The following is a 113,919-nucleotide window of genomic DNA, read 5'->3' on the forward strand; positions in this document are numbered from 1 at the left end:
GAAGAGATTTACAGGATAAGAAGAATGACGGAAAATATTCGAAGAATTTCTGAGTATGCTAGCGATATAGCTGAGATAGTATTGAATATGAATATAGAAAAAGCATTAAAAAAATCTAATTGATGTCCAATAATGTCCAATACAATTATCTTAGATTCAATCAAAAAAATGAATTAGAATGAATTCTGCAATTTTAATTACTTATGATCAGGAAGACTCGATTAACGAGGCAAAGGGCTTGTGTGATGCAGCAGGGTATGAAGTAGTTCATATTATTAGACAAAATTATCTTCAGAAACCAAAGTATGGAATTAGTGGAGGAGTAGTAGAACAACTAGAAGAAATATCAGAAAAGTTAAGACCAGACGTTATCATATATGATGAGATTTTAAAACCAAGTCAAAACTATAATCTTGCCACAGTATTACATAGAGAGGTATTAGATAGAGAGGCATTAATTCTTGAGATTTTTGAAAGTAGGGCCTCAAGTGCAGAATCAAAATTACAAGTCAAATTAGCACAGTTGAGATATGAAATGGCAAGAGCTAAAGAGAAAGTTAGACTTGCAAATATGGGAGAACAGCCTGGATTTATGGGAATAGGAAAATTCGAGGTTGATGTGTATTATAATGATATCAAACATAGAATGCAAACAATTAGATCAAAGCTTGAAAAAGCTGGAAAACAAAGAGAGCTTCATAGGCAGGGGAGAAAAAGAATGGGATTCAAGACTATTTCACTTGCAGGGTATACATCTGCAGGAAAAACAACATTGTTTAACAAAACTACAGGTGAAACAAGAAGTCAAAGCAAAGAACTTTTCACGACTCTTACGACAACTACACGAAGATTGATGATAGACCAAGAGGCATTTCTAATTGCAGATACTGTTGGTTTTATCAGTAAATTACCAGCTTACATGATTGATGCATTCAAATCAACACTAGAAGAATTGATACATACGGATGTAATTATTTTAGTAATTGATATTAGTGATTCAATTTCTGAATTGAAAAAGAAATTTTCTAGCTGCATGAGAACTTTAAGTGAGTTAGGAGTAGAACAAGACAAGGTAGTTTATGCTCTAAATAAATCAGATTTATTGAAAAATGAAGAAATAGAACGAAAAATTGAATTTCTTAATTTAAGAGAAAATAAAAAAGTGATTTCAGTTTCTGCAAAAACTGGAAAAAATATTCCACAATTAAAAGAGTTAATCAAAGAAATCATACAAAGCCAAAGTTATCACAAACCAAAAAACAATACGTTAGAAGGGGAAGAAAAAACATTTGGTAATTGAAGTAGTCAGAATTGGGCAACGCCTAGTAAGAGATGACAGAGTAACAACTCATGTTGCACTTGTTTCAAGAGGGTTTGGCGCAGAAAAAATTTACATGACTGAGGTCAACCCAGAAATCAAAGACACTATTGAGAAAATTAACAATACATGGGGAGGGGATTTTAAGATTGAATTCATTGAAAAATGGAAAAGTATTGTTAAAAAGAAAAAAGATGAAGGATTCAAAGTCATTCATCTTTCAATGTATGGTGAAAATATCAATAATGCTCAAAAGAAAATTCGAGATGAAAAAAATTTGCTGATTGTAGTCGGTGCAGAAAAAGTTCCCAGAGAGATTTATGAATTGGCAGATTATAACGTTGGAGTAGGTAGTCAACCTCATTCAGAGATTAGTGCTTTAGCAATTCTATTAGATCGTATCCAAGAAGGTAAACAATTTGAAAAGGAGTTTCCAAATGCAAAAAGAAAGATCATACCTACCAAAAATGGCAAAAACGTGCAGATAAAAGAAACAAGGGATTAATAGTAGAAAATCAGGAGTCATTAGAGTTGGTAGACAAATACGAAGATCCTTTTGTAAGAATTGCTTCAATGATTGGGGGAGACGAATACCTCAAAGTAGCAAGATCCCTTCTAAAAGCTGAAGATGCTACTGATGAAGAAATTGCTAGTTCTACAGGTCTTAGAATCAACATGGTACGAAAAGTATTGTATGATCTATTTGGAAAATCCCTCATCACAGGAATTAGAGTCAAAGATGAACGAAAAGGATGGTTTGTCTATAGATGGAGGACTAGGAGAGAAGAAGTCGAACATTTTATTGAAAATCAAAAGAAGAAGATTGAGGAAAGATTACAACAAAGATTAGATTATGAAAACGCTTCAGATTTCTATCATTGTGGTAATGAAGATTGTCCTAGGGTGACATTTGAAAATGCTCTTGATGGAATGTTCAAATGCCCATCATGTCAAAATGTTTTGAACCTAAAAAAGAATGATAAATCTAAAAAAGCATATCAGAAAAAAATTGATGAAATCAAAAAAGACATGCAACAAACTTTTTGATCAGTTTTTAAAATAATATTAAATAGAAAATTATGTTACTAGATTAAATAGGAGAAAATCTTGGAAAAATCCTTGAGTCAAATATCGACAGTAAATCCATCTACAGGAGAAGAAATCAAAAAATATTCAGCTATGGATAAAAATCAGGTCTCGGATTTAGTAGGAAAAGCAAAAAGAGCATATCCAGAATGGAAAAAAGATTATGAAAAACGTAGAAGTTACATTTACAATTTAGTAGAACATCTAAAGAAGAATAAAACAGAACTTGCAACAGTGGCTACATCTGAAATGGGTAAACCACTCAAAGAATCAATCGGAGAGGTTGAGAAATGTGCTTGGGCTTTGGAATTTTATGCAGATCATGGCGATAGTTTTCTTTCTGATGAAGTATTAAACACAGATGCAAGAAAGAGTTTTCTAACTTTTGAACCACTTGGTGTAATAGGCTCAATTATGCCATGGAATTTTCCTTACTGGCAAGCATTAAGATTTGCAGCTCCTTGTTTAATGGCAGGAAATGTAATTGTCATGAAACCATCGAGAGTAACAATGCAGTCAGGAATTGAGATTGAAAAGGCATTTGCTGAATCTGGAATGCCTGATGGAATTTTTCAAACAGTGGTTGGAAGTGTAGAATCTGCAAATCATCTTATAGATTCAGATGTTAATGCTGTAACCTTTACTGGTAGTACTAATGCAGGTGCAAAAGTAGGTGAAAGAGCTGCAAAGAATTTGAAAAAATGTGTATTAGAATTAGGTGGAAGTGATCCTTTCATAGTATTGGATGATGCAATAATTGAAAAAGCTGCTGAAGGTGCTGTAAAAGGAAGATTCATCAACTGCGGTCAAAGTTGTGTTGCATCAAAAAGATTTTTTGTAGGAAAAAATATTGCAGAAGAATTCACTGAATTATTCATTAAAAAAGCATCTCAGCTCAAAGTAGGAAACCCTATGTCGATTGAAACCGATATAGGACCATTATCAAGTAAAGACGGTTTAGAAACAATTTCAGGAATAGTTGAAGATGCAAAAGAAAAAGGTGCTGAAATTCTTTTAGGAGGTTCTGAAATAGAAGGAAAAGGGTTCTTCTACAAACCAACAATTCTTAGAAATGTTAAATCAAACATGAGAATAGCTCATGAAGAAACTTTTGGACCCGTAGCTCCAATCACAATTGTTGAAAATGAAAGTGAGGCAGTAAAATTAGCAAATGAAAGTGAATTTGGTCTGGGTGCAAGCATTTGGACAAAAGATCTTGCTAAAGCAGATAAAATGTCAAGACGGATAGAGTCTGGAATTGTGAGTGTAAATAATGTGGTAATTTCAGATCCAAGAATTCCATTTGGAGGAATTAAGCATAGTGGGTTTGGAAGAGAATTATCCCGATATGGTATGTTGGAATTTGTAAATTTGAAATCAGTTAGATTTTATGACAATTTGACACATCATCACTATGTAGAATAAATTATTTGGATTAACAGATATTATTCCTCTGAATCATCATCAAATTCTTCATCATCTAAATCATCTTCATCATCACACTCTTCTAGTTCAACATATGTTGGATTGCCATCATCTCCAAAGAAAATCTCAACACAAATATCAGTAGCCAGAGTAGGAACTAAAATTTCGATCAATTCCTTAGAAAAATTACCTAATTTTCCTGGATCAGACGAATATCGATATGTTGTTAAATCATCTTCATGGTAAAAATCAATTTCAATGTCTCCGTTAACAAATTTTCTTACTGCTGTAACTTGACCAAATATGCTGTGTGACAAAATTAACTTCCTTGTTCTGAAACATCTTTTGCAAGATTTTCGGCTAATTTTTCATAATGTTCTCTAGTTTTACCAATCTCATCAAGTTTAGATTTTTCAATTTCAGTTAGTTCTTTGTCAACTTTTTCTGAAACGTATTGCAATCTTGCTTCTGCCATCATGAATAATTTGTTATTTTCTTTCCACAAATGTTCTGTTATATGTTCAACATATTGTTGCATATCACTAATCAGTTTTGTTGAATCACCTGATGATAGATATTCTTTTGCTGATGCTTCCATTTCGGTACCAATTTCTCTTGAACGCTGATGATCAATTAGCATCATTGCAATAGGTCCCATGTTTGAAGGCAAACCAGCTTTTTCTAAAGCTGGAAATAATGATTTTTCTTCTTTACTGTGATGACAAACATCTGTAAAGTTTTTTGAAAAATCTATAACCGGCAATAGGATGAATTCGGGGAGTTGTTTACCATCATTTAATAATTGAATGGTAGATTCCATGGCTTTGATTACTTTTTCTATTAATTCATGATCGCGTCGTAATGATGCAGTAGACATGTAAATTTTAAATTAAATCCAATATCTATACCTTATTCATTTTAAAAAAAAATATTAAAAGATAGAAATTTGTTAACGAAATATCGTTAACATTTGGGTTTAACGATTAGAAAGGCTTTTTGATTTTACAAATGCCCAAATCTTTTTAGTCATTTCACTTGGTGCAATTGGTTTCTTACCAAATACTTGTTCTACAGTTTCAGATCGTCCTGCAAAACTGATTGCATATCCACCAAATGCCGGTTTTTTAGCTTTTGATTTAGTTGCTTTCTTTTTTGGTGCAGCTTTTCTTTTTGGTGCTGCCTTCTTTTTTGGTGCAGCTTTCTTTGTAGCTTTTCTTTTTGTTGTGGTTTTCTTTTTTACTGCCAATTTCTTGTAATTTTATTTCAAATTAACTATAATAACTTACACTTTACGATAATTCAAAACTAGATGATTTTTGAGCCTCTTAATTGATTTGAGTTGAAGATTAGGGGATTTTGAGATTTTATCAAACCCATCGCCTTGAATAAGGGATATTGCGTTTTTTCCACCAACTAAAAAAGGAGAAATTGTAATTATTAATTCATCAAAAATATTTTGTTTTACAAATTCCCAATTTACAATTCCACCACCTTCAACAAGAATAGTTCTAATTTTTTTTTCTGCTAGCTTTTTCAAAAGAGATTTTATATTTACAGATTTTTCTCCAGTAATTATTACTTCAACAGGAAATTTGTTTAGTTTTTGAAGATTAGTTTTTGTGATTTGTTTAGATGTTGCAATTATTGTAGGAATCTTGTTGGATGTTTGTAATATTTTTGATTTTGTTGATATTTCACCTTTAGAATCAAGAATTATTCTAATCGGATTTTTTCCTTTAGTATAGCGTACAGTAAGTAAAGGATTGTCTTTCATTACAGTGTTTTTTCCAATTAGTATTCCATCAACTTTGGTTCTTAGTTTATGGAGTCGAACAAAATCTTCACTTGAAGAAAGATTAGAATTTCCTGTCCTAGTAGCAATTTTTCCATCAATAGAAATTGCTGCACTAAGAATTACATATGGTTTAGATTTTTCCATGAATTATTTTTCCTCCAATCATTACAGCTTTTATTGTAGATTCAGATGCTCTATGGACAATTGACGCATATGGATTATGCATTGGTTCTAAATCTAATGCATGTTTATCTAGAAAAATACAATCGGCAATTTTTCCAGATTCAATTACTCCAATATTTTTATTTAATATTTTTCCACCATTTACTGTAGCCATTTTAAGAATTTCTCTTGCATCAATTCTTTTTTTATGTAATCCCATTGTTACTTTCCAAATGAAATCCATTTCTCGAAACATATCTGGAGAGTTTATCATTACATTATCTGTGCCTAATCCTATTGTACAACCAGATTTTTGCATTAATTCAATATCAGGAATTCCTTCAGCAAGGGATGAATTTGCTCGAGGACAAATTACAATTCCTCTTGTTTTTTTAGATGCCATTTGAAGATCAGATTTTGAAGCATAAGTCATATGAACTAAAAAATCAGGTTTCAGAGTTAATGCTCTCATTGTCTCAGATTTTCCTGAAATTTTTTTTGATTTAGTATTACTTTGTTTTGTTTCAGCAGAATGTATTGCTTTAATTTTAGATATTTTTGAATAATAATTCAATACCGATGTGCTATTTTCATTTGCACCGCTAATTCCAATACCATCACATTTTTTTATCAGTTTAAGAAATTCAGTAGATTTTATGCTTGGAAAAGCTGAATTTTTTTTAATTTCTTTATCCCCCTGATAAAATTCTAAACGTCCTAAAATTATTGAACGTAAAGGGACATCATCTAGTACTTTTTTCAATAAAAGGACCCCATCCAATCCACCTTCCCTAAAGTCAACAAAAGTGGTGATCCCTTTTCTAATCATAGAATAACACGTATTTTTCATAAAATTTCCAAGATTCTCATCAGATGTGTTTTTAAGGATTTTTGATTTGGCACCAAATACAGGATGAATTTTTTCATTAACTGTTTTGTTTAAAGAAATATCTTTCCCAATTGAATCTCCAATATGTGTATGTGCATTTATGAATCCAGGGATCATTAGCAATCCTTCACAGTCGATAGATTCTTCTTTTAGATTTGGTTTAATTTTTGATTTAATTTTTTTGAATTTATTATTTTGAATTTCTACATCAGTATCTGAAATAAAATCTAAATCTTGACCGGATAAAATACTGATATTTTTAATCAACATGATAATTCATAAACTTCAGGTTTTTCTTTGCCTGAATCTCGAATTTCTCTTATAGTATCAAGGGATTTTGTGGCTAATTTTACGGCCTTCCTTCCAGTATTTGCATTACCTATCCCACAATTCAAAGAAATTTTATCATTATTTTTTACCATGTTGATAAAATCTTGTACAGATTTTTTTGCATCATCATTTGAAATTACCATAAAATTATCACCACCCATAAAAAATGTGAGAGAATTTTTTTCTAAAAAGTATTTAGACATCTTTGAATACAATTCAAAGATTATTGAGGATATTTCATATGGGGAATCGGTTTTTCTTCTCGAAGTAAGATCATCTACATCTAAATGCATTATGGAGACTTTGGAATCCAATTTTCCATTAATAAAACCAAAAATATTATGTTCATTGTTTAAAATGATTTTATTTTTTTTTCCTTCATGCGCTTTCAAATTTGCTTCAAATGGAGAATTTCCAGTGCCAATAGATATTGTTAATCTAATATCAAATAATTTTTCTAATACTTTTTGGATTTGAACATGATCCTCCAAGTCCAAACCATTTGAAACCACAAAAAACTCATCAGATCTATTAAGAAAAACTATACAGTTTTTTTCAGAAAATAATTTTTGCACTTCTTTGTATAGGGAAGCTTGAAGCATTTGGAGTTGGTGTTCCCTATCACTGCCTAAAGTTAATGTCCAAGGGCCATATTCAGTAATTTTTAAGATGCTTAATTGAATCATTTTTGGATCCTTTTCAATTCTTCAGATATTTTTACAACAGCTTCAACAGCACGTTCTGCTACAGGTCTAATCCTAGCATAAGCATGTCTTTCTTGCATTCCAGGGCCAGATATTCCTAAAGAAACAGGTTTTTGATATTTTAATGACAAATCAGTCAGAGATCTTGCTGCTGCATGAGATATTACCTCATCATGTTTTGTTTGTCCTTTAATGATAGCGCCCAAAGTGACTACAGCATCAACATCTTTTTTGTTCAATAATGAATCTACAATTATAGGCATATCATAGGCTCCAGGTACCATGGTAATATATGAGATTTTTAGTTTCATGGAATCTGCTTTTTCTTTGGCCACAGAAAGCATTCTAGATGTCACTTCTTCATTGAATTCCGAAACCACTATTGCAATATTCAAAACTAATTCACCTTAGCGTATTCTAAAAGTTCTTTTCCATTAACTAATGGAATCCCATTTTCCTTTGCAAATTTTTCAGCCTTTTCTACAGATAATGCAGCATAAGTTTCTGCATCCATCATTTCACATATGGCAGTTACAGGAGTCAAACCTGCAATCTGCGCTAAATAAACAGACATTTCTGTATGTCCTTGACGTGCAGCTAACAAACCTTTAGATGCAATCAATAACGGTACATGTCCTGGGGTTTTAAAAGAAGATGCAAATTTTTTCTGTCTATTTTCAACATTGTAGATTTTTGCCATCTCACTAATTGTCAATGACCTATCTTTGTCAGTAATTCCAGTGTACGTCTGATAATGATTAACAGATAATGAAAAGGTAGGATGATCACCGTAGGGTGCTAAACCCATAATCATTTCTTTATTTGAAATTGAAGATTCTGAAAGAATTTCATGCATATATTGTAGTTCCAAAGAAGCTGCAAAGTTATTATCAATTGCAATACATAATAATCCACCAGCATGTTGACGCATTCTTGCAATATGTTCAGGCGTAACAAATTCTGCTGCTACAACCATATCAATTTCATTCTCCCTCCCAGCAGAATCAAATAACAAAACAAATTCTCCACGCTTTAAAGATTGTAATGCAGATTCAAGAGACATATAAAAAAACTCGTTAATCTAATTATAAAGTTTACTAAAAAATTGGTAATTACCACTAAATTTGTAGATAATTGGCTTTATTTTAGAATATATTTTCCGAGAATGTCAGTTTCAATATTAACTTTATCGCCTACTTTCTTGGTGTGGAAATTTGTTACTTCAATAGTATGAGGAATCAGTGACACAGATGCCAATGAATTTTTAATATCAACCACAGTTAAACTAATTCCATCTACTGCTATAGAGCCTTTTTTTACAACAAATTTTGATAATTTTTTTGGAACTTCAAACCAAACCTGAACTTCTTTAGGTTTTTTTAGAATTTTTTTGATTGTTCCCACTCCGTCAACATGTCCTAAAACAAAATGACCTTCTAATCGATCACCTGCTTTTAAACTTCGTTCAATGTTTACGATACCACCAACTTTCAAATTCCCAAGATCTGTTTTTTTGGTAGTTTCTTCGATCATTTCAAAAATACAATTTGATTTTGAAAGTTTTGTTGCAGTCAAACAAACTCCATTTAGAGCAACACTTTGTCCAATTTTTAGTCCCTTTGCATGTTTTCCTAAATTTATTGTCATCTCAATTGCACTTCTATTTTTAGTATTTTTAGAAATTTTTTCTACTTTACCAATACCCTCAATTATTCCAGTAAACATTATTGATTCTATCATGTATGTGTATAAAATTATTTAGATAAATGTTATTTATTATATTTTTCAAATTCTTCTTCACAAAATTGATGAAAAACGGAGCATTTGTTTTCTTTGGCGCTGTTTTTGATTTTTTCCATGTCTTTGTTAAGAACTCCCTGGGCAGCTAAAAATGCATCATCAGACATACCTAATTTTTCAAATAATCGAGATTTTGCAAGTGGAATTTCTTTCAAGTTTGAATCAATTACTTGAGCCATGTCATAGTAACTTATTGCATCTTTGTATTTTCCTAGATGACTTAGGGAGATTGCCTTATTCATCAATGCAGTAACATCATTGGGATCTATTAACAGAACCGTATCATAATATTCCAATGCATTTTGATGTCGATTTAATTCATTAAGTGACAATCCCATGCTGTTTAGAGCCCAAATATCTTTGGGATCAACGTCAAGAATTTTTTGACACAATTCTAAGACTTTTTCATGTTGTTTCAAATTTTCTAGGGCATAGATCTTATTTTTTAATGCATATGTATCTGAATTTTTTATTTTTAAAACCTTATCACAATAAATAATTGCCTCATCAAATTTTTGCAAATAAATCAATGACAATGAAATATTTTGTAATGCAACCATATCATTTGGAATTTTTTCTAGTAAATTTTTGCAATATTCATACATCTCATCATATTTTTGAGCATTAAACATTCTAGTTATCACGTTTGAAGGATCAAGAAGATCAACCATTTTGCTATAATTTCTTAAAATTACATCTCTTTAATGTATTCTAAGAATTAAAGAAAAATGTAAAATTATTTTAAAATTTTACGCAGTGATTCATTTAGTACTTTAGAATAACTGTATGATGTTTGTTCTTGTTGAATCATTTTTGCTTGACGCATTCTGAGTTTCTTGTCTAGATCATCATCAATCATAATTGTTACACGTTTACTCATTTTCAATCATAATATTGTAGTAAGTTTTGAATATAACATTATATGAAAAGTTCCAAATTTGGGAAAACTAGTTTTGAATCATAGAAATTACTTGATCCATTTTGAATGGTTTTTGAATAAGTGGGATCTTAAGTTTTTCTAATTTTTCTTCAGTTGCAAAACTTCCATCAGCACTTACTGCAATAATGTGTGCTTTGGGATTAATATCATGAATTTTTTTAATAGCATAAAATCCACTACCATTTGGCATATTTAGATCAATGAGTACAACATCAGGTTTAGTTTCTTTGAATAATTTTACAGCAGTAACTCCATCAAATCCATTACCAACAACTTTGATATTATTTTCTTCAAGAAATTCACTAAATAGTCTAACTGTATCTTCATCATCATCAATCACTATTACTGACTTGGGCATGCTCATAGTAAACAATATCAGTGCTTTAATATTTTCCATTAATTGGAATAATATATGTCAGGAATAGATAAAATGATTGCAACTGCATTATCATCTGAAATTAAAAAAGAACTAGAACCAGAGATTTTAAAAAAAGTTGAGCGTGAATTGTTTTTAGAACACGGTATGTCAATAAAATTATCGATTGAGCATTTTGATAAATTTTCAAAAGTTCTTAAAAAAAATTCAAACATTGATGTAAAAAAATTTAAAGAAGGATGTATTGGAAAAATTCTTAAAATTAAAAAAAGTGATGAAAAATACTTAATTACCATACTAGATTTAGATTTGAAGAATTTAATTCTAGAAACATTTGGCGAAATAGAAGCAAGGAAAATGATTTCGTGTCTTTTAGAAAATGAATATACCATTCCACAAATTCTTAAAGAATCAAAAGTTCCTAAAACATCAGGATACAGAAAAATTGAAAATTTAATTCTTAATGGACTAATCATTGAGACAGGAAAGGTTCTAAGTGAAAGTAAAAAAATATCTAAACTACAGTGTATTTTTCAAGAAATAAAAATGGATGTCAAAAAAGGAAAAATCTCAGTGAATGGTGTTATTGATAAAAAAATATTTGAAAATAGCACTAGTATGAAATTTGTTTTTGAATAATAGAAAAAACATTACTTTACAAGTTCCAAGAGTGCTTTTGCCTGTTTGAAATGAACCTCATCTATCATTTTTCCCTCAACAGTAGTGGCTCCCTTTCCCTTCTTTGTTGATTCAAGGTAAACTTTGCATACTTTTTCAGCCCATAATATTTCGCTTTTATTTGGATGAAATAGTTTGTGGACAATAGAAATTTGATCAGGGTGTATGATACTTTTTCCAGTATAACCTAAGCTTTTTCCTAATTTGCAGTCTTTTTCTAATCCTTTAGAATCTTTGAGATCCTGCCAAATAGAATCAATTACTGCTACACCTGCTGCATGTGCGTCAACTGGTATTTTTCTTCGAGAATATTTTTCTCCTTCAGATTCTTTTGTATATTCTATTCCTAAATCATTTAACAAATCAAAAACACCAAAGACTACAGCAGGTATTCTTTTTCCATACGATGCAATATCATATGTGTTTACTACTCCTTCTGCAGATTCAATTGATGGGATAATTTGAATTGGTTTTAGTTTTTGGTTTTTTCTAAACTGGATAGAATTTTTTCAATTTTTTTCATTTCTTTAACATTGTTCACTTTTGGGATTACAATTCCATCAATACCTTTTTGGACAATTTCTTTAAGATCAGATGGAATTTTTCCAGAACTTGGAGAATTTGTTCTAACAAAAATTGAAGATTTGTATAGTTTTCTAGAATTTAATGCCGACTTGATTAATTTTCGTGCATTTACTTTTTCATTATCTGGAACGGAATCTTCTAAATCAAAACAGACAATATCAGCTTGAAGGGTTTTAGCTTTTTCTAAGAATCTGGAATTATTTCCAGGTACAAAAATTAGACTTCGAAAAAGCTGAGTCATTAAATGGCTATGCGCCCTCTGGCTTCATTAAGATTTTTCCGAACAATCCTTTTCCGGTCAACATCTTTGTATGAGCCTCAGCTGCTTGCTCAAAGGTATAAGTTGAGTCAATTGCTGCTTTGATTTTTCCTTGGCCCATCCAATAGAGTCCTTGTTCTAGTTCAGCTTTAGTTCCTTGTGTTGAACCTAAGATATTAGTTCCCTTAAAGAAGACATGTCTAAGATCAGTTTGTGCATTGTAACCAGTAGTTGCACCACAGGATACCAAAGTTGCACCATATTTGAGCAAAGTCAGTTGTTTGTTCCAGTGTGTTTCACCAATGTGATCAAATGATACATCAATTCCTGGTGCTTCATCTTTCTTCTTTGCAAGTTCTTTAGTGATTGCTCTAACTTCTTTATGCCAATCTTCTTTTCTATGATCTACTGCAAAATCTGCTCCAAGTTCTAGACATTTATCTAGTTTATCTGGACTTGCTGTTGCAATAACATCGCAATTGTATAGTTTAGCAATTTGGATACCAAAGCTGCCCACTCCAGAACCACCACCCATAATTAAGACAGTTTGTCCTGGTGTGATTTTGGCTCTTCCTACAAGCATGTGCCATGATGTCAACAACGTCATGGATGCAGCAGCTGCTTCATCATATGAAACTCCTTCAGGAATTTTTGCCACATTTACTTCAGGTAAATGAGTTACTTCTTGAAATGCTCCCCAAGTAGGACCAGTTTGAAATCCCCAAATGATTCTGTTTACACAATCAAATTCTCTACCATCAGTACATGCTTTACAAACTCTACATGACATGTTAGAGTGAGATACAACTCTATCTCCGACTTTGATATTTTTAACATCTTCACCTACTGCAATTACATCACCTGCAGCATCAGAACCTGAAACATGTGGTAATGGAACAGGAACTGGTTGACCCCTCATTCCCCAAATATCATTATAATTTAGAGCAGCAGCTTTAACTTTGAAAACTACTTCGTCTGATTTTGGTTTTGGGTCATCTATATCCTGGACTTTGAGGATTTTAGCATAATTATCATCTGGTGCGTATTCATTGTATACAACGGCTTTCATGTATTAACGGAAATTGTCTCTAAATTTATATTTTTTCTGGATTAAATTCGATTTATCTTAAAATCACGTTTAGGTTGCTGTGTAGAGAGCAAAATTTGTTTTAATTGATCGTCATTAATTTGTCCAGGAATTTTTCCTTGGGTTGCCATACCGATCAGGTATTGTTCAACCATATCAGATAATTCAGGTTTTACCATTTTGATGTTATTTAGTCTCATTCTAGCTTCAGGTGATAGAATCTGTTTTAGAATTTGTTCTTTTTGTGCATCTAATTCATGATTTTTGTTATCAACAGGAGGTTCATCAGATTCTGGAAAACTCATTTTGAATCTAAGAATATACTTTCAATTGTGGGTTTTCAACGATTAGTTCTTTAAGAATTTCTGTTGATAATCTATCGAGTTTTTGCATTCCTTGTTTGGAAATTCTACGTCCTTTCTTCTCAACTTTTTCTACATATCCAAGTTTTTCTAAACCTTGAATTGCATTTCGAATAATTGCACCACCTGCATCTTTATGATGAGCAGCTCCATATCCAGAAGGTTTACCACCACCATAATCATTTCTTAAAGCATTAATTCCAATTGGACCGTTAAGGTAAATTTTTCTCATAATTGATGCACATCTAGTATGCCACCATTCTCTATCTTGTGGAGGCTTATCTGCATGAGCTCCAGTTTTAACAAATGGAATCCAAGAAGGTGCAGGAATATCTTCATTTTTTAAAGCTGAAGCTAGTCTTTCAATCAATACATCTGCTGGGACATCGTAGACCTTTGCCATAAAATGAAAAAATCGATAATCGTCTTATAAATCATTGAGATATTGAATCAAGTTTGTTCAACATATTTCAGCACAAATTCTCAGATCGGAGTTTTGTTTTTCCAATTTTTATCATACTGAGACTCAATTCCTATGGATTAATCTTCAACAGGAAGAACTACAAGTTCCCCGCTCATAGTAGGTTGATGAAATGTACAAATGTAATTGAAAATTCCACTTTTTGTTGCTGTAAACTCTATTACGATATTTTCTTCAGCATTGATATCTTCATGAATATTGTATGCAGGGTCATTAATTGTAAAAGTATGATGTTCTTGAGTTTCTACAGGCTCAAGATTGTAAAAATGGATTTTTACTTTATCTCCTTGATTAACAACGATAGTATCCTGAGAAAACATATCTGGAGGAATTGCTAAACCTTCTTCCTCGATATTTTCATCAACTCTAGTAAACAAGTATACATCTCTTGTTTTAGGCACATAAGTTTCAGATTCATTGTAAATTTCGGGTTCTTCAAAAGTAATTGTAATCAAGATTCCAATAAAAGCAAGAACTAACGCAGATATGCTTATTCCCCACAATACACGGTTTGTCATGGTACTCAATGTATCAAGTATACAAATGTATATTATAATCTTCAATTAACATAGTTAACCTATCCTTATATCACAATCATCAATTAACTATAACAGAAATGAAAAATCCCTTTAGTAAAAAAAATAATTGTACTCAATGTGATTCAAAATTTTCAAGTCATGAGGATTTAGTTATACATGTGAGACATGAGCATCACAAAACTATTGTAAAATGTCAGAAATGTGGTAAAGAGTTCATACATGAAAAAGACAGATTACACCATACAAGAAAAGAACATGAGGAAGAAATGAGAGAGCGTTCTCATAAAAAATCATATCCAGATGAATATAAAACTCAAAACAGAGTGGATAAATTTAGAGCTAGGTTTAGTGACAAACTCTAGTCGTATTTTTTAGAAAGTAAAAATCTACAACTATCCCAAAATAATAAATCCCAATAGCAGAGCACTACAGATTGCAGTACCAATAGCCATTAGTTTTCTTTGCGAAAGTTTGTTCAATGATCAATCAAATCTTTATTCAGATACGGTAATGGTTCCCTTCATATCAGGATGAATTGAACAATAATAATCAAAAGTACCCAGTTTGTCTGCCACAAACGTAATTGATTCTGATTGAAAGTATCCAAGATCTTTTGTATGTACGTTAAATTCATCAATATTCAAATTATGTTTTGATGGATTATTGGGTTGATTTCGGTCTTCATTGATCAAATGAAGTTGAATAAGGTTATCCTGTGATACAGAAATTGAAGGGGATATGCCTTCTGCAGAGCCTGTGGTCTTTCCTCCTTTAGCATGTTGATAATGGTAATTTCCATTTGAGGAAGATACTGCTTTTAAAAATACATTTGATGATGGTGCAAAAACAAGATTATCAGAATTAACAGGACTAAAAGAATTTAGAGTAACTACACCTATCAAAATAATTACTCCTGCAACAACACTCACTGAGATAATCGTTCCTCGGGATATTTTAGAAGGTTTTTTCTTTTTCAATAATTAATAGGCAATTTGTTTGCATATACACAATGATTAACAATGTTAAGGAACCGCTAAAAAGAATATTTTCTAAAAAAGATTATGGGATTCACTAAAATTTGTCCCTTGTGCTCACAGGCTTTTGTGTCACTTGAGACATATATGTCACATATCAAAAACAACCACAGTAAAGAATCTCCTGAAGAATTTGTAAAAAACCATGGTGAGATAAAATGGTCATTTAGGAATGATAGATAATGTGTGGAAATGAAGGTTTGATGATATGAGAAAGTGTATAGTTTGTGGTAAAAATTTTGAGCATTGGTACAATGATGTATGCTCTACAGAATGTTCAAATGAATTAGAAGACTGAGATTAATTATGAATTATAGGAAATTCATTCAAAAAAAATATTCTTAAAATTTAGCATAATGTAGAAGCCAAAAATGACAGTTTGTATGAAATAGGATGAATTGAACCCTAGGAATCAGCAAGAGGTGTATTCATTCTAGGAATTATGCATCGTTGGCTACATTGACTTCTACATTACAAAGTGTACAATATTTTGATATTTAGTATTCACTTAACATTGTTAATTATTATCTAAATACTAGAGTTTGAAAATAATTGTGGCGAGAACAATTCATCTTGGTAAATATTACTGCTTGTTCATTCAACAAGTTCTCGCTAAGACATATTCATTGAAGTCTTTGTTAGTTTCATAATAATTCCACTAAATGATATGGAAGATAGGAAATACCAAGCCCATAGATATAGAGCATTTTCTTTTCCAAAGCAAATATGTTCAACATCCAAAGCTTGTTCTGCAGTACATGTGAGTTGAAAGAAATTTCCAGGAATTACATTCAGAGAAATTGGAGAAAATGCAACAGTATAAGAAAATAGTTGTGGCAATACAAGATAAAATATCAAAATAAGTGGAACAAAGGTAATCATCATAGGTCGCATGTTCATCTGCATCATCTCCATTGACATTTTGTTCATGTATGATGATTTTTTTCCTAGCTCTGCAATCTTTGCTTGATCTTTTGCTCTCATTGCAGCCATTCTTTCTTTTTGCCATCCTTTGGTTTCTTTCATAATTCGTTGTAGTTTATCTTGATCAACCATCTTCTTTCTAACCATTGAATTGAAAATATTCAAAACAATTCCAAATCCAGTTACTCCAAATAATGATAAAATTGCTCCCTTTACGATTGGATCATCGCTTCCTAGTGCCTGCCTATTTTGACTCATAAATGAAAAAATTCCTCCATCATCTCCTTGAAGAAATACATTATCGAGAAAAAACAAGATGAAATTGTAATCTAAATAATCAATCATACAATACTCATCTCTCATATTTGATCTATGATTTTCTCAGAATAAACTGCATCAAAGATTCTTTGGAATAGTCTATCCCATGTTCTTCATCAGTGTGTTTGCCAAATTTCTCAAGTACATTCTCTACTTCCCCTTCTACTACAAAATCACACTCAAACCCATAATCATTGCACTTTAGTTTTACCAATCATAATTTTCTTAAATTTGCAAGTAATATACTTCAGTTAACATTGTTAACTCAAATAATACAAAAAATAATGCAGAAGCAGTAGGAAATTATCACGTCTTAGGTGTAAATGAAACTAGAATAACAATTCATAGTCATGGATTTCCTCTCTGGAGTGAGTCGCCTCTGCATTAAATCTAATTGAGTTTATTGATATTTAGAATATGCTTAACAATGTTAAGGGATATTTTTTTTTCTAGATCGTTTATTTCTTGATTTGGTTCTGAGACGTGCACCACAACAAGGACATCCAAGCTTTGAGGTTTTAACAAAAACTGAACACATTGTACATCTTTTATGTCCTGATTCATAACGTAAAGCAGTAGAAACGGATTCAATTTCCAAGGCATCACATATTCCCTTACAAGAAAAAGTCATTTCTATGAAAATCTACTCCTTCCAATCTGAGACTTTTCCAATCTCCACCAATCTTTATTTTTTTTATCTGCAAGATTTTCTTCTTCGCAATCTTCTTGTTTTTTCATAGAATTACTGATATTGAATTTGTAATAAAACTAAATTAACAATGTTAAGTATTTGCTAAATACTATAATGAAGCAAATCACATAGTGGCATTCAAGAGAAATTTTAATAGTCCTTTAACTTTAATTTGTCTAAAGAGAATGAAAGAAAGTAATTTGGAGATAAGTAAATTTGTCCGATAATAGAAACAACATCCTAAGTTCCATGGATCTTTTTATTGAGAAAATTCAACATCTCAAAGGAATGATGTTGGGAGTTTCGTTTTCAGCCCTCATTTTAGCTCCTCTAGCAATAGGGATCTCAGCATATCTAATTACACACCCAAAGTTTCTTCTATTAGTTGAAAGTGAAGGAGAATTTGCATTACTCTTGACAATTTTACTAACTGTGGTGCTAGTTACTTCTGGAATTTGGTTGGTTGCAGGCATACAACAATTCAGATCTCTTAGTTCTTGGAACAAGAGATATTGTAGTTATTTGAAGAAACGAGAAGATTTGGATAGGAATATTTCTTTAAAATATAATCTAGATGAGGAATAATTATTCAAGATTTTCCACATTAGATCTACCACTTCTTGGGAATAATTTTTCAAAAGGTTCTATAATTTCATTACAAAAATCTATTCCTTTATGAGTTACCTTAAAGATGGTGATAGTTCTCTTCCCATCAACAGTTTCTATTCTTTGTATCATTTCATTTTTTTCAAGATTATCCAAAATTTGTTTGTGTTTTGTAATGTTTAATCCACAAAAACTAAACAATGCAGTCTGATTAAGTTGACCGTACTCAGATAGAGTCAAAATAATATCTTTTATGATGTAAATTCGTTCACGATATTTTTTTGTAACAGTCAATAATTGAATTAGCCATATTTGCTACTTTAACTATTGGGGCAATATAGCACAATTAACAATGTTAAGCAACGCATTATAACAAATAATTGGCATTGTTTGTATGGAATCTAATTTTTCGTTTGGGAAAATCAGAATAAAAAACATTTTCAAAAAAGGTACTGTGTTTACAAATAAATGTAAAATATGTGGACTAAAATTCACAGATCCTCAAAGAACTGAAAAACATATGATTAAAGCACATTCAAAGCCAAAACGTGAAAAACAAAATCACTGAAAATGGCAAAAGCATATGTTCTAATGAATTGTGATTTAGGTTCAGAAAAAGAGATTATTGCAACACTTGAAAAAATTGAAGGAGTAAAGGAAGTTCATGGTACACTTGGAATGTACGATATTATTGCACAAATAGAATCAGAAAACGAAGAGAAAATTAGAGAGATAATCACTAAAACCATTCGTAAAATGCCAAAAATTCGTTCTACTATGACCTTGACTCGTTCTGAATCTGAAGAATTTTTTAAAACATCAGAGAAATTAATTGGAATGATGTTAGGACATAATCTTGCTCAGGCATATGTAGTGATTCACTGTAACAAAGGTGAAGAATATCCTACATTAAAGAATCTCAGTCACATACCAGAGGTAAAAGAAGCAGATGTAGTTTTTGGATTTTATGATGTTATCTGTAAAATAGAGGCAACAGATGACAAAACATTAGAAGACATAACAACCAAAGCAATACGAAAATTACCTAACATTGAATCCAGTATGACATTAAACATTATCAATGAACAAGACTCTGATAATTAAAATATCAGATGGGTATTTGAGGTATAGAATATATCACAGAATAGATAAATTTTGAATCCATTATTTCAACTCAGTACAAGAAGTTATGAAAAAGAAATCCCCATTGTAAGACAAGCATTAGCAGACTTGGAAACTGAATGCAACATACATAATGGATATAAAATTGGAGATTCATTTGAAAAATTTGGTTGGACATTTTTTAATATTCAGATTAGTGAAGAACTAACAAAAATAATTGAAGAGTCAGGAATGATGAAAGGAGCATTAGGGCGTAAAATAGAAGAACAAATGACCAATTTCATGGGACATTATCTAGAAACTAAAGGTAGTAAAGTAAGAATAAAAATGATCAATTACGGATAATTAAGAAGTGATTTTTATTATTCCTTCTTTGATCAAAAACTGTATTCCTTGAATGAATGAATCATCGTTTATTTGTCCTGCTGCCCACCATTCTGCATTGTTTTTAATCCATGAAGGAATTTCATTTGAACCAGAACTTGTACCTTGTTCTGTCGAAGGAATTTGCAATACATCTTCTTTGATCAAAAACTGTATTCCTTGAATGAATGAATCATCGTTTATTTGTCCTGCTGCCCACCATTCTGCATTGTTTTTAATCCATGAAGGAATTTTAGAAGGTAAAGTAACAGAATTATCTAATTGAACAAGAAGAGGATTTTCTGAAATTTCAATATCTATAGTGATATATCCTCCCATAGTAGCATCAGGGATTTCATATTCTGAACCCGTTCCATGAACAAAAATTACATAATGAATTATTCCTGCATTTTCTTCAACTGGAAGAAGAAGATGAACTTGTCCAAAACCATTAAACAAATCTGCACGACCAATATCTTCTGCATATGAACGGAGACGGTTACCCTTTTCGTCAACTACCCAAATATCATAATGGACTTGATCAATAAATTCCACATCATTGTACTTGTTCATGAAGTTTATTTTCCAATCAATATCACATCCTTCAATAGGAAATTCTGGAGAATAATTATACTGTATTGTCATGGAAAATGTGTTTGTAGCTTCACGACCGCTAATATAATCATGAAAGTTAGTATCACAATCCAACAAATCTTCTTTTAGTATAGTTGATTCAACATCCTTGAATGGGTCATCAATTACATTTTCTTTATAATCTAACAATGTATATTGATGCATTATTGGAGCAATGCCTGTAGTAACCCATGCATATGTTAATGCCTTGACAGGATAAGGGAAATCATCAACTATCCAAATTTCATTATTGTTACCACTATACCAGCCAACAACAACTGCATCTGCAGTTCCAGCAGGAGTAGTTATTGTTTCAGTGCGTTTAGGAATTAATTGCCCACCTCCAATAGCACCAATTTTACCCCATGCTGCATCGCTAAACTTTTGTGGTCCATGTATTCGATCATCTTCATTTGCAGTAGCAAAAGCAGATAACCATGCCAAGGAGGATTTGAATGCAATGGCATAATGAAATAGATTATCATCAAAAGTTACTGGTTCAGGGGAGTTTTTACCAAGACCCATTGAGCCTTTAATTATTTTATTGCCGTCAATAACTACGACTTTTGCATCCCATAGCGATTCACTTTCATTTTGTATATCTCCTTTAATCCAAAATTTTATTTTGATAGGAGCACAGTCATTAAGATCGATTTCACAAAGAGAGTATTCAAAATAATCTCCAATTGCAAGACCTTCTCCCAAATACCAAGAACCATCTACATTTACACCTCCAGCTGTTTGAACGCCTTGTCCATAAGATAGATTAGAATACCCTACACTGAACAAAATAACTAATAGACTAGATAATACCAGATAAAACTTCATTACAAATTTATCAATTATGAGCTATTAAGCATGGATTAACATTGTTTACCTATGTTTATCTTTAAACATGTCAGATATTCTATGTTGAGTTACTGTACAGGTAAATGTAAGCAATACAAAGCTCTCAAGCCAAGACAAATTGGTAGGTATGCATCAGGACAAAAAAGATGTAATTTTTGTGAAATATTTCTAAATTTTGATGGATTAAAGTGTCCTTGTTGCAATAAACAACTAAGATCTCTACCTAGAAGTAGAAAAGATAAGGAATCATTTCTAGCTCAAATTGCATAATCCTAGATTCAGAGATATGTAGATTAACAATGTTAAGGAAACCACTAAAAGGAACATTTTTTAAAAATATTCATGGGATTAGGAATAAAAATTATAATATTTGCAATCGTAGCAATTCTTGTACAGATTTTTGGTATTGTTTTATTGTAATTATGTCTCTCAATCATAGATTTGAATACTATTGAGATATAATTTTGCGATAAGTATGCCCACACAAGTTACAAGAAATTCTGATCGACTTGACAGATGCTCTTCCTAAACGAATTCGAGAATTTATTCCAGGCGCAATGAAGGATTTACATTTTTTGCAAAAAACCATTCTGAGATTATATGGCATTCGGATTTTGTGTCTAGTACTTATCCTTCTAGCAATAGAAGCTTGTTTTTGAGAAAGTTCAGGATTAGTCTTTGCATTACTAATTGCATTTTCGATAAGAATTTCCATTCTTTCCATTGCAATTTTTTTTGCTCCAAGTTTCACAGCAATCTTTGAAACTACACCTAAAAATTAGTTCTCATAGAGTAAAACAATGCAGTCAGCGGGATTCGAACCCGCGTCACAGGGTTGGAAACCCCGAATACTAACCAGGCTATACTATGACTGCAATAGAATGCAAATTTCATTTCCTACATAAAAATGGTTTTTTCATACTCATAGAGCATTCTAGCAATTACAACGTGACCCTCAAAGGATTCATCTCCAACTGAATAAAGATCTGTTATTTTATTTTCAACTGAATCAGAGAAATGCCCCTTTTGAAATCCTCCAAGCACAATACAGGCATTATTTGTAATCTCTTTTGCAATTTTTTCATATGTACTATTCGTACCCTTTGTTGAGAAACCAATCACTTTGGAAGGATTGATCTCATCAATTAGTTGAGAAAATGTTTTTTCTTCAATTTCTAATAAAAGATCATTGTCTTTTGTAGTAATTCTTTTTTCCTGATATAATTTTTCTATCACTCCTTCAAATCTGTGATATGATTTGGGAATGTGAACATTTTTGCCAAAAGAGATTACTTTGTCATCAAGTGTATGAACATAAAGTTTCATTTTATTTTGAAGGTATAATGGAATAGTTGTTGCTTCTAGTATTGAAAAGTGTACTAGATCAGGTCTGCCTCGTTTCAGTTCATTTTCAATCCCTTTCATAGCTGCAAAATGCCATGAATTATCTAGTAAAATTTCTGATGGATGTTTTCCCAGTTTTTGCGCATGTGAAATTATTGATGGATGATGTTCTAATTCAACTGGAACAAGTTCTAATGAAGATTCAGATAAAATTAAAGAAATCATTTTAGTTTATCATTTCAATTTGCTTCTTAAATTCATTCCAACTAGATTTAGGATTTCCATCATTGTCTATCAACCCTGCACTACAAATGTAATGACTTAGTCTTTCAGCTACATGTTCACTACTTCCAAAACCAGATCCTCCTACAGTTAGGGTATCTTCTCCTATGGTAGGCGCTTCAACTATACAAGTTCCATCAGGCCTATCGTATTGCCTATACCAATTAAAAAATTCTATTTTAGATTCATTTTCTGTATAAAATTCAAATGATTTGCCTACAAACTCTCTTTGTTGGGAGTCACTTCCTCCAACAAAATCAGAAGTACTCCAGCTAATCTCAAAAAGTCCAACTTTCTTCTCACCTGCTAAATCAAAGATTTGTTGTAATTCTTCTTTTGCTTGTTCAGGAGTTTTTACAATATCATTAAGTGAATCTACTGGTGAATAAGAGAATGCTACAAAATCACCAACAGATAATTCAGTTACGATATATTGCAGATTTTTGTTTAAAACTTGATGTAATGCAAATGAATTTCCTATTTTTACATCAGGATGTTTTTCTTTAATTTTTTCATATACACCATTGAATAATTCCTTATACACAGGAATATTTTGCTCATAGAATCTGAATTGTGATTCTGTTTGTCCTGCAAGAATTACTGTATCTACAATATCATATCTTGATAATATTTCATCTAGTACACTAACAACTCTGTCTTTACCTATAGAATTAAGGGATGGTTTTCCAATCCAATTTGGAAAAGGTCCAAGTGTTTCACCGTTAATTATAGAAAAGTATAAAGTAACTTTGAGATTGTTTTTTTCATTCATACCCATCAAAATATCAGATTGTTTCCAATCAAATTCTCCACGTATCGGTTCGACTATATTCCAGAATAGATAGACATTACTTCTTCCAATTCCAGTATCTGAAGCTTCAGAATAAACCTGGTCTAACTCTTGTAAGGTTGTGGACTGATTTGGAGAATTGATCACAAGGCCAATTTTTTCATTTGTTTGCTGATTAGAGACAACATCAACATTAGTGATCAATATTACAGAGACGATTGCAATAATTACGGCTATGCCTGTAATTATGCCTAGGGATTTTTTATCCATGTAGATTGAAAAAGAAAAGTAAGTAAAAAAGTTGTGATTCTGTTATTTATCCAGAAGTACAACCACTGTATCCACATTCAATGCAGATACTACAACCTTCAACAAATACTAGATTGTTTTTACATGTTGGACATAGACGATCTTCAGAAACCTCTTCAATTTTCGGAGGTTCTAATTTGATTTCTTCATCATGTACCTTTAATGCAAGTGCAGCATTAACTTGAGACTTGATGTATGGGTTGGTGATTTTTGTAGTCACATATTCAGTCATGTAATCACTTGGAGATACGTCAAACGTCTTTGTTGCATTCTCGTTTGTCATGTGAAGAACTTGTTTGTGTCTAGAGCCATCACGATAAACAGTCATTCCTTTTAGACCAATTTCGTGTGCCAATAGATATGCAGATTTCACATCTTCTACTGTTACATCATATGGCATGTTGATTGTTTTTGCAATTGCATTTCCAATCCAATCTTGCCATACACCTTGAGCCATTAGATGATCAGCCCAATGGATATCCATTGCTGTAACAAAGACATCTTGCATCCATTGTGGAATCTCTTCAATTCCTTTCAACGAGCCATAGTTGTCTGCAATCTTTTCAAGAATTTCATCACTGTAGAGACCTTCTTCTTTCAGAGCTTCTTCAAGAATCTTGTTAGTATAGAAGAATCGTCCAACTGTAACTCTCTTTTCAAACACTAGAGCAAATGCAGGTTCCATTCCATTTGAACAGTCTGCAATCATAGATAGTGTTCCAGTTGGAGCCACTGTAGTGGTTAAGACATTTCTAATACCATGTTTTTGGATTTTCTCAATGAGTGGATCCCATTCATAAGAATGAGAATCTTTTGGTTTCTCATAGTATCCAGACACAGGGATTTTTCCTTCAGGATATTCTGTTTTTGCACATAATGGGAATTCGCCACGAGCATTAGCAAGTGCAACACTTTCTTCCATTGAATAGTATGTTAGGGCTTCAGATAGTTTTGATTGTAGTTCATAGCCTTCTTTAGAATTGTATGGAATCTTTAGTCTGTATAACAGATCAGCTACTCCCATAACTCCTAGTCCAATTCTTCTAGACTCTTTTGATGCTACATTGATTTCTGGTACTGGATAATTATTTACATCAATGATGTTATCCAAGAATCTTGTTGTCTTGCGGATAATCTCTTCATATCCTTGCCAATCAAATTCATAAGAACCATCTGCTTGTCTTTTTGCAAGATTTACCAAATTGATAGAACCTAGATTGCATGATTCGTATGGATAGAGACTTTGTTCACCACATGGATTTGTAGCTCTTAGTGGGGCTTGTCTAGCTTTTGCAAATACGTTATACTTGTTAATTTGATCAAAGAAGATCAAACCTGGTTCTGCACTTTTCCATGCAGATAATGCAATTAGATCAATTAGTTGATGTGCATTGATTTCTTTTACAGGTTTTTTGTCACGTGGGCTACGTAGGACATAGTTACCATCAGTTGTGTTTACAAGTGCATGCCAAAAGTCTTCCCAGATTCCAACACTTATGTTGAAGTTCTCCAAAACTCCTGCCTCGGTTTTGTTTGTGATGAATTTTTCAACATCAGGATGCCATGCTTCAATGATTCCCATGTTTGCACCACGTCTTTTTCCACCTTGTTTTACAACTTCAGTTACAGTATTGATGATATTCATGAAAGATACGGGGCCGGATGCAACGCCAGATGTTGAGGCTACAATATCACCTTCTTCACGAAGATCCGAATAATTGATTCCAACTCCACCGCCAGACTTGAAGATTAATGCTGCATCAGAAGTTGATTTCATGATTTCTTCCATGCCATCATTCATTCCAAGTACAAAGCATGCTGAGAGCTGTCCTAGTCTTCCACCTGCATTCATCATTGTTGGTGAATTGGGTAGAAAGTCTTGTGCAGTCATCATCTGGAAGTATTCAGTAATTTTATCTGCATACACTTCGAGTTTCTTTCCTGCTAGGAGTGTCAAAAGATCTTTGAAACTTATTTTCATCTGACCTTTGCTTGCAAGAGTCACATAGTGATTGATTAAAGCTCTAAAATGCCATTTGTTGAAGAAATAATCTCCAACTTTGAATTTATAATCAAAGGCATCTAGTTTTTCAAGATAAGATTTTGCTTCATCTATATCCTGTTTGTTATTTCCAGATTTATCAAATATTTGAGAATCATAAAGCATGTCACCAATTCCTACTAGAATTGCGACTCTTTCAAACATTTGAGTTGGAGATTCAATAATCTCACTTTTGGAATTTCTAAAAAGATATCTTGAGGCTAGAACTCTAAGACAGTTCAAGTCAAATTTCTTTGAGACTGGATCAAGGGTCTTTAGATTCAAGACCTTCATTTTTTCATCTCTTAATTTCCTTCTCTCATGTCTATAGACGATGTATGCTTTTGCAATATCGCTATTGCCACTATCAATTAAAGTAGATTCTACAATATCTTGAATATCTTCAACTGTAGGTGATCTAGAGCTAGTAAATCCTTGCTCAACTAACTTGTTAACTACATCATTTGCTAGTTTGTCGGCAACGCCACGGTCGGCTTTAGAGGTGGCTGCCAATGCCCGATAAATGGCATTTGAAATTTTATCTTTATTGAAAGCCGTTACTGCGCCACTGCGCTTACGGATCTCAGTGATCGTATTTTCTATTTGTGAATTGTCCATTATAATCTCCCCAAAAGGGTTAGAATGAATATGGATATAACTTGTGTGCTCGAAAAATTTTGATCTTGCTCTGCTATTAGGTCAATATTTTTAACACCGCTACTATGAACATCATATTGGCATAATATTACTTACAGTTGACGATGATCGCGAAATCTGAAACTGATCAAAAAATTTTGAAAAATGATCGGAACTAGTTTAACATTTACGATTTTCAGACAACGTAAGGGGATTTACACTTTGGACACTTGTCATCAAATTGCTCATCTTTGAAACCACACTCACCACAAATTGCAGTATGTCTTACTAGTTTGAATGAAGGTGTAAGTTCAGAAGTTTTCTCTATTGATTTTTTGATAGCCTCAATCTTTGCATTTTTGTCAATATCTAATGTCACAAGTAATCCACCATTGAGTAGTTTTGAGAGTTTATTACACTCAGAGATAGGCTCGCTTTTGTTAGTATAATCAGAGACTTCAGATGCTTTGATTACTACACCTTGAGAATAGAAATCAGATTCCATTGAATTTAGAGATGAATTTTTGCCATATTTTTCGCCATCAAGGGTTGCAAATCGGGCAGAACCTTCAGTTTCAGTCATGGAAATGGCCACGGTATCACCTAATTCCTTGCCTTTTTTGGCACCTACATCAACTGCAGTTTCAATGACCTTGTGAAGAATATCTCGACCTTCCTTGTTGTCTTGGAATCCAAGTATGTTAAAGACTGCCTCTTTGAGTCCTACCAAATTTACAACCAAAGATACAGAACTTCTTTGCATGTATTGTGTATTTTTTGCAAGAATTGGATTGAGACCTCTTCGTGTAAGATCTGAGATCTCTTTCTTTCTTAATGCCATAGAAGCTAAGGCAGGTTTCATTAGTAGAGCAAGTCTTGCTCTAAAGTAAGTTTCATCTTTGTTTGATTCAAATGCTAATCTTGGAAGATTAATGGAAACAGATTGTAAAGTTATTGAAAGTGGACCAGAGGCCTTTGTTGATCCATTTGTAATTCCATAGCTTGATGTTTGGCCTTTAGCAAACATTACTTTTCCACCAATTGAAATAATTTCTGCTACTGCTTGTGATACATCAGTAACTTTTCCTTTATCAGCATCAATTACCAAACCAATTTTTGGAATTGGTGTTATCTTTGCATAATTTTTGTATGCATTAATTATTGAATTAATTATTTTTGTATCAGTTCCAAGTTGCAAGCGAATTGAAACATTAGTGCTAGTTTTATTGTATTTTGATGTTGTGGATGCAGTTGCAAATGCAAAAGTTAATTTTTGTTCAAGTTCTGGAAGTGACTTTGAATGCTTTGTAAATAATGGAACTAAACCATCAAGTACAACTTCTTGTGAAGCTTCTTTTGAAAGAAGGGCGATAACTACAGACAATGAACTTGTAATTTCATCAAGTTGTTTTGATGCAGGAATTCTTGATACATCAAGATATTTTCCACCAAGATCAATTCCATCTTCAATTAATTCTTTAACGTTAACAAAGATTGTATCAGGAATCATTGACCAGATTCCAGGATTTGAAATATGCAAGTCGCCAGAAAGATGCGAGTCTGCTACATCTTTTGGTAAAATATTTGTAAGAAGATGTTCAGCAAATACTCGCTGTCCAGCATTAAACAAGAGGCCTTCAGCACCATTATCTACATTATCTAGATTAGAAATCATTTCTTGAACATCATACACAGGCAAACCTAGGCGTGCGAGTTTGTTCCTATATTCCTCATGGCCATGCTCAAGCAGGACAGAATTGACCATTTCACGAATTAATGCGCCTGTAAGATATGTAGTCTGATATTTGTAAATTCTATTTTCAACTTCTTCAGTAATTTTTTGTGCTAGTTCTAATGGAAGGCTTCCTTCACGAACTAGAGATTGAATAATTTTATGTGAGTTAAATTCCTCAATTGACTCAGATGATGTTCTAACATACATTTTTCCACTTTCAATAATTGATCTTTCTTCAATTTGTCTTGCTAAACTTAGAACAAGTTTTCCAAGATTTGTAATGGTATAACGTCTTTCAGATTTGTTTAGTGCAACAAGTGATTGTCTAAGTAATTTTCTCAAATGGTATGCAAATTTGCCACTTTCTTTTTTTGACTTGAATCCAGCTAGGGATTTTAGTTCAGAGTAAGTTAAAGGACCTTTAGAATTCAGGATTCTGAGAATATCAATTCTATTTGGACTTGCCATGACAGAGAAAATCATTCTGACACGTTTTGAAGTAGACTGTAATATTCCACCTCGCTTTGGATCTGAATCGTCATCAGAGTCCAAGTCGACATCTAGATCTGCATCATCAATATCTGCATCTAGGTCTGTATCTAAGTCGGGATCTATATCTAATTCAAGTTCCTCTTTACTTAGTTTCATCATTGCATCTATAGAGTAGGAGTAAATAAGACTTGTGACTAGATTATTTTTTTAAGATTTTAGATCATATTTCCTAAAAATGTAAAAAGATCTTTATTGAAGATCAATTTGTATTAATTTTCTTGAACATCCAGTGAAAACTCAGATGTTGAAAGTTTCTGTCCACATGATGGGCATTTCCCATTTGTTGGATGAAGTACGTCTTTTAGCGATTTTAGCATCTTCATGTTTGTGATCTTTTCACCGCATTTACCACATGTAATTTCTACTGACATGGAAATGATCAGATACACAAAATTATTAAGAAAAGATTTTGATTTTTTTTAATAATTCAAGCAAATTATTTTACTGCTTTTCGATGAGAATTCCGCGTTCATCAAAACCAGCAATTTTGGCTCTTGTTCCAACTGGCAAATCTGCTGGGGTGGCAACATCTGCCATAAATCCAGATATTCTCAAATCTGTATTATCTACCTGAAGGACGACAAAAGCATATGGAGTATATTTTTCAAAGCCTGCAGGAGCCACTGTAATTATGGTATATGTGGCAATAGAGCCCACTCCATCTAATATTACATCTTCAAATCCTTTACTTCCGCATTTTCGGCAATAATATGCAGTAGACAAATGAAGGAATCCACAATCAGTACATTTGTGAGTCAGGAATTTTCCTTGCTTTGCATATTCAATAACTTGTTCTTCAATAGTCATTTTACACACTTTGGAATACATGAACAGCACAACTTGCACCAGTTGCACCAAAATTATGAGTTAAACCAATTTTTGCATCTTTAACAGTTCTAGCACCAGCTTTTCCAGTTAGTTGATCAAATACTTCTACAACTTGTCCAACACCTGTTGCTCCAATTGGATGTCCTTTTGATTTAAGACCACCTGAAGGATTAATTGAAATATCAGAATTTAATTTTGTTCTACCTTCACGAACTGCTTGAACGCCTTGTCCTTTATCAAAGAATCCCAAGTCTTCAGTGTCAACAACTTCTGCAATTGTAAAACAATCATGAACTTCTGCAAAGTCAATATCTTTTGCAGTGATTCCTGCCATTTTGTATGCATCTGCTGCTGCAATCTTTGTACTAGGAATTGTAGTCATATGTTCACGTCCTTGTAATGCTGCAGGTGAACCACCTCTACCAGAACCAATTACTTCTATGTAGTCACCACCATGTTCTTTTGCAAACTTTTCAGAACAAAGAATAACAGAACTTGCACCATCAGAGAACGGACAGCAATCATAAAGTTTTAGTGGACTTGCAACTACTGCAGATTTCATTACATCATCAACTGTAATTTTCTTTTGCATGTGAGCTTTTGGATTAAGAAAACCATTATCATGATTCTTTACTGCAACTGCTGCAAAGTCTTCTTCAGTTGCATCAAATTCTGTCAAGTAAGCTCTTGCCATAGATGCAAATAAACCTGGAAATGATGCACCAGCCTGACCCTCATAAAAAAAGTCAGAACAATATGCAAAGTAAGTTGTCGTCCATTCAGTTCCAGTGTGAGTTACTTTTTCAACACCAGTTACTACAAGACAATCATAAAATCCTGCTGCAACATTAGCATATGCTTCTCTAAAAGATACAGAGCCGCTTCCACATGCAGACTCTATTGTTAATGATGGTTTATCAGGAATTCCCAATCTACTCATTAAGACAGGACCAAGGTGAACTTGCTTGTCAGCAACTCCGAAAACGTTTGAAATGTAAGATGCTTGAATGTCTTTTGGGGAAATTCCTGCACTTTCTATGGCTGAAACTGATGCCTGAGTAGTAATATCTGCAATACTTTCACTTAATTTTCCATATTTGGTGCTACCAGCGCCAAGAACACAAACCTTTTCCACAAATGTCACTGACCCATTTCCCTATAAAAATTGTTTTAGTAAATTCATCATAGATAATGCAAAGGAAATCAAATCTCAAAATTGTTCAAGTCAAAAAACCGGTTATTAGACATATAGTCAAAACTACAAAGTCTAGAACCAGTATTTTCAAAAAAGAAATAATTCAGTATTTTGATAGTAACGGATTTCTCTCTTGGTCATCAAAAGAGAAAAAATACATTATTCTTGGAACAAATTCTCCAAAAAATGGATTGGTTCCATGTCCTGAATGCAAACTAGGGGAGTTGATGGTGATTAGATCTAAAGCAACAAGAAAGCGATTCATGGGTTGTTCAAACTTTTATGGAGGATGTAAAGCATCATCACCTTTATTACAAAAAGCAAGAATGAGGGCAACAAAAATGCCATGTGATGTGTGTAAATGGCCAATGATAATCTTTCGTTACTCACGAAATCAAAAATGGACTAAACAATGTGGTAACTTTAATTGTGAAAGCCGGAAAACTAAGCTTTCAAAGTAGGATAGACATCTGTTCTTCTGTTTTTAAGTAATGGTAAAAGTTTTCGTGTCTGTTTTACTTTATTTAAATCAATATTTACAAAACCTATTCCTTGCTTCTTTTTCATATCAAGTAAAATTTTTCCATAAGGATCAACTACTAGACTACGACCACAGTAAATATTTCCAACTTGATCTGGAGCAATAACATAACATCCATTCTCAATTGCACGTGTTTTGTTTAATGTAATCCAGTGTTCTTCTTTCATGTATCCTTTAACCCAGGCAGAAGGTGCAACTAAAACTTCAGAGCCTGCAGATGCAAGTGATCTGGACATCTCTGGAAATCTTAAATCATAGCAGATCATCATGCCTGTTTTTCCAATAGATGTATTGGTTGGTTTTGTAATTTTTGAGCCTGATATCATTTTATCAGACTCCCTAAATCCTAATGCATCATAGAGGTGAATTTTTCTATAGGTAGAGATAACTTTGCCTGTTTTGTCAATTATAAATGCAGTATCATAAACTCTATCTTTCTTTCTGCTCTTCTCATAAAATGATCCTATAACTTGAATTTTATTTTCTTTTGCAGCCTTTGCAATAGTTGAAACAAAATTTCCATTAATCATTTCAGCTAGACTTGCTAGTTGTTTTGCATTTTGAGATGAATTTGTGTAAAACATCATAAATTCTGGTAGTGCACATAGTGTTGCGTTTTTTGATGCAGCTCTTGAAATATATGAAAGAATTTTTTTAAGATTAACTTCTTTGTTAGTTGATGCTTTGAATTGAATTACTGCAACTTTCATGACATTAGTAAATCATATCGCAATAAAAGGATAAACTTGTGGTACAAATCAGAAATGTACCATTTTCTTATTATGTAAATTCATTCTATACAATACAACTGATCATAGTGTGTATGTCATCCCTTGACTGGAGAGATATTTTCCAGTCAAATATTTTTAAAAATAATTAAAGTTGGTTTCCTGCTAAAAACCAATTTTCCTTAGGATTGTCTTCAAAAACAACAATTACGTGATTTTCTTTCGTTTTTAGAATCTCAACTGCTGATTTTGTTATTGCTTTTGCATATTCGTCTTTTTGTTCCTGAGTTCTACCAGGATACATTGATACTGTAATCAAAGGCATACCTTGTTCAGAATATTTCAGCGATTTATTCTTTCAATAGTCTGGTCTGTAACCGTATCTTGTTCCATATGTATAGTCAGAACTATGTGTTTTCTTGTACAGATATCCAGTTGCAAATCCTATTGCAAATCCTCCAATGTGAGCCATATATGCAACACCACCACCTGCAACACCAAAGCCACCTATGAAAAATGGTAACAGATTTTGAAAGACTAGCCAAAAGGGTAAGAACCATTTTGCTTGAATATGCATCATTCTCCAGAAAAATCCCAACATAAGAAAAGTGGTAATTCTAACTCTAGGGAAGATTGCTAAATATGCACCAAGTATTCCAGATATTGCTCCTGATGCACCTACTGCAGGAATAGAGCTTGTTGGATCTATGACAATGTGAGCTAAACCTGCACCAATCCCCCAGCCAAAATAAATTAAAAGAAATTTTGCTTTACCAAACTTTAGTTCAATGTTATCACCGAAGATCCACAAAAATAACATGTTACCACCCAAGTGCATCAGACCACCATGCATGAAAATAGAACTAAATAGTGAAACGTATGACATATCTGGACATAAAATTCCAGGTTGTATTACAGATGAAAAACCAGTAACACAGCTTGGAACTGCACCCCATTCAAAAAACATCAATGCAGCTTGTTGATTAGAAAATTCCCAAAATTGACCAGTTACAGCTATTTCATACAAAAATATTACAACATTTATGATGATTAAAGAAATGGTTATTTTTGGTTTGAATCCTGGAGGATGGGGGTTTTCATCACGTAATGGTAACATTAGTTGCTTTGTTTGAATAAAATTTGTATAATAAGATTATTCCATTCTATATTGATAGTATAATTAAAGTTCAATCAAAATTATTTGTATAATTCAAGATACATTTTCAAAATCTTTAGCAAAATAGATGGTGTGAGGTAAACGGTCTGGGAATAGCCTCCATCCTATCTATTTGAAAATAATTATTGATATTTGAATAAAAGAGACACGTAGAAATCATTCATACAAATCATTAGTGTTTCCTAAATACTATTTTAGAAAATACAATACAATTGGAATTGTCACCAAACAACTAACCATTGATGGTCTTAAATTCCAATTTTATTAATTTAAAAATAAAAAAAGGATTTAAAATCCTAATTTTGAGCATGTGTCAGAGTTTGAATCGATCAAACACGAATAATTCCTTGTTTTATTAAAAACTCTAGCCCTTGAACAAAAGTTTCATCATCTATTTGTCCTGCTGCCCACCATTCTGCATTGTTTCTAATCCACGAGGGAATCTGTTGAGTTTCAGTTATTTCTTGTTGTGTTTGAGGAATTACAATAATATCATTTTTTATCAAATATTCTATTCCCTGAATGAATGTATTATCATCAATTTGTTCTTCAGACCACCACAATGCATTGTTTCTAATCCAATCAGGTATTGAAATTTCATTTTGGTTTGCAACTCGATTAATTACAATGGGAATCGAAGTCTTTGCCAGATTATTGTTATCTAAGTTATAGAAATTCAGATTAGCAATTCCCGATACATCTTCAGGGACCATAAATTCTGCAATGTTGTGTTGATCTTTAGAATCAGTACTAGTGCCACTCTGCTCATAAATTATTTTTTCATTTTGGGTAACTGAAAAATCATAATTTGTAGAAACAGGTCTGTTCTTTAAGAAAATATCAGTTACATCAAAAATTATCTTTGCATTAGAATTAGATGTTAAATTTTCAGGTTCCATAGATGCTAAAATTCTAAACTGCCCATTTTCTGTGACTGAACTCAAATGAACATAATCACGATCTGGTTTGATCACAAAATTCATTTCATTTTGATTAGATCCATTTTCAAATACATTTAGCAATTCTTTTTGATAAATAATAAAATGAACAACACGTCCATCGGAGAAAAAATCATCAATGGTTGTAATATCATCAGAGAGTTTGACTCCGTTTACATACATTGAAAATCCAGATACTAGTAAATCACCAAATGTTTTTGGAATTACAAGTTCTTCATGAACAACAGAAGTTTGGTTGATATTAGATTTACTCCACTCAAAAGGCATAGAATAACTGATTTCTTTTAAATTTGAATCATATTGAAAATCTGAAATTTCGTCATAGTATGTAACTACATCAATGGTTTGCTCTCCAAAGTTTGGATCAACAAAACTGTGTTTTGTGGTTTGAGCAATAGATATTCCAGCATTGAAGACAAGTGGTACTTCCAATTTTTGTGAATAGTCATCAGCTGTAAGTATGCTAATATCAAATTTGTATAATCCTCCTTCGCTGAGTTTCGGTCCCTTTACATGAACCATTCTGCTTTCAAAGCCTAGCAAAGAGCCAAGAAGTCCATTATCAGTCTCTTCTTCAATTACAACAGCATCTACATCTTCTGATACAAAATTAAAAACTATGAATCCGTTATCTGCCTTGAATTCTTGCTCAAATAGAAAAGTCTCACCACGATAAGATTTTATCAAAAATGTAACATCTCGTAAAGTTATTTTAGAATCAAAATCAATCATCGAGATAGAAATTTGTTGATCATCACTTGCTTCAGAATCACTTTTAGACGATGAAATTTCTAGTGTTACTTGTTTTCCATTTAGATCAACAGGTGGAAAAGTTTCACTGCCTACACCATGACCAAAAACACTATCAAATCCAAAAATAAATACAGTTGAAAATATCAAAAGGGCAAATAATGCTAGATGATTCAATCTAAGTCCACTTGTTTGGATCTTTTTTTCTAATTTCTTTTCCATCAATGGTAATTTGATCTTGTTCTTCAAATACAGTATGCCACTTTCCATTGTCTGGAAAAATTTTGTTCATCTCTTTTACTTTATCACTAGTTGGTGCTTTGTTCATTAAAGCTCCCCATCTCATGTTTGGAACCTTTGGCATGATATCATTGATGTCTTTCATTATACTATCACTTTACAGAATTTATTTAAAAACCTATGATTGTATTCGCATAATTCCTTCTTTAATCAAGAACTGAATTCCTTGAATGAATGAATCATCATCTATTTGTCCTGCTGCCCACCATTCTGCATTGTTTTTAATCCAACTAGGGATTTCATTTAAGCCAGAGCCAGAGCCTTGTGTGGTTGGAGGAATCTTTATGATATCTTCTTTAATTAAATATTGAATTCCTTGAACAAATGAGTTATCATCTATTTGTCCTGCTGCCCACCATTCTGCATTGTTTTTAATCCAACTAGGGATTGGTGTTTTTTCAGGAACCGCAGGTATAGTCGTTGAGCCTGGACCAATCTCAATAATTGCAGAGCCAATTCCGGCATATGTTGGATCATAATCTAATCCTGTTCCATAAACTAGAATGTCAACTCGGATTTGTCCTGCAGATGGAACATAGATTCTTTGAATATCTAATCCTTCAATAGATGTTATTCCAGGATTAATTGGATCATCACCATCATTTCGTGCTATTTCTTTATCAAATTCATCTAAAACAACATAAGCATATTTTACATCTTTGAGTAGTTCTCTATTTTCATTAAAGAATGTAAATTCAAATGGAATTTCTTGATTTGCACCATATTTTCCATCCCATGAAATATTTACAGTGGTTGGAACTTGCTCATAGTTTTTAGTATCTACAAGATAAAATTCAGTGGAACTCTTTGATGCCTCATCTAACGGAACTAATTTCAAATCCATTTTTTTATTATTATAATTGCTTGAACCTAATTTTTCATTAATTTTTTGTAATTCATTTTTGGTAATCAAGAAATGAACGATATTGGTATCTTCATATGAGTATGGATCATTTAGTAATGCTCTTTGATCTATTTCTACACCGTTAACATATCCTTTGAATTGCTTACCTTCTGCATAAGGTGTAAAAGATTTAGGAACTCTTACTTCTTCATGTACTACTTGAACTAAATCAACATAATCAGGATTCCAATTAAAGGGCATATCAAATGAAATAGAATTATCAGACTTGTTAAAGTCAAAATTGTCAACATCATCATAGTATGTTTTTATAATTACTGGAACTTCTTCAGCATTTGCTGTTTGAAAAGAAAAGTTTTGTTCTTGTGCTACACTGACATAAGTCTCATAACTTAATAAATTAGCAAGCACAGTTCTTGGACTAGTAGCTGCTTCAATATCAACTCTAATTTTGTATAATCCACCTTTTACAAATATTGGACCTGTGATTGATGGTCTTGCACATATATCTAAATTATCATCAGTACAAGCTGCACCTTGAACAAATAATGCACCTGGGGCACTGACATGTTCAGAACCGCCATAAATTGAGCATTTTTCTAAATCAGCTTCATTACAATTTTCTTTTGGTTTAATCTTTACATCTAATCTTCCGTCTGGATCGTAGAATAGATTTCTAGCTAATAGTTCACCACTTTGCCAAACTTCTATTCGATATGTAACTTTGTCAAGATTTGTATCAGTTAAAGTATCAAAAAATCGTACTTGCATATTTGCAGAATCAATCTCTCCTACAGTAATATCAGATGGACTCAATTGAGTTCGAACTGTTACTTTCATATCACCGAATGTTATTGGCGGAGCTTGATCTCCTCCAAGTCCATGTCCAAATGCATCAGGAAGAACAGTAACAATTGAGAAAATACCAATTATTGAAATGAATAATGCAAACTTGCTATACAATACAAAATTTGGGGTTAAACCATATTTAAAGATGGCACAGGATTTCTAAGCATGAGAATTTTTTTATTTCTAAAATAGAGAACAACTTTTATTCGTGATTTTCAAAGAATCAGTATGAAATTTCTATTTGCAGTATTACTAGTTCCATTATTAATTATTCCAGCATTTGCTGAGGAACAAACATTATCTACAGATAAAGGAACATTAGATGTAAAATTATCTTATGATGATATTGTTCCAGGAGATTTGAACAGCATAAGAGTAGATTTTCTAAACGGCAAAACAAAAAATACACAAGTACATATTGATTATAAAATTAAAGTTTCAAAAGATAATGAAATTATATTTCAGACTCCAAATCTAATGCATACATCAGAGGGTTTTTTGAAGGGATTAAAGATTGAATTTCCTGAAGATGGGGTTTATTCTATGGATTTTGAAATAGAAGGAATTTTGTTTAATCCAATTCCAACTGAAACAGTATCATTTGATATTACAGTAGGAGAAGCACATGCTCAACCACCTATATCTGATAATGATGTTCCACCTACCGAAGAAAATGGAGGATGTTTAATTGCAACTGCAGCATATGGTTCTGAAATGGCACCACAAGTTCAACAACTAAGAGAAATTAGAGATAATACTGTTTTGTCAACAGAATCTGGAACTGCTTTTATGAGTGGATTTAATCAATTTTATTATTCATTTTCTCCAGGTGTGGCTGATCTAGAAAGAGAAAATCCAGTTTTCAAAGAAATGGTAAAAGTTGGATTAACTCCAATGTTATCATCATTATCATTGTTAAATTATGTAGATATTGATTCAGAACAAGAAATGCTAGGATATGGTGTATCTATAATTCTACTAAATATTGGAATGTATGTAGGAATTCCTGTATTTGGGATTCTAAAGTTGTACCAGTTTAGAAAAAACTAGTTTTATTTCTGGAAATTCCAGTGAAGTTTTTATGTATCCATCCAAGTAATTTGTTTAATGAAGACTAAAGCATTAAGCTCTTTCTTCGTACTATTTGCTATCGCAGCAGGTATTGTCGCTATGACACCAGCTGCTTTTGCAGATCATTCAGAAGTCACAATCACTCCTGCACCAGGTTCTGGTGCACCAGGTTGTGAAGATACAGCAGAAGGATGTTACATTCCAAGTACTGCAACAGTAGATGTCGGTGGTAAAGTAATCATGACAAATACTGACAGTGCAGCACATACATTTACATCAGGAACTCCAGATGGCGGACCAGATGGTGTATTTGATACAAGTCTACTAATGGTAGATGGTTCATACGAATGGACTCCAGAAACTGTAGGTGAACAACCATATTTCTGTATGGTACATCCTTGGATGCAAGGACTGATCATAGTACAAGAAGCAAACGCTGACGAAATGATGGGTGGCGACTTGATGGTAACAGTTACAGACTCTGCAGTAAAAGGCGGAACTCAAGTAGAACTTGAGTTCAGTGAATTACATGTCAACTATGTAATTACTGCAACACAAAAGGGTGAAACAGTTTACACTGAAACTGCACATGCAATGGAACACACAGCAACTCATCAAATAGATGCAGTTGGTTCTGATGCAAATCCAATTAACATTGAAGTTGTTTCTTTGGGAATTGGAGCACCAGGTGAAGAAGATAGCTGGACTGGACCAACAGGCATAGTATCTACATCAAAAGTTGTCCCAGAATTTGGTACAATTGCAATGATGATACTAGCTGTTGCAATCATAAGCATAGTTGCAGTAACTGCAAAATCTAGAGTCGTTCCAAGATTTTAGGAATACCTCTTTTTCTATTTTCTTTTTACTAGAGATATTATTGCCAAGATGATAGCTGCTCCAGCAATGGATAACCCAAATATTGCAAAGTCATATGCTGCGCCACCATCAGAAGAAACTTTAGTTTCACCTGAGCTTAGTTTAGAAACATCTTGTTGTAAAGAAGAAATTGCATTTTTCAATGCAACAATGTCAGTATCACCTCCACCAGAAGTTGGAGGAAAGTCTAAGACTGCAGTAGGTTCTACGTCTTCAACTGGAATTTTAATATCAATTGGAGTACCACGAAGGTCGCCTTTTAGTTCTACCAAATAGGTTCCAGTTTTAGTTGGAATAATTGGTGAGAAATAATATCCAGGTTTAACATCAGAATTAATATCAATTTTTTTAGATACACCTCCAAACATTATAGTTGCATCAACATTTTTGAAAGCACTTGTTATTCCTGTAAATGTACCTTCTTTTTCTCCTCTTTCAATAATTTTAAGAACCAAATCATTTCGAATGCCTACAACAGGAGGTTCAATTCCCCAACCTACTTCAATTTCATATTGTTCTACATGAGCAGTAGTATGAGCAAATGAGGGCACAACCATCCCAATAGAAAATAACAGTCCTATAAAGACAAAAAGCGTAATCTTCACTACAACCAATTTAGAATAACACGTTATTATCTTTACGTGAATTGGTACAAATCCCGAATAATTTGAAAACTGTTTAAATTATCAAAGATGACCTGAAGATTAAATGAAGAAATTATTGATATTTTTAGTTATTTTATCATCTATATCACTACCATTTGTATATGCACATCCATTTACAGAACAAACTATTCCAAGCTTAGAAACTAATTCACCTACCGGAACCACAAAAGTAATTGTATTTTTTTCAGAACCAGTTGACATAAACTTTAGTGAACTTAAGGTGCTTGACAATAATGGAAATCAAATAGATAACAAAGATACAGATTACTATGAAGGAGAACAATCCCTTATTGTTACAACACCACCATTAGAAGATGGGGTATATACTGCAACAACCAAAGTACTCTCTAAAGTTGACGGACATCTTGTTCCAGGTGCATTTTTGTTTGCAGTTGGAGATGTGATAGTTGATCCTTCCATTCTAGGAATAGAAAGACCATCAGAGATTGTATTTTTACCTGAGGCAGGTGCAAGATTTCCAGGGATTGTAGGACAGACAATTGTTCTAGGAGTTGTGATTGCATCTCTATTCATTTGGGGAACACAAAATAAAAAAATTATCAAAGAAGAGTTAGAAAAAATTGAAAATATTCATCACGGAAAATTCATGTCGCTTACTGGTATTGGTCTTGGATTAGTTTTTGTTTCAAATATTTTGATGATTGCAGTACAAAGTATAAGATTAGAAGCATCACCTCTAGATGCAATTCAAACAGACTTTGGAATGACATGGATTCTAAGAATGATCATCACAGTGATTTTGTTAGGCATCTGGTTTGGATTAGATAGAAGTAAGAGTTTATCAAATAAAAATCAAATTCCTATGCTTGTTGCTATGCTTGCATTAATTTCTACTTCAAGTTTAATTGGACATGGAGCAGCTAGTGGGGAAATGCCTGCACTAGTATTGGATTACATTCACAATTTAGTTTCAGGAATATGGATAGGCGGAATGATTTATTTTGTTTTTACATTGTTACCAACATTTTCTCAACTTAAAGAACCAAAACGAGAAATGATGAGCCTATTAATGATTCCAAGATTCTCAATTGCATTTATCATCGCAGTAGGAATTGTAATCATTACAGGTCCAACACTAATGTGGTTCCTCGAAAGTGATGTAGGATTAATCACTGAATCAGTATATGGTCAATTAATTATTCTAAAAATTGCAATTGCGGCAGTCATGGTATTGTTAGGAGGATTTTTTCAGTTTAAAGTTCAAAAAAATGCTGAAAAGAATTTTTCATCTGGAAAAATTTCAGTCCATAAAAAATTAAAGAGATCACTCAAAGTTGATGCAGTATTAGGAATTATTCTTCTTGGAGTAGTTGCATTACTAACTAATGGAACGCTTCCTGCAGGTGAAATCCAAAAAGTTGATGCTCAAGAGGTTGTTTATGGTTTTAAGACAATAGAGTTTACTGAAAATGCTAAATTTGATATCGATATCTCACCATTTTCTAGCGGTACAAACACAATTCTGGTACAAGTAAGCGACTTTGAAGGGAATCAGCTTTCTGATTTAGATGAAGTCAAAGTAAAGGTTTCAAACCCATCACGAAATATTGCTCCAATTGAAGTTCCCATGCAAATAATGAAGCAAGGTGAGGATAATGTATCTGAGTTTCAGGGGGAATTAACATTTGGATTTTCTGGAGAATGGCTAGTGGAAATTGATGCCCAGAGAACTGAAAACGCAAATGAATCAAAATTGATGAATTTGCTTGTAAAACCAAAACTAGCAAATATTCAAACTCAGATTACAGAGTATGAATTACCAGAAGACGCAAAGCCTCTCTTTCCAGTATATGATGGAAATAATTCAATTTGGTTAAGTGACGCATCATCTCCTAAATTATGGCAATTTTCACTTGACACTCTAGAATTTTCTTCATATTCATTTGATGGACTAACTACAACATTTCTTACACAAGACAATAAAGGAAATATTTGGTTTACAGACACTCCAGCAAATCAAATAGGATTTATCGATCCTGATACAAAACAAATTACAACAAAAACAATTCCAAAATTAGATCCGGTAATTTCAAAGAATACACCATTATTCATCAAATCAGATTTTGATGGGAATATTTGGATTACCATAGTTAACAAAGATAGAATTGTAAAATATTTACCTGAAGAAGATGAATTTGAAGAAATTGTATTATCAGGAAAAGAAAATCTGCCGTTTGCTTTAGCATTTGATGATAATGGAAGGATGTGGTATACTAGTACGGGTTCAGGAAAGATTGGATATATTGATCCTGATGACAATGATATAACTGAAATCTCAACTGATACAGTTTTACAAGGTCCTGAAGCATTGTTATTTGACAAGGACGGAAACCTATGGATTGCAGAGCATACAGGCTTGGCAATCACTAAATTTAATCCAGTCTTAGAGACTTTTGAGAGAATTTCAGTTCCTGATGAGGAAGCATTACCATTTGGAATGACATTTGACAAATATGGAAATGTATGGTTTGCACAACATACGATTGATTCACTTGGAGTATATGATCCTGATAATAATAATTTAATCGAAGTTCCTATTCCGACTGAAACATCATTTGTTCAATTTATGACATCAGATGGAAATGACAATGTATGGTTTGTTGAGCAGCAATCAAATAAAATTGGAATGGTTAAACTTACAGAGATTCCAGTAATACCATCACAAATAGAATCGTTAAATGAAATTAAAATTAAATATGCTGAACTTGCATCTCCTCTAATTGCTTTGGGAATAATAGCAACATCGTTATTTTATGTAAAAAGCATACAAGATAAAAGAAGATTAAATTCCTTGATTAATTCTTAGATAATAATCCTGCAGATTTTATTCCCATGGTTCCTGCAAGTAAACCAATTGCCATCAGTACAATAGTTCCTGCTGGCGTAATATCAAATATGTAAGATATCAAAATTCCTACAACCACCGAAAAGATTGAAAAGCTCATTGAAATTATTGCAGTTTGCTTGAATCCCTTTCCATACATTATTGCAGTTACATTTGGAATTACAAATAGAGCTGAAATTAGTAATACACCTACCAGTTGAATTGATGTAACTACAGTGATTCCTGCCATAAAGACTATCAAATAATTTATTTTTTCTACAGGAACCCCACTGACTTTAGCTTGTTCCTCATTGAATGTGGAATAAAGAAATTGTCTATAGAATATCAAAATTACAATTAGAATAACACCAGTCAAAGCTAAGATTAAGATCGTGTCATCAACACTAACTAACAAAATACTACCAAACAGAAAGCTAAAGATATCAATTGTAAAGCCTCCAGATAATCCAATAATTACGAGCCCAACTGCTATGCCTGAGGACAGTAATACAGCAATTGATGCATCTCCAGAAATATTGTATCTATCTTTGATTTTTGTTATAATTAGTGCACTAGCAATAGAAACACCATATGCTGTCCATAATGGATAAACACCTGCTAGTAATCCTAATGCAATTCCACCAAATGATGAATGAGCAATTGCGTCACCAAATAATGAATAACGTCTTAAAACTAGAAAGAGTCCTACAACTGAACAAAGAATTGCAATAGCAATTCCTGAAATTAATGCTCTATGCATAAAACTGAAAGTTAAAATCTCAAAAGACATGATCAATGATGATGCATATGTTCCTGCATCGAGGCCTCAGAATATTGCTTAACTAGCGCATCATCAGAAAAGAATTTTTCAGATTCGCCATGAAAGAATAATGTTCTATTCAAACATGCCACATGATTTGCTAATTTATTAACAGCATCCAAATCATGCGATGACCAAATGATTGTAATTTTTTGTTTAGAGTTTAATTCACGAAGAATACTGTAAAACAAATCAATACTCTGTTGATCAATTCCTGTAACTGGTTCATCTAAGATCAATATCTTAGGATTATTTACAAGAGCTTTTGCAATAAAGACACGTTGTTGTTGTCCTCCAGACAGTTCTCCTATTCTTCTATTACGTAATTCATGTATCCATAACTGCTGTAAAATCTCATCAATTTTATTTTCATCAGATTCTTTTCTTAGTCCCATTCGGACTACATCAGTAACTGTGACAGGGAAGTTTTTTTCAAAGATTGGCTTTTGTGGAACATATCCAAGTTCTTTAAGGTAATTTTTTGATTTTTTTATGTCTTCATCAAAAAATTTGATAGTTCCTTTGTATTTTGTATGAAGTCCAAGCATAGATGCAAAGAGGGTAGATTTTCCTGCTCCGTTAGGTCCAATTATGCCTAGAAAATCACCTTGATTGACAACTAGACTGACATTATCTAGAGCCTTTACATCAGGATATTGAACTGTCAAATTGTTAATTTCAACTACTTTCAACATAATGCCTCCTTGAGATTTTCAAGATTTTTAGTCATTTTTGAAATATAATTCCCTTCTGATACAATTTCAAGTGGAGACAAAACCAAAACTTTGCCACCGATTTCGTTAGCAATTATTTGTGAAGTTTTTGTGTTAATAGTTTCTTCACTAAAAATTATGTTAATGTTTAATTCTCTAGCTGTTGATATAATATTCTCTAATGTTTTTGCTGTAACTTCCCCATGTAAATCATTTGTTGCAATAATAGTATGTTGATTTAGATCATATTCCTTTGCAAAATATGAAAATGAATCATGAAATGCAATGAAATCATTATTACAATTCGATAATTCATTTCTAATTTTTGAATCAAGTAAATCTAATTGTTCATTATATTTTTCTGCATTTGTTTGATAAAATTCTCTATTTTCAGGATCTGCATCAGAGAATGCTAGTGCAATATTTTGGACTTGTTTTTTAGCAAAAACAGGATTCAGCCAAATGTGTGGATCTTCTAATTTTTCAGAATGTTCTTTATCATCATCTTGAGGATGTATTATTGTAATTCCAATACTTGTATCAACTATAGTTCCTTGATAATTATTTTCAACCAAATTATCAACCCAACTTTCAAAACCAACGCCATTTATTACAATCAGATCTGATTTTTGCATTTGTTGTACATCTTTGATTGTAGGTTCCCAATCATGTGGTTCAACTCCAACTGGGACCAATAATGTAACATCTACTTTTTCCTGACCGACTATTTGTGAAAATTCATGAAGCGGGTTAAATGATGAGATTACCTGAAGTTTTGGATTATCAATATGTGTAAACTGCTGATTTGAATTTGTGCTATAAACAACAAGAGAAGATAATGGAATCACTATAGATATCGCAATTATTGCTAGTTTTGTTTGGGTATTCACGTTGCAATTCCAACCAAATTATTAATAAATTTATAAAATCTTAATAAGATTAATTGCTAAACTTATAAGATAATTAATAACATTAGGCATATGCCAATAGTCTCAATCTCATTAAATGATGAGATTCTCTCAGAATTAGACAAGCTTCAATCTTCTATGGGATTTTCAGGAAGATCTGAAGCTATCAGAGCTGGAATTAGAGCGTTTGTTTCAGAGGAAAAACAAAAGGCAGATTTGGCAGGAAATATTCATGCAATTCTTTTGGTAGTGCACAATGATGAATTTGATCATGTTGTTTCTGGAATCACACATAATTTTGAAGATCTTATTACAACACATCTTCATAGTAAAATTGAGAAAGAGAAATGTATGGAACTTTTTCTCATCGATGGAGATGCAGAAAAGGTATCCACAATGACAAAAGATTTTCAAATAAATAAAAACATGGATACTGTTAAGCTGGTAGCACTTTAGATATTAAGTGAACTTTTCCTTGTTACAAAAATTACACTCATTATAGAAATTGTTAATACAAAAATTACAATACTCCCAAATTCAGGTACAACAACTAAAGCAAATTCAGTTTCTTGTCCTGTATTTCGAATATTTTCAAATTTGATTATTGTCGGACCTGTTTGACCTTCACCAAATGTAAATTTTTCAAAGTCTCCACCAACTTGCGCCATTCCAGATACACGATGAATTTCTTTACCATTTTGGATTATTACAAATGTATAATCAGAACTTCTCAGAGGTTCATTTGTTCTTCCATCTCTAATAGTGAAAATGAAATTTGTGGGAACTTCAGGTTGAACTTCTAATGGATCCCAAGACAAATTAACTTTAAAGTCTTCACTTTTTGTATAAGCTTCTAAAGGAAATGCAATATCTTCGCTAGTAGATAATGTAAATAACATATTATCAGGTAGGGGTTTATCAGATTTTTTCATTTCATTTTTCATATAACGCAAATGATCTTGCAGTAGAACAAGATGAACAATTCTTTCATTGTCTTCTGTATAATCATCAACTGATACAGATGATTTGAAAAGTTCAATTCCATTAACAGTTGCAGAATAACTAGGAGGCAAAAATTCTACAAAATCTTTAGGGAAATGTGTTTCAACATGAACTACAGATACATGTGACATTTGTTTTTCACTCCAGTCAAAAGGCATTTCAAATCGAATTTCTTTTGCATCAGAGTCATATACGAAATTAGTTACAGTATCAAAATATGATTTTGAGCGGAATTCAACATCATTATTTTCAGAGTCTTGTTGTATGAAAGATATAGTCTCAATCAGGCTCAAATCTGCATTATAGATGCCTGAATCCTCTATGATATTGGTAGGCTCATCAATTGTTCTGACCTCAATCTCAAAATTGTATAAACCACCTGAATTAAACAAAGGTCCTGAAATTTCTACAGGATTAGATTCAGTTCCATGCCAAGCCCCAAGCAAAGAGTCTTGCTCACCATGAATTGTTATTTCAGAATCTTCAGTTGGAGTAACTATAATCGGTAAAACACCATTTTCAGAAAAGAAATAATTTCTAAAAATCATTTTATCTTTATGGAATAATCCAATCAGAAAAGTTACATTTTTTGCATTTTCTTTGGATTCATCTTCTACTGCAGTGATTGTAATTTGATCCTGTCGATTCTCAAAATACATTGGCATTTCTACCATGATGGACAGTTGCTTCCCTTGAACATCTACAGATGAAATTGTGTCAACACCAAATCCATGTCCATAAACACTAGATGCAGGAAACAACAAACATACGACTATCGCAAAGATTCCAAAATTTTTTAAGGATATCATTGTACTGTTAGTAATTTTTCAACTCGTTTAATTAGTTCATCCATGGATGTTGCTTCTAAAATGGGTTGGAGGTCATTAGGATCCTTGGCGCCTAATGCTGATAAAGAGTAAATATAGTCAATTGTCGGTGTGTCAGTATTCAGATAATATTGTTCTAAAACATGATCCAATGAATGAGAATCAACGACTTGAGGTAAAGCTTGTTTGATTATTTTCTTTTTCCACATTTCAACTAAATGTTCCCATTTTTCAAGTGAGATATTCTCATCAATTTCAGGAATCATTTCAACTTCAGCTTGAATGTACATTTTTTCTTCTGTTCCTATTTTTTCATGCAATTCAGAAATTTCTTGGTGTCCCTCTACTGAAAGGGGATCATAATTTTCAGGTTGAGTAATTGATGGTGGAATAATTCTTTTAATTTTAAATGAATTTCTTCCAATGGTTTCAATGTGCAATTGCAATCCATCAAGTTCTACATCTTCACACTTTGAAATTTTGGCAATGGTACCTATCAATTTAGGAGAGTTCCATCCATTGATAGAGTTATTTTCATCAATCAAACATACACCAAACTGGCCATCACCAAGCATGCAATCATCAACTAGTTGCTTATATCGAGGCTCAAAAATTCGAAGTGGTAGTTCTTGCCTTGGAAATAATACCAGGTCTAGTGGAAAAATGGGAATTATTTTAGTTTCAGTCAACTACTGATATTGGAATGTCTCTAGATATATGGAATACGGATTTTCTAAAAATTAAAATCCATTTTCATTGATAATCATACCTAATAGTGCAGAACGAGTATATTTTCCATATTCGGCTTGCTCAAAATATTTGGCATTTTTTGTTTTGTCAACATCAGCTGAAATTTCATCTATTCTTGGCAGTGGATGTAAAATTATGGCATCGTCTTTCATTCTTTTTAACATATCTAATCCTACAACATAACTTCCTTTAACTTTGAGATATTCTTCTTCATCAGGAAATCTCTCTTTTTGGATTCTTGTGACATAGAGAACATCAAGATCATCTAGATGTTCTTCAATGTCAGTAGTTTCAGTCAAGTCTAATCTTTTTTTAATTTCATAAGTTGAATCTGATCTTATTCTTAGTGATTCAGGAGAAATCAATCTTACATCTACATCATAATTTCCTAGTCCATGTAATAGAGAATATACTGTGCGACCATATTTTAAATCCCCTACAATTCCGATTTTTAGCCCATCAATCTTTTTCTTTTCTTTTTTGATTGTAAACAAATCTTGAATTGCTTGAGTTGGATGTTCTTCAGTTCCACTACCTGCATTGATTACTGGTTTATCAGAAATTTCAGCTGCAAATCTACTTGACCCATCCAAAGGATGACGTAAAACAAGAATATCTGAATAAATTGACATAATCCTAACAGTATCTGCAAGACTCTCACCTTTCTGAGTGGATGAAGATGTAATATCAGAAATTCCCAATGAGTTGCCACCAATTGAGGCCATAGCCGAATCAAAACTTAAACGAGTTCTGGTACTTGGTTCATAAAACAAATATCCTAATGTTTTTCCTTTACAAATTTCTCTTCTATCAAAGGGGCTCAGATTAAGGATTTTATCAGTGGATGTAAAGATAGTTTCTAATTGTTCTTTAGTATAGTCCTTAATCGAGATTATGTCTTTTTGGTAGAACTCGTTCATTCTTTCAATAATATATACAGGTGACTATACAAAGTATTCTGATGGAACAGTCCGACCTTATGGTTCGACGAATTAAGGAAGGTACTGTAATTGACCATATAGATGAAGGCAAGGGTCTTCAGGTTCTTAATGCTTTGAGAATAAACGGGGAGGATGGAAGTCTAATCACCATAGCCCTAAATGTTCCAAGTGGTAAATTCAAGAAAAAAGACATTATCAAAGTTGAAAACAAGTTTCTAAAAGACGATGACACAAACAAGCTAGCAGTCATTGCCCCAAAGGCAACAATCAACATGATTAAAGAATACAAACTTGTGGAGAAGAGAAGAGTGGCATTGCCTAATGAGATTGACAGGATTTTTAGATGTTCAAATCCTGATTGCATTACAAACAGTACAGAATACATTGAATCAGTGATGGATGTAATTGACAAGGAAGGAAGAGTTCTCAAGTGCAGATATTGTGCAAGAGTACTGGATGTTAACAAGCTAAAATACAATTAAACAAAAAATCTAAAAATTTGAAAAATATGTAGTTTGGACTATTGTCCTAAGATGATAAACATCATAACTATACCGTAGATTGCGATTGACTCGACCATACCTACGAAGATGAACACCTTTGACTGTAAAGCTGGGTTCTCACTAATGACTGCAAGACCTGCTGCACCTACTTGACCAAGACCTATTCCTGCTCCACCGGCTGCAATACCAAATGCTAAACCAGCACCTAAGAGTTTCATAGAGTCGCCACCAGATGCACCATCTTCTGCTGCAAATGCAACTCCAGTTGAACCTAGAATTGAAATTGCTGATGCTGCCAAAAGTAACATGACGATAGATTTCATTTACGATCAAGCTCCATGATATCCATATTTAAATCATGATGAGATAAGAGTCTCAAATTCGATCTAATGTTTTCTTTTTGAATGAGGTTAGATCGTCTTGGATAGATTTTACAAAATCATCATAATTTCCATCTAATTCTTTCTTTGAATTCTCAAGTAATTTTTTAATTTCTTCTTTTGCCATTATTTTCCACTTTCCATCTTTTCTTTCACTTTTTTTAACTTTGCGAATTCTTCTCTTTCCCTCTCTTCAAGAGTAGAAAGAATAAATCGAATATTATCTTTGTATTGAGGAATAATGACATTTTCAAGTGCGTTAAGTAATTTTTGTGTCTTTTCTAATGCTTTTGCAAGACTGAAAATTGAATTTTCATATTCAGCTGCTTTACAAATTTTTGGCATTAATTCTTTAATTTGTTTTGCCGCTCTATCAATTGAAGAATTTGTATCTGCAAATCCATAAGGCATTGATTTAGTATCTTTTTCAGTTACGGTTAATGCTGGAATTTTAACATCAACTACTCTTCTAACATGAACATCTACTTCCATTACAGGAGGGGTAGATTCTGCTACAGAATCAACAGTGTTAGTACCTAGTGCTAGATAAGCTTCGTTTACTGATTTGTAAATATCTTGTAATGGATCCCAAATTCCACCTCTTGCTTTAGATGCTTCTTGAATCATCTCTTCAATATTTTTTAAGAGAACTTTACGTTTATCATCTAAAATTTGTTGAACCATTGTGGCTATTTGGCTGGATTTTTTATATTTGAAAAGTTCAATTTTTGTTGCTGCAACGTTTTGTCCAAATGACATTTAGTTACTCTTCCTTGTAATATTGCTCTACGTACTTGTCTTTGATTTTAGTAATCTCATTCTTTGGTAATTTTGAGACAATCTTCCACATAAGAGTAAGTGTTTCTTCAATAGTTCTGTTCTCATCAGTTGCTTGTGTAAGGAATTCTTTTTCAAAGGTATCACCTACTTCCAAGTATTTGAGGTCAATTTCAGTAAGTCCTGCTTTACCTACAATACCTGCTAGTGCTCTTACTTCTTGTGCTCTAGAATATGCATCATAAACTTGGTTAGAAACTTCACTGTGATCTTCTCTTGTACTTCCTTCACCGATTCCGTCTTTCATCAGTCTACTAAGACTCATCAAAATATTGATTGGTGGATAAACTCCTTGTCTGAATAAATCTCTACCAACTACTATTTGTCCTTCAGTAATGTAACCGGTAAGGTCAGGTATTGGGTGGGTAATGTCATCTGATGGCATTGATAAAATTGGAACTTGTGTAACACTACCTTTTCTTCCATTAAGTTTTCCTGCTCTTTCATAAAGTGTTGAAAGGTCAGTGTAAAGATAACCAGGATATCCTTTTCTTCCAGGAACTTCCTCTCTTGCTGCACTAATTTCTCTAAGTGCTTCTGCATAGTTTGTCATATCAGTAATTACAACCAGAACGTGCATTCCTAATTCAAATGCCAAATATTCTGCCACAGTTAAAGCAACACGAGGAGTAATGATTCTTTCAATTGCAGGATCATCTGCTGTATTTAGAAATAGAACACTTCTTTTTAGTGCACCAGACTCTTCAAGACTTCGTCTGAAATATTCTGCCTCACTGTACTGCACACCAATTGCTGCAAAGACAACAGCAAAGTCGTCTTGTGTTCCAACAACACTTGCTTGTCTTGCGATTTGTGCTGCCAAAAGATTGTGAGACATACCAGAACCTGAAAAGATTGGAAGTTTTTGTCCTCTAACTAGAGTCATCAAACCATCAATTACAGATACACCAGTTTGGATGAAGTCTTTTGGGTATTCACGTTGTTCTGGATTCATTGGTTCTCCGTTAATGTCTACAAATTTATCAGCAATTGGATCTGGTAGTCCATCTTTTGGTCTTCCTAATCCATCAAATACTCTACCAAGCACCTCTTTTGATACTGGCATTTCCATAACTTTACCTACAAATTTTGCACTGGTTCCAGAGATTGATAATCCAGTTGTTCCCTCAAAAACTTGAACGATAGCTTTGCCGTTTCCTACTTCAAGAACTTTACCTAGTCTTTTTTCACCTTCAGTAGTTTCAATTTCAACAAGTTCATCAAATGCTGCATTTTCAACATCATCTACAACAACTAGAGGTCCTTTGATTTCTGCAATCTTACTGTATTGAACTCCGCCTTCTGTTGTCAATTTGATACCTTCACTCCTGAAATTGATTTGAATTGTTCTTGCATATCTTTATCTAATTGATCAAGTTTTGGCATTTCATCATCTTTGACATCCATTCTTGCCTTGAGTAAACTGCTTACTACACCTAACTCACGTATGTCAGATAATGATGCACCTTCTTTGAGTGCTTGTTGTCCCTTTTTGTAAAAGTCAACACACAATTTCATTAATTTGAATTGTTTTTCTGGACTACAATAAGTATCAACATCATCAAATGAGTTTTGTTGTAACAAAGCAATCTTTACCATTCTTGCAACTTCAAGAATTAATTTTTCTTCATCAGGTAATGCTTCAGGACCTAAGAGTCTGACAATTTCTTTTAGTGTATCTTCTCTTTGTAAAACACCATAAGTTTCACTTCTAATGCTAAACCAATCTTCACTAATGTTTTCACTCCACCATTTTGCAATATCTGCAAGATAACCCGAATAGCTGTTCATCCAGTTAATTGATGGGTAGTGTCTAGAGTATGCGAGTTTTGCATCCAATGCCCAGAAAGTTTTGATAAATCTCATTGTGTGGGTTGTGACTGGTTCTGTAAAGTCACCGCCAGATGGAGATACAGCACCAATCAAAGTAACTGAGCCATCACGTTCTGGACTACCAGTTGCTTGAACACGACCTGCTCTTTCATAAAATTCTGCTAATCTAGATGCTAAATATGATGGATAACCTTCTTCTGCAGGCATCTCTTCTAATCTACCACTCATTTCTCTGAGTGATTCAGCCCATCTGCTTGTTGAATCTGCTACAAGTACAACGTCTTTACCCATATCTCTGTAATATTCTGCAATCGTGACACCAGTGTAGATACTTGCTTCTCTTGCTGCTACTGGCATGTTACTAGTATTTGCTACTAGGACAGTTCTATCCATTAATGGTTTTCCACTACGTGGATCTTTGAGATGTGGGAATTCAACTAATACTTCAGTCATTTCATTTCCTCTTTCACCACAACCAATGTAAACAACAACTTGAGAATCAGCCCATTTTGCAATTTGGTGCAATGTTACAGTCTTTCCTGTTCCAAATGCTCCAGGAATTGAACCAGTTCCTCCTTTTGCAATTGGGAAGAATGTGTCGATTACACGTTGTCCAGTTAAAAGTGGGACAGTTGGATCATATCTCTTATTGTAAGGACGTGGTTTTCGTACAGGCCATCTATGATACATTTTAACTTGAATTGATTGTCCATCTTTTTCAGTAGTAGCTAGTACAGTTTCTAAGTCATAATCGCCTTCTGATACAATGTTTGAAATTTTTCCACCTGCATGATCTGGTGGAAGCATAATAGAGTGTTCGATAAGATCAGTTTCTTGAACAGTTCCAATAATATTTCCTGCAGATACTTCATCTCCATTATTTACTGTTGGGACAAAGTGATATTTTTTTGTCATATCTACAGCAGATGTTGTAATACCCCTTCCGATGAAGGAACCAGATGCTTTAGATAGTTCTCTTAGTGGTCTTTGAATTCCATCATAAAGTTGTCCAATAATTCCAGGACCCAATAATACACTGAGTGGGTTTCCAGTACCTACTACAGGCTCACCAGGTTTTAATCCACTTGTTGATTCGTATACTTGAATAAATGCTACATCTCCAGTAAGTCGAATAACCTCACCTACTAATTTTGAATTTCCTACTGTAACAGTTTCATACATTTTTGCATCAGACATACCGTCTGCTCTTACAGCTGGGCCACTTACCCAAACAATTCTACCTTGAGCTGCCATTTTCTAATTTCCCACTCCGAATTTTGCTGCAATATCTTTCCTTATTAAAGGCTTCATACGTTCAATTCTAGCATCGATCGTATTATCGAATGTCATGGTACCATCTTTTGATTTTACTTTAATTCCTCCAAGACAATCAATTGTCTCAGATGATAGTTCAGCACCAGAGAATTGAGATAATGCAGACTGAACAATATCTCTATCTTTTGCATTTGTAGAAATTGAAATTTCTGATGTACCTAAAGTTTGAATTGATTCTTCAATCAAAGTCTTAATGAGATTTGAATAATCGCCACTGCGATCAGCATTTGCAATTTGGTCTAATGCTGTAGAAAATACTCTATCAACTGCTTCCTCTAATGCCATAAGTTGTTTATTTCTGGCTTCAATATCAGAACTTCCTGTGATCTGTTTTTCAATCTTATCAGCCTCTTTTTTGCCATCTGAAATGATTTTATCGTATTCACTTTCCAATTTAGGAATAGCATCATCTAGATTTTGTTGCGATTCTTCTAAGCCGGATTTGATATTAGACAAAATATCTTGTTCAGTATTTTTTAAAATTTTATCAATTGTACTTTCTAATGCAGAATTAGATACCAATGGGTGCAGTTGACCCATAATGGATTTTAATGTTTGGGAAGCAAATCAGAAAGATATTAAACTCAATGAAAGTACCCAAAATTTGTCTTGGGAACAGCCGATCTAAAATTAGGAACCGTAATTTTACCAAGAAGTGAGTCTCCTAGAGCAATTTCAAGATTAACTGAGTTTGAGTGGTATCACAAAATTGATTCTGCCAGTGATTTGGTTACGCCTGAAATTGATGATTTGCTACTAAAAGCACAGCAAACATACCAATCTATTGATGACGTCATCAAAGGAATGGGAATTCCTCTTGAAGTAGGAATTATGGAGATTTTGTTCAAAGGAACTGTGATCAAGAAAAAAGACTATGAGATTAATGAAATTGAAGATATGGTTGAACAACTACAAAAAGAAGCTCCATCTATCATTGATAAGCCAGCAAAACTGCTAGGAGAGGCAGCAACAGCTAAAGTTTCCATTGAAGAATACAAAGCTCTCAAAGATACCTTAGAAGTAATCAAAAAGATGAAGATTGATATTTCCGGATTTGGTTTGATGAGACACTTTTTTACAAATCTCTTTGTGATAAACTCTGCAGACTTTGATGAGATCAATCGCTCATTGGAAGGCATTACAGTTTACAAGTATGATTTAGAGAATAAAGAAAAAGCAGCAATATTAGTAATTTCAGACATAACAGATGCTGAGAAAGTTCTCAAAGTTTTACGAAGTTTCAATTCCAACACATTTAAAATTCCAGAAGGATTTCCTCAAATTCCTAGCGAGGCATATGCGCTAGCAGAATCAAAAATCAAAGAACTAGAAACAAAACAAGCTTCAATTAAAAAAGAATTAGGAAAAATTACAAAGAAAATTAGACGAGACATTCTATCACTTCACGAAAAAGCACAAATTGCAAAAGATGTTCTTGAGACTTTAAGAAAGCCTGGAGGAACAAAAAACTTTGCAGTAATTCAAGGCTTTATTCCAAAGAAGATGGAAGCAAAATTCACAGAGTCAACTAAACAATGGATGTCAGTTGTTGAAGACATTACAGATCCTAAACTAAAAGAAGAGATTCCAACCTTATTTGACAATAAACGATTTGTTAGAACATTTGAAGTAATTACAAAGAGTCAAGGCATTCCAAAGGCTGGAGAGCCAGATCCTACTCCTATGATTGCTCTAATGTGGCCAATTTTCTACGGATTAATGTTTGCAGATATGGGTCATGGATTGTTACTCATGGCATTAGGTTTACTTTTCAAGTTTAAGGGACAAGGTGAACTATCAAAATGGGGAATGCTCATTGCAATCTCTGGGGCCTCAGCAGCAATTGCGGGTGTGGCGGCAGGAGAGGCGTTTGGTTTCCATCTTGATCACATGGGTCCGTTTGAAGGATTGTTAGAAGAAGGCGGAGCATTGCATTCAGTTAGTTGGATAGTTGGAATTCTTAGTGTTGCAGAATTAACATTTGATCAAGTAATCAATATTCTCAAAGTTTCATTATTCATCGGAATTGTGCATTTGGTTTGGGCAATGACTCTACGTGTAATTAGATTGCTAAAAGAGGGACACAAGATGGTAGTCTTTACTGAAGCAATTCCAAACATTACACTCTATGGAGGAATTGTTGTAATCATGATGTGTGCAATTGGTTCACAATATGATGTAATGAACATGTATTCCAAAGTTCACACAGAAGCTGTACCTTGGGTAACGATGTTCCTTGGAGATTGGGCAGAGGTTTGGATTATTACAAGAATTTCAGTTATTATCGTAATTGCATCAATGGTCATTATGATGGTTGGTGGTGTAATGCATGCAAAGAAACATCCCGAAGACGGAGCGGATCCTGCAAGTGTAATCATGGAAGTTCTCTTAGGAAAAACAGTAGAAAGTTTAGCTCACACAATCAGTTATGCTCGACTTGGAATTATGTTACTTGTGCATGCGGCCTTGCTGATGACAGTAAACAATGCGTTCTCATCTCTAGGAGGTGCTGAATCAGGTGGTGCAATGGCCATGATTATTGGAGGTAACTTGGGAATTATGATGATTGAAGGATTAATTGTGTATATCCAGTCTCTCAGATTGCACTTGTATGAATTCTTTACAAAATGGTACGTAGGTGGAGCACAACCATTTAGACAAATCAGACCAGAATTGATTTACAATCAATTCATTTGGAAGAAAAAATAAAATTAGAAAAAGAATCTAATCGTTTTTAGCTTTGTCGTGTCCTTTCTTTGCAGCATCTTTAGTACCATCATAGGCTTTAGTACCTGCCTCTGTACCTTTTTCGATTCCTTTCTTTCCAAGATCTGTTCCTTTCTCAACACCTTTTTCTGCAGTGTCTTTGATTGTCTTAAGAAATCCCATGAAATTACTTGGTAATATTGTAAATAAATGATCTAATTATTTTCATATAGATTTACTGTAACTTTGGTAGTCCATGGTTTAAGATCATCAGGAAAAATCACAAGCAGTCCACTGTCTTTTTTGATGTCATGACATGTACCACTATAGCTTTGTTTGTTTTGTCCATAGCAACCAGATTCGGTGTAATAATCAAATTTAGAATTTACAAAGTTTTCGCGTTGATCTGAGGATGAAACAAAGTATACGTCAAAACCCAAATCTTTGTTGTCAGTTTTTACACTAAAATTGTATGATGTAGTATCTTTTGATGTGCAAATAGGGAAAAACTGTACAAATCCATTCTTGATTTTTGACTGTTGTTCTGAGTTGTCATAATTTTCATTTTCAGTGTCCGGATATACAGAAACACTAGGATCTGTACTTAGTTGCTGTCCTTGAACATATTCTATCTCATGTCTTACTGTATCAACAGCTTTTCGATATAACATTGGTTGCCATTCTTCTTGACAGTCACTAAATTCATGCTTTAATTCAACATAGGATTTGCCATTAATTTCATGAAGTTGATTTGAGTTGTATTCTTTAGATTCTGCATCAAATACATGATTGGTATTTCTAATTTTATCTGATTTGTACCAGGTGTTAGTTACATCAAAAATAATATTTTTTGATTCACTTTGCCATTCTGATAATAAATGAACATAAACTGAATACTTGTTTATCACTTCTTGAGTTTCTGATTCAAAAACTAGATGGCCAAAAAACATGTTTAGAAAAATTATAGAAAATGCAAGAATTGGAATAATTGCATAAAGAATTTTTTTCATTATTAATATCTGAAAAAATTATTTTTTATTGATATCTGTTCCGCAATGAACACAAAAATAAGAACTATTAGGAGTCCAATAATGCTCACAATCAGAATTAGGCATATCATATTATGAGATTTTTAATTCATTATCTTCAAAGATTGGGATTTTATACTAAAGACGAAAATTAATTCACTGATTTATTGTTCTCAAATGGGTCCACGGGGATTTAGCTACTAAATATGGGGGGATAGAAATGGACGCAGATTAGTCTATTGTAGCATAGAAACCATTGTAACATAATTTTCTAATAGGATACATTCTAAAATCTAGAATCTATGAGGGTTTTGTTGTTAAAAGATGGCAATGAGATTTATGATGAATTATACTTATAATGTCATCAAAAAGTGTAATTTCTTCCATAGATAGTTTTGGATAATCCACAATTAACAAATCAATCTTGTTTTCTTTAACATAATCAACTACCCAATGTGAAATATTGTCAGTTAATGCTAATTTTGTCTTAATGGGAATTCCTTGTTTCTGAGCAACCGCCTTCCAGTTTTCCAATTCTGCTTTAAGTTTTGTAATCTGATTTTGTGTTGTTTTTTTATCAGACTTTGTTTCAAAAAAATAAAACTTTGGTGGAGTTTTATACATACATTCTATCACAGTCAGTTCTGAATCAAATTTTTTAGCCATTTCGAGACCAAGTTCAAAAGATTTCTTGGTATGGGTTGGAGTGATGATTGCAACAGCTACTTTATGAAATGTCATATTATTAGTTCACTACAATTGTAAATTAATACCATCCTATTTCCACCATTATGAAGATAAAATGGGACATATAATTAGAGAAATAATAAAAAATGGATCTTAAGACCAACAACGATTAATTGTTTGGTGACAGTTCCAATTGAATTTAGTTTGAAAAAATAGTATTTAGAATATAGTTAAGATTACTTTAATTCATCAAGTATGTCTTCATCTTTTTTGAAGATCCATGTAAGACCAACCATATCCAATGCAGTTATTCTAGATGAAACGGGATTCTCAGATTCCTGTTTAACCAGAGAAATAGACTGATTTGGGACAGGTTCATGTTTGTATTGTATTAAAGTTGACATAATTTAGATATACAAAATTTACTTAAAACGTTAATGAATAAATGATCCATAAAGGCTTGAACCTTTTTTGGAGGTTTATTTTTCCACAGGAAGATCTAATTTATTTCCCCATTCTCCCCAAGAACCTAGATAAACTCGAACATTTTCAAATCCCAATTTTTTCAAAACCAAAAAGGAATTAGCTGCACGATATGCTCCCTGACAATAAGTGACAATTTCAGAGTCTTTGGGATAATCATACATTTTAGATAATTCATCATCATCTTTGAAAGTCCCATCCTCATTGAGATTTTGATTCCAATCAATATTGATTGCATTTGGTATATGGCCAGATTGAGCTGCGCGGACTGTGGTTCCATCATATTCACCAGTAGAGCGAGCATCAAGGATTTTTAAATTATCTAGATTATCTCTAATGTATTCAAATCCTGAAATAATATTAGGATTAATTTTTCCTGAAAATTTAGAGGGTTTGAAACCATTAGGTTTTGTTTCAATGGATAGATTTTCTTTTTTCCATTTTGTAATTCCTCCATCTAACATGAAGACATTTTGATGTGAAAAATACATTAGCATCCAGACACCCCTTGCTGCCAACATACCAGAAACAGAATCATAAAATACAATTTTCTTTTCAGGTGTTACTCCAAGAAATGAAAGAAGGTTGCGGGATTGATTATTGAAATTTTCTATTCCTTCTTTTGTAGTATCAATCCAATGAAATGCAAATAGATCCAAATGAACAGCTCCTGGGATATGTCCTTCTGAATATTCCTTAAATGAGCGTGTATCGGCTATGATGAGATTAGATTCGTTTAGGATTGAATTTAGTTCAGTTGTGGAAATTAGCACAATAGAGGTTTTCAATAATCAAATTAATTTCTTTGAATTATTGACTATAACATTAGGCGTTGAGTTCCTCTATTCACGATAATAATCTTATTTCTACTAGGAATTCCTATGAGAGGTTTTTTTATAATCCACCTTGATTTTGTGCCCCTATTGGTTGTGATTTTATTACCTTTAGGTATGTATGAAAATAGGGTAATTTGATTTGTTTTTTCAAACCGTTTTTGTGATAAATTATTTGAAAAATATGATGATGTGCCCCTTTGATTATTCATAAGAACCAATTTCATGTGTTTGTTTCAAAAGTATGTATTTATGTGTTTCAGAAAGTATGATGTTATGCTGTTTTGAAAAAAGCTAAATCACAGATTAAGAGAATCTAATAAAAAGAAGAAAAGAAAAGGATTTTTTCTATTCGTTTACGTATGCTCTTTCGCCATGCTGTGCCAAATCGAGACCAATCTCCTCTTCTTTAGGAGTGACTCTGATTCCGCCAGGCCATACGGCATCCATTACCTTAAGGATTACAATTGTTACACCAAAGGCATAGCCTATTGATATAGCAGCACCAATGATGCTGATTGCTTGCTGTTCCATTCCTTCTGCAGTGCCAGTCCATGCTCCGATACCGTCTCCAGTATCCCAAACGTGTGGGCTAGCTAATGTACCAGTCAAAATTGCACCTGTAAGACCACCCATTCCGTGTACTCCCCATACATCTAATGCGTCGTCCCATTTGCGTGCACTCTTGAATGCTATTGCTGCATAACAAATTGTACCAGCTGCAATACCGATTATAATCGCAGCCATTGGACCTACCCAACCAGAGGCTGGTGTGATTGCTACCAATCCTGCTACTGCTCCTGATGCAGCTCCTACGACACTTGGTTTTCCTGTATGTGCCCAAGACATGAGCACCCAAGTGACTGCAGCCATACCAGTTGCTGTATTTGTAACAGTCCATGCGCTGACGGTAATGCCGTCTACCATAACTTCACTTCCTGCATTGAAACCAAACCATCCAAACCAGAGTATTCCTGCTCCGAGGACTACCATTGGGATATTGTGTGGTTCCATTGGCACTTTGCCGTATCCAAGACGTCTGCCAAGGACTAAGGCTCCAGCCAATGCTGCAAATCCTGAAGATATGTGTACTACAGTACCACCTGCAAAGTCTAATGCATATGATGGCGATAATTCTGGATCGAGGTCAATTGCACCTCCTCCTATGTAGCCTCCTCCCCATACCCAATGTGCTATTGGGTCATAAACGAAGGTTCCCCATAAGAGTACGAATATGATCAATGCGCTGAATTTGATTCTGTCAATCAAACCACCAATAATTAGAACTGGTGTAATGATTGCGAAGGTTGCTTGGAACATTGCAAATAGTTGGTGAGGTACTGTACCTGGCCAACCTTGACTACAAAAGTCCCCTTCCTTAAATTCATTCATCTGATAAGCTGCAGACCATGTGTCATGACAAGGACCAACTTCACCTAACGGTGCCCAAGCTGATACCATGTTAAATCCAACATAATCTAGGTTACCCATGAATAAGTTTGCATCAGAATCAACTCCACCAAATGCTAGTGAGTATCCCCATAGAACCCATTGTACTGACATTAGACCCATTACAATGAGGGTCATACCAAGTACGTTGACGATGTTCTTTGATCTGGCTAAACCACCATAAAAGAAACCGACTCCTGGAGACATGAAGAGTACTAATGATGTTGCTGTTAGCATCCATGCTGTATCACCTGTGTCTATAAGACAAGGTAGCATGCCGCCTTCGCCATCATCATACCAACATTCGTTAGGGTTACCAGTGTAAATTCCACTGGTTCCTTTGACATATCCGTCCATACCATCTTCAACACTTTGTGCATATGCCTGAGACATAGCACCAGTTGCTGTGATAGATACTGCGGCTACAAGTAATAGAGCATACTTGTAGTTCCTAGAATTCATTAAATTAATCGAAATTGAAAATTATTTAAGCATTGAAGACTCGAAAGCATGCAAAAAAGTAACTTATTATATTTCAGTGTATTCTGATAATAACATAAAAGAGGAATATTATGATAAAGGTGAGTAAATGAAAGTCAAATCAGATACAAAATTAGCAATTTTTGATACATTCAAGACAAAAGGCAATGATCTAACTGGAGAAGCAAATAGACAAAGAGCGATCATTGCAATTCTTGGAAGTAATGCAAATCCAGCAGAAAGAACAAGGACAGGTATTTCTCAAAGAATTGCAAAAAAACATGGTATTGCTTGGAAGAATATCTATTCAGGAATATTTCGAGATCTTGATGAAATCTTACTTCCTATGGAGATTGCCGAAGAAGATGGCAGATTACCTTTGAAAAGAGGTCCTAAAGCTCTACAAGAGAAAGGTATTCCATATTATCATTTGACAAAAAAAGGAATTTTGGTAGCATTATCCATTAATGAATGTAAAAACAGAGAAAAACTACTAAGCGAGTTTTTCTCAAAGTCCGAACCTGCTGAAAAAGAATTTGAAAAGGTCTTATCGAGACTTGTGAAGACAAGTCCAATTTTCACATATTCAATTTTCCAAAAATACGTTAAGGCTTTTTGTGAAAATAAAATCAAAGAATTGTTGCCTTTTGATCTCTCAAAATTACAAGATATTTCTGATGAATCTTTGATAATTCAGAAAGAGATTCTTTCAGCATTTGCTAAACTGTCAAAACAGGAAAAAGATGAAGCGATCGTATTTTTAGATAAAATTACTTAGAATTTGTTCCTAGGACCAGATCGCCAAACATTAAAATCAGTTGCCTAAGGAGATTGATCGAAATGGGCGGTTCTAAGAATGTCTATGCCTCAGTAAAAGCATACAGTAAACGAGGTAAATTACTCACAAAATCTGATTTTCAAACACTTGCTGAATCTAGAGATTTAGAGGAATTAATGACTAGAATCAAAAATACTGTATATGGGGAAGCAGTAGCAGACGTTCAAAAACCATATTCTTCACAAAGTATTGAATCAGCCCTTAGAAGCAAATTAGCAGATATTCATTATTCAATAGCAAAAACATCTGGAAGTTCTGGCGTCCTAGATGCATATTATATGAAATTTATTGTTTCAAATCTAAAATTAATATTAAAAGGGAAAATCCTAGGAAAATCTCAAGAAGAAATTGAATCTCATGTTAACCTTCATGCAGAAGAATTAATCAAACAGAGAGATGTTATAGTTAAGGCATTAGTTGCAAAAGACTTTGAGGAAGCAGTAGCAAGTTTGAATTCAGTTGAATTTGCAGATGAGATTGCAAAAGCTGCTGCATTATACAATGAAAAGAAAAACCTCCAAATCTTTGACACATATTTTGATAAGATATTATTTCAACATCTAGCAGGTGCAATGAAAAATTATGCCGACAAAGAAGCAACAAAAATTGTTTCAATGGATATTGACTTTTATAATATTTTGAGTGTGATTAGAGGAAAATTCTGGGGATTGCAAGAAGAACAAATTCAAGATTTGATAATCAACACCAGTCCGCCAGCTAAAGAATTACTTGGAAGAATGATGGCAGCAGGTACAGTTAGAGATGCATTTAATGAATTATCAAGTACAAAATACAAAGACTTGGTTCCTCAAGTTGAAAATGAACTAGACGCTATTGCAGAGTTTGAAAGAGCATTTGAGATGTCAATATACAGTGCATCACTTAGATCATTTACAAAGATGTTCAGCTTTGCAACAATCGTGGGAATTACAAAATTAACTGCATTTGAAATAAGAAATCTAGCAGCCATTGCATTTGCTGTTGAGCAAAAGATTCCAACCGAGACTACAATGTCAAAATTAATCCTAGAAGAAGAATAGGATTTTCTGAAATGTTTAATTTTTCAAAAAAAACAGAGGTTTCTACAGAAGTATTAATCAAGTTTATTTGGGTTAGCTCATTTTTAGCCATGATTTTTTCCCTTCCTCCTTTAGCAGTATTTTTGGGAATCTATTTTCTTACAGGAGAACTCATTATTGGAGCAGTCATAGGTTTTGGCCTTCATTTTGTAATTCTAGCCTTTTCAGGAAGAATCTCAAAAGTGATTACAAAACTGGTGAGCTAAGTATAAGAAGTTAAACTAAAAGATGATGTATTATGATGGGAGATAGAGATTTTCGAAGTATTGTTGAAAACGCATTGGACTCTATTGGAAAAGAGTTAGAAATTGATATTGATTCAGCGGATATTCAAACAATACATCTACACGAGGTTGTTCATTGTCTAAGACGTTCATATTATGATAGGATTGATCCTCAAGAGATCCAAAGAAGGGGATTCAATGAACTTCTTTCAGGACTACTTAGAAAATTACAATATGGAAGCGACCCAAAAGAATTTGCTATTGATGATATCAAACTGAAGGGTCAGGTGGATATGTTAATTGATGATTCAATATTCTTATTCAGAGGAGCAACAAATGAGTTAGAAAATCCACATGCAAATGATGTTCTTTATCTTAATGCATGTATGTGGATTTATGATAAGCCAGATGGAATTATTGTTTACATTACTGGCGATAGAAAAGAAACAACATTTTCAATCTCACGAAATAAAAAAATGTTTGAAGAAGTAATTAGAAGGGTTAGAGTTCTAAATGATCTTCTCAAAGAGCAAAAAACTCCTATCATAGAGCCTTCCACTGAGTGCTCTGAATGTCAATATTATGAAAGATGTTTCATGAAAAAGAAGAATACTAAACAACTGGATCTTGCAGAAATGTTAGGGTTTGGTAACAAGAAAGATTAGTGAAAATTAGAAAAATGTTGTAAAGGAAAAATTCCTTTGTTTAATCTAGTGGTTCTGGATGTCCTTTACCACGAAGAGCGAAACACACTACTGCGAGTGCAATTGCGACTCCTGCTGCTGCGCCATATGCGGCCATACCTGCTTCTGCCATTTGATAAAAAACAATGAAACGGGCTTTTATAACTTTGCCAATATTTTTTCTCTAAAAACATAATATCATAATTTTAAGATTTTGTGATACTATTGGGTTTGTTTTGTAAATTCAAAATTAAGTCTATTCTCTTGACCACTAGTCATTGAACTTAGATTATAAAATACAGTGCCAGAAACTCTCCAAGATTGATTATCATCTTGAAGAACTGCCCATAATTCGGAAGTATTTTCAGAGCCTTTCAATTCAATAGTTTCCTTTAGAATTATCGAATTTTCACCAAGAAGAGTATAGTAATTTGATCCAAATTCAACCATCCCTGTAGGTCTGCTTCCAATTTCGCCACCCGAAATTTGTTCAGAGTCAGAATAACTTGTTTCAAATAATTGATAATCCATAGTTTGGACAATTACTGCTCGTGGATTAGGATTAGAGATCTTAAATGCAATGTTGATTTTAGCTGATCTTTCTGTAACCCTTTCAACAGAAATATCATCTAATTCAATTTGAATTGCTTGAGCTTCTGGTTTATTTTGAGTTCCTGTATTGTCTTGAGAAGGTATAACGATTGTAGGTCCCACAAAAAGAATTCCTCCCAAAATTAGAGCTAGTACTGCAACTGCAATACCAACAAAAATTTTAGGATTCATAGTTTTGCATTACCTCTTGACATCTTAAATGTTGAGATAGTTATTATACCATTCCCGATAGAAAAAATTGTGCAATATTTTCAAGCGGTACAACAAGGAAAACAAAGAGCAAGTAAATCACAAATGAAGATGTTTGAAGTGGCAGGATTTGGTATGTTAACTTTGACAACTAAAAAGATTGATGGAAAATTTCATCCAGTAGGAGAAGAAGAATTTACCGCAGTAATCAGTTCTCCAGATGGTCATGTTGCAGTAATTGTTGATAAAGATGGTTTTACAAAGGCTCAATCTAAGGCTGTTAGTAAAGAAGAAGCCATATCAATTTACAAAAAACTTAGAGAAACTGGGATGTTAGAATATCCTGAAAATGAGATTCAAATTTGGTCTGAAACAAGACCTACTATTCAAAACGATACTGAATAACTATTTTGAAGAGAGTATGATTTCAGTACCAACATCGCCACCCTTTATTGCCTTTTCAATATTTTTTGTAGTGGCTTTTAGAATTCGCGTTTTTATTTTAGAACGTTCAATAATTTTTAGAGCCACAATATCCATCAAGTCATAGCCACCAGCTACAGAATCTTCATGAACCAACATATTTTTCAAATTTTTCAATTCAATTCGTTTGAATTTTTTGGCATTTTTGAATTTGTTTGGATCCCTATCATAAACTCCATCTACATCAGTAGCATTAAGGAATTGTTCGGCTTTTACTTTTTCTGCAATTAATGCAGCAGTACCATTTGTACTTTGACCAGGATGAAGACCTCCTGTCACTACAATCAATCCATCATCTACTGCATGTTTTACTTCCTGTAAAGTAGTTGGTGGATGAGAATATGCTTTATTTTTTAGAGCATAAATTAGTAATTTTGCATTTAATCTTGAAATTTCAATTCCTAATTCATCAAGAGTAGATTCATCAGCTCCAGAATATCTTGCATGGGAAATATAATGTCGTGCAATTGTTCCACCACCAGCAATAACAATTGGTTGGCAAATCTTATTTATTTTTACTAAAAATGCAGCATAGTCTTTTAGGGCTTTGACATTATCCATGCCAAAAATTTTACCTGATAATTTAATGACAATTCGTTTTTTCATTTTAGATCACCAATGATTGATTTTGCGGCAATTTCAACTTTTTTTCTGTTTTTTTGATGAGTGTATATTCTAAGTATGTTCATAAAGCCAGAAATAGCTGAAACTACAGGTATTTCAGAAATTGGCATCTCGTTTGCAGATGATTTTCCACCTTCATTAGAAATCAAAACTATTGATTTTGACTCATGTTTTGATGGTGCAAGTGGAATAGATGGAGTAACTGAACTATCTACAAAAATTTCATCTTCGTCAATTTTTGATTTCTTAGAAAGTTCTATTCTGAGTTCATCAGTACGTGTTTTTTTCAAATTTCTTTGACTTGTAAGTATTCTCTCAAAGACACATTTTAGTAATTTTCGATTTTGATAATCTTCAGCTAATTGCCTGGCTCGTTTTAGTTTAGTAGATTTTGAGGAGATAAGAGATGATAGGACAAATTCATCAGTTAGTTTAACAAATTCATTTAGATTAAAAGATGTGAAACCAAATTCATCATCAGACAACCTTAGTGCTTGAATCAGCATTACTTCTGCAGCACGTACAGTCTTATGAAAATATACTGCTTTGAACATTTGATATCTAGAATGCATCATTGATTCAAAAGAATACAATGCTGAACGTTCCAAAGCAAGTTTTTTCTTGTAAATATCAAGGGATTGTGTTATTCTTTTATGATCTACTTTAGCATGTTCAGCTCCTGTAAAATAACCATCTCTAAGCAAATAATCCATCATATCTGCACTCAAAGCCCCAGAAACAATTTCATTTAGATATTGAAATTTTGATTCTCCAAATGCAATTTTTGTTACTAGTTTTTTATCAAATCCAGTTTTTGATAATATATCACCAATCTCAGAATTTAAAATAATTTTTTTACCGTAATCCTCATGTGAAATTTTTTTTTCTTGAATTATTTCTTCAAACAAATGAGAAAAAGGTCCATGACCAATATCATGTAACAAACCTGCAAGACGTAAAATTTGAACATCGTCTGAATTTAGAAATCCTTTTTCATTTAACGCAAAGCCAGCTTGACTGGCAATATGCATAACTCCAAGAGAATGTTCAAATCTACTGTGTTGAGCTGCAGGATAAGTCAAATGAGCACCAGAAAGCTGTTTTATCCGTCTTAATCTTTGAAAAATAGGGCTATCAATGATTGGAAGTTCATAATCATATACACGAACAAAGTCATGAATAGGATCTATGATATCAAGGTAGTTTTTTTTCATAGCCCAAGTTTCTTTGAAAATGTCTTTAGAATTTCTTCATGAATTTCTAGTTTAGGTTTTGATGCATCAATGATTTTCCAATGTTTTTTCTTTGCAGTAGTACGATAAATTTGAGATATTTTTCTTGAAAATTGTTTATTTTTTTCAAACTTGTCTCTTTTCATAATTTTACCTCTTTGATTTTGTGGAGATCTTGAAAAAGATTCTTTTTGTGTAACGTCAAGTAATATTACAAGATCAGCTTTTGGTAAACCATCATCAAGAGTTTCAAGCCATTTTTGCTTCAAGCCATTTGCTAACCCATATACCAAGTTTGAATGATAATATCTATTCATAATTAATACGGAATTTTTTTCTTCAGCTGCTAAAATTTCATCAAATTTTTCCCATCTATTTGCTGCCAAAAGACAGTGAATTACTTGAGGAGGAAATTTTCGTTTCCCATCAAGATATTTCCTAATTTCTTTACCTATTGGTGTATCATAATCAGGGAAATGAAATAGTTTAGTTTTGATCTTTTGTTTTTTCAGGGCTTTTTCTAACAGAGTTGATTGTGTTAATTTTCCTGCCTGGTCTCCTCCTTCAATAACAATAATCATAAGTTATCAAAACTGAGAAATTAATTGATTAAAAATCTATCAAGTTTATATCCAAAAATTGAGCATGTAACACAAAATGGGACTTGTAAAAGAAGTAATCAAAGAGATTGGAAATAAATCAAGAGAATTTTATGAATTTGTTTTACCGCCAATTGACATGTATCTTTATGATGACAATCTAAAAATTATAATCGATATTCCAGGATTTGCAAAAAAAGACATTGAATTATCTTTATGTGGAGATATTCTCTCTATCAATGCCAAAAAAATTATTGATGAAAAAGAATCCGAATTTTTGATTTCCAATCAAAGACCAAATGTCATTGATAAAAAAATAAGACTTCCAATTGAAATTAAACAAGGTGAAGAAAAAATTAAATCTGCAAAATATGAAAATGGTATCTTAACATTAATAATTCCTGTAATAAAAAAGGGAAAAGATATTCCTATAGAGTAATCTAATATTTTCGAAATAGTCCTGAAATTGTTATTACAATACCAGAGATAATCATTCCAATAATTCCAAGTGATTCATTTGACTGATGCAAAAATACTGATCCCATAAAAATTGCTGATGCAAAAATACTTCCACTTAGTAAAACCATTGGCTTTCTTTTTTTCATAAAAATTTGAGCTTCATCCATTAATTTTTGTATCTCAGGTCCTAAACGAATTGCAGAATCAATTGATTTTGAAAAATTATCAAATGAAATTTTTAATTCTTGTACATATGCTTGTGGAATAAGATTTTCTTCTTCAAGAATATTTTTTAAAACTTTAACAAATTTAAAATCAACGTTATGTGTTTTGTAAATTCCTTCAATAATAGATGCCATTCTCATGTATAATGCTAAATTTTTTGGCAATACAAATGGAAATTTGCTCATAGTTTGGTTTGCAAGCTCCATTAAACTTTGTACTTCCATTTCATCAGGTTTGTTTCCGTACATTGCACGAATGGATAGTTCAATTCCTTTTTCAATTACAGATCTATTATATCCAGGAGTAAGCATTGAAAGTTCACTCATCGCATTGACTACTCTTGAAGGATTTCTTTCAACTAACGCAAGATAAAGTCGAATTAACTTGAATCTTGTTTCATTGTTTATTCGTCCAACCATTCCATAATCGTACAAAATGAGTTTTCCATCATCAGTGACTGATATGTTACCTGGGTGGGGATCAGCATGAAAAATAGAATGTTTGAGAAGCATTGTAAAAAATACCTTATGGACATCTATGACTAGTTGCTCTCTATCGATACCTTGCTCATCTAGAGCTTGCACATTTGTTACCTTAATTCCCGGTAGATATTCCATGGTAAGTACATTTTTTGATGATAAATCATCATAAACAGATGGTACGACAACTTTATTCGAATCTGCCATATCATTTTTGATTGTTTTAAGATTCTGTAATTCATTAGTATAATCCATTTCTTCATAAATTGTCTCAATAAATTGAGATAGCATTGCATTAGCGGAATAGCGTAAATTAGGATCAACGAATCTTAATGCTAGTGGAAGAATTTTTTTTAAAACTTTGAGATCTTCTGCTACAATTTTTTCAATTCCTGGTCTCTTTACTTTTACAACTATTTGTTGGTCTGAAACAGTTCCACGATAAACTTGACCTAATGAAGCACCTGAAATAGAATTAGGATCAATCTCATCAAATTTTTCATTAATTGGTCCAAGTTCTTTTTCAATTATTGGTTTTACTTGATCGAAAGGAGCAGGTGGTACACTATCTTGAAGTTTGGAGAGTTCATCTAAATATGGTTGAGGTAAGATATCTGCTCTTGAAGAAAGCCATTGTCCTAGTTTAATGTAAACAGGTCCTAATGAAATGAAGGTGTCAAGGACTTTACGTGCATTTTTTCTAAACTGTTCAGAATCAATTTGATTTTTTTCTTGGTTAATCCATTTCTTTCTATCTTTACGTAATGCAAAAATAGACGGTAGAAGTTTAACGAGTACTTGAATTGTTCTAACAGTAGACATAGCATTTACTCCAAATAATTTTTAATTTTTTTAGTAGCTAAGTATCCAACATATCCAGAAATTATTGATGAGAATAAACCAGAAGTAACAGTTGATTTTTTTGAATTTTTATTCATCATTTTTTTTGCAATTTCTGAACCTCCAAAAATTGCACATGCCAATCCAATCAAAACCTCAGGCGCATCATAAACCAAATGTCCTATTGGATCTTTTCTGGGATCTATTTTGTCATTATGAACCAAAAATTTGTCATCATATTCTCTAATGTGCAAATTACCATAACGATATTGTTTTTCTGCTCCATTTTTTTGTCCAAGGAATGTTTCTTCAGCTTCTTCTAGCATGAATTCACGTAATTCCTTTGGGACTTCAATTTCATCCCTAGGCATAATCGCATGATCAAGTAATTGCTTATAATCTTACTCTATACATTGTGAATAGCTTAAGACCAAAAACGAATTGTATTTTGATGACGGCTAGATGAAGATTTTAGAATATAATATTTAGATCTCACTGATAATTTCTACGAATTGATTTTAGAAAAATATAATTTTAAACTAAATAGTTAGGAAGAATGTTATTTTAAAAATTCTAATATTGTTTATGATGGTAAATTAGAAATCACTTTAGTTGATTTTTTGTAAACATTACAAAACTAATTGAAAATGCAATTAACATTGCAACTCCTGTGATATATGCATAGTTAAATCCGATATCGGGATGATTTTCTTGATGATAGTAATTAATCAAAAAAGTAACAACTAACAAAACTACTCCAACAACTGTTAATTTTTGATGTATTTCCAATAACCATAACATTGTTAATAACCATATGAATTTAGGAAAATTATCTTATTCACTTACAGTAAAGGTGTTGTGATAAATCCTACAATACTACCTGCTAGAAATAAAAATATGCCCTTTGCCATACCCAATATTATTCCCTTAAGATGTGATATAATTATAATGTAAATTTCCCAAAAATGGAAATCAGAATTTTTTATGGATTAGATTCCATTTGAGACAATTTTGTGATTACTTGTTCCAATTCTGCTTTATTTTCTTTAATTACTCGTTTTATTACTTTGATCTCTTCATTAATCTGATCAAGATGAACATCATCAGAATTTTTTATTTGTTCTTCAAGATCTTTTAACATTTGTTGATTATGTTGGTTAATTTTTTCCAATTCATTCTTGTATCTCTCCAATTTTTCATATTGATTAGAAATTTCAGGAACATCAATGTATTCTTGAGATGTTAAAAAACCCAAAGAAATTACTATACTTCCTATAGATAAAACTGCAATGAGAACGATGATAGTTAATCTCAATATTATTATCCTTATATCTCCATTTCAGATTTAAAATTATATAGTTAACTTGCCTCAATTGTAGCTTTTTTACGCCTACGAATTATGTAAATTGCAGCTCCTACAATTAAAATGATTGGTATTATGATCATTGTAGGATCAGTTGTATCATCATCATTTGAGGGCTTAACAATAGTAATTATTTGATCTTGAGTTAGAAATATCTCATCTCTAGTACTATCCTTGTATCTAACTGTAATTGTAATCTCATGTTCACCATATCTTGGTTGACCTTTAAATTCGATTGGAACATTAAATGGTACAGGTGCATCAACTTCAATTTCATCAATAAATTGAGTACTTGGTTTAATATTAGAATCACCTTTTGGTTCAATAGAAACAAAACCAAATAATCCATCTTCATTTCCTTCATTAATAATTTCCCCAATTACCATTTGTGTTCCAGATAATTCTATCACATCAACATTGAAGATTGTTAAATCAATCAGCCCTTTGATGTAAAAATCAACTATTTTTGAAATAGTATGAAGATCTCCATGTGCATTATAATATGAAATAGATAACGGAATTCTTAAAGTGTCACCCTTTAATGATTCAGGAACATATACAGTTGCAGTAAAATATCTTGCAGATTTTGGATTAATGTTTCCAATGTCCCAGCTTGATTCTAAAATTACAACATTTTCAACATTAGTAGTTGATGATGAAGTGGATGCCAATTCTGTAGAGGTATTTGTTGCAACAATGTCTACACCGGAAATTGGTGCAGTACCATCATTAGCAATCTCAATAACTACATTATTGGTCGTTAAAGATGTAAGAAAAGGATCTTGTGCTTTAACATTTATCACACTATCTCCAGTAATCTTAAAATCAAAATCAGCAAATGCTGTTCGAACTCCAGATTCTCTTAATCTAGAATAATCAACTTTTACAGTTCCTGGATACTGTTGAATCTTGACATTTTGATCAATATTTACAAAAAATGTGATGTGAAAATTTTCCCCTGCCAATGAATTTGAGTCACTGTCAGCACGAATAATTGAGCCTGGACCATCAGATGCTGAAAAACCCATAGGTAAAGATAGTTGACCTCGAATTCCTGTGATGTCCTGAGTTCCAACATTTGCAAATACTACTGTAAAGGGGACATTTCCATCACCTGGTTCAATTTCAATTTTTTCATCAATTGTACCAAAATATGCGTCTAAAAATTTCACATCTCCAAAATCTCTTTCAAATGGAGATTGACCAAATCCGCCAGAAGTGATTTGTGCATAAGAATTATCAAAAATAAGTGGTAAAAATCCAATTAAAAATAGTGAAAAAATAATTTTAGAATTCATTATGCAATGATCTCCATTTCTGATGGTTGATCACCTTCAAATGCCTTACCATCTTTAATTGTAATTACTCTATCAACATCACCAAAATGTTCTTTATCGTGTGTAACAACAATGAATGTTTGATTAAGTTTTTTGGCCATGGATTTCATTAATTCTACTATAGTTTGAGACGTTACAGAATCAAGATTACCAGTTGGTTCGTCTGCTAATATTATTGAAGGTTTGTTGATCAATCCTCTTGCAATAGCGACTCTTTGAGCTTGTCCACCAGATATTTTATTTGCACGTTTATTCATTTGATCTTCTAGTCCAACTGCTTTTAGTAAATTCTTTGCATCTTTTTCATCAGTAGCACTTGATCCCGCAATTTGAATTGGAAGTAATACATTTTCTAAAACTGAAAGATCAGTAAGTAAATTAGAAAATTGAAAAATAAATCCTAATTTTTTATTTCTAAATGAGGAAATTTGATCATCTCCAAGTGATGTAGTGTTTGTACCATCAATGAAAATTTTTCCATTACTTGGGGAATCTAATAATCCAATCATGTTTAGTAATGTAGATTTACCAGAACCTGAACTTCCAACAATTAATACAAATTCTCCTTTTTTAATTGAAAATGAAACATTGTCAAGTGCTTTTACTTGATTTTCGCCTTCTCCGTAGATTTTACTGAGATTATTTATTTCAAGTACGTTAGACAGTTCTCATCGCCTCCACAGGTAACAATTTTGTAGCCCTATACGATGGATATAGAGATGCAATAATAGCCAAAGCAAATGAAGTTAAGGCAGTCTGAATGATTTTTTCCCAATTGTAACTTACTTCTAGAGGAAGACTGTTGTTAAACGACATTTTTGTCTCTTTTGCGTACACAGTATATCCCAATCCTGCAGCTGTTCCTACACCAGCTCCAATTGCTCCAATAATCATACCTTGGAAAATAAAAATAATTAGAATGTCTTTTCTTTTTGCTCCAATTGCCCTCATTACACCAATTTCTTTTGTTTTTCCATTTACTAACATCATCTGAATTGTAACAATTGCAAATGCAGATGACATCATTCCAAAGTATCCAATCATGTTAATCATCGCTATACCGGATCTAAATCCAGCAAGTTGTTGTTCTGCTGATTCTTCTATAGTTTCTGCAAGAAAATCATCATTTGGAAATGAACGTAAAAAGAATTCTTTTACTTCAAATGCTTTAGAAGGATCATTTAGTTTTACCATAAATGAACCGGTATCTCCAGATCTCTTCATCATATCACGTAAAGTATCAATATGTACAACTGCAGTGTAATCAAATCCTTGACCTCCAGGTGATTTTGCAATTCCAGAAACAGTAAATCTCTTAATTTGATCTTGACCCCATCTATCAACTACAAGAACTTTAACACTATCTCCTACTTGAGCTCCACCAAGATCTTCTGCCACAGAGGTTCCCAATACGATTGAGTTTCTTGAAAATACATAGCTTCCTTCAGAAACAGTTTCATGTACAGTTGATGCTAAAATATCACGAAATGGATCAACACCAACTATTGGTACTCTAGTTTCTTCAATTAATTTACCATTTTTAGTCATATTCATTTCAGCCGTCGATGAAAGCCGAGGTGTCGCCGCATCAACATATGGGATTCTTTCAAACCAATTTACAATCGATAAATCGGATTTGTCTATAAAATCAGCTTCATCAGTTACAAGAATATCTCCATTTCTATAATCACTGATGTCTCTAACAATTGCATCGAACAATCCTTGAAAAATTACAAAATTTACATGAATTACTAAAATTCCAATTGTTACTGCTAATACTGCTCCAATCAAACTGCCTTTTTTATTGAATAGCATACGTTTTGCCAGCTTTAATCGATAATCCACGAAATAAGTCAAATAGTCTAATATTTAATGTCTATTATGTATAGTGCTAACAGTATAGACAATTTTATATCATATTAGTAATTTCTATATCTTAAGGAGTCAACAAAGGTGATATAATGGACAATTTAGATATGAAAATCCTTACTAGATTATTAAATAATTGCAGAGAATCTGACAGGCAAATAGGCATAGAATTAGGAATTTCCGGTGGGGCAGTAAGAGCCAGAATTAGAAAAATGCAGGCAAAGGAGATTATTGAAGAATTTTTTATCAAAGTTGAACCACCAGTTTTGGGTTATGGTGTCTTGTACTTTGTGGTGTCAGGTGAAAATATCAAAGAAATTTTAGAGCAAGCAAGCCTCGTTGGTGAACCATATTTTGTAGTTCCATGTGTTGGAGGAATAACGGTTTGTGGTATTTCTGTAAAAGAGAATATAGAGCAAAAAATAGAACTGGCAAAGAAATTGATGAAAGATGTTAAAGTCTTATCGATTTTTGAAGCAGAGAATCCAGGATATATTTCAAATCTTACAAAAACAGATTTGGAAATTTTAGAAGAGTTGATTAAAGATCCTAGACAAAAAATAGAACAAATTGCAAAAAATACAAAAATGTCAACAAAAACAATAACAAGATGTATTGAAAAATTGCATGAAAATGAGGGGATTCAATTTACGTTAGTATACGATCCTAAAAAAATTGAGAATTTCATTCCTCATGCTATATTAACTTGGATAGAAGGAGATCTGAAAGAAACTTTAGAAAATCTTAATGATTCATTTTCTGAATCATACTTGCAAATTCCATTTGTAGCAAAAAATCAAATTGTTCTGTTTATGTACAGTAATGATATTTACAAAATGGATGAATTAACACAAAAAGTTAGAAATATTCAAAATGTAAAAACAGCTGATTTATTCATTCCAAAAAAGATTTCATTTTATGTAAAATGGATTGAAAAAGCTATTAATGATTTCAAAAAATCTCCAAAATTACATTTAACATATCAAACAAATTAAATAAGAATAATTTTCAACTTTTTGTATGAAAGAAACAAAGATCTATGAAGGAAAAATTTTAGGTCTCAGTGTTTTTAATGGAAAAATAGAAGGCAGAGAAGTCAAACGAGAAGTAATCAAACATAGGGGTGCAGCAGCAATGCTTGCTTTTGATGAAGAAAAAAAGTAATTCTAGTCAAACAACATAGATTTCCACATGGCTATGTTTTAGAAATTCCTGCAGGTACACTAGAAAAGAAGGAAGAGCCAGTAAAATGTGCATTTAGAGAATTGGAGGAAGAAACAGGCTATAGAGCAAAAAAAATGACTCCTCTCATTACATATTATCCATCAATCGGTTATAATTCAGAGATTATTCATTGTTTTGTAGCCTCAGGATTAAAGAAAATATCTGATTTGAACCTTGATGAGGATGAAATATTATCAGTAGTAAAAATGGATTTCAAAAAAGTTCTATCAATGATCAAGTCAGGTAAAATACAGGATTCAAAAACAATATGTGCAATTTTGGCATATGCTTCAAAGAAAAAAATATACTAATCATTCATTATAGATAGGTTGTACAAGATCTGCAACATCAGCCCAAGACTGTGCAATTCTTTCAAACATGTACAGCAAATCTAGAAAATCCAATGGAATTTGTTTTTTATTTCCTAATGAAGTTCGTAATAAACTAAGTTTTCTTTCATATTGTTTATGCATAGATATAGCTTCAATAGCTAAAAGTCTATCAGGTTTTGTAAATGCATCAATAGATTTTTCAGCAACTTTATTAAAATCTTTTACCACATCATAGATTTTTTTTGAATATTCTTTGGATAAAGAAAAGTTGAAGATAAAATCAGATAATTCTACAATAGAGTCACCTGCATTTTCAAGAACACTTGCTGCGACTCTATAATCTAATACATCAATATTTTCTAAATTAAATACATTGGCTAATCTTTTGTCAACTAAGGTACTTCGTATTAAACGTACAAGTAAGAAATATTGTCTGTTTACTTCAACATCACGTTTTGATAATGTTTGTAAATTTGATTTGTCATCTGAAATTAATCCATTTAATACATCATCATACATCCCTAGTGCAATAGAACTCATTCGTTTCAGAATTTTTGCAGGATTGAGAGTTGTTGCATCCAAAAGAAATTGCATGTTAATATGAGATGCATCTTCTTCAATTATTTCCATACCTACTAAACGTCTCATTGAATTACGAATGTCTTCTCTATCTTTACCAGGAATAATTGATTTTGAATTAATTACTATGATGTCATATCCTAAAAGATAAGCTCCTGTGATGTTAGCTACAATGTTTTCTTCTTTAGGTAACGGATAAGAAATCACAAGTTCTTTTGTAGGCCTTGTTTCTTTATTTGCAGATATCGAAATACTGTCTTGACCAGTTTCAATTTCAACTTGGCTACTTTTATCCAAATTATTTGCATCAACCCATTCCTTAGGTAATGACACTAAGATACTACTTCCAATTCTTTGTAGGCGTCGAACAAATTTAGTCAATTTATACTAATATAATTAATTTAAGCCATATTCTTATATTTTGTGTAAAGTTTAAACTCAGATCAATGGAGGCCACGGCATTTTGTCCTGCACATATCACAGGTTTTTTCAAAGCCCATTTAGAAGGTAAACATTACAATTTAGAGAATTTAGGTTCAATGGGGGCTGGTTTTTCAATAAAAGAAGGAGTTACTACTACAGTTAAAGTTCAAGCAAAAGACAATCAAGGATCAAATTTTAAAATTACAACAAAAGGATATCAAGCAGACAAAACTGATGTTTCACAATACGTGTTAAATGAATTTTTAAAACTTGGGGAATTTTCAACAAAGTTTTTTGATATCAGACACGAAATATCAATCCCCGTTGGGTATGGTTTGGGATCTAGTAGTGCAGTTGCATTATCATTATCATTTGCATTAGATCAAGCTCTTAATACAAAATTAAATAAAACAATGATAGGACAAATTGCTCATAACGCAGAAGTAAGTTGTAAAACTGGGTTAGGAGACGTTTTAGCATCATATTATGGTGGATTTGAAATTCGTATTAAACCAGGTGCACCAGGAATAGGTCAAGTTAAAAAAATTACTACAGATAAAATTTCTGTAATCATGATTTGTTTTTCTCCAATATCTACAAATAAATTCATCAAAGAACGTTTATCTCAAATTAATGGACTTGGAGGAAAAATGGTAAACAAATTATTAGAATCAAAAAATTATGAACATTTTCAAGATATGTCTTTAGAATTTGCAAAATATGTAGATGTTATGACTCCAAGAATGCAAAAAATTGTTGAAGAGTTATCGGAAAATAATATCAAATGCGGAATAGCACTTTTTGGCGAAACGATTTTTTCAATGATTCCACAAAAAATAGAATCTAAAGTTTTAGAAATATTGCAGAAATATAGTAATGATGGAATAATTATTAAATCAGAATTAGATGATATTGGAGCAAGAGTTCTAAATAACTAATTAGAAGTCATGTCTTTAATTCCTAAATCTCATCCAAGAGCTAAATCACTATTAATTCGTGAAAAACTCGTTGATGGATTTGATAATGGATTAGTTGCAAAAGAAGGTCTTTTAGCTCAAGGTAGAGGAGAAGCTTTTGATTATCTTTTAGGAGAAAAAACAAGTAAGGCTGCTATGCAGGCAATTAGGGCTGCAGCATCACAATTACTCTTAGCAGAAATGCCTGTCATCTCTGTAAATGGTAATATTGCAGCATTATGCCCAAAACAGATTGTAAGACTTTCTAAGCAAGTTAAAGCAAAACTAGAGGTAAATCTATTCTATTCAAATGAGAAAAGAAAACAGGCGATCATCAAAACTCTCAAAAAAAATGGCGCAAAAGAAATTCTAGGTTCAAAAAATACTTCCTCAAAAAAACTTCCAGGTATTGATTCAGCAAGAAGGATTGTAGATAAGGATGGAATTTTTGTAGCAGATGTAGTAGTAGTTCCATTAGAAGATGGGGATAGAACAATGGCACTTAGAAGGGCAGGAAAAACAGTCATTACATTTGATCTAAATCCTCTCTCTAGGACTTCAGAAACCGCAAACATTACAATTGTAGATAATGTAACACGAGCAATTGATTTGTTGATTATAGAATCAAAAAAATTATCAAAAAAGAACCAAAAAACTCTTCAAAAAATTATCAGTGATTTTGACAACAAAAAAAATCTTAGGGACAATGTTATTCAAATAAAAAATAATTTGACAAGGAGAGCCAAAATTGCATAAAACTGTTCAAGATATAATAAATATGAAAAAAGAAAAAAGAAAATTTCTGTGATTACAAGTTATGATTACACTTTAGCCTCATTATGTGATAAAGCAGGAATTGATGTATTGTTAGTTGGCGATAGTGCTGGAATGGTAATGCTTGGGTATGAAAATACAATCCCTGTAACAATGGATCAAATGTGTATGTTTACTGAGGCAGTAAGTAGAGCAAGAAAAGATTCCCTATTGGTATCAGACTTGCCTTTCATGTCATACCAAGCAAGTATTGAAGATGCAATTAACAATTCTGGTAAATTGATCAAAGCAGGAGCAGATGCCGTAAAATTGGAAGGAGGTTCAATTATGGCCGAAACAATTAGTGCAATAGTAGATGTTGGGATTCCTGTAATGGGTCATATTGGATTGCAGCCTCAAACTACAATGCTTTCAGAAGGCTACAAAGTTCAAGGCAAAACCAAAGATTCTGCAATGAAGTTGATTGAGGATGCAAAAGAACTTGAAGATGCAGGAGTGTTCAGTATCGCTTTGGAAATGATTAGTCATGAAGTTGCACAAATTATTTCTGAAACAGTCAATATTCCTGTAATTGGGATTGGTTCAGGAGTAAATTGTGATGGTCAAGTACTGGTTGTTCAAGATTTGTTAGGCATGTATGATAAAATCAAACCAAAATTTGCTAAAAGATACATGAATTTGTCTGAAGATATTGTGAATTCACTTGAGGATTATAGAAGAGATGTGCAGACAGGTCAATTTCCTTCTAAAGAAAATTCATTTTCTATGAATGAAGAAGAATTAAAGAAATTACGTGAACAAATTGGTAGTTAAAAAGAAAATCAAGAAAAAAGATCATCCGTCCTTGGATATTGTTAGTTCACATGGTGTGGAATTATCTGGGAAAAAAATTGTACTTTGTGTAGCAGGAAGTGTTGCAGCATATAAGGCAATTGAGCTTGCAAGATTACTAATGAGACATGGTGCTGATGTCAAATGTGTTACAAGTAATGCAGTTACAAAATTAATTCAGCCTGAATATTTCAAGTGGGCTACAGGTAATGAAGTAATTACAAAACTTACAGGTGAATTAGAACACATTAGATTAGCAGATTATAATCAATCAGATTTGATAATAGTATATCCTGCAACTGCAAATACACTAGGGAAATTAGCTAATGGTATTGACGATACACCTGTATCAACAGTACTTACAGTAGGATTTGGTTCAAAAATTCCTATTTTGATGTGTCTTGCTATGCATGCATCAATGTATGAGAATTCAGCAGTGGAAAAAAATATAGAATTTTTAAAAAATAAAATTGAATTTCTTTCTCCTAAAATGATAGAAGGGAAAGCAAAATCTCCTGAACCTGAAGATGTTTTAGACTTTGTATTGAAAAAATTTGGATTTTCGTCTGTATTAAAAAATAAAAAAGTGTTGATGACTGCAGGACCTACAATAGAATACATTGATCCTGTTAGAATTATTACAAATTTGAGTTCTGGAAAAACAGGATCTCTTTTAGCATCTGAATTGATTTCTGCAGGGGCTAAAGTGACTTTAGTTTATGGTCCTGCAAATGAAGAGCCACCAGTTGGCGCCAAAATAATCAATGTTACAACAAATAAAGAAATGTTTGGTGAGATAAAAAAAGAGCTAAAGAAAAAATACGATATTGTAATTATGGCAGCAGCGGCTTCTGATTATACACCACAAAATATATCAAAATCTAAGATAAAAAGTGACAAAGAATCACTTGTAATTAGGCTCAAAAAGGCTCCAAAAATAATTGATCAGGTAAAAAAACTACAAAAAGATACACTTCTAATTGGATTTAAGGCAGAAACCAATCTGACAAAAAATGCATTAATCAAATCTGCTCAAAAAAAGATGAAGGATTCTGGCGCAGATATAATTATTGCAAATGATATTGGTGAAAAATATCAAAAAAATCCAAACTATAACCAAGTATTTTTTGTAGATGCCAAAAATATAACTACATCAGGTTGGAAGAGAAAAGAAAAAGTTGTAAAATTTATCAGGAAAGAAATTGAAAAGACATTGAAATGAAAAATTCTGATATTAAAAAATTGATTTCGCAATACAAAGATACTATCATGAGACAAAAAAAGAAAAACGTAGATAGTTTTAGATTATCTGAAAAACTCAAAGAGATAGAACATAGATACTATCATGAGACAGGAAGAACATTAAAATCAGATTTAAAGGAATTTAAAGAAAATTGAGAACAAAATCATCAGAATATAAAAAACGAAATATAAAAATTTGGAATGAAGTTGCTCCACGATACCATAAAAGATGGGCAACAGCAAGTAAAGGTCCATTTCAAAGTACAAAAAAACTAGTCTCATCACTTGAAATTAGAAAAGGAGATTATGTTTTGGATGTTGCAAGTGGAACAGGTGTTGTTACTAAATTATTAAAACAAAAAGTAGGAAAAACAGGCTATGTTATTGGTGCAGATACATCAACTAGTGCAATAAAGATTGCAAAAAAATGGAATGAAAAATCTCAAAATTTGTTGTTTGTAAATGCTGATGCAGAAAATTTTTCATTCAAAGAAAAATTTGATGCCATAACATGTCAGTATGCATTATTTTTTTTTCCAAATTCTCAAAAGGCTCTAAAAAATATGAAAAATAGCCTCAAAAAAGATGGAAAATTAGGTATTTCAGTTCATGGTCATCCTGATAGAGTACCATATTTTGATTGTATTTTTGAGGCAGTAACTCAATTTATTCCAAATTATGTTCCACCAGGGACTCCAGATTTTGATAGATTTGGAACAAAAAAACAACTCAAAGACGAGATAAAAAAAGTAGGATTTTCAAAAATTGAAGTAAATGATTATGATTTTCCATATAGTCCTGGAACATTTGAGCAATATTGGAAAAATTATTTGAGATACATTGCAAAACCAGTAAAAGAAAAACTAGACAAATTAGAAAAGTCTCAAAGAAAAGAACTCAAAGATATGGTAAGAGAAAACACAAAACCATACACAAAAAGAGATGGAACAATCAAATTTCCTTGGGAAGTTTTAATTTTAACAGCAAAATACTAAAAATTAAGAGAAATGGCCAAAGACAAGAAAAAGAAAGAAGAGGTAAAACCAAAAAAGAATGATTTCAAGTCGTTTTTGAGAAAGAGAGCTCCAATTTATCTTGCTTTGATCGCAATGTTAGTTGTCTTTGTAATTCCTGAGATAACAAAAGGAACTCTAGAGAAGAGTTTACCAGAACTTTCAGATGAAAACCAACGAGCTGTAGATATTTTGATGAAATATAATGGTCCAAATAATGATGGTCTTTCTGTCTTAGAAGCATTAGAGAATAAAATAAGTGAGGAATATCCTGATGAGAAAATTTTTGATCATAAAAAAACTACAATAGATTTGACAGTAAACAATGTGAATCCTGATGAATACCAAGTGATTTTCAATTTCAAATCACATAAAGGGGAAATGCATTATGATTGGAAGGTAAATATAAAATCCGAAGAAATTACATCAAACAATCCAGAAGCAAAACACATCATTGATTTAGTAGACTATTATGATTAGGCTCATATTGTGACTAAATCTTTAGTAAATTTGTGCATTACAATTGGTCGGTCTTTTACAATAAGTGAATCTTCTATTCTAATTCCAAATTTATTTTCAATATAAATTCCAGGCTCTATAGTAATTGCCATGTTCTCTTTTAATTTTGTGTTACTTCTGTAAGAAACTGCTGGTAGTTCATGCACTTCTAATCCAATTCCATGACCTGTTGAATGTATAAAATATTTACCAAAATTTTTATCTTCAATGTATTTTCTACATGCAGAATCTACATCTTTGCAATCAATATTTGGTTTAACAGTTTTTAGTCCAAGTTTTTGAGATTCTTTTACAATTTCATATGCTTCATTTGCTTGTGATGAAATTTTTCCAATTGCAAATGTTCTTGTTGCATCAGATACATATCCTTTGTATCTTAATGTAAGATCAGTAACTACAAGATCACCTTTTTTGAATTTCCTATTAGTAACTTGTGCATGGGGAAGTGCTCCATTTGGACCTCCAGCAATAATTAATGGGTTAAGTGTGGATTTGTATCCTGTATCAAACATTTCTTGCTCCATTGCATATGTCATGAGAATTGTCTGTAATTCAGATTCTTTTTGGCCTATTTTCATATTCTTTGAGCAAATTTGGAACATTTCATCTATGATCTTTGATCCTTTCTTGAGAATGCGTATTTCATTTTCATCTTTGATTATACGAGCATTGTAAAATGGTTCAGTTGATGATTTTATTTTTGGAACTGATTTTTTAAGAGACATCATGATAGAGTAGTTTTGACAGTCTGTACAGACTCGATTTTTCTTAATTTTTTTAATTACCGAAGTAATCAAACCTTCACCACGTTCGGCAGTTATAACATCACAATCTTCAGATTCTTCTTTTGCTCTTCCAACTTCAAGTTCAGGGGCAATAATAGTAGTCTTTCCATTTTTTTCAAGTAATCCAATTGCCTCACCCCAAAATCCAGTCATATAAAACAGGTTTTCAGGCTCAAATGTAACCAGTGTATCACAATCGATCTTTTGAGCATATTTTAGAAGATTCTTTCTACGTTGCTTCATACAGAAATATTTCTAATTCTCAATTTATGTATGATGTAAAGTTTGTATATGGAAAATTGAGTTAGATCGCAATGGCTGAAGAAAAAGAGAAGAAAAAAGTAGTTGCATTACTCTCTGGAGGGTTAGATAGTCAACTTGCAGTAAGAATGATGCAAGAACAAGGTTTTGATGTTTCAGCTGTTGCAATTAAAACTCCATTTTGTGATTTTGATTGTGGAAGAGGATGTGGATTTGAAATTAGAGAAAGAGCAGATGATCTTAATGTGAATTTAAAAACAGTTTATCTTGGTGATGAGTATATTGAGATGTTAAAACATCCTAAACATGGGATTGGTGCTGGATTTAATCCGTGTGTAGATTGTAGAACAATGATGTTTGATGCAGCAAAAAAACACATGGAAGAGATTGGAGCAGAATTTATTATTTCAGGGGAAGTATTAGGTCAACGTCCAATGAGTCAACATGCACCTGCATTACATATTATTGAAAATGAATCTAATTTGAAGGGAAAAATTGTTAGACCATTATCTGCTGGATTATTACCACCATCAGATGCTGAAAAAGATGGTTTGATTAAAAGAGAAAATCTTGGGATGATTAGAGGAAGACAAAGAAAAATTCAAATGAAAATGGCTAAAGAATACGGAATTGAAAATCCACCAAATGCCGGAGGGGGTTGTTTGTTAACAGAGCCACAATTTGGAATTAAAGCTAAAGATTTGTTTGATCATGTTGAAACTCCATCAATTAATGAGATTGATTTACTAAAAATTGGAAGACATTTCAGATTAGATGAAGAAACAAAATTTGTTGTTGGTAGAAACAAAGATGAAAATGAAATGATAAAGGCATTGGCCTTGCCAGGAGATATTTTACTTGAAGCTAAAGATTATGTGGGACCAGTCTCAATTTTACGTGGTAAGAATGCAAAATCTCATGTGCAATTTGCATCATCAGTAACTTTAAGATATTCTGATGCACCAAAAACTGAACAGAGTATTGTTTCTGTTAAAAATGGAGATTCAACACAAGAAATTAGTTCAGAATGTGCAGAAGAACAATCTTACATTAATTTTAGAATGTAGGCGTGAAATTTTTTAAAAATTAGTGTAAACTAAGGAAGAGTTTTTGAGGAAGTAGATCTCATTTTCAACAAGGATGCAAAAACAAGAAAATCCAACATATCTAAAGGCTATAACAATTCGAGACATTAGCGATGTTCATTCTATCAAAGAGGATATCAAAAAAGATATGATTTTAATTCTAAGAGTTACACCATTGGCACAAAAAGATGTGGAGCAACTTCGTAAAGTTGTAGAAGAGTTGTATTCTATTGCAAAAGCTGCAGATGCAGAAATTGCAAGATTAGGTGAAGAGAGGATTATTGTTGCTCCATCAAGTATAAAGATCTGGAAACCAGAATACGATCTAAAATAATTTTATTGCTTCTTGAACTTGTGGGTAATGTGCAGGTACTTTATACATTCGTCTAATATTCATTGCAAGGTTTTCGGATTTCTTACGTTCACCATGATTGACTAACACACGACGAAGTTTTGGTCTAAGTCTTTGTACAAATGACATTAATTGATTATAATCACTATGACCACTGAATCCATCTAATTTTTCGACACCACAATTTATTGAAACAACTTCAACTTTACCTTCTTTACCTAACATTGTTGCTTGTTTTGAACCATCTAGAACTCTTCTTCCCAAAGTTCCGTTTACTTGATATGAAACGAATAGAACTTTGTTCTTTTTATCAGGTGCGATATTTTTGAAATATTCTAAAACAGGTCCTCCTTCTAACATTCCAGATGTTGCCAAGATTATACATGGAGAGTTATCTCTCATGGGTTCTTCTCTAGCATCTGCATGTTCAATGTTAGTAAAATACTCTGAATCAAATGGATTATCATCAGTTTCCAAAATCTTTTGTTTTAATTCTCTTGCAAGATATTCAGGATATGATTCATGTATTGCTGATGCTTCTGAGATCATTCCTTCAGTAAATACAGGTGCTTCAACCATTTCTCCTGATTTCATATAATGATCAATTACCATCATAATTTCTTGTGCACGTCCAACTGCAGGTATTGGAATCAACACTTTGCCCCCATCTGCCAAAGTGTTGTTTACCGCATTAATGAAAGCAGATTCAACTTCTTGTCTAGTTGGTTGAATATCTTCTTTGAGGCCATACGTACTTTCAATCAATAATGTTTCTACTCTTGGAAAATTCCAACTAGCAGCTTCAAATAGAATACTTTTTCCAAATTTAATATCACCAGAATAAACAAAATTATGATCACCATTTCCAATATGAAAATGACATAATGCAGAACCTAAAATATGACCTGCATTTGCAAGTACAAGTTTGATATCAGGAGAAATATCAGTTACAGTTCCATATGGCAAAGTAATTGTTTGTCTCATTATCTGTTTTACATCTCGTTCTGAATAAATTGGAGTTCTTCCTTGAGCAGAAGCTACCTTGATTGCATCTAATTGAATCAAATTCATCATCGGTAATGTTGGTTCAGTACAATAGATTGGGCCTTTATATCCATATTTACAAAGTGTTGGCAAAAATCCAGTATGATCCAAGTGTGCATGTCCAATAACTATTGCATCAAGTTCATCTAATGTTATGTTTAGAGAGTCTAATCTTGGAAATGCATCCATAGGAGAACGGGCACCAGGATTAATTCCACAATCAATTAGGATTTTGCTTTCAGGAGTAGATAGTAGTAGTGATGATCTTCCCACTTGACCAAATCCACCAAGAGTATAAAGAGACACTTCTGTCCTTTGAGATAATCTAGGTCTGAAAATTTCATCACCTACTTGTTTAAGCTGTTTGCTTCGTTCAATTGAGGCTTGTTTTAGAGTTGCATTAATTGTTTGAATTGTGCGTGAAGGAATAGTAGTGGCTTTTCTAATACGTAATCTCCAACCTATCTTCTCAGTAATTTCAGCATGATTGAATTCTTTAGCATTTCTTTGTAATAACCAGGGTCTTTTTGCTTCAACTGATACTTCACCAGTTGCCGTATCAAAAATAGTTCCTTGTAGATTTGCTTCTTTTGGAACACAGTCTGCTAAAATTTTTCTAGCTTCATCTTCAGGTTTTCTAATTGATTCATCAGTTCTAACAACTATTCTTTTTTTAATTATGTTTACAAGATTAGAAATTGTATCATTATTTTCCATTAGATATCTAGGAGAGTTTGTATACAGAGCAATTCTTGGTCCTTCATATTCTATTTTTGTAACACTTGCCTCTTTGGGTATACTTTGCAGTATGGTGGCCATTATATTCTGGCTAGTAGGAGGTAATTCTTTTGATTGTTGTTTTCTTTGCATTAAATCACTAAAGTTCGATGACGGCTTTTTTTTGCTCATCGGTTAATAGACGGAAACCATCTTTGTCCATAATTGCGATGTTGATTCCATCGCCTGTACCAATGTTTCTAACAATTGCGGCTTTAACAGCTCGTAGAGCTACTTGTTTTGCTTCTTCGATAGTAAGATCTTCTTTATATTCTTCTTCGAGTAAACCATATGCTACTGGAGAACCGCTACCAGTTGTAACATATGATTTCTCTTCAACTGAACCAAACATATCGACATTAAATAATGAGGGACCATTTGCATCATACCCACCAAGTAAGATATCTGCCATGAATGGATATCCCCTATTTTGATGGAAAATTAACGAACAGAGTCTTGCAAGTGAATGGATTGAGATTGAATTCTGTTTTTCGACTCTGTGAAGATTAGAATGATAACGTAAAATATCGACAATGTTTTGTGCATCAGCTACACCGCCTGCTAATGTGAGTCCTGCATGCTGATCAATTTGTTGAATTTTCATAGTATTATTATTTGCAATGAAATAGCCTGCGCTGGCTCTCATATCAGCACATAAAACTACACCATCTTTAGCCTTGATACCTACAGTGGTAGTCCCATGCAAAATTTTTTCTTCAACGTTATTTGACAAAATACACCTACTAAGATAATGTGAAGTGAATCTATCCCTTTTAAATAACTTTTTGATCCCTTGAAATCATAAATAATGAGAAAAAATCAAGATCGCATGGATTCACACACGATGGAATTACCTAGACAAATTGTTGTAGGTGAAAAGAATATCAATGAATTTGCAGATTTTCTTCAAAGTTTGACTAAACCTAAGAAAGTGTCATTAATTTCAGGAATTCATGTAAAAAAAATTCTTAAACAAAAAATTGAGAAATCATTAAAGAGTAAAAAAATCAAATTTGTTTGGCATACAGCAAAAGATAATCAGTTTAACAGTCTAAAAAAAATCCAGATTGATGTAAAAAAAGACCACAGTGATATAATTGCAGGAATAGGAGGTGGTCGTTCTGTAGATACAGCAAAAATGGTTGCTTTTAATTTAGATATTCCATTTGTTAGTGTACCTACGGCAGCTTCACATGATGGAATAGCTAGTCCATTCGTTTCAATAAAAAGTGATAAACCTCATTCGATTATTGCTACTGCGCCTCTAGGTGTTTTTGTAGATATTGACATCATCAAAAAAGCACCATCAAGATTACTTGCAAGCGGATGTGGAGATTTGGTAGCAAATATCAGTGCTGTTAAAGATTGGAAATTAGGACGAGATAAAACAGGGGAATATTACGGAAGATATTCAGCCAATTTAGCAATAATGAGTGCAGAAATAGTTATGGAAAAATCTAGTCAATATGCTAAGAAAGGTCTAGATGCTAGAGTAATAGTTGAAGCTCTGATTAGTGCAGGAGTTGCATCATGTATTGCTGGAAGTAGTAGACCATGTTCTGGTGCTGAACATCTTTTTTCACATGCATTAGACAAAATTGCACCAGGTAAAGGGTTACATGGTGAAAAATGTGGATTAGGTGCAATTATGATTACAAAACTTCAAGGACAAGATTGGAAAAAGATCGTAAAGACATTAAAAGACGTAGGAGCTCCAACTACTGCAAAACAAATTGGTTTGAGTGAAGATCAAATAGTCGATGCACTAATGATTGCACAAGATTTACGACCAGAAAGATATACAATTCTAAAAGAAATAGAGATGACAGAAAGAAGAGCTAAAAATCTTGCAAAGAGCACTAAAGTAATTTAAGCAGTTTTTTGTTCAGGAGCTTTTTCTTTTGTTTCAGGTTTCTTTGTCTGAGCTTGTTTGTTGATATGTGTTTCAACAAAACTCACTTTTTCTAAGGTTGGGACAAATTTGAAGATGTCTAATTGAATAAAGTGTTTCATGATTTGTAATCCATCAGCACGTAAAATTTCTTCAGGAATTGTGATGCTTACTTCTTTATCCTTCAAGTCAAATGAAATTTTTGTGTCTTCAACTGGTAGTCTATTTTTTAGAATTCCATCTATTTTATCACTTGGAGAATCAAGTGATTTGATGACATTGACATCAAACAGAATTGTTTTTCCAGCATATCTATGATTGTAATCTATTTGAACTCTACCAGAACCGATAAATCGAATAATTCCTCTTTTATTATCAACTTCAATTGTATCACCAACTGTTACTTTTTCTGCATCTTCTCCTAATTTTCTAATAGGAATCATTCTAACTTTTCCAGAATCTCTTTCACCGAAACCTTTGTCTGGTGTTACTTCTACTGTGAGTTTATCACCTACTGATGTTTTTGCAAGAGCTTCATCAAGTCCTTTTAGTACAGGGTATGAAACTTCTCCAATAGAAACTAGTTTAGGTTGATACTTGACATTTTGCTCATGAATAGAATGTTTTTTTGCATCTTCTTCAATAGTGGTATCAAAAATCTCTTCAGTATCTTTTACTCTTGCAGTATAATCAACTAAAATTAATGATCCTTTATCAAATGTCAATGTGATCGGTCTCGAATTTCCTTATATTAAGTTAACAGGGTTTAGAGAGCTTTTAGTTTTTCTTGTGCAGTTTTGAGTCCTGCTTGAGCATCAGTATCATATCCCATCATTGATAATGTAGCTGAAATTGCAGAAATAGTTCTCATTACATGATATGGACTAACTTCTCCCATACATCCAACTCTGAATACTTTACCTTTAAGATTCCCAAAGCCACCAGCAACTAAAACTTTGAATTTGTCAGCTAATGTACTTCTGAAAGTTTTGTCTTCAAGTCCATCTAAATAATTTAATGCTACGATTGAGATTGAACGATCTTCTTCTTTTGCAAATGGAGATAGGCCCATTGCACTTAATCCAGAGTATAATGCATCTGAACAAACTTTATGACGTTTAAAGACATTTTGTAATCCTTCTTCTAACATTATAGATAACGCTTCTCTGTATGCATAAAGCAATGGAAGTGCTGGTGTGAAAGGAGTATGCTTTTCCTCATCATAATATTTGAAGTATCTTGCTAAATTGAAATACATTGTAGATGGTGGGTTTTCAATCATGTATTTTTTAGCTTTAGCACTTACAGAAATTGGTGAAATTCCGGGAGGGGCAGCTATTGCTTTTTGTGCACCGGTCATACATACATCAATATTCCATTTATCAACTGGAAGTGGAGCGCCACCAAGTAGTGAAACTGAATCTACTACGTAGAAAGCATCATTTCTTGAAGTTAAGTCAGATACTTTATCAAGATAATTTACCATTGTTCCTGTTGAGGTTTCATTGTGAACAACATAGAATGCTTTAACATCTTTATTGTTATCAAATGCTTCTTTTACTTGATCAAAAGTTGCATTTTCTCCAGGAGGTGTTTCAAGTTTTACAACATTGCCACCCTGACCTTCGATTAATTGTGATAATCTATTACTAAATTCGCCATTTACAGGCATAATGATTTTATCGCCTTTTTTAACTAAATTTACAACACCTGCTTCTACTGCACCAGTTCCAGATGCAGACAATGCTACAATATCGTTTTGCGTTTCAAATACTTGCTGTGTTTTTGCAACTACATCAGTGTATAATTCTACAAAATCGTCACTTCTATGATTAATCATAGGTGCAAGCATTGCCCTCATAACTCTGTTAGGTACATTTGTTGGACCAGGAAGCATTGAAAGATATTCCATATGTTATCTATCACAGTTCGTTATGGGGTTTATTTATAATTAGAGATTTTTCAAATGTTCTTTAGCATCAAAATTTTTTAAAAAATTTCTAGTTCCAGCAGGTACAAGATCGTCCCATTTTTGATCGCTGATAATTAGATCGCGTATATTAGTTCCAGATAATGATTTTCTATTCAAAAATGGAATAGAAAGAACCTGAATATTTCTTTTTGAATAAAGATGCTTTGTTAATTCGTCGTTTGAAAAAATTATATCAAATTTTGGTACAATGGTATCTATTTTTTCAATCCATCTCATATGATTATCCACATCAGGAATAAAGTAAATTGAAATTCTCTTTTTCATTGAATCATCAATTGAAGATAGAATCATTTCTTTTCGTTGTTCAGCAGTGAATGGATTGTTTTTTTCAATAGGTTTATTGGAACTGCCCAAGCCGATCCATAATTTATCAACTTTTGTTAATGCAAATTCTAATGCTTTAAGATGACCTAGATGAAAAGGTTGGAATCTACCTATCAACAAACCATTCATACTAACCATAGAAAATTTCTTTTTAAAAAACTATCATAAAGAGCAGATATTAGGAAAAAATATGGATTTTTTAAAAATTAATGGAGCACATGGTGAGGGGGGTGGACAAATTATTCGTTCAGCAATAGCACTCTCATGTATTACAAAACAAGCAATTCATTTAGAAAATATTAGAAAGAATAGAAAAATTCCTGGATTAAAACCGCAACATCTTACAGCAATTACTTTACTTCAAAAAATTGCAAATGCTAAAGTTGTTGGAGCAAATCTTGGATCAACAGAATTAAAATTCATTCCAGGCAATCTTGAAGATTTGGATTTAGAGGCAGATGTTGGTACCGCTGGAAGCATCCCATTGATTTTACAAGTTCTAATTCCAGTAGTTGCAGTTTCACGAAAAAAACTTAATTTAAAAATTAAAGGAGGTACAGATGTTCTTTGGAGTCCAACTATTGATTATACTCAACATGTTTTAAGAGAAGCATATTCAAGAATGGGAATAAAATTTTCATTTGAATTATGTAAACGTGGTTATTATCCAAAAGGGGGTGGAAAAATCAATTTACAAATAAATCCATCTAACGTAAATTCAATAATATTTTCAAAAAGAAAAACAAATAACATAAAATTAATTTGTTCATTTTCAAAATTACTTAGAGAAGAAATTGAGAGTAAAGTAAATGAAATTGTAAAGAAGTTAGACGTTGCAAATTTTATTGTAGATGTAGAAATTAAATCAGAAGAGGCATTAGATTCAGGTGCATCATTGTTAATCTATAGTGTTGATGATAATTCAATAATAGGATTGGACGGATTGTATAATAAAAAAACACATAATTTTGATTTGGATCTTGATAAATTTATTGAAGGTTATTCAATAGATGATAATTTGGCAGATATGATAGTTGTTCCAGCAAGTTTAGGTAATGGAAAAACGATTTTTCAAGTAAAAGAAATTACAAAACATTTAGAAACAAATTTGTTTGTTACATCAAAAATTACCGGCTGTAAATACGGTATTGGAAAAACAAGTTATGGATATGAAGTGATTATTGAGGGAATTTCAAACTCCAGCATCAAGTAATGATGCAAAAAATAGTATCGCAATAGACAAAACTACTGTAATCTCTCCGAGTATAATGATTTTTTTTCTTAATTTTTGAATTTCTGACTCGGGCATTTGATTGGACATAATTTTTTCTTCTATGTCTTTACGAATTACTCTTACATGAACAGCATATGTAATAATTAATGCAATTACAAGAATAATTTTAATGATTAAAAATGTTCCATAGCTTGTTGAAATAAGAAGTTCAGGTTTACTAAGTAAAACATGCGAAGTATACAATCCTGTTACCATCAGAATAATTAATGACGGGACAGCAATTTTGTTGAATCGTCTTCCAACACGAATCATTATTTGCATTCTTTCTTCAATAGAATTTGTCATAGTTTTCAAAAGAGGGGAAAATACAATTCCAATGAATAAAGATCCACCTACCCATATCGAAGCTGCAACAAGATGAATCCAAGTGATAATTGCTTGTTCTATTGCAGCCATAGTTTAGGATCTTTTGAATCAAATATTATGTATTTGCATCTTGACAACCTTTTTTAGTTGTACAAATCTCAAATCAATGAAATGGCACTTCAAAGTAAAATGACAGTTTATCTAGCAATAGCTGGAGTATTTGCTTTAATGGGGGGAATTGTTTTCTATGCTAGTTTAGATAATGTAGGACTTGAACAAGTTGAAATTGAATTAACAAGTGTGAAATTAAAAGAAGTTAATTCAGAAAACAATCAAGCAAAATTTGATGTTACATTTCTAGTAAAAAACCCAAGTGACAAAACCTTGACAGTTTCACTTATTGATTATCAATTGTATGGAGATGAAAAATTGTTAGGAAAAGGACAGTATTCTACAGTAGATATTTCTCTGCCTGGAAGAGCAATATTTTATTCAGGGGCAGAGATTCCTCTGAAAAACATATTCGTATTAAGCAAATCTGAAGTAAATTCAGAACTTTATGAAGATGCAATAAATGAAAAAATTGTTAGTTTTTCTGCTGAAGGAAAAATCACCACTCAGACTTCATGGAGTGAAGCTGATATAGATTTCAAGACAGGTTATTAATTAAAAAGTGGGCCTAATGAGATTCGAACTCATGATCACCGCCATGTCGAGGCGGTATCCTAACCAGCTAGACTACAGGCCCATTGAAAAATAAATCAAATAATTGACATTATTAACGTTTAACAAAAGAAAGAAAGAGGGTACAAAATAGATGACAGAAAATTTTACTGATGAAGAAAAAAGAGGATTCTATAAGGCAATTTACTCAAGAAGAGATGTAAGATCTCACTTTACCTCAAAATCAATAGAAGATGATATTTTATCAAAAATTCTTAATGCTGCACATCATGCACCATCAGTGGGATTTTCTCAACCATGGAATTTTATTTTGATAAAAGATCCTGATACAAAAAAGAAAATAAAAGAATCATTTGAGGAAGAAAAAAATCGTTCATCTCAATTAGTCGAAGAACCAAAGAGATCAAAATATCTTTCATTCAAGTTAGAAGGAATTTTGGAATCTCCAGTCAATCTTTGTGTAACATATGATCCTACAAAATTTGGACCGTTTGTAATTGGTAGATCAAGCATTCCAGAAGCTGGTCTTTATAGTGTATGTTGTGCAATTCAGAATTTGTGGTTATCAGCTAGAACAGAAGGAGTAGGTCTTGGATGGGTAAGCATTTTATCAAATGAAACATTAAAAGAAACTTTAGATTTACCAGAGCACGTTATACCTGTAGCGTATTTGTGTTTAGGATATGTTGATGAATTTGCAGAGAAACCAGATCTTGAGACTAAAGGTTGGTTACCAAGACTAGAATTAAAAGATGTAGTATTTTTTGAAAAATGGAATGATAAAGAAAATAAAGATTGGAAAAAAATTCAAAACATGATCAAAGATAACCTTGATTACGCTTAAATAATTAAGAATGTTTTTTTTTGCTGGGCTTGTAGCGCAGAGTCAATTTGACGCGCAACATGGATAGCGCAGTAGCCTCCTAAGTTACAGGTCGAGGGATCGAAGCCCTCCAAGCCCGCTTAATTTCAAAAATTCTTAGAAATTTAAATACAAAGACAAATGGTTGATGATATGAAAATAGTTGTTATTTCTGGCAGTCCAAGAAAAAATGCAAATACGCAAGTTATAATGAAATATGTTTTTGAATACACTAAATCAAAAAATCAAGATACGAAATTCATTAATCTTTCAGAAGGTCTAATAGAATATTACAGAGGACCAGATGTAGAATATAATGAAGCAACAAAAACTGCTGCAAGTGACATTATGGATGCAGATGTATGGTTAATTGGATCACCAATTTATAATTCATTTTTTAGTTCAGCGTTAAAAAATCTGTTTGAATATATCGATTATAAAAAAACTCCAGGAAAGGTTGCGGGAATTACAATTTTAGCTGCTGGAAATGTTGGTTTTGTAAACGTTCAGACATTGATCACCCAATTGCTATCATATTTTAGAGTAATAGCAAATCCAAAAGCTGTTTTCCTAACTACTGAATCTGTATCTGAAAATTCTGTTACAGATAAAGATGTACAAAATAGACTAAAAGAAATGGTAGATGAAACTTTAGAGATTGCTTCTAAATTGCATAAAGATTAGCCTCAAAATGAACTGAATATTTTACATAACTTTTAGCATCAAAATTAGCCTTGATTTGACCTTAAATTAAATATTCAAAATTAATACGCAAAAAATTTTGTCATTACCAATTATTCAAAAGTCAATTGAGTGATAATCTTTTAATCAAATTCATCATTGTAAAAATTTGAATAATACATTTTCATTGAAAGAGTTATTTTGTATTATTTCTTCAATTAACATATACAAAAATTCATTATGTTTTTGAATGTCTATTTTGAGAATGAATTTGGAATTATTTGAAAATTATTTTTTGGGATTGTTTATTTTGTGGGTTAAGTGGTATTAATATTCATTTTTGAAAATTTTTAAATCAAATTAGTTTCCAAATGCTTTTAAAAAATTTCCTTTCATAGATTTAGTTCTAAATTTGGAATTATAATTACTATAATTCATGATTGTTTAACGTATAAAAGTCAAATACTAACATCAATTAGAGATTATATAATTGAACGAAAAAAAAGATCCAACTGAATTGTGTTCATGTAAATGCCATTTTGGTGGAGCTGTCAGTTGTCCTGGTTGTAAGAATAATCATGGGGAAGTTTGTTGTCACTGTAAAGATTAGATCTATTTGCTCTTAGTTTTTTTTCCGGAAGCTAGCATTTTGAGATTAGCTAGTTCAGTCTTTAGTGATTCAATTTGTACAAGAGTTTCAAGATTAGAAATTTCTTGGTTTAATCTTTCAATTTCACTATCTTTGAGTTTAACTGATTCTTTTACATTGTTTAGTTCAAGTAATAATTCATTTTGAACTTGTTTGATTTCCAAAAGATTTACTTGCGAATTTGTTGTAGTTTGAATAGTTTGGCTATTACTCAAGCTTTTTTTTTCAGAGTGTGATGGAGCGTGTTTATGCATGTAATCGGTACTTTTTTGAGAGATCCAGCATGTGAAAGTCAAGAACCATGTAATTGGAACCGCCATAATGAAGACAAAATTTAGTATTGGCGCAAAGTCAACAAAGTAAGGCCATAGCGCTGTCAATATTGCTGCAAAGACTCCAGTTACTATTGTTGCTAAATGGTTACCTAGGTATCCCATAATTGTTTGAAAATTTCATTATTTATAACAGTAATGCTAAAAATCATAAAATAATATAATTAAAAAGAAAAAAGAGCCGAATTTATTCGTCTTCTTCAGGGGTAGTTGCTTTTGGCATATCTGATTGTAAGATTTGGATTTTTTGCAACAGTTCGGTTCTTAGATCTCTTGCAACTCTTCTTACGGTTGGTCTTGGAACACCAAGTTCATCAACTACTTTGGTATAGATATCCTGCTTGTCGGTTACCCCTTTGTCAAGATAAGAATTAATCGCTTCTTTAATTATCGTGCTTTGGTTTGTACGATTCAACGAATTCTAGATTTTAATTGTTCTATATAAGACTATAACTTTTGAAATTCCAAAATTGTCACATCTTTTTAATTCAGATTTTTCATGTAATTATTAATTAGAAATTTCTAAAGTCTACAACAATAAATTTTCTAACGAAAAACGTACTAATCATTATGGATTTTTCAATATTGTTAAAATATATGAAAGAATTTTCAAAGCCATTTTCGCAAAAGACTATTAAGATGTATTTGCAGATTCATCCTAATGGCTACAGTCAATATTGAAACCAATTTGGGAAACATTTCATTTAAGCTTCTTCCTGAATTAGCTCCAGAAACTGTAAGAAATTTTGAGAAATTAGCTAAAGATGGATTTTATGATGGAACACTTTTCCATAGAGTCATCCCAGGATTTATGATTCAAGGAGGCGATCCTAATACAAAAACAGACAACAAAGGTTCATGGGGAATGGGAGGACCAGGATATAATATCAAGGCTGAATTTAATTCAAGATCACATTTGCGAGGCATAGTTTCTATGGCTAGATCGCAAGATCCAGATAGTGCAGGTTCACAATTTTTTATTGTTACTTCTGATAGTGCATTTTTAGATAGACAGTATACTGTATTTGGCGAAGTGACCCAAGGAATGGATGTTGCAGACAAAATTGTAAATCTTGATAGAGATGGCAATGATTGTCCATTAGAAAAAGCATCAATGATTCGTGTTACTGTGGAATAGATGAATACGAAGATTTTTGGGATTTTAGGGATTTTAATTACAATATCGTTAATTCCCTTAGCTTACGCTCAAATTTCAATAGGTGAAATTGCTGAACAAAAATCAATCGAAGTTACGATTAATTCAGATGGAGAAGTTCATGTCAAACATGTAGTAAGTTCATCAAATTTTCCAGTAGATCTTAAGTTGATTGATGGAACTGTTTCAAATATTTCAGTAACAAATGAACAAGGAATAGATGAGCTATTTTCAATGAATGAAGACAATGTTGTATTACTTCAACCATCTAAGGAAAAATTAATCATTGAGTATGATCTTGAAAATGTACTTACGGAAATAGATAAAGTGTGGACTTGGGATTTTAGATATCTTCAAACAACGACTTTTTTTATTCCTCAAGAAATTGATTTAATTCATGTTAATGATCGACCGGTTTTCTTAGATGATAAAAAAGGAATTTCTTGTCATGGTTGTCAAATGATTTTGGAATATTCAGTTGGTGAGCCAAAAAAGATTGAATATGTTAATTGGAAAAATATAGAATTTGTAATCGAGATAAGAACATTTGCAGAGACAGAAAATTTTGATTTTAATAAATCAAATAAAGAAATTAGTTTCAAAATAAATGATGCAAATCGATTTGTAACTACTATAATTCCTATAGAATTATCATCTGAAACTTATGATGTATTTTTAAATAATGAAAAAATTTTCTTTCATGAATATATTAACAATGGAACTCATGTTTGGATTAATATGAAACCAGATACCACTGGTGAAATTTCAATAATAGGCACTACTGTAATTTCTGAACCAAGTAATACTGTAGAATGTGGATGGTGGGAGTGGTTTCTTGCCTTCTTTGGAATTGGAAAGTGTTAAACAATTTTTATTATTGTGACTGTTGTATAACTAAGAAAAGTCAATCTCCGCTAGATCCACAAGAACAAAAACCATATTCATCAATCCTTACATTACAAATAACACATTTTTCACCATAATCTACTTCCCATGGTTCTTTTCCAAAGAGTTTGAAATGTTCGTCAATTTCTATTGGGATCTCTCTTTTCTTTTCCAATGATTTGTATAGTCAATTCAAGTATACATAGATTATCGGAGAATAGTCATGAAAATTGAATGTGGTTGTCATTGTATAAAGTGTAAAAGCACAGATTTGGAATCAAATAGAATTGGAGAGATAGAGAAAGATGGATATTATGATATGCATCACACATGTAAAAAATGTAATACACATTTCGATCATTTGGATGGAGAAGTTTTTCTCACATGTGAAAAGTGTAGTTATTCTTCTAGTTAGCTATTAATGATTCTTGGACAAAATAATGAGTTCTATTTTCATTGTGGTTTTTCAAAATTTCTTTGTTAGATGCCATTTTTGCTAATGCTTTTGATACATCCAAAGGACTAGTAGCCCAACCATATTCTCTAAGTTGTTGAACAGTTTCAGTTACTGTTCTTGGTGAATCAAAGAATCTACTTGTTTCTAAAATTCTTAATTTTGATTTAATTTCATGAGAAGCTATGTATTTTGGTTCGTTAAATTCTGGTTCATAAGCTTCAGCATCATCAAGATATTCTAAACCAAATGACTCTGTTGATTGTTCAACTTGGGTTGGTTTTTGGATATCTTCTGCTTCATACACAATTTTGGCTTGATTATCAGGTAAATGATTAGAAATATCATCAATGATTTCGCCTAATGTTTGATTATCAACATAAAAATCTCTAGAATCAACCTCAATTTCATTTTCCCCTATTTTCAGTTTAATTCTAGCCAACGCTAAATTGTCATATAATTTTGATTTATTCTGTTAGCTCTAAGGAGGTTTAAGATTAGATCAAAACTTTTACACAATTTATTGGGATTTTTTTCGTTTTTAGTTAAAATGTAAACATGTTAAAACTAGTCATGAAATCATCTAAAAAAGCAGGCATAGTTGTTCTGTTTGTATTAGGCATGAGTATTTTTGGTTATTCACAATATGCATCTGCTTCACAGATCAGGGTTAGTATTAATCAAAGTGAATTATTAAATGAAAATGAGAAAGGCTCAAACTATAATATAGAATTACAATTTGAAAATCCTTCATTATTAATTTTAAATGCTGGGGAAACTGAATTTTTTATAATTTCTAATGATGAAATTATTGGAAAAGGTAACTTGGAGTCATTTACTTTACAACCATTAGATAGTAGTTATGTTAGAGGTACATTTCATACAGATGTAAATTCAGATGATGAGTCGCAATCAGTGAGAATTTCAGGAGTAATAAAATACGATATGGTAATTACATCAATTGATGTCCCATTTGTGTACTATCCAACAGAAGAACAAGCAAGAGAATTTATACATCAAAATTAATTTCTTAACAAATGCTTACTGTTTTTGGATCTACAGCATTAGATACTATTAGAACTCCAAAAAAAACACTAAAGAATGTTTTAGGTGGTGCTGCTACATTTGCAGCTATTTCAGCTAGTAATTTTGTAGACACGGGATTAATTGCAGTAGTTGGTAAAGATTTTCCTAAACCACATCATAAAATTTTATCAAAATATCTTGATTTACAAGGATTAACTATCAAAGAAGGCAAAACATTTCGTTATGACGGTAAATATGACAACACACTAAGTACAAGATCAACATTAAAAACTGAATTAAATGTACTGGGAGATTTTAAAGCAACAGTGCCAGAAGCTTATAAAAAATCTCAATTCATATATCTTGCAAATAACGATCCAGAACAAAATACTGCACTAATTAAAGAATTTGATAAAGTAAAATTCTCTATGTGTGATACAATTGATTTTTGGATATCTACTAAACGTGATGCAGTAATTAAAATGATCAAGGCCGTAGATGCAGTTGTAATTAATGATGAAGAAGCTAAACTTCTAACAAAAGAATTCAATCTGATTAAATGTGCTAAAAAAATGATGCAATGGGGAGCAAAATATGTCATAATTAAGAAAGGTGAGCATGGTTCCTTGATGTTTTACGATGATGTAATTTTTCCAACTGCAGGATTTTCCTTAGAAGATGTAGTAGATCCAACTGGAGCAGGAGATTCTTTTGCTGGAGCAATGATAGGTTATCTTGCTAGCAAAAAATCTACCAAGTTATCAGATATCAAAAAAGCTGTAGTTTATGGAAATGTTTTAGGTTCATTCGCAGTTGAAAGATATGGTTTAGATGGATTATTAAAAATTAAAAATGGTGATATTGCAAAACGTGTCAAGATTTACGAAAAGATGATTCGATTCTAAAAAGACTTAAGTTCAATTATTTATCAAATTAATTTGTCATTGTCACAAGAAACATCTGAAAAAGATCGACTGGAAACAATATTCAAGCTCCAAAAAGGTCTTTCAGAAATGATGAAATTAGATAGATATCCAAAAGATTCTGAAGGAAGAATTTCTGCTTTGTGTACAGCTATTATGCATGAGGCAGTTGAATTACAACGTACAACAAATTGGAAATGGTGGAAAACTCCAATTGAATTTAATGAAGATGAAGCAAGAGAAGAATTAATCGATATTTGGCATTTTGTTGTACAAGCATCACTAGAGCTAAAATTAACACCTGATGATATTTTGAAAGAATACAAAAAGAAAAATGAAATCAATCGCGAAAGACAACGAAATGGATATTAAAAAACACTAGATTTTTCTAAAATTAATTCAAATCTAGTTTCATTAATCAAGTTTACAAGATTTATCTTGTGTTGAAAATATCTTATTTCTGGTTTTGATACTGTAAGATATGGATCAGGACTAGTAGAATTAATTATTCGATTTTTTTGATCAATTCCATTTTTGTGTAATTCTAATAAAGAATGGCCAGGTTTGTGTCCCCAAACTTCTTTTCCACAAACAATGATGGTGTCTACTTGAGGATTTTTGTTTACATATTTTATTATAGAATCAATTCCTTTATTTTCAGAAAGTAGTCGTCCTACGATGGATATTTTATTTAAAATCTCAGAATTTGCAAAATTTTTGAGTAAATTCATGCTTGAAAGTGTACAAACTGCTATTGAAGAATTTGGATTTCCTAGATAGTATTCCTCATTAATTGGTAAAATTATCTTGCAAAGTTCTCCAATTGCTTCACCTATAACATTCACAAAGCATCACGAATGGTTTTAGCAATAAATTCGATATTTTTTCGAGTAACTTTTGGATGAATGGGTAATGAGAGGACATGTGAAGATGCCCAATCAGTAACGGGAAGTTTTGTATTTTGTTTGTAAAATGGTGTTTTATGAATTGGTGTAGGATAGTATGATGCAGCACCTATTCCTTTTTTATTTAATTTTTTCAAAATATTATCACGTTTTTCAACAGCAATAGTATAAAGATACCAGTTTAGATTTTCATCTTTTCTTTGAGTAGGTAATTTAATTTTAAGATCAGAGAGTAATTTTGTTAGTAGTTCAGCATTTTGCTTTCTAATTTTTAAAAAATTTGGGAGTTTTTTCATTTGTACAGTTGCAATTGCAGCATTGATTTCTGGTAATCGTAAGTTTAATCCAAACATCTTAGTATCATATCCATGGACCATTCCATGATTTCTAATCATTAGTAATTTGTCTCTGAGTTTTTTGCTATTAGTTACAATAAAACCACCTTCACCGGATGTCATAACCTTTGCAGGATACATGCTATAACATCCCATATCAAAAAAAGTGCCAGAGTATTTTCCTTTATACATACTTCCTAAAGACTGAGCAGAATCTTCAATTATTGGAAGATTATATTTTCTAGAAATTTCAGATAATCTATCTACATTTACTATATTACCGTAAAGATGAACCGGAATAATTGCACGGGTTTTTTTTGTAATCTTTTTTTCAAGAGCATCAGGATCTATAGTATAATTTTCTTTTAAAATATCAACAAAAACAGGTTTTGCCCCAGTTGAAACAACTGCATTTGCTGTTGCTACAAACGTAAATGAAGGAACTAGAACCTCATCCCCATTTTTTATATCCAATGCATAAAGTGCAGCCTGTAAAGCAGCAGTTCCGGAATTAACAGCAATAGCATATTTTGACTTTACAAAGGAAGTTACAGATTTTTCAAAATTTTGGACATGTTTTCCACCTTGATTTGCAGCTGAGGTCAATGCGCCATTTTTTAGAATAGATGTGACTGCTGTAATCTCTTCTTTACCTACAATAGGAATGTTAATTGGAATTTTCAACATTATTCCTGCTTATAACTAGTCTATAAATCTCAATATGGAAACATGAATTTTTATATTTCAAAATTTGGCAAACGGCATTATGAAACCACGTCATCTTGAAAAATCAGATTCAGGTTACAAAGTTTATCTGTATATTTTCTACATTTGTGGATTCATAATGGCATCAACATTGGTTTTTGGAGTATATGTCACAATGATAGAATGGATTGAAAATGGAACTTATGTTATGGGGGAAGCAATTCACAATACAACAATCCCATTTGAAAATTTTGCAAGAGTATCAACATGGATATTTTTCTCTACAATAATTGGATGGTATTGTGTTACAAGAATTGGATGGAGAAGAACTGCTGGAGATAAAATTGTCGGTACAAAAATGGCATTATTACAACTAATGTTGTTAAGTTTTTCAATAATAACTTTCTATGAAGTATTATACAATTTTACAGTGTTAAATGCACAAATGACAGCAGGTATCATTGATGGGATTGTTCCAGATATTGATAAATTGTCAGTGGCTTATCCAGATCCTGATAGACCATGGAATTTAGTTTTTGCAACCAAAGTATTCCTTGCAGCATTTATCATTAGCACTCATGCATTTTATCTTAGCATAAAACCTAGAAAAAGCCTTGATGAATGAGAATTTTGAATTTATTGTATATTTTTAGACAAATTTTATAAAAAAACTATTTCTACTATGTCTGAATGTTTTCTTTATGGGATTATTTGGTTCTAATAAAAATGAATTAAAATGTAAAAAATGTGGTACAGTTCTTCCAGATTCTGAAAGATTAAAAAAACATCAAGAAAAAGCTCATAACAAAAAAAAGGAAAAATGCAGAGTGTGTGGTACTGAATTTGATTATTCGGAAGATCTGAGAAAGCACAAAAAGAATTGTAAGTAAAAGTTATTCAGATAAACCAGATTCATATTTTGGCTGTCGTTTTAAAGCTTTTTCAATTGCCTCTAAATTTTTGATTTCATTTTTTGAATTTAGTGACAAAGTTTGGATCATTTCTGAGCCTAATTGAACCGATTGTTCTGGTAATGTTTCAAGAAACTTTTCAAGACCTTTTTTATAATTTTCAATTAATTCTAATCCTTCTTCAAGAGTCATAAAAAATATAGAAATATCCTCTATTCAAAGCTTCCAAGTGTAAATCAAGTTTTTGAATAACTTTATACGTTTATTCTCAAAAGTTGTTTTGATTTGGATATTATAGAAAAAGTAAATTTGATTCAAAGACCACCAACAGAAGAAATTGTAACACAAGAGGAATTAATTGAATTATTCAAAACAAATTCATCTCCAAATCACTATATTGGTTTAGAAATTTCTGGTTTTTTACATCTTGGTAGTCTAATTAGCACAGGATTCAAAATTAATGATTTCGTAAAAGCTGGCGTAAAATGTAAAATTTTTCTTGCTGATTGGCACACTCTGATAAATGACAAATTAGGAGGAGATTGGGAAACAATTGCAAAAGTTTCAAAATATTATCAAGATGCATTCAAGTTAGTTTGTCCTGAAGCTGAAATTGTTTTGGGTTCAAAATTATATGAAGAAAAAACAGAATATTGGTCTGATCTTGTTAAATTTACAAAACATATGTCAATTGCAAGAACAATGAGAACATTAACAATAATGGGTAGATCAGAAGATGATAAAAAAATCGATGTTGCTAAATTACTCTATCCTGCGATGCAGGCAGTAGATATTCATTCTTTAGATGTAGATATTGCACATGCTGGAATGGATCAAAGAAAAATACACATGTTAGTAAGAGAAATTTTTCCAAAAATGAAATGGAAGGTTCCTGTTGCTGTTCACCATAAATTATTACCAGGCCTCACAAAGCCTGCAGACTCAAGTGACGATAAAATATTAGGAAAGATGAGTAAATCAGATCCAAATTCAGGTATTTTTGTTCATAATACTGATGATGAAATAAGGAAGAAAATCAGCAAGGCATGGTGCGAAGAGGCAAATGTTGAAAATAATCCACTGCTTGAAATTTCAAGAACGGTAATCTTTCATGAATTTAGTGAAATGAAGGTCGAAAGGCCGGAAAAATTTGGTGGAAATGTATCATACACAAATTATAATCAACTTGAAAAAGATTTTGCAGAAAAGAAATTACATCCAGGAGATTTAAAACAAACTGTTGGGAATTATTTAGTTAAAGTCATTTCCCCTATTAGAGAAAATCTAAATCTGAATGAAGAGTTATGTGAAGCAATAAAGAAGAGCTTTTAGACTTTAAGATCTGGATTGGTTTGTTCTTCTAAATTATATTTTGATTTGTAACCTCGTGGATTAATCATCAAATCTTTGTAAGTATACGTTGATGAATTTCCAATAATTACAGTACTAATCATGCCTAATTGATCTGAATGATCTGGTAGATTTTCTAAATCAGTCATAACAATTGTTTCAGATTCTCTAAATGCACCTTTAATTATTGCAACTGGTGTAGTAGGTTTTCTATATTTTAAAAGAACTTTTCTTGTATCTTGTAATTGATGAATTCTTTTTTTGCTTGCAGGGTTGTAAATTACAATTACAAAATCACCTTGTGCAGCTGCCTCAACTCTTTTTGAGATTATTTCCCATGGAACTAATAGATCACTCATACTAACAACTGCAAAATCAGTCATTAAGGGGGAACCAATAATTGACGCACATGAATTTAATGCAGATACACCTGGAACAATTTCTACTTGCAGATCATCTTTTGGATTCCATCCAGATTCAGCAAGTGTCTCATAGATTAATCCAGCCATTCCATAAATTCCAGGATCTCCACTAGAAACAAGTGAAACTATTTTTCCAGATTTAGCGAGATCAATACATTGATGAGCTCTTTCAACTTCTTGTGTCATAGCATAGCGATGAACAGTTTTTCCTTCAATTAGATCTTGAACCAAATTTACATATGTTTCATATCCTACAATTGTATCACTCTCACCGATCACTTGTTTTGCTCGAAACGTCATATGATCATGATGTCCAGGTCCAACACCGACAATGTAGAGTTTACCAGTCAATTTTAAAAGAAATTTTTTGTTAAGTAATTTATCCGTTTAGTGAATTGTTTATTGAAATGGATCAATGAATGGACAATTAACTATATGATCACTATTAGTTGGTCTTGCAATAGTTACTGATAACAAATTATCTGCACGAAATGAGTCAATATCTGACTTGGTTTCTAAGATTTTTGCAGATTCTATATCATTCCATTCAACAAGATAAATTCTCCACATTGGACTATAATTTGCATCACCAAGCGAGGCTCCAGCAATTCCTGCCTGAAATCCTAATGGACCAGAACCAGTGATTCCATTTTTGAATTGAAAAAGATCAACTGCTCCTGAGTGTGCTATAAGATTTGCAGAACTTGGAGATGAGACAACACCCATTGATTTAGCAGGTCCTGAGGGGGTAGCATCAGTTACAATATAGTAAATTGTTCTACCATCTGGTCCCCAACCTCTATGAGCAACAAAAGTAACAGTCATTTCTTCTTCATTAATTTCAGTGATCTGACCACCACTGTAAGACATTTCATCAGATATTTCCTTGTCTGAACGGATCATCATTTGTCCATCTGGCCAAGTGATTTGAGGTGTATTTAGAACAACACCTGTTTCATTAAATTTAACTCTCCCACCTTTTTCAGCTGCAATAACATCTGCTGCAGATTTAAACTCGATTTCTTTTTGACCAACTTTCCACGTAACTTCAACAATAGAACTCAAAGCACTGTATTTTGATTCTTGTGATGGGGTACTTGAAAATACATCATTTTGAAAACCATAGAGTCCATCACCTTCTACTCCATTTTTAAAAACAAATAATTTTTGAAGAGTATTTTTTGGAACGTTTGCAATTACAGGGGCAAGTTCTACATTCCATTTTTGTTTTTCTGTAATTGTTTTTGCATAATCTTCATCACTTCCATCAGTTATAATGTAAAGAACTTGATTTCCTTCATAGATTCCTTTGTGCATTGGAATTGTAGCTGGAACATTTGTTCTTGAAAGTAATTGTGATGGTTCTTCTTTTTGTAATTCTATTTTTTGCATTATTACTTCTGTTGGTTGTCCTCTAATCCATCCATCAACACTAACAGTTGTGGTAAATTCTTTTGAATTTGGAGAATGCAATGCAAGAGCAGCTCCTGTAAATTCAAATGAACCTGAATTTTGTTGTAAATTAATTAAGGATAATCCATAAATCGTTTTTCCATCTACAGTCCATATAGGTTGACCTTTTGATTCTTGTGAGTTGATTTCATGTAAAACTGCAATTTGTACAGGCTCACTTGAGGTAAATGTCATGGAACCATCATAGATTGTTCCCATGTTTGGAGATAGAATTAGTGCTAGTTGGTGATTTTCATGTCCTTGACCTGGATCTTGGGAGGATGTAATGGTTTGAGTAAAGTGAATTTTTTTCCTAGAACCTGCATCAACAAATTGATCAGACGTTGATGATACAAAAATTATGCCTGTTACAAAAATTCCAATTAATAATAAAGCTGAAAGTTTTTTCAATAAATCATCTTAAGATTGTTCCCTTAAATGATTTGTCTTAGTTGATTTTATCTAGTTCAAATTCATCATGTAAGGCTCGAACGGCTGCATTAGTATCAGAATTTTTTACAACAAAAGCCAGATTAAGTTCAGACGAACCTTGTGTAATCATTGATACATTTACTTTATTTTTTTCAATTGCGCCAAATACTTTTGAGGCAACTCCAATTGTTCCTCTCATTCCTGAACCAATTAATGCTATGATAGCAACATTTGTAGTTACATCTAATTTTTTGATAATCTTACCCAATAATTCCAATTCTAATGCACTAACTGCTTTGTCAAGATCAGCATTTTTCACTACGATTGTTATGCTTGATTCAGAAGGATTTTGAGAAATCATCATTACATTGATTCCAGCTTTTGCTAATGTTGCAAATATTTTTGCTGCTGTACCAGGAGTTCCAACCATACTACCTCCTTGGACATCAATTAATCCATTATTTCGTACATTACTTACGCATTTTACAGTATTTTTTACTGCTGATGAAGTTGTTGCTGAAACTAGAGTTCCTTCATTTTTAGTCTTGAAAGAACTCCTAATTTTCATAGGAATTTTCTTTGTAAGTAGAGGCTCAAATGTTCGTGGATGTATTTGCTTTGCACCAAACAGAGCCATTTCAATTGCTTCTATGTAGGATACTTCTTTGAGTAATTTTGCATTTTTTACAATCTTAGGATCTGCAGTCATTAATCCATCTACTTCGCTCATCAACCATATCTCATCTGCTTTTATGCAAGAACCTACAATTGTTGCAGAGTAATCAGAACCACCTCTACCAAAAGTAGTTACATGTCCATGTTGATCTGCACCAACAAATCCTCCTACTACAGGTATTGTTTTCTTTGAGAATAAGGCATCTATAGTTTTTGATACTCTTAACCTAGTTGTATCAATAAGGGGTTTTGATTCACCAAAGTTAGAATCAGTAACAATTCCTACTTCCTTACCAGTAAGAGGAATTGATTTTTTTCCAGCATCGTCTATTGCAGATGAAACTAATTTAATTGATAGTCTTTCTCCAAATGAAAATAGATAATCCATTGTTCTTGGTGTAACTTCACCTAGTAACACCATACCATCAATTAGTGCAATAAGTTCAGCAAAATCTTGATCAAATTTTGCAAGTAATTTTTTTCTTATATCAGATTTTTTGATTGTCTGTTTAGCCAATTGTTTATGTCTATTGGTAATTTTTGATGCTAATTGTTCTGCTTTTGATTTATTTTCTTTTTTTATTGATTCTGAAATTTCTATTAAATCATCAGTGGTTCCACTAGTTGCAGAACATACAACGACAATATGATTTTTCTTTGATAATTCATTAAGGTGTTTAGCTACTGCTTGGATGTCTTTTGCAGTAGAAATTGATGTTCCACCATATTTTATTACGAGTCTCAATTCAAAATACCTGAACTTGTTAATCTTTAAATGCTTTAACTTTCGACGCGTGGAGCCAAGTAAAAGTGAATTCTACCAATATTTGCTACTTTGAATTCAATTCGAAGTGGTTTTGCGCTTGAAAATTCACATGTAATTGAGCCTGCATTGGAACCTACGGCTTTTACTACCGGATTTAGATATTCAAGGCTGTAAGTACCAACACTGTCTTCTTTAGAAGAAATTTCTTCAATTTCTTTATCATCTTTATCTAAATCTATTACAACCTCACCGGAATCACCTTTTCCTGAAAAGTCTCCTTTTGAATCAGATGTATGGATTGTAAGATAATCAGATACTACTTGTACATCACCAAGTATTTTATCAAATTTTGAAGAAGTTAAAATGATTTTTGAATCATATGGAATTTTTGGTAATGGAGTATCAGTTGCGGAACTTTCAATTAAACGCATTTTGTATTTTTTATTTTTTCCAACTGTTACAAGTAACATGTTTTGTTCAGATATGCTAATTTCTATGCTGTCTTTTTTATCAGCTCTTTTGATAAGTTTAGAAAATTCATCAATTCTTACTCCAAATTTAATATCACTGTCGCATTCATATTTTTCAAATGCAGAATTAGGCCAAGAAATATCAATCAGAGCGACATGTGAAGGATCCATTCCCCTGAAAGTAATTCCTTCTGCTGTTGCAACAAAAGTTGCTTCTTCAACAAGTGTAGAAATTGCAGAAATGATAGCCTTTAGATCATCTGATCCACTTGTTTTTGCTCCAAAAGTCAAATCAATTTTCTTCTCTTTAAGTACAAGTTAAACGTTATGTGTAATCACGCCATGTGTATTTACATTTTTGGCAACGATAAAATCTAGTTGTAGGTTCATCAGCACTTCTAGTTTGGAACATCCAACCAACTGCTTCATCATGTCCACATTTTTCACAGTCTATTTTGACTGTAGGGTTAGATTCTTCTCCTTCGTCTCCTTCAAATGCAAGTAGTGAAAAATCTGGTTCTTCTTCAGCAGGGATTTTTTTTGTTGTTTTAATTTCTCCTCCTTCAGTGTATCCACATTTTGAACATTGTAGGCCTGAACCACTATTTTTTAATTTGACCTCACATTTGGGGCAAAATTTCAATTTAATTTACCTTGATTTTAGAATTGAATAGTTGTTTGAACTCTTCAGCCATTTTAATTGCTGAATCTGTTGCTTTTTTGATTTCACCAAGTGGTTTTGAACTAGAATTAATTCTCATCCAACATTCATTGGTAAGAGGATGTTTTACTATAACACCTGCAAAATCAATATTTGATGCTTTTAGTAGCTCATGCTGAATTATGTACAAAATTCCTATGTCAGTTTCAGTGATTGAAAGACTGATTTCTTTGGGTTCGGAACTGATCACTTGCGCGTTCATGTATTCAGAAAAAGCACTTATTGCGGATATAAATCATTATGAGAGGTAGCAATGGGAGAAAGTAAGATTTCAGTGATCGAATTAGTAAAATCCAAGGATGAATACTCTTCTGATGAGAATATTGAGATAAATGTCCAATTTTCAGTCGAAGGAGACATCAGAGATGCCTTCAATGAGGCTAATTGGACAAAGGCATACAACAACAATGATGTTTCATTCAAATTGAAATATGGCATAAAATTGACATCTGGTGGATTCAGAAAGAAGGAATTAGGAAGAACCATTGATACGTATAGAAAGGCATCAATATTTTGGACAAGAAATCCAAAATTAGTCAATCCGATGAAGGATAGACGAATTTGGATACAGGTAGCCAAAAATTTTGAGCCATTTATCAGACTAACAGAGGAAGAAGTAAGAGAAGAATTGTTTGATTTTAATGAAAAATTTGTATTCAAAGCATCAGATTTGGGGCCAGGTAAACATAAGATTGGAGCTGAAGCTTTTGCATCATGGCAAAAACATGATTTTACAGAAACTGGAAGTGTCAAAAATAGTTCCAATGAAATTGAGATAACAATCAATTAGGGCCTGTTTGAATATTTACTAAAAATAACTATTTTTTAATTAATTTTCCCGTTTGTTAATTTTCTTTGAAAAAGTTGTTTAGCAATAGCAATCATTTTGTTAAAATCATCCTCATTTGGTTCAAGTTTTGCAAATTCAACCAAGCTTGAAAGTTGAAAACAATATCTAATATCAGATATAGGATAAACACTATTCTCAAGATGTGATGTGAGATCTTCGTTTGTAATTTCCTTGTTTAATTTTAATTCATAACTCAAGAAAAGTCTGATTGCTTGGCTGATTTTACCATAAGCATCCTTGTATTGTTTTTTATTGAAACAATCTTTTGCCTCAATTAACAAATTATTTGATTCTAAGACATAATCAAATTTTTTAAATTCTTTAGAAATTATAGGCTTTGGAGATATTTTCTTTTTAATTTTTAATTTTTTAGATAGAAAATATGCAATGATACCTGCAGGTGTAAGTATCAAAAGTGGATACAGATATGAGTAATCTTTCCATGGTTTTTCTAGTTGAACTTTAATTAAATCATTATTTTGAAAATCCGCTATAATTGTCGCAGTTTGTGATTCATCATTTTTGTAAATCAATGAAATAAAAGTCATGTTTTGATCATAATTAAATTCTAAATTTTGTTCTACAAATGCATCATGGATCAATTGATTCTCATATTCTTGAAAAGTAGGATCTGCTCTGAGTTTTGTTAACAATTCCTCTTGTTCTTCTTGAGTTTGTTTTTGGATCTCTGTAATGGTTCCATTAATCATACTTCCCTCAATTTTTGCCCATTTTCCTTGCTCATTTTGATAATTTACTTTAAAATCTCCTGTCGAGTCAGAATTGGGATTTAGACTTCCACCAGTTACATTGTATCCCTGGTCCAAAAGTTGCTGATGAGATTTTTGAAAATCTTCAGTAGATACAAGTTGATTTTCAAATGCTTTTTTGAGGCTATTTTCTTCTTGTAATTGTTCTTGAATTTCTTTTTTCAAGGCATTACTATCTTGTGCTAATTGATTATTCTGAAGTCTTTGTTGCGGATCTTGGGTAACAGGAGACTGTTGATTCATTATCTGATCTAATTTTTGTTGAAGAGATTGTTGTGCACTTGATGGGTTATTCTGAACAGGTGCTCCTTGTTGGGATGAGCTTTGCATTTTATTTTGTACATTATTTTTTTGAGATTCATCTGTAACAAAATGAATTGTAATAGGATCAAAGGATACATTAATTTGATTTCCATCATTGTAAATGAAATTCAGATTTACTGAAAGAGTAGCAGGTGATGTACTAGTTCCAAAATCCAACGAAACTGTCTGGGTTCCTTCATTAACAATAAATGTAGATGCTTGTGTGTTAGAGCTTGAAAATTGTGTGTTTGCTTGTCTAATTTGTTGTATGATAGTATATTGTAACATGCCAGATATTTGTTGACCATAATTATTTTGAATTTCCAGAGGAATTACAGCATTTTCTCCAATCTTGAAATAATACTCAGATTGGTCAACAGACATGAGAATATCTTCTGCAAATACTAGGGGAAATTGGATCAAAAATAATAAAAATAACAAACATAATTTATTCATTGAATAATTCTCCCTTTACCATATCTCATGTAGATTTGTAAAAAGAACAACCCAAGTGATGCTGCAAAGAACCAGTCTTTTATGCTGGTATCTTCTTGTTCTCGTTTAATGTCTTGACTGATGTTTTTGTAGATGTTTTCAAGAGTCTTGGAATCTATAGACTTGAAATATTTTCCACCAGTATTCTCAGCTATTGCCTTGAGTGTTACTTCATCAAGTTCTGCATATTGAGCCCTGCCAAAAAAATCATAGCCCAAAACTACCTTATTTTCTGAGCCTAAACCAATAGTGTAAACTTGAATGTCATTTAATTTTGCAAATGCAACTGCCTCCCTAGGAGTAATCACTCCTGCGTTGTTGACCCCATCACTGAGTAAAATGACTACTTTTTTCTTATTTGGTACAGATGTAGCCATATCAATTCCAAGACTTAATCCATCTCCTATTGCAGTCTTACCTTCTTTTGGTAGAATATCTCTGAGTTTATCTATCACCTTATCCTTGTATGGGCTTAGATATGCTGTTGTGGTTGCACCTGTTTCAAAAGTTACAATACCTGCATTGTCTTTTGGTTGAAGTGAATCCAATAAAATCTCGGCAGATTTTTTAGCGGATTCTAATCTGTTAGGTGGATAGTCCTCTGCTTGCATACTTCCAGAATTGTCAATTACTAGAACTACGTTAACACCTTCTTTGGTTTGCTCTAATGGAATGTGAGGATCTGCAAATCCAATTATCATTAATACAATCACTGAAATTGAAATGTAAAACAAAAAAGAGTCTCGTTTAGTTTTCTTCTTGTCTCCTAATGCAGATTTGATAAATGATAAATTGCTAAATTGTATTGCAGCTTTTTTCTTTTTTGTTAAAACTTTATTGTATAAATAAAATAACAAAGGTATAACCAAAAGAAAAACTAGAATATACTGATTATCAAATCCTGCCATTTTTACCTATTCCTTCTCTTAAAGAATTTTTTCAAAGATGTCGAATAATCTTCTTCAGTCAATAAGGGAATGGTATCAACTTTTATCTTCATCATACTAGATAGAAATTTTGAGTCATTTTCATAAATCAATCTTAAATATGAATTTCTAAATTCTTCATTTGATGTATCTACAAGAATTTGCTCACCAGTCTCCTCATCTTCTAGTTCTATCATTCCAATATCTGGAATTTCTCTTTCTCTAGGATCAACTATTCTTAAAGCAATTACATCATGACGCTTTCGTAGTAGTTTAAGTGGTTTGAGATATTCGCTGTTATCAATAAAATCAGAAATTAGAAAAACAATACTTTTTCTTTTAATTATTTTTGATATTTCTTCAAGAGATTTTTTTAGGTTAGTTTTTCTAGAATTAGGCGTAAAAGTAGTTAAAAAATTCAATAATTGCAGGATATGTTTTCTTCCTTTCTTTGCAGGGATGAATTTTTCAACATTTTCTGTAATCAGAAAAATTCCAACACCATCATTATTTCTAAGTGCTGCAAACATTAGACTAGCAATTATCTCAAGAGATTTTTCTTTCTTTGAGATATTTGTACCAAAACTGCCAGAACCAGATATGTCAATAATAAAATAGACTTGTAGATCTCTTTCTTCGATAAACTCCTTGATGTAAGGATGATTAAATCTGGCAGTTACTTTCCAATCTATTGCTCGTATGTCATCACCTGCTCTATAATCTCGTATTTCAGAAAACTCAATTCCCTGTCCTTTGAAAATTGAATTATAATTCCCTGTAATTATGCCATCTACTAGTTGTTTTGTTTTTATATCTAATTTTTTGATTTTTTTTAAAATTTCTTTTGCTTGGGACATTTTCTCTCCAGAAAATATTTTGTAGTTACGGAATTGTGATTTTATCTATAATTTTTTGTATAATGTTATCTGTTGCAATATCTTCAGATTCTGCTTCGTATGTTAAAATTATTCTGTGTCGTAATACATCATAAACTACATCTTGTACGTCTTTTGGAATTACAAATCCTCTCCCTTGTAAAAGTGCATTTGCTTTTGCAGAAATTGTTAACCATATTGATGCTCTTGGAGAAGCACCATATTCAATGAGATGAGACAATTTGAGATCATATTTAGTTGGAAATCTTGTGGCATCTACAATCTGGGTTATATAATTTCGAATTTTTTCATCGGCATAAATTTTGGGTACAAAATCTTGCATTTCTAAAAGTTTTTCACCTGATAGAATTCTTGCAGCTTTATATGAAATACCCTCAGTGAATCTTTGAATGATTTCTGACTCTTGTTCTATAGTGGGATAGGAAATTAGAATTTTAAACATAAAACGATCCACTTGAGCTTCAGGTAACTTGTATGTTCCTTCAGATTCAACTGGATTTTGTGTAGCCATTACAAAAAATGGTTTTTCTAATT

At 32.3% G+C, this 113,919-nt stretch carries 143 protein-coding genes and 3 tRNA genes (2 of these 146 only partly in view); 51 read left to right on the forward strand and 95 right to left on the reverse strand.

Translation table 11 applies throughout. The annotated features are described in order from the left end of the window. From NSED_RS08725 to NSED_RS08745, 5 genes are all read left to right on the forward strand, one after another. Nucleotides 1–123, forward strand: partial view of a phosphate uptake regulator PhoU gene (locus NSED_RS08725; RefSeq protein WP_014965896.1) — the final stretch only. It extends 924 nt beyond the left edge of the window; only the last 123 of its 1,047 coding nucleotides appear in the window; its start codon lies beyond the left edge, outside the window; it ends in the stop codon at nt 121–123. A gap of 55 nt (nt 124–178) precedes the next feature. Beyond that, the gene (gene hflX / locus NSED_RS08730) at nt 179–1,300 is read left to right on the forward strand and encodes a GTPase HflX (RefSeq protein ID WP_014965897.1); all 1,122 of its coding nucleotides are present in this window, start codon (nt 179–181) and stop codon (nt 1,298–1,300) included. Next, nucleotides 1,290–1,823: a tRNA (cytidine(56)-2'-O)-methyltransferase gene (locus NSED_RS08735; RefSeq protein ID WP_014965898.1), complete on the forward strand. Its 534-nt coding sequence runs from the start codon at nt 1,290–1,292 to the stop codon at nt 1,821–1,823. Before hflX ends, NSED_RS08735 begins: the two co-directional genes overlap by 11 nt. Nucleotides 1,824–1,849: 26 nt before the next feature. Continuing rightward, nucleotides 1,850–2,365 (forward strand): transcription factor, encoded by a 516-nt coding sequence (locus tag NSED_RS08740; protein WP_014965899.1) that lies wholly within the window; start codon nt 1,850–1,852, stop codon nt 2,363–2,365. Between the two features lie 72 nt (nt 2,366–2,437). Next, nucleotides 2,438–3,829 (forward strand): NAD-dependent succinate-semialdehyde dehydrogenase, encoded by a 1,392-nt coding sequence (locus NSED_RS08745; RefSeq protein ID WP_026089994.1) that lies wholly within the window; start codon nt 2,438–2,440, stop codon nt 3,827–3,829. A gap of 20 nt (nt 3,830–3,849) precedes the next feature. Here NSED_RS08745 and NSED_RS08750 read toward each other — a convergent pair whose 3' ends face one another. From NSED_RS08750 to NSED_RS08800, 12 genes are all read right to left on the reverse strand, one after another. Beyond that, entirely contained in the window at nt 3,850–4,146 is a 297-nt protein-coding gene (locus NSED_RS08750; protein WP_014965901.1) for a hypothetical protein, read from the reverse strand. 2 nt (nt 4,147–4,148) lie between these two features. After that, complete coding sequence (locus NSED_RS08755; protein WP_014965902.1) at nt 4,149–4,706, reverse strand: hemerythrin domain-containing protein; 558 nt, start codon at nt 4,704–4,706, stop codon at nt 4,149–4,151. Nucleotides 4,707–4,805: 99 nt separating this feature from the next. Beyond that, nucleotides 4,806–5,075 (reverse strand): SWIB-MDM2 domain-containing protein, encoded by a 270-nt coding sequence (locus NSED_RS08760; RefSeq protein ID WP_014965903.1) that lies wholly within the window; start codon nt 5,073–5,075, stop codon nt 4,806–4,808. Between the two features lie 36 nt (nt 5,076–5,111). Continuing rightward, on the reverse strand, nt 5,112–5,768 hold the full coding sequence (locus NSED_RS08765; protein WP_014965904.1) for a 2,5-diamino-6-(ribosylamino)-4(3H)-pyrimidinone 5'-phosphate reductase: 657 nt from the start codon (nt 5,766–5,768) through the stop codon (nt 5,112–5,114). Continuing rightward, complete coding sequence (locus NSED_RS08770; protein ID WP_014965905.1) at nt 5,755–6,945, reverse strand: amidohydrolase family protein; 1,191 nt, start codon at nt 6,943–6,945, stop codon at nt 5,755–5,757. The genes NSED_RS08765 and NSED_RS08770 overlap by 14 nt, the downstream gene beginning before the upstream one ends. Beyond that, on the reverse strand, nt 6,939–7,691 hold the full coding sequence (locus tag NSED_RS08775; RefSeq protein WP_014965906.1) for a GTP cyclohydrolase IIa: 753 nt from the start codon (nt 7,689–7,691) through the stop codon (nt 6,939–6,941). The genes NSED_RS08770 and NSED_RS08775 overlap by 7 nt, the downstream gene beginning before the upstream one ends. Continuing rightward, the gene (gene ribH / locus NSED_RS08780) at nt 7,688–8,104 is read right to left on the reverse strand and encodes a 6,7-dimethyl-8-ribityllumazine synthase (RefSeq protein WP_014965907.1); all 417 of its coding nucleotides are present in this window, start codon (nt 8,102–8,104) and stop codon (nt 7,688–7,690) included. Before ribH ends, NSED_RS08775 begins: the two co-directional genes overlap by 4 nt. A 2-nt stretch (nt 8,105–8,106) precedes the next feature. Continuing rightward, on the reverse strand, nt 8,107–8,772 hold the full coding sequence (gene ribB / locus NSED_RS08785) for a 3,4-dihydroxy-2-butanone-4-phosphate synthase (RefSeq protein ID WP_014965908.1): 666 nt from the start codon (nt 8,770–8,772) through the stop codon (nt 8,107–8,109). Between the two features lie 77 nt (nt 8,773–8,849). After that, a complete protein-coding gene (locus tag NSED_RS08790) occupies nt 8,850–9,434 on the reverse strand; it encodes a riboflavin synthase (protein ID WP_026089993.1) in 585 nt (194 codons plus the stop codon). Between the two features lie 44 nt (nt 9,435–9,478). Continuing rightward, the gene (locus tag NSED_RS08795; RefSeq protein WP_014965910.1) at nt 9,479–10,180 is read right to left on the reverse strand and encodes a tetratricopeptide repeat protein; all 702 of its coding nucleotides are present in this window, start codon (nt 10,178–10,180) and stop codon (nt 9,479–9,481) included. 65 nt (nt 10,181–10,245) lie between these two features. Beyond that, nucleotides 10,246–10,389 (reverse strand): hypothetical protein, encoded by a 144-nt coding sequence (locus NSED_RS10620; protein WP_193353267.1) that lies wholly within the window; start codon nt 10,387–10,389, stop codon nt 10,246–10,248. Between the two features lie 67 nt (nt 10,390–10,456). Beyond that, nucleotides 10,457–10,807, reverse strand: a complete 351-nt coding sequence (locus NSED_RS08800) for a response regulator (protein ID WP_016940003.1) — start codon at nt 10,805–10,807, stop codon at nt 10,457–10,459. A 54-nt stretch (nt 10,808–10,861) separates the two neighbouring features. Between NSED_RS08800 and NSED_RS08805 the strand changes: the two genes are divergently transcribed. Continuing rightward, nucleotides 10,862–11,464, forward strand: a complete 603-nt coding sequence (locus NSED_RS08805) for a hypothetical protein (protein ID WP_014965912.1) — start codon at nt 10,862–10,864, stop codon at nt 11,462–11,464. A gap of 11 nt (nt 11,465–11,475) precedes the next feature. Here NSED_RS08805 and NSED_RS11030 read toward each other — a convergent pair whose 3' ends face one another. The 6 genes from NSED_RS11030 to NSED_RS08830 form a co-directional block, all read right to left on the reverse strand. Beyond that, nucleotides 11,476–12,003, reverse strand: coding sequence for an HpcH/HpaI aldolase/citrate lyase family protein (locus tag NSED_RS11030; RefSeq protein ID WP_338031859.1), 528 nt, complete (start codon nt 12,001–12,003; stop codon nt 11,476–11,478). Then, the gene (locus NSED_RS11035) at nt 11,976–12,329 is read right to left on the reverse strand and encodes an aldolase/citrate lyase family protein (RefSeq protein ID WP_272942431.1); all 354 of its coding nucleotides are present in this window, start codon (nt 12,327–12,329) and stop codon (nt 11,976–11,978) included. The genes NSED_RS11030 and NSED_RS11035 overlap by 28 nt, the downstream gene beginning before the upstream one ends. A gap of 7 nt (nt 12,330–12,336) precedes the next feature. Further along, nucleotides 12,337–13,416: a zinc-binding dehydrogenase gene (locus NSED_RS08815; RefSeq protein WP_014965913.1), complete on the reverse strand. Its 1,080-nt coding sequence runs from the start codon at nt 13,414–13,416 to the stop codon at nt 12,337–12,339. 41 nt (nt 13,417–13,457) lie between these two features. Continuing rightward, complete coding sequence (locus NSED_RS08820) at nt 13,458–13,739, reverse strand: DNA-binding protein (RefSeq protein WP_014965914.1); 282 nt, start codon at nt 13,737–13,739, stop codon at nt 13,458–13,460. A gap of 7 nt (nt 13,740–13,746) precedes the next feature. Then, nucleotides 13,747–14,199 carry a 30S ribosomal protein S19e gene (locus tag NSED_RS08825; protein ID WP_014965915.1) on the reverse strand — a complete coding sequence of 151 codons (453 nt, stop codon included), beginning with the start codon at nt 14,197–14,199 and terminating at the stop codon, nt 13,747–13,749. Between the two features lie 137 nt (nt 14,200–14,336). Continuing rightward, entirely contained in the window at nt 14,337–14,795 is a 459-nt protein-coding gene (locus tag NSED_RS08830; RefSeq protein ID WP_014965916.1) for a cupredoxin domain-containing protein, read from the reverse strand. A gap of 98 nt (nt 14,796–14,893) precedes the next feature. Here NSED_RS08830 and NSED_RS08835 point away from each other — a divergent pair, with 98 nt between their 5' ends. After that, entirely contained in the window at nt 14,894–15,178 is a 285-nt protein-coding gene (locus NSED_RS08835; RefSeq protein ID WP_014965917.1) for a hypothetical protein, read from the forward strand. A 132-nt stretch (nt 15,179–15,310) separates the two neighbouring features. Here NSED_RS08835 and NSED_RS08840 read toward each other — a convergent pair whose 3' ends face one another. From NSED_RS08840 to NSED_RS08850, 4 genes are all read right to left on the reverse strand, one after another. Then, nucleotides 15,311–15,793, reverse strand: coding sequence for a cupredoxin domain-containing protein (locus NSED_RS08840; RefSeq protein ID WP_014965918.1), 483 nt, complete (start codon nt 15,791–15,793; stop codon nt 15,311–15,313). Between the two features lie 669 nt (nt 15,794–16,462). Then, nucleotides 16,463–17,119, reverse strand: coding sequence for an EMC3/TMCO1 family protein (locus NSED_RS08845; protein WP_016940001.1), 657 nt, complete (start codon nt 17,117–17,119; stop codon nt 16,463–16,465). A gap of 25 nt (nt 17,120–17,144) precedes the next feature. Continuing rightward, nucleotides 17,145–17,306, reverse strand: coding sequence for a DUF1059 domain-containing protein (locus NSED_RS10175; RefSeq protein ID WP_014965920.1), 162 nt, complete (start codon nt 17,304–17,306; stop codon nt 17,145–17,147). Between the two features lie 216 nt (nt 17,307–17,522). Beyond that, nucleotides 17,523–17,723 (reverse strand): hypothetical protein, encoded by a 201-nt coding sequence (locus NSED_RS08850; protein WP_014965921.1) that lies wholly within the window; start codon nt 17,721–17,723, stop codon nt 17,523–17,525. A 309-nt stretch (nt 17,724–18,032) separates the two neighbouring features. Between NSED_RS08850 and NSED_RS08855 the strand changes: the two genes are divergently transcribed. Continuing rightward, nucleotides 18,033–18,368 carry a hypothetical protein gene (locus NSED_RS08855; RefSeq protein WP_014965922.1) on the forward strand — a complete coding sequence of 112 codons (336 nt, stop codon included), beginning with the start codon at nt 18,033–18,035 and terminating at the stop codon, nt 18,366–18,368. On the opposite strand, the gene NSED_RS08860 is transcribed toward NSED_RS08855, so the two are convergent. Continuing rightward, nucleotides 18,369–18,683 carry a winged helix-turn-helix domain-containing protein gene (locus NSED_RS08860; protein ID WP_014965923.1) on the reverse strand — a complete coding sequence of 105 codons (315 nt, stop codon included), beginning with the start codon at nt 18,681–18,683 and terminating at the stop codon, nt 18,369–18,371. 100 nt (nt 18,684–18,783) lie between these two features. Between NSED_RS08860 and NSED_RS10625 the strand changes: the two genes are divergently transcribed. From NSED_RS10625 to NSED_RS08870, 3 genes are read left to right on the forward strand one after another with little or no spacing between them, the layout of a single operon-like run. Continuing rightward, complete coding sequence (locus NSED_RS10625; RefSeq protein WP_016939998.1) at nt 18,784–18,957, forward strand: hypothetical protein; 174 nt, start codon at nt 18,784–18,786, stop codon at nt 18,955–18,957. 2 nt (nt 18,958–18,959) lie between these two features. Next, the gene (locus NSED_RS08865; RefSeq protein ID WP_014965924.1) at nt 18,960–19,493 is read left to right on the forward strand and encodes an Lrp/AsnC ligand binding domain-containing protein; all 534 of its coding nucleotides are present in this window, start codon (nt 18,960–18,962) and stop codon (nt 19,491–19,493) included. A gap of 51 nt (nt 19,494–19,544) precedes the next feature. After that, on the forward strand, nt 19,545–19,856 hold the full coding sequence (locus tag NSED_RS08870; RefSeq protein ID WP_014965925.1) for a hypothetical protein: 312 nt from the start codon (nt 19,545–19,547) through the stop codon (nt 19,854–19,856). Here NSED_RS08870 and NSED_RS08875 read toward each other — a convergent pair whose 3' ends face one another. The 10 genes from NSED_RS08875 to NSED_RS08925 all read right to left on the reverse strand — a co-directional run bounded on the left by NSED_RS08875 (nt 19,857) and on the right by NSED_RS08925 (nt 31,017). Next, nucleotides 19,857–21,335, reverse strand: coding sequence for a peptidase (locus tag NSED_RS08875; protein WP_014965926.1), 1,479 nt, complete (start codon nt 21,333–21,335; stop codon nt 19,857–19,859). A gap of 469 nt (nt 21,336–21,804) precedes the next feature. Further along, entirely contained in the window at nt 21,805–22,071 is a 267-nt protein-coding gene (locus tag NSED_RS08885; RefSeq protein WP_420804872.1) for a ribonuclease P protein component 4, read from the reverse strand. Nucleotides 22,072–22,157: 86 nt separating this feature from the next. Next, a tRNA-Gly gene (locus NSED_RS08890) sits at nt 22,158–22,231 on the reverse strand. Nucleotides 22,232–22,253: 22 nt separating this feature from the next. Beyond that, nucleotides 22,254–22,925: a ribosome biogenesis protein gene (locus tag NSED_RS08895; protein ID WP_014965929.1), complete on the reverse strand. Its 672-nt coding sequence runs from the start codon at nt 22,923–22,925 to the stop codon at nt 22,254–22,256. 1 nt (nt 22,926) lies between these two features. Further along, complete coding sequence (locus tag NSED_RS08900; RefSeq protein ID WP_014965930.1) at nt 22,927–24,042, reverse strand: hypothetical protein; 1,116 nt, start codon at nt 24,040–24,042, stop codon at nt 22,927–22,929. A 46-nt stretch (nt 24,043–24,088) separates the two neighbouring features. Beyond that, nucleotides 24,089–26,740 carry an adenosylcobalamin-dependent ribonucleoside-diphosphate reductase gene (locus tag NSED_RS08905; protein ID WP_014965931.1) on the reverse strand — a complete coding sequence of 884 codons (2,652 nt, stop codon included), beginning with the start codon at nt 26,738–26,740 and terminating at the stop codon, nt 24,089–24,091. A gap of 214 nt (nt 26,741–26,954) precedes the next feature. Beyond that, nucleotides 26,955–29,141: an anaerobic ribonucleoside-triphosphate reductase gene (gene nrdD / locus NSED_RS08910; protein ID WP_014965932.1), complete on the reverse strand. Its 2,187-nt coding sequence runs from the start codon at nt 29,139–29,141 to the stop codon at nt 26,955–26,957. Nucleotides 29,142–29,254: 113 nt separating this feature from the next. Further along, nucleotides 29,255–29,416 carry an LIM domain-containing protein gene (locus tag NSED_RS10630; protein ID WP_193353268.1) on the reverse strand — a complete coding sequence of 54 codons (162 nt, stop codon included), beginning with the start codon at nt 29,414–29,416 and terminating at the stop codon, nt 29,255–29,257. A 70-nt stretch (nt 29,417–29,486) separates the two neighbouring features. Then, nucleotides 29,487–29,852 carry a Zn-ribbon domain-containing OB-fold protein gene (locus NSED_RS08920; protein ID WP_026089991.1) on the reverse strand — a complete coding sequence of 122 codons (366 nt, stop codon included), beginning with the start codon at nt 29,850–29,852 and terminating at the stop codon, nt 29,487–29,489. 1 nt (nt 29,853) lies between these two features. After that, nucleotides 29,854–31,017 carry a thiolase domain-containing protein gene (locus NSED_RS08925; protein WP_016939996.1) on the reverse strand — a complete coding sequence of 388 codons (1,164 nt, stop codon included), beginning with the start codon at nt 31,015–31,017 and terminating at the stop codon, nt 29,854–29,856. Between the two features lie 47 nt (nt 31,018–31,064). Here NSED_RS08925 and NSED_RS08930 point away from each other — a divergent pair, with 47 nt between their 5' ends. Then, complete coding sequence (locus tag NSED_RS08930) at nt 31,065–31,529, forward strand: DNA topoisomerase (RefSeq protein WP_014965936.1); 465 nt, start codon at nt 31,065–31,067, stop codon at nt 31,527–31,529. On the opposite strand, the gene NSED_RS08935 is transcribed toward NSED_RS08930, so the two are convergent. The 6 genes from NSED_RS08935 to NSED_RS08960 form a co-directional block, all read right to left on the reverse strand. Further along, nucleotides 31,513–32,319 (reverse strand): carbon-nitrogen hydrolase family protein, encoded by an 807-nt coding sequence (locus NSED_RS08935; RefSeq protein WP_014965937.1) that lies wholly within the window; start codon nt 32,317–32,319, stop codon nt 31,513–31,515. The two genes, NSED_RS08930 and NSED_RS08935, sit on opposite strands and share 17 nt — an antisense overlap. A 166-nt stretch (nt 32,320–32,485) precedes the next feature. Next, nucleotides 32,486–32,662 carry a tautomerase family protein gene (locus NSED_RS08940; RefSeq protein ID WP_008300807.1) on the reverse strand — a complete coding sequence of 59 codons (177 nt, stop codon included), beginning with the start codon at nt 32,660–32,662 and terminating at the stop codon, nt 32,486–32,488. Nucleotides 32,663–32,695: 33 nt separating this feature from the next. Further along, the gene (locus NSED_RS08945) at nt 32,696–33,454 is read right to left on the reverse strand and encodes a rhomboid family intramembrane serine protease (protein WP_014965938.1); all 759 of its coding nucleotides are present in this window, start codon (nt 33,452–33,454) and stop codon (nt 32,696–32,698) included. Nucleotides 33,455–33,843: 389 nt separating this feature from the next. Then, nucleotides 33,844–35,445, reverse strand: coding sequence for a hypothetical protein (locus NSED_RS08950; RefSeq protein WP_014965939.1), 1,602 nt, complete (start codon nt 35,443–35,445; stop codon nt 33,844–33,846). Further along, nucleotides 35,402–35,608 (reverse strand): hypothetical protein, encoded by a 207-nt coding sequence (locus NSED_RS08955; RefSeq protein WP_014965940.1) that lies wholly within the window; start codon nt 35,606–35,608, stop codon nt 35,402–35,404. Before NSED_RS08955 ends, NSED_RS08950 begins: the two co-directional genes overlap by 44 nt. A gap of 33 nt (nt 35,609–35,641) precedes the next feature. Next, a complete protein-coding gene (locus NSED_RS08960) occupies nt 35,642–37,348 on the reverse strand; it encodes a hypothetical protein (protein WP_014965941.1) in 1,707 nt (568 codons plus the stop codon). Nucleotides 37,349–37,462: 114 nt separating this feature from the next. On the opposite strand from NSED_RS08960, the gene NSED_RS08965 reads away from it, so the two are divergent. Both NSED_RS08965 and NSED_RS08970 read left to right on the forward strand, forming a co-directional pair. Further along, nucleotides 37,463–38,284 carry a CFI-box-CTERM domain-containing protein gene (locus tag NSED_RS08965; protein ID WP_014965942.1) on the forward strand — a complete coding sequence of 274 codons (822 nt, stop codon included), beginning with the start codon at nt 37,463–37,465 and terminating at the stop codon, nt 38,282–38,284. A 57-nt stretch (nt 38,285–38,341) separates the two neighbouring features. Beyond that, on the forward strand, nt 38,342–39,145 hold the full coding sequence (locus tag NSED_RS08970) for a PEFG-CTERM sorting domain-containing protein (protein ID WP_014965943.1): 804 nt from the start codon (nt 38,342–38,344) through the stop codon (nt 39,143–39,145). Nucleotides 39,146–39,159: 14 nt separating this feature from the next. Here the strand turns inward: NSED_RS08970 and NSED_RS08975 are convergent, their stop codons facing one another. Continuing rightward, entirely contained in the window at nt 39,160–39,789 is a 630-nt protein-coding gene (locus NSED_RS08975) for a hypothetical protein (RefSeq protein WP_026089990.1), read from the reverse strand. A gap of 103 nt (nt 39,790–39,892) precedes the next feature. Here NSED_RS08975 and NSED_RS08980 point away from each other — a divergent pair, with 103 nt between their 5' ends. After that, nucleotides 39,893–42,676: a copper resistance CopC/CopD family protein gene (locus NSED_RS08980; protein WP_014965945.1), complete on the forward strand. Its 2,784-nt coding sequence runs from the start codon at nt 39,893–39,895 to the stop codon at nt 42,674–42,676. Here the strand turns inward: NSED_RS08980 and NSED_RS08985 are convergent. The 3 genes from NSED_RS08985 to NSED_RS08995 are packed head-to-tail and all read right to left on the reverse strand — an operon-like array spanning nt 42,666 to nt 45,117. Beyond that, on the reverse strand, nt 42,666–43,454 hold the full coding sequence (locus NSED_RS08985; RefSeq protein WP_014965946.1) for a metal ABC transporter permease: 789 nt from the start codon (nt 43,452–43,454) through the stop codon (nt 42,666–42,668). The genes NSED_RS08980 and NSED_RS08985 overlap by 11 nt on opposite strands. A gap of 32 nt (nt 43,455–43,486) precedes the next feature. After that, nucleotides 43,487–44,209, reverse strand: a complete 723-nt coding sequence (locus NSED_RS08990) for a metal ABC transporter ATP-binding protein (protein ID WP_014965947.1) — start codon at nt 44,207–44,209, stop codon at nt 43,487–43,489. Next, on the reverse strand, nt 44,203–45,117 hold the full coding sequence (locus NSED_RS08995; protein ID WP_014965948.1) for a metal ABC transporter substrate-binding protein: 915 nt from the start codon (nt 45,115–45,117) through the stop codon (nt 44,203–44,205). The genes NSED_RS08990 and NSED_RS08995 overlap by 7 nt, the downstream gene beginning before the upstream one ends. Before the next feature lie 90 nt (nt 45,118–45,207). On the opposite strand from NSED_RS08995, the gene NSED_RS09000 reads away from it, so the two are divergent. Further along, nucleotides 45,208–45,591, forward strand: a complete 384-nt coding sequence (locus tag NSED_RS09000; protein ID WP_014965949.1) for a CopG family ribbon-helix-helix protein — start codon at nt 45,208–45,210, stop codon at nt 45,589–45,591. Here the strand turns inward: NSED_RS09000 and NSED_RS09005 are convergent. Genes NSED_RS09005 through pyrB form a run of 3 tightly spaced genes read right to left on the reverse strand, consistent with a single transcriptional unit; the run spans nt 45,588 to nt 48,634 of the window. Beyond that, nucleotides 45,588–46,946, reverse strand: a complete 1,359-nt coding sequence (locus NSED_RS09005; RefSeq protein ID WP_014965950.1) for a PEFG-CTERM sorting domain-containing protein — start codon at nt 46,944–46,946, stop codon at nt 45,588–45,590. The two genes, NSED_RS09000 and NSED_RS09005, sit on opposite strands and share 4 nt — an antisense overlap. Next, a complete protein-coding gene (locus NSED_RS09010) occupies nt 46,943–47,653 on the reverse strand; it encodes an LON peptidase substrate-binding domain-containing protein (protein ID WP_014965951.1) in 711 nt (236 codons plus the stop codon). Before NSED_RS09010 ends, NSED_RS09005 begins: the two co-directional genes overlap by 4 nt. Before the next feature lie 51 nt (nt 47,654–47,704). Beyond that, nucleotides 47,705–48,634, reverse strand: coding sequence for an aspartate carbamoyltransferase (pyrB, locus tag NSED_RS09015; RefSeq protein WP_014965952.1), 930 nt, complete (start codon nt 48,632–48,634; stop codon nt 47,705–47,707). A gap of 41 nt (nt 48,635–48,675) precedes the next feature. Between pyrB and pyrI the strand changes: the two genes are divergently transcribed. Then, a complete protein-coding gene (gene pyrI, locus NSED_RS09020; protein ID WP_026089989.1) occupies nt 48,676–49,137 on the forward strand; it encodes an aspartate carbamoyltransferase regulatory subunit in 462 nt (153 codons plus the stop codon). 38 nt (nt 49,138–49,175) lie between these two features. On the opposite strand, the gene NSED_RS09025 is transcribed toward pyrI, so the two are convergent. The 6 genes from NSED_RS09025 to NSED_RS09045 form a co-directional block, all read right to left on the reverse strand. Further along, nucleotides 49,176–49,466, reverse strand: coding sequence for an ATP synthase subunit C (locus tag NSED_RS09025; protein WP_014965954.1), 291 nt, complete (start codon nt 49,464–49,466; stop codon nt 49,176–49,178). Nucleotides 49,467–49,533: 67 nt separating this feature from the next. Continuing rightward, the gene (locus tag NSED_RS11040; protein WP_016939993.1) at nt 49,534–49,665 is read right to left on the reverse strand and encodes a hypothetical protein; all 132 of its coding nucleotides are present in this window, start codon (nt 49,663–49,665) and stop codon (nt 49,534–49,536) included. Next, nucleotides 49,665–50,297 (reverse strand): V-type ATP synthase subunit D, encoded by a 633-nt coding sequence (locus tag NSED_RS09030; RefSeq protein WP_014965955.1) that lies wholly within the window; start codon nt 50,295–50,297, stop codon nt 49,665–49,667. The genes NSED_RS11040 and NSED_RS09030 overlap by 1 nt, the downstream gene beginning before the upstream one ends. 4 nt (nt 50,298–50,301) lie before the next feature. Beyond that, nucleotides 50,302–51,687 (reverse strand): V-type ATP synthase subunit B, encoded by a 1,386-nt coding sequence (locus tag NSED_RS09035; RefSeq protein ID WP_014965956.1) that lies wholly within the window; start codon nt 51,685–51,687, stop codon nt 50,302–50,304. Further along, nucleotides 51,684–53,462, reverse strand: coding sequence for a V-type ATP synthase subunit A (locus tag NSED_RS09040; RefSeq protein WP_014965957.1), 1,779 nt, complete (start codon nt 53,460–53,462; stop codon nt 51,684–51,686). Before NSED_RS09040 ends, NSED_RS09035 begins: the two co-directional genes overlap by 4 nt. Before the next feature lie 3 nt (nt 53,463–53,465). Continuing rightward, nucleotides 53,466–54,083, reverse strand: coding sequence for a V-type ATP synthase subunit E (locus NSED_RS09045; protein WP_014965958.1), 618 nt, complete (start codon nt 54,081–54,083; stop codon nt 53,466–53,468). 69 nt (nt 54,084–54,152) lie between these two features. On the opposite strand from NSED_RS09045, the gene NSED_RS09050 reads away from it, so the two are divergent. Beyond that, nucleotides 54,153–56,252 carry a V-type ATP synthase subunit I gene (locus NSED_RS09050; RefSeq protein WP_014965959.1) on the forward strand — a complete coding sequence of 700 codons (2,100 nt, stop codon included), beginning with the start codon at nt 54,153–54,155 and terminating at the stop codon, nt 56,250–56,252. A gap of 15 nt (nt 56,253–56,267) precedes the next feature. On the opposite strand, the gene NSED_RS10635 is transcribed toward NSED_RS09050, so the two are convergent. The 6 genes from NSED_RS10635 to NSED_RS09075 form a co-directional block, all read right to left on the reverse strand. Beyond that, complete coding sequence (locus NSED_RS10635) at nt 56,268–56,432, reverse strand: hypothetical protein (RefSeq protein WP_016939992.1); 165 nt, start codon at nt 56,430–56,432, stop codon at nt 56,268–56,270. Between the two features lie 32 nt (nt 56,433–56,464). Beyond that, the gene (locus NSED_RS09055) at nt 56,465–57,259 is read right to left on the reverse strand and encodes a hypothetical protein (protein WP_014965960.1); all 795 of its coding nucleotides are present in this window, start codon (nt 57,257–57,259) and stop codon (nt 56,465–56,467) included. Nucleotides 57,260–57,577: 318 nt separating this feature from the next. Continuing rightward, the gene (locus NSED_RS09060; protein WP_014965961.1) at nt 57,578–58,018 is read right to left on the reverse strand and encodes a universal stress protein; all 441 of its coding nucleotides are present in this window, start codon (nt 58,016–58,018) and stop codon (nt 57,578–57,580) included. Between the two features lie 182 nt (nt 58,019–58,200). Beyond that, nucleotides 58,201–58,368 (reverse strand): hypothetical protein, encoded by a 168-nt coding sequence (locus NSED_RS10640; protein ID WP_016939991.1) that lies wholly within the window; start codon nt 58,366–58,368, stop codon nt 58,201–58,203. Nucleotides 58,369–58,443: 75 nt separating this feature from the next. Beyond that, nucleotides 58,444–59,220, reverse strand: a complete 777-nt coding sequence (locus NSED_RS09065) for a sulfurtransferase (protein WP_026089988.1) — start codon at nt 59,218–59,220, stop codon at nt 58,444–58,446. A 408-nt stretch (nt 59,221–59,628) separates the two neighbouring features. After that, nucleotides 59,629–61,191: an ammonium transporter gene (locus NSED_RS09075; protein WP_014965964.1), complete on the reverse strand. Its 1,563-nt coding sequence runs from the start codon at nt 61,189–61,191 to the stop codon at nt 59,629–59,631. Nucleotides 61,192–61,318: 127 nt separating this feature from the next. Here NSED_RS09075 and NSED_RS09080 point away from each other — a divergent pair, with 127 nt between their 5' ends. From NSED_RS09080 to NSED_RS09095, 4 genes are all read left to right on the forward strand, one after another. Then, nucleotides 61,319–61,987 carry a hypothetical protein gene (locus NSED_RS09080; protein WP_014965965.1) on the forward strand — a complete coding sequence of 223 codons (669 nt, stop codon included), beginning with the start codon at nt 61,319–61,321 and terminating at the stop codon, nt 61,985–61,987. A gap of 62 nt (nt 61,988–62,049) precedes the next feature. Further along, nucleotides 62,050–63,087, forward strand: a complete 1,038-nt coding sequence (locus tag NSED_RS09085; protein ID WP_014965966.1) for a V0D/AC39 family V-type ATPase subunit — start codon at nt 62,050–62,052, stop codon at nt 63,085–63,087. A gap of 11 nt (nt 63,088–63,098) precedes the next feature. Beyond that, nucleotides 63,099–63,332 carry a hypothetical protein gene (locus NSED_RS09090; RefSeq protein ID WP_014965967.1) on the forward strand — a complete coding sequence of 78 codons (234 nt, stop codon included), beginning with the start codon at nt 63,099–63,101 and terminating at the stop codon, nt 63,330–63,332. 32 nt (nt 63,333–63,364) lie between these two features. Next, nucleotides 63,365–64,015: a Dna2/Cas4 domain-containing protein gene (locus NSED_RS09095; protein ID WP_016939990.1), complete on the forward strand. Its 651-nt coding sequence runs from the start codon at nt 63,365–63,367 to the stop codon at nt 64,013–64,015. 240 nt (nt 64,016–64,255) lie between these two features. On the opposite strand, the gene NSED_RS09100 is transcribed toward NSED_RS09095, so the two are convergent. Next, on the reverse strand, nt 64,256–64,816 hold the full coding sequence (locus NSED_RS09100) for a hypothetical protein (protein ID WP_014965969.1): 561 nt from the start codon (nt 64,814–64,816) through the stop codon (nt 64,256–64,258). 69 nt (nt 64,817–64,885) lie between these two features. On the opposite strand from NSED_RS09100, the gene NSED_RS09105 reads away from it, so the two are divergent. Further along, entirely contained in the window at nt 64,886–65,239 is a 354-nt protein-coding gene (locus tag NSED_RS09105; protein ID WP_014965970.1) for a hypothetical protein, read from the forward strand. On the opposite strand, the gene pyrH is transcribed toward NSED_RS09105, so the two are convergent. The 3 genes from pyrH to tmk are packed head-to-tail and all read right to left on the reverse strand — an operon-like array spanning nt 65,240 to nt 67,754. Beyond that, nucleotides 65,240–65,923 carry a UMP kinase gene (gene pyrH / locus NSED_RS09110; protein ID WP_014965971.1) on the reverse strand — a complete coding sequence of 228 codons (684 nt, stop codon included), beginning with the start codon at nt 65,921–65,923 and terminating at the stop codon, nt 65,240–65,242. Then, nucleotides 65,920–67,155: an HD domain-containing protein gene (locus NSED_RS09115; protein WP_014965972.1), complete on the reverse strand. Its 1,236-nt coding sequence runs from the start codon at nt 67,153–67,155 to the stop codon at nt 65,920–65,922. Before NSED_RS09115 ends, pyrH begins: the two co-directional genes overlap by 4 nt. After that, nucleotides 67,152–67,754, reverse strand: coding sequence for a dTMP kinase (gene tmk / locus NSED_RS09120; RefSeq protein WP_014965973.1), 603 nt, complete (start codon nt 67,752–67,754; stop codon nt 67,152–67,154). The genes NSED_RS09115 and tmk overlap by 4 nt, the downstream gene beginning before the upstream one ends. A gap of 76 nt (nt 67,755–67,830) precedes the next feature. Here tmk and hsp14 point away from each other — a divergent pair, with 76 nt between their 5' ends. Next, nucleotides 67,831–68,211 (forward strand): archaeal heat shock protein Hsp14, encoded by a 381-nt coding sequence (gene hsp14, locus NSED_RS09125; RefSeq protein WP_014965974.1) that lies wholly within the window; start codon nt 67,831–67,833, stop codon nt 68,209–68,211. Nucleotide 68,212: 1 nt separating this feature from the next. Here hsp14 and NSED_RS09130 read toward each other — a convergent pair whose 3' ends face one another. The 7 genes from NSED_RS09130 to NSED_RS09160 all read right to left on the reverse strand — a co-directional run bounded on the left by NSED_RS09130 (nt 68,213) and on the right by NSED_RS09160 (nt 74,290). Beyond that, nucleotides 68,213–69,757 carry an ABC1 kinase family protein gene (locus tag NSED_RS09130; RefSeq protein WP_014965975.1) on the reverse strand — a complete coding sequence of 515 codons (1,545 nt, stop codon included), beginning with the start codon at nt 69,755–69,757 and terminating at the stop codon, nt 68,213–68,215. Nucleotides 69,758–69,762: 5 nt separating this feature from the next. Further along, on the reverse strand, nt 69,763–70,146 hold the full coding sequence (locus NSED_RS09135) for a hypothetical protein (protein ID WP_014965976.1): 384 nt from the start codon (nt 70,144–70,146) through the stop codon (nt 69,763–69,765). 232 nt (nt 70,147–70,378) lie between these two features. Further along, nucleotides 70,379–70,564 (reverse strand): hypothetical protein, encoded by a 186-nt coding sequence (locus tag NSED_RS09140; RefSeq protein ID WP_237737690.1) that lies wholly within the window; start codon nt 70,562–70,564, stop codon nt 70,379–70,381. A gap of 193 nt (nt 70,565–70,757) precedes the next feature. Then, complete coding sequence (locus NSED_RS09145) at nt 70,758–71,090, reverse strand: hypothetical protein (protein WP_014965978.1); 333 nt, start codon at nt 71,088–71,090, stop codon at nt 70,758–70,760. Nucleotides 71,091–71,134: 44 nt separating this feature from the next. Beyond that, nucleotides 71,135–72,436: a COG1361 S-layer family protein gene (locus tag NSED_RS09150; RefSeq protein WP_014965979.1), complete on the reverse strand. Its 1,302-nt coding sequence runs from the start codon at nt 72,434–72,436 to the stop codon at nt 71,135–71,137. Further along, nucleotides 72,436–73,104, reverse strand: a complete 669-nt coding sequence (locus NSED_RS09155) for an ABC transporter ATP-binding protein (protein ID WP_193353281.1) — start codon at nt 73,102–73,104, stop codon at nt 72,436–72,438. The genes NSED_RS09150 and NSED_RS09155 overlap by 1 nt, the downstream gene beginning before the upstream one ends. 28 nt (nt 73,105–73,132) lie before the next feature. Continuing rightward, nucleotides 73,133–74,290, reverse strand: coding sequence for an ABC transporter permease (locus tag NSED_RS09160; RefSeq protein ID WP_014965981.1), 1,158 nt, complete (start codon nt 74,288–74,290; stop codon nt 73,133–73,135). 146 nt (nt 74,291–74,436) lie between these two features. Here NSED_RS09160 and NSED_RS09165 point away from each other — a divergent pair, with 146 nt between their 5' ends. From NSED_RS09165 to NSED_RS10840, 3 genes are read left to right on the forward strand one after another with little or no spacing between them, the layout of a single operon-like run. Further along, nucleotides 74,437–75,339 (forward strand): AsnC family transcriptional regulator, encoded by a 903-nt coding sequence (locus NSED_RS09165; RefSeq protein ID WP_014965982.1) that lies wholly within the window; start codon nt 74,437–74,439, stop codon nt 75,337–75,339. 25 nt (nt 75,340–75,364) lie between these two features. Next, a complete protein-coding gene (locus NSED_RS10835; protein ID WP_014965983.1) occupies nt 75,365–75,508 on the forward strand; it encodes a hypothetical protein in 144 nt (47 codons plus the stop codon). Between the two features lie 44 nt (nt 75,509–75,552). Then, a complete protein-coding gene (locus tag NSED_RS10840; RefSeq protein WP_232212342.1) occupies nt 75,553–75,879 on the forward strand; it encodes an NUDIX hydrolase in 327 nt (108 codons plus the stop codon). On the opposite strand, the gene NSED_RS09175 is transcribed toward NSED_RS10840, so the two are convergent. Further along, entirely contained in the window at nt 75,880–76,860 is a 981-nt protein-coding gene (locus NSED_RS09175) for a phosphate signaling complex PhoU family protein (protein WP_026090050.1), read from the reverse strand. It abuts the gene before it with no gap. Nucleotides 76,861–76,925: 65 nt separating this feature from the next. On the opposite strand from NSED_RS09175, the gene NSED_RS09180 reads away from it, so the two are divergent. Genes NSED_RS09180 through NSED_RS09210 form a run of 7 tightly spaced genes read left to right on the forward strand, consistent with a single transcriptional unit; the run spans nt 76,926 to nt 82,198 of the window. After that, entirely contained in the window at nt 76,926–77,840 is a 915-nt protein-coding gene (locus NSED_RS09180) for a pantoate kinase (protein WP_014965986.1), read from the forward strand. Between the two features lie 9 nt (nt 77,841–77,849). Further along, on the forward strand, nt 77,850–78,614 hold the full coding sequence (locus tag NSED_RS09185; RefSeq protein WP_014965987.1) for a 4-phosphopantoate--beta-alanine ligase: 765 nt from the start codon (nt 77,850–77,852) through the stop codon (nt 78,612–78,614). A 48-nt stretch (nt 78,615–78,662) separates the two neighbouring features. After that, the gene (gene panB / locus NSED_RS09190) at nt 78,663–79,445 is read left to right on the forward strand and encodes a 3-methyl-2-oxobutanoate hydroxymethyltransferase (RefSeq protein ID WP_014965988.1); all 783 of its coding nucleotides are present in this window, start codon (nt 78,663–78,665) and stop codon (nt 79,443–79,445) included. Beyond that, nucleotides 79,426–80,685, forward strand: a complete 1,260-nt coding sequence (gene coaBC / locus NSED_RS09195; RefSeq protein WP_014965989.1) for a bifunctional phosphopantothenoylcysteine decarboxylase/phosphopantothenate--cysteine ligase CoaBC — start codon at nt 79,426–79,428, stop codon at nt 80,683–80,685. The genes panB and coaBC overlap by 20 nt, the downstream gene beginning before the upstream one ends. Further along, nucleotides 80,682–80,861 (forward strand): hypothetical protein, encoded by a 180-nt coding sequence (locus tag NSED_RS09200; protein WP_016940122.1) that lies wholly within the window; start codon nt 80,682–80,684, stop codon nt 80,859–80,861. Before coaBC ends, NSED_RS09200 begins: the two co-directional genes overlap by 4 nt. After that, a complete protein-coding gene (locus NSED_RS09205; RefSeq protein ID WP_014965990.1) occupies nt 80,858–81,700 on the forward strand; it encodes a methyltransferase domain-containing protein in 843 nt (280 codons plus the stop codon). Before NSED_RS09200 ends, NSED_RS09205 begins: the two co-directional genes overlap by 4 nt. 12 nt (nt 81,701–81,712) lie before the next feature. Then, nucleotides 81,713–82,198: a hypothetical protein gene (locus NSED_RS09210; protein WP_014965991.1), complete on the forward strand. Its 486-nt coding sequence runs from the start codon at nt 81,713–81,715 to the stop codon at nt 82,196–82,198. Nucleotides 82,199–82,200: 2 nt separating this feature from the next. Here NSED_RS09210 and NSED_RS09215 read toward each other — a convergent pair whose 3' ends face one another. Beyond that, nucleotides 82,201–83,265 carry a M24 family metallopeptidase gene (locus NSED_RS09215; RefSeq protein ID WP_014965992.1) on the reverse strand — a complete coding sequence of 355 codons (1,065 nt, stop codon included), beginning with the start codon at nt 83,263–83,265 and terminating at the stop codon, nt 82,201–82,203. Nucleotides 83,266–83,336: 71 nt separating this feature from the next. Between NSED_RS09215 and NSED_RS09220 the strand changes: the two genes are divergently transcribed. Together NSED_RS09220 and sepF are read left to right on the forward strand one after the other, a co-directional pair. Then, the gene (locus NSED_RS09220) at nt 83,337–84,350 is read left to right on the forward strand and encodes a DUF814 domain-containing protein (protein ID WP_014965993.1); all 1,014 of its coding nucleotides are present in this window, start codon (nt 83,337–83,339) and stop codon (nt 84,348–84,350) included. Between the two features lie 73 nt (nt 84,351–84,423). Further along, nucleotides 84,424–84,702 (forward strand): cell division protein SepF, encoded by a 279-nt coding sequence (gene sepF, locus NSED_RS09225; protein ID WP_008298573.1) that lies wholly within the window; start codon nt 84,424–84,426, stop codon nt 84,700–84,702. On the opposite strand, the gene NSED_RS09230 is transcribed toward sepF, so the two are convergent. Together NSED_RS09230 and psmB are read right to left on the reverse strand one after the other, a co-directional pair. After that, on the reverse strand, nt 84,694–86,634 hold the full coding sequence (locus NSED_RS09230; RefSeq protein ID WP_014965994.1) for a beta-CASP ribonuclease aCPSF1: 1,941 nt from the start codon (nt 86,632–86,634) through the stop codon (nt 84,694–84,696). The genes sepF and NSED_RS09230 overlap by 9 nt on opposite strands. Before the next feature lie 7 nt (nt 86,635–86,641). After that, nucleotides 86,642–87,274, reverse strand: coding sequence for an archaeal proteasome endopeptidase complex subunit beta (gene psmB, locus NSED_RS09235; RefSeq protein WP_014965995.1), 633 nt, complete (start codon nt 87,272–87,274; stop codon nt 86,642–86,644). 75 nt (nt 87,275–87,349) lie between these two features. On the opposite strand from psmB, the gene NSED_RS09240 reads away from it, so the two are divergent. Continuing rightward, a complete protein-coding gene (locus tag NSED_RS09240; protein WP_014965996.1) occupies nt 87,350–88,414 on the forward strand; it encodes a sn-glycerol-1-phosphate dehydrogenase in 1,065 nt (354 codons plus the stop codon). Here the strand turns inward: NSED_RS09240 and NSED_RS09245 are convergent. The 3 genes from NSED_RS09245 to NSED_RS09255 are packed head-to-tail and all read right to left on the reverse strand — an operon-like array spanning nt 88,411 to nt 90,878. Beyond that, entirely contained in the window at nt 88,411–89,157 is a 747-nt protein-coding gene (locus tag NSED_RS09245) for a peptidylprolyl isomerase (protein ID WP_014965997.1), read from the reverse strand. The genes NSED_RS09240 and NSED_RS09245 overlap by 4 nt on opposite strands. A 41-nt stretch (nt 89,158–89,198) precedes the next feature. Beyond that, nucleotides 89,199–90,344, reverse strand: coding sequence for a pyridoxal-phosphate-dependent aminotransferase family protein (locus tag NSED_RS09250; RefSeq protein ID WP_014965998.1), 1,146 nt, complete (start codon nt 90,342–90,344; stop codon nt 89,199–89,201). Nucleotides 90,345–90,383: 39 nt separating this feature from the next. Further along, on the reverse strand, nt 90,384–90,878 hold the full coding sequence (locus tag NSED_RS09255) for a nicotinamide-nucleotide adenylyltransferase (protein WP_014965999.1): 495 nt from the start codon (nt 90,876–90,878) through the stop codon (nt 90,384–90,386). A gap of 61 nt (nt 90,879–90,939) precedes the next feature. Here NSED_RS09255 and rtcA point away from each other — a divergent pair, with 61 nt between their 5' ends. Then, complete coding sequence (rtcA, locus tag NSED_RS09260; protein ID WP_014966000.1) at nt 90,940–91,962, forward strand: RNA 3'-terminal phosphate cyclase; 1,023 nt, start codon at nt 90,940–90,942, stop codon at nt 91,960–91,962. Here the strand turns inward: rtcA and NSED_RS09265 are convergent. Next, on the reverse strand, nt 91,942–92,439 hold the full coding sequence (locus tag NSED_RS09265) for a CopD family protein (protein WP_014966001.1): 498 nt from the start codon (nt 92,437–92,439) through the stop codon (nt 91,942–91,944). The genes rtcA and NSED_RS09265 overlap by 21 nt on opposite strands. An 81-nt stretch (nt 92,440–92,520) precedes the next feature. On the opposite strand from NSED_RS09265, the gene NSED_RS09270 reads away from it, so the two are divergent. Then, the gene (locus NSED_RS09270) at nt 92,521–93,015 is read left to right on the forward strand and encodes a hypothetical protein (RefSeq protein WP_232212332.1); all 495 of its coding nucleotides are present in this window, start codon (nt 92,521–92,523) and stop codon (nt 93,013–93,015) included. A gap of 8 nt (nt 93,016–93,023) precedes the next feature. Here NSED_RS09270 and NSED_RS09275 read toward each other — a convergent pair. Next, nucleotides 93,024–93,097: transfer RNA gene (locus tag NSED_RS09275), tRNA-Val, on the reverse strand. Nucleotides 93,098–93,166: 69 nt separating this feature from the next. On the opposite strand from NSED_RS09275, the gene bluB reads away from it, so the two are divergent. The 3 genes from bluB to NSED_RS09285 all read left to right on the forward strand — a co-directional run bounded on the left by bluB (nt 93,167) and on the right by NSED_RS09285 (nt 94,579). Then, nucleotides 93,167–93,877, forward strand: a complete 711-nt coding sequence (bluB, locus tag NSED_RS09280) for a 5,6-dimethylbenzimidazole synthase (protein ID WP_014966003.1) — start codon at nt 93,167–93,169, stop codon at nt 93,875–93,877. Between the two features lie 25 nt (nt 93,878–93,902). Next, a tRNA-Arg gene (locus tag NSED_RS10370) sits at nt 93,903–93,995 on the forward strand. A 53-nt stretch (nt 93,996–94,048) separates the two neighbouring features. Then, complete coding sequence (locus NSED_RS09285; protein WP_026090051.1) at nt 94,049–94,579, forward strand: NADPH-dependent FMN reductase; 531 nt, start codon at nt 94,049–94,051, stop codon at nt 94,577–94,579. A 609-nt stretch (nt 94,580–95,188) separates the two neighbouring features. Here NSED_RS09285 and NSED_RS09290 read toward each other — a convergent pair. After that, nucleotides 95,189–95,662: a hypothetical protein gene (locus tag NSED_RS09290; protein ID WP_014966005.1), complete on the reverse strand. Its 474-nt coding sequence runs from the start codon at nt 95,660–95,662 to the stop codon at nt 95,189–95,191. An 82-nt stretch (nt 95,663–95,744) separates the two neighbouring features. Beyond that, nucleotides 95,745–95,972, reverse strand: a complete 228-nt coding sequence (locus tag NSED_RS09295) for a hypothetical protein (RefSeq protein ID WP_014966006.1) — start codon at nt 95,970–95,972, stop codon at nt 95,745–95,747. A gap of 246 nt (nt 95,973–96,218) precedes the next feature. On the opposite strand from NSED_RS09295, the gene NSED_RS09300 reads away from it, so the two are divergent. Further along, nucleotides 96,219–96,695, forward strand: a complete 477-nt coding sequence (locus NSED_RS09300; protein ID WP_014966007.1) for a peptidylprolyl isomerase — start codon at nt 96,219–96,221, stop codon at nt 96,693–96,695. Then, the gene (locus NSED_RS09305; protein WP_014966008.1) at nt 96,696–97,577 is read left to right on the forward strand and encodes a hypothetical protein; all 882 of its coding nucleotides are present in this window, start codon (nt 96,696–96,698) and stop codon (nt 97,575–97,577) included. Between the two features lie 40 nt (nt 97,578–97,617). Here NSED_RS09305 and NSED_RS10645 read toward each other — a convergent pair whose 3' ends face one another. After that, complete coding sequence (locus NSED_RS10645) at nt 97,618–97,773, reverse strand: hypothetical protein (protein WP_014966009.1); 156 nt, start codon at nt 97,771–97,773, stop codon at nt 97,618–97,620. A 232-nt stretch (nt 97,774–98,005) separates the two neighbouring features. Beyond that, a complete protein-coding gene (locus NSED_RS09315; protein ID WP_014966011.1) occupies nt 98,006–98,494 on the reverse strand; it encodes a hypothetical protein in 489 nt (162 codons plus the stop codon). A gap of 116 nt (nt 98,495–98,610) precedes the next feature. Here NSED_RS09315 and NSED_RS09320 point away from each other — a divergent pair, with 116 nt between their 5' ends. The 3 genes from NSED_RS09320 to NSED_RS09330 are packed head-to-tail and all read left to right on the forward strand — an operon-like array spanning nt 98,611 to nt 100,373. Next, entirely contained in the window at nt 98,611–99,078 is a 468-nt protein-coding gene (locus NSED_RS09320; RefSeq protein WP_014966012.1) for a hypothetical protein, read from the forward strand. Between the two features lie 11 nt (nt 99,079–99,089). Continuing rightward, nucleotides 99,090–99,983 (forward strand): PfkB family carbohydrate kinase, encoded by an 894-nt coding sequence (locus NSED_RS09325; protein ID WP_014966013.1) that lies wholly within the window; start codon nt 99,090–99,092, stop codon nt 99,981–99,983. 39 nt (nt 99,984–100,022) lie between these two features. Then, nucleotides 100,023–100,373, forward strand: coding sequence for a dUTPase (locus NSED_RS09330; RefSeq protein ID WP_026090053.1), 351 nt, complete (start codon nt 100,023–100,025; stop codon nt 100,371–100,373). Here the strand turns inward: NSED_RS09330 and NSED_RS09335 are convergent. Beyond that, entirely contained in the window at nt 100,370–100,846 is a 477-nt protein-coding gene (locus NSED_RS09335; protein ID WP_014966015.1) for a tetrahydromethanopterin S-methyltransferase subunit A, read from the reverse strand. The two genes, NSED_RS09330 and NSED_RS09335, sit on opposite strands and share 4 nt — an antisense overlap. Continuing rightward, nucleotides 100,843–101,928 carry a DegT/DnrJ/EryC1/StrS family aminotransferase gene (locus tag NSED_RS09340; RefSeq protein WP_014966016.1) on the reverse strand — a complete coding sequence of 362 codons (1,086 nt, stop codon included), beginning with the start codon at nt 101,926–101,928 and terminating at the stop codon, nt 100,843–100,845. The genes NSED_RS09335 and NSED_RS09340 overlap by 4 nt, the downstream gene beginning before the upstream one ends. 79 nt (nt 101,929–102,007) lie before the next feature. On the opposite strand from NSED_RS09340, the gene NSED_RS09345 reads away from it, so the two are divergent. Both NSED_RS09345 and NSED_RS09350 read left to right on the forward strand, forming a co-directional pair. Beyond that, nucleotides 102,008–102,571 carry a hypothetical protein gene (locus tag NSED_RS09345; protein ID WP_016940123.1) on the forward strand — a complete coding sequence of 188 codons (564 nt, stop codon included), beginning with the start codon at nt 102,008–102,010 and terminating at the stop codon, nt 102,569–102,571. A 76-nt stretch (nt 102,572–102,647) separates the two neighbouring features. Then, nucleotides 102,648–102,836, forward strand: coding sequence for a C2H2-type zinc finger protein (locus NSED_RS09350; protein ID WP_014966018.1), 189 nt, complete (start codon nt 102,648–102,650; stop codon nt 102,834–102,836). A gap of 3 nt (nt 102,837–102,839) precedes the next feature. On the opposite strand, the gene NSED_RS09355 is transcribed toward NSED_RS09350, so the two are convergent. Further along, nucleotides 102,840–103,049, reverse strand: a complete 210-nt coding sequence (locus tag NSED_RS09355; protein ID WP_014966019.1) for a hypothetical protein — start codon at nt 103,047–103,049, stop codon at nt 102,840–102,842. 93 nt (nt 103,050–103,142) lie between these two features. Here NSED_RS09355 and NSED_RS09360 point away from each other — a divergent pair, with 93 nt between their 5' ends. Next, the gene (locus NSED_RS09360; RefSeq protein ID WP_014966020.1) at nt 103,143–104,189 is read left to right on the forward strand and encodes a tyrosine--tRNA ligase; all 1,047 of its coding nucleotides are present in this window, start codon (nt 103,143–103,145) and stop codon (nt 104,187–104,189) included. On the opposite strand, the gene cobJ is transcribed toward NSED_RS09360, so the two are convergent. Genes cobJ through NSED_RS09390 form a run of 6 tightly spaced genes read right to left on the reverse strand, consistent with a single transcriptional unit; the run spans nt 104,186 to nt 109,347 of the window. After that, complete coding sequence (cobJ, locus tag NSED_RS09365) at nt 104,186–104,980, reverse strand: precorrin-3B C(17)-methyltransferase (RefSeq protein ID WP_014966021.1); 795 nt, start codon at nt 104,978–104,980, stop codon at nt 104,186–104,188. The two genes, NSED_RS09360 and cobJ, sit on opposite strands and share 4 nt — an antisense overlap. Before the next feature lie 48 nt (nt 104,981–105,028). Continuing rightward, complete coding sequence (locus NSED_RS09370; RefSeq protein WP_014966022.1) at nt 105,029–106,492, reverse strand: DUF7482 domain-containing protein; 1,464 nt, start codon at nt 106,490–106,492, stop codon at nt 105,029–105,031. 37 nt (nt 106,493–106,529) lie between these two features. After that, nucleotides 106,530–107,933, reverse strand: a complete 1,404-nt coding sequence (locus tag NSED_RS09375) for an aspartate kinase (RefSeq protein WP_014966023.1) — start codon at nt 107,931–107,933, stop codon at nt 106,530–106,532. A gap of 35 nt (nt 107,934–107,968) precedes the next feature. Next, on the reverse strand, nt 107,969–108,715 hold the full coding sequence (pcn, locus tag NSED_RS09380; RefSeq protein WP_014966024.1) for a proliferating cell nuclear antigen (pcna): 747 nt from the start codon (nt 108,713–108,715) through the stop codon (nt 107,969–107,971). Between the two features lie 34 nt (nt 108,716–108,749). Then, complete coding sequence (locus NSED_RS09385; protein WP_014966025.1) at nt 108,750–109,067, reverse strand: transcription factor S; 318 nt, start codon at nt 109,065–109,067, stop codon at nt 108,750–108,752. 1 nt (nt 109,068) lies between these two features. Then, the gene (locus NSED_RS09390) at nt 109,069–109,347 is read right to left on the reverse strand and encodes an RpoL/Rpb11 RNA polymerase subunit family protein (protein WP_014966026.1); all 279 of its coding nucleotides are present in this window, start codon (nt 109,345–109,347) and stop codon (nt 109,069–109,071) included. 51 nt (nt 109,348–109,398) lie between these two features. Here NSED_RS09390 and NSED_RS09395 point away from each other — a divergent pair, with 51 nt between their 5' ends. Further along, nucleotides 109,399–109,935, forward strand: coding sequence for a hypothetical protein (locus NSED_RS09395; RefSeq protein ID WP_014966027.1), 537 nt, complete (start codon nt 109,399–109,401; stop codon nt 109,933–109,935). 35 nt (nt 109,936–109,970) lie between these two features. Here NSED_RS09395 and NSED_RS09400 read toward each other — a convergent pair whose 3' ends face one another. From NSED_RS09400 to NSED_RS09415, 4 genes are all read right to left on the reverse strand, one after another. Then, complete coding sequence (locus NSED_RS09400) at nt 109,971–111,452, reverse strand: hypothetical protein (protein ID WP_232212333.1); 1,482 nt, start codon at nt 111,450–111,452, stop codon at nt 109,971–109,973. Between the two features lie 68 nt (nt 111,453–111,520). Next, entirely contained in the window at nt 111,521–112,471 is a 951-nt protein-coding gene (locus NSED_RS09405) for a vWA domain-containing protein (RefSeq protein ID WP_014966029.1), read from the reverse strand. 2 nt (nt 112,472–112,473) lie between these two features. Next, nucleotides 112,474–113,346 (reverse strand): DUF58 domain-containing protein, encoded by an 873-nt coding sequence (locus NSED_RS09410; protein ID WP_014966030.1) that lies wholly within the window; start codon nt 113,344–113,346, stop codon nt 112,474–112,476. A 25-nt stretch (nt 113,347–113,371) separates the two neighbouring features. Then, nucleotides 113,372–113,919 carry the 3' portion of an AAA family ATPase gene (locus NSED_RS09415; protein ID WP_014966031.1) on the reverse strand. It continues 439 nt past the right edge of the window, so the window shows 548 of its 987 coding nt (coding positions 440–987); its start codon lies off the right edge, out of view; its stop codon occupies nt 113,372–113,374.

The sequence above is a fragment of the Candidatus Nitrosopumilus sediminis genome, from assembly GCF_000299395.1.
Taxonomy (GTDB): domain Archaea; phylum Thermoproteota; class Nitrososphaeria; order Nitrososphaerales; family Nitrosopumilaceae; genus Nitrosopumilus; species Nitrosopumilus sediminis.

Coding starts and splice junctions, on each gene's coding strand:
- hflX (WP_014965897.1), top strand. CDS start 179: ATGAATTCTGCAATTTTAATTACTTATGATCAGGAAGACTCGATTAAC.
- NSED_RS08755 (WP_014965902.1), bottom strand. CDS start 4,706: ATGTCTACTGCATCATTACGACGCGATCATGAATTAATAGAAAAAGTA.
- NSED_RS08765 (WP_014965904.1), bottom strand. CDS start 5,768: ATGGAAAAATCTAAACCATATGTAATTCTTAGTGCAGCAATTTCTATT.
- NSED_RS08770 (WP_014965905.1), bottom strand. CDS start 6,945: ATGTTGATTAAAAATATCAGTATTTTATCCGGTCAAGATTTAGATTTT.
- NSED_RS08775 (WP_014965906.1), bottom strand. CDS start 7,691: ATGATTCAATTAAGCATCTTAAAAATTACTGAATATGGCCCTTGGACA.
- ribB (WP_014965908.1), bottom strand. CDS start 8,772: ATGTCTCTTGAATCTGCATTACAATCTTTAAAGCGTGGAGAATTTGTT.
- NSED_RS08790 (WP_026089993.1), bottom strand. CDS start 9,434: ATGTTTACTGGAATAATTGAGGGTATTGGTAAAGTAGAAAAAATTTCT.
- NSED_RS08795 (WP_014965910.1), bottom strand. CDS start 10,180: ATGGTTGATCTTCTTGATCCTTCAAACGTGATAACTAGAATGTTTAAT.
- NSED_RS10620 (WP_193353267.1), bottom strand. CDS start 10,389: ATGAGTAAACGTGTAACAATTATGATTGATGATGATCTAGACAAGAAA.
- NSED_RS08800 (WP_016940003.1), bottom strand. CDS start 10,807: ATGCCCAAGTCAGTAATAGTGATTGATGATGATGAAGATACAGTTAGA.
- NSED_RS08805 (WP_014965912.1), top strand. CDS start 10,862: ATGTCAGGAATAGATAAAATGATTGCAACTGCATTATCATCTGAAATT.
- NSED_RS11035 (WP_272942431.1), bottom strand. CDS start 12,329: ATGACTCAGCTTTTTCGAAGTCTAATTTTTGTACCTGGAAATAATTCC.
- NSED_RS08815 (WP_014965913.1), bottom strand. CDS start 13,416: ATGAAAGCCGTTGTATACAATGAATACGCACCAGATGATAATTATGCT.
- NSED_RS08820 (WP_014965914.1), bottom strand. CDS start 13,739: ATGAGTTTTCCAGAATCTGATGAACCTCCTGTTGATAACAAAAATCAT.
- NSED_RS08825 (WP_014965915.1), bottom strand. CDS start 14,199: ATGGCAAAGGTCTACGATGTCCCAGCAGATGTATTGATTGAAAGACTA.
- NSED_RS08830 (WP_014965916.1), bottom strand. CDS start 14,795: ATGACAAACCGTGTATTGTGGGGAATAAGCATATCTGCGTTAGTTCTT.
- NSED_RS08835 (WP_014965917.1), top strand. CDS start 14,894: ATGAAAAATCCCTTTAGTAAAAAAAATAATTGTACTCAATGTGATTCA.
- NSED_RS08845 (WP_016940001.1), bottom strand. CDS start 17,119: ATGATTGATTATTTAGATTACAATTTCATCTTGTTTTTTCTCGATAAT.
- NSED_RS08850 (WP_014965921.1), bottom strand. CDS start 17,723: ATGACTTTTTCTTGTAAGGGAATATGTGATGCCTTGGAAATTGAATCC.
- NSED_RS08855 (WP_014965922.1), top strand. CDS start 18,033: ATGGATCTTTTTATTGAGAAAATTCAACATCTCAAAGGAATGATGTTG.
- NSED_RS10625 (WP_016939998.1), top strand. CDS start 18,784: ATGGAATCTAATTTTTCGTTTGGGAAAATCAGAATAAAAAACATTTTC.
- NSED_RS08865 (WP_014965924.1), top strand. CDS start 18,960: ATGGCAAAAGCATATGTTCTAATGAATTGTGATTTAGGTTCAGAAAAA.
- NSED_RS08875 (WP_014965926.1), bottom strand. CDS start 21,335: ATGAAGTTTTATCTGGTATTATCTAGTCTATTAGTTATTTTGTTCAGT.
- NSED_RS08885 (WP_420804872.1), bottom strand. CDS start 22,071: ATGGAAATTCTTATCGAAAATGCAATTAGTAATGCAAAGACTAATCCT.
- NSED_RS08895 (WP_014965929.1), bottom strand. CDS start 22,925: ATGATTTCTTTAATTTTATCTGAATCTTCATTAGAACTTGTTCCAGTT.
- NSED_RS08900 (WP_014965930.1), bottom strand. CDS start 24,042: ATGGATAAAAAATCCCTAGGCATAATTACAGGCATAGCCGTAATTATT.
- NSED_RS08905 (WP_014965931.1), bottom strand. CDS start 26,740: ATGGACAATTCACAAATAGAAAATACGATCACTGAGATCCGTAAGCGC.
- nrdD (WP_014965932.1), bottom strand. CDS start 29,141: ATGAAACTAAGTAAAGAGGAACTTGAATTAGATATAGATCCCGACTTA.
- NSED_RS10630 (WP_193353268.1), bottom strand. CDS start 29,416: ATGTCAGTAGAAATTACATGTGGTAAATGCGGTGAAAAGATCACAAAC.
- NSED_RS08920 (WP_026089991.1), bottom strand. CDS start 29,852: ATGACTATTGAAGAACAAGTTATTGAATATGCAAAGCAAGGAAAATTC.
- NSED_RS08930 (WP_014965936.1), top strand. CDS start 31,065: ATGCAAAGGAAATCAAATCTCAAAATTGTTCAAGTCAAAAAACCGGTT.
- NSED_RS08935 (WP_014965937.1), bottom strand. CDS start 32,319: ATGAAAGTTGCAGTAATTCAATTCAAAGCATCAACTAACAAAGAAGTT.
- NSED_RS08940 (WP_008300807.1), bottom strand. CDS start 32,662: ATGCCTTTGATTACAGTATCAATGTATCCTGGTAGAACTCAGGAACAA.
- NSED_RS08945 (WP_014965938.1), bottom strand. CDS start 33,454: ATGTTACCATTACGTGATGAAAACCCCCATCCTCCAGGATTCAAACCA.
- NSED_RS08950 (WP_014965939.1), bottom strand. CDS start 35,445: ATGGAAAAGAAATTAGAAAAAAAGATCCAAACAAGTGGACTTAGATTG.
- NSED_RS08955 (WP_014965940.1), bottom strand. CDS start 35,608: ATGAAAGACATCAATGATATCATGCCAAAGGTTCCAAACATGAGATGG.
- NSED_RS08965 (WP_014965942.1), top strand. CDS start 37,463: ATGAAATTTCTATTTGCAGTATTACTAGTTCCATTATTAATTATTCCA.
- NSED_RS08970 (WP_014965943.1), top strand. CDS start 38,342: ATGAAGACTAAAGCATTAAGCTCTTTCTTCGTACTATTTGCTATCGCA.
- NSED_RS08980 (WP_014965945.1), top strand. CDS start 39,893: ATGAAGAAATTATTGATATTTTTAGTTATTTTATCATCTATATCACTA.
- NSED_RS08985 (WP_014965946.1), bottom strand. CDS start 43,454: ATGCATAGAGCATTAATTTCAGGAATTGCTATTGCAATTCTTTGTTCA.
- NSED_RS08990 (WP_014965947.1), bottom strand. CDS start 44,209: ATGTTGAAAGTAGTTGAAATTAACAATTTGACAGTTCAATATCCTGAT.
- NSED_RS09000 (WP_014965949.1), top strand. CDS start 45,208: ATGCCAATAGTCTCAATCTCATTAAATGATGAGATTCTCTCAGAATTA.
- NSED_RS09005 (WP_014965950.1), bottom strand. CDS start 46,946: ATGATATCCTTAAAAAATTTTGGAATCTTTGCGATAGTCGTATGTTTG.
- pyrB (WP_014965952.1), bottom strand. CDS start 48,634: ATGAACGAGTTCTACCAAAAAGACATAATCTCGATTAAGGACTATACT.
- pyrI (WP_026089989.1), top strand. CDS start 48,676: ATGGAACAGTCCGACCTTATGGTTCGACGAATTAAGGAAGGTACTGTA.
- NSED_RS09025 (WP_014965954.1), bottom strand. CDS start 49,466: ATGTTACTTTTGGCAGCATCAGCAATTTCAATTCTAGGTTCAACTGGA.
- NSED_RS11040 (WP_016939993.1), bottom strand. CDS start 49,665: ATGGCAAAAGAAGAAATTAAAAAATTACTTGAGAATTCAAAGAAAGAA.
- NSED_RS09030 (WP_014965955.1), bottom strand. CDS start 50,297: ATGTCATTTGGACAAAACGTTGCAGCAACAAAAATTGAACTTTTCAAA.
- NSED_RS09040 (WP_014965957.1), bottom strand. CDS start 53,462: ATGGCAGCTCAAGGTAGAATTGTTTGGGTAAGTGGCCCAGCTGTAAGA.
- NSED_RS09045 (WP_014965958.1), bottom strand. CDS start 54,083: ATGGGTCAACTGCACCCATTGGTATCTAATTCTGCATTAGAAAGTACA.
- NSED_RS10635 (WP_016939992.1), bottom strand. CDS start 56,432: ATGGGATTTCTTAAGACAATCAAAGACACTGCAGAAAAAGGTGTTGAG.
- NSED_RS09055 (WP_014965960.1), bottom strand. CDS start 57,259: ATGAAAAAAATTCTTTATGCAATTATTCCAATTCTTGCATTTTCTATA.
- NSED_RS09060 (WP_014965961.1), bottom strand. CDS start 58,018: ATGACATTTCATAAAGTAGCTGTTGCAATCATCACTCCAACCCATACC.
- NSED_RS10640 (WP_016939991.1), bottom strand. CDS start 58,368: ATGTCAACTTTAATACAATACAAACATGAACCTGTCCCAAATCAGTCT.
- NSED_RS09075 (WP_014965964.1), bottom strand. CDS start 61,191: ATGAATTCTAGGAACTACAAGTATGCTCTATTACTTGTAGCCGCAGTA.
- NSED_RS09080 (WP_014965965.1), top strand. CDS start 61,319: ATGAAAGTCAAATCAGATACAAAATTAGCAATTTTTGATACATTCAAG.
- NSED_RS09085 (WP_014965966.1), top strand. CDS start 62,050: ATGGGCGGTTCTAAGAATGTCTATGCCTCAGTAAAAGCATACAGTAAA.
- NSED_RS09090 (WP_014965967.1), top strand. CDS start 63,099: ATGTTTAATTTTTCAAAAAAAACAGAGGTTTCTACAGAAGTATTAATC.
- NSED_RS09095 (WP_016939990.1), top strand. CDS start 63,365: ATGATGGGAGATAGAGATTTTCGAAGTATTGTTGAAAACGCATTGGAC.
- NSED_RS09100 (WP_014965969.1), bottom strand. CDS start 64,816: ATGAATCCTAAAATTTTTGTTGGTATTGCAGTTGCAGTACTAGCTCTA.
- pyrH (WP_014965971.1), bottom strand. CDS start 65,923: ATGAAAAAACGAATTGTCATTAAATTATCAGGTAAAATTTTTGGCATG.
- NSED_RS09115 (WP_014965972.1), bottom strand. CDS start 67,155: ATGAAAAAAAACTACCTTGATATCATAGATCCTATTCATGACTTTGTT.
- tmk (WP_014965973.1), bottom strand. CDS start 67,754: ATGATTATTGTTATTGAAGGAGGAGACCAGGCAGGAAAATTAACACAA.
- hsp14 (WP_014965974.1), top strand. CDS start 67,831: ATGGGACTTGTAAAAGAAGTAATCAAAGAGATTGGAAATAAATCAAGA.
- NSED_RS09130 (WP_014965975.1), bottom strand. CDS start 69,757: ATGTCTACTGTTAGAACAATTCAAGTACTCGTTAAACTTCTACCGTCT.
- NSED_RS09135 (WP_014965976.1), bottom strand. CDS start 70,146: ATGCCTAGGGATGAAATTGAAGTCCCAAAGGAATTACGTGAATTCATG.
- NSED_RS09150 (WP_014965979.1), bottom strand. CDS start 72,436: ATGAATTCTAAAATTATTTTTTCACTATTTTTAATTGGATTTTTACCA.
- NSED_RS09160 (WP_014965981.1), bottom strand. CDS start 74,290: ATGCTATTCAATAAAAAAGGCAGTTTGATTGGAGCAGTATTAGCAGTA.
- NSED_RS09165 (WP_014965982.1), top strand. CDS start 74,437: ATGGACAATTTAGATATGAAAATCCTTACTAGATTATTAAATAATTGC.
- NSED_RS10835 (WP_014965983.1), top strand. CDS start 75,365: ATGAAAGAAACAAAGATCTATGAAGGAAAAATTTTAGGTCTCAGTGTT.
- NSED_RS09180 (WP_014965986.1), top strand. CDS start 76,926: ATGGAGGCCACGGCATTTTGTCCTGCACATATCACAGGTTTTTTCAAA.
- NSED_RS09185 (WP_014965987.1), top strand. CDS start 77,850: ATGTCTTTAATTCCTAAATCTCATCCAAGAGCTAAATCACTATTAATT.
- NSED_RS09200 (WP_016940122.1), top strand. CDS start 80,682: ATGAAAAATTCTGATATTAAAAAATTGATTTCGCAATACAAAGATACT.
- NSED_RS09210 (WP_014965991.1), top strand. CDS start 81,713: ATGGCCAAAGACAAGAAAAAGAAAGAAGAGGTAAAACCAAAAAAGAAT.
- NSED_RS09215 (WP_014965992.1), bottom strand. CDS start 83,265: ATGAAGCAACGTAGAAAGAATCTTCTAAAATATGCTCAAAAGATCGAT.
- NSED_RS09220 (WP_014965993.1), top strand. CDS start 83,337: ATGGCTGAAGAAAAAGAGAAGAAAAAAGTAGTTGCATTACTCTCTGGA.
- sepF (WP_008298573.1), top strand. CDS start 84,424: ATGCAAAAACAAGAAAATCCAACATATCTAAAGGCTATAACAATTCGA.
- NSED_RS09230 (WP_014965994.1), bottom strand. CDS start 86,634: ATGCAAAGAAAACAACAATCAAAAGAATTACCTCCTACTAGCCAGAAT.
- NSED_RS09240 (WP_014965996.1), top strand. CDS start 87,350: ATGAGAAAAAATCAAGATCGCATGGATTCACACACGATGGAATTACCT.
- NSED_RS09250 (WP_014965998.1), bottom strand. CDS start 90,344: ATGGAATATCTTTCAATGCTTCCTGGTCCAACAAATGTACCTAACAGA.
- NSED_RS09255 (WP_014965999.1), bottom strand. CDS start 90,878: ATGAATGGTTTGTTGATAGGTAGATTCCAACCTTTTCATCTAGGTCAT.
- rtcA (WP_014966000.1), top strand. CDS start 90,940: ATGGATTTTTTAAAAATTAATGGAGCACATGGTGAGGGGGGTGGACAA.
- NSED_RS09265 (WP_014966001.1), bottom strand. CDS start 92,439: ATGGCTGCAATAGAACAAGCAATTATCACTTGGATTCATCTTGTTGCA.
- NSED_RS09270 (WP_232212332.1), top strand. CDS start 92,521: ATGGCACTTCAAAGTAAAATGACAGTTTATCTAGCAATAGCTGGAGTA.
- bluB (WP_014966003.1), top strand. CDS start 93,167: ATGACAGAAAATTTTACTGATGAAGAAAAAAGAGGATTCTATAAGGCA.
- NSED_RS09285 (WP_026090051.1), top strand. CDS start 94,049: ATGAAAATAGTTGTTATTTCTGGCAGTCCAAGAAAAAATGCAAATACG.
- NSED_RS09290 (WP_014966005.1), bottom strand. CDS start 95,662: ATGGGATACCTAGGTAACCATTTAGCAACAATAGTAACTGGAGTCTTT.
- NSED_RS09300 (WP_014966007.1), top strand. CDS start 96,219: ATGGCTACAGTCAATATTGAAACCAATTTGGGAAACATTTCATTTAAG.
- NSED_RS09305 (WP_014966008.1), top strand. CDS start 96,696: ATGAATACGAAGATTTTTGGGATTTTAGGGATTTTAATTACAATATCG.
- NSED_RS09320 (WP_014966012.1), top strand. CDS start 98,611: ATGTTAAAACTAGTCATGAAATCATCTAAAAAAGCAGGCATAGTTGTT.
- NSED_RS09325 (WP_014966013.1), top strand. CDS start 99,090: ATGCTTACTGTTTTTGGATCTACAGCATTAGATACTATTAGAACTCCA.
- NSED_RS09340 (WP_014966016.1), bottom strand. CDS start 101,928: ATGTTGAAAATTCCAATTAACATTCCTATTGTAGGTAAAGAAGAGATT.
- NSED_RS09345 (WP_016940123.1), top strand. CDS start 102,008: ATGAAACCACGTCATCTTGAAAAATCAGATTCAGGTTACAAAGTTTAT.
- NSED_RS09350 (WP_014966018.1), top strand. CDS start 102,648: ATGGGATTATTTGGTTCTAATAAAAATGAATTAAAATGTAAAAAATGT.
- NSED_RS09355 (WP_014966019.1), bottom strand. CDS start 103,049: ATGACTCTTGAAGAAGGATTAGAATTAATTGAAAATTATAAAAAAGGT.
- NSED_RS09390 (WP_014966026.1), bottom strand. CDS start 109,347: ATGAACGCGCAAGTGATCAGTTCCGAACCCAAAGAAATCAGTCTTTCA.
- NSED_RS09395 (WP_014966027.1), top strand. CDS start 109,399: ATGGGAGAAAGTAAGATTTCAGTGATCGAATTAGTAAAATCCAAGGAT.
- NSED_RS09400 (WP_232212333.1), bottom strand. CDS start 111,452: ATGTCTGTTGACCAATCTGAGTATTATTTCAAGATTGGAGAAAATGCT.
- NSED_RS09405 (WP_014966029.1), bottom strand. CDS start 112,471: ATGGCAGGATTTGATAATCAGTATATTCTAGTTTTTCTTTTGGTTATA.
- NSED_RS09410 (WP_014966030.1), bottom strand. CDS start 113,346: ATGTCCCAAGCAAAAGAAATTTTAAAAAAAATCAAAAAATTAGATATA.